We start from the raw sequence: 87388 nt of genomic DNA on the forward strand, positions 1-87388 counted from the left end.
GGCACAGCCCCCGGGCGTCGCCGCGCCCACGCCCGCGCCGGAGGGGGCCGCGGCCGAGCAGCCGACGCCCGCGCCCGGCGTGCCGCGGCACGGGGCCTCCTCACCCGCCCCGCAGACACCCGCGGCCGGGACGGCGCAGGGCACCTACCCACCGTCCGGAGCCGCGCTCGAGCCCGGCACGACTCCCGGCGGGCTCGGCTACGTGCCGGCGGCCGGGTACCCGCACACCGCTCCCGCGCGCGGCGGGACGCCGCCGCCGCTCGGCCCGCCGTCGCAGCACACGGGGCAGACGGGGCCCACGGAGCCGGAGGCCCGCCCGCGCGCTGCTCGGCGCCGCAGCGGGGTGCCGGCCGGCGTCGTCGTGCTGCTCGTGCTGGTCGGGCTGCTGGTCGGCGCGATCGCCGGGCTGCTCGGCGCGCGGTGGGTGCTGCCGACCTCGCAGGGCGCCACGCCGACGGGGCTGCCCACGGCCGACCCGCGCCCCGTCGACCCCGTGGGGGACACCTGGATCAGCGACATCGCCGCTGCGACGCTGCCGAGCACCGTCTACATCGAGGTGCGCGTGGGCACCGAGGGTGTCACCGGCAGCGGCTTCGTCGTGCGCGAGGACGGCTACATCGTCACGAACGACCACGTCATCGCCTCCGCGAAGAGCGGCGGCGGCGACGTCACGGTGCTGTTCCCCGACGGCAGCAAGGAGGACGCCGAGATCGTCGGCAGCACCGCCGACTACGACCTCGCCGTGCTGCGCATCGACCGCACCGACCTGGTGCCGCTGGTGCTGGGCGACTCCGACACGATCGCCGTCGGCGACCCCGTCATCGCCGTCGGTGCCCCGCTCGGGCTGACGGGCTCGGTCACCGCCGGCATCGTGAGCGCCGTCGACCGGCCCGTGACGGTCCGCAGCCCCGGTGCGAGCGGTGACGACCCCTCGACCTACATCAACGCCATCCAGACCGACGCCTCGATCAACCGCGGCAACTCCGGCGGCCCGCTCATCGACGCCGCCGGGCAGGTCGTCGGCGTCAACACCGCCGTCGCGCGCGACGCCTCCTCGGGCGGCGGCGGCAACGAGCCCGGGTTCGCCATCCCGAGCAACCAGGTGCGCCACACGGTCGAGCAGCTGATCGAGACCGGGCGGGCCACCTACCCGGTCATCGGGGTGCTGCTCGACGTCGAGCACGACGGCGAGGGGGTCCGCGTCCGCAGCGACACCGAGGCGGGTCCGCCGGTCGTCCCGGGCAGCCCGGCCGACCAGGCCGGCATCGAGCCCGGGGACGTCATCGTCGCCGTCGACGGCCGCCCCGTGAGCCAGCCGACCGAGCTGATCGTGCGCGTCCGCTCGCACCTGCCTGGTGAGACGATCGTGCTCACGGTGCGGTCGGGCAGCGGTGACCGCGAGGTGGAGGTCGTCCTCGGAGAGCAGGTCAGCGAGTGACCTCGGCACGTCTTAGGCTCACCCCATGAACTTCGACGAGATCCTGATCATCATCGGGATCGCGCTCGTGGTGATCGGCCCGCAGCGGCTCCCGGAGTACGCCGAGCAGCTCGGCCGGCTGGTACGCAACGTCCGCGACATGGCCACCGGCGCGAGCGAGACGATCCGTGAGGAGCTCGGCGACGAGTTCGCCGACCTCGACCTCACGAAGTTCGACCCGCGGCAGTACGACCCCCGTCGCATCGTGCGCGAGGCGCTGCTCGAGGACATCGTGCCGTCGACCAAGCCCGCACGCCCCGCCGCCCGCACCGCGTCGGCGTCCAGCCGCACCAAGCCGGCCTCGACGGCGTCGAGCCGCGCAGCCGGCAGCGGCGCACGGAACGGCACCACCGGGCGGACGAGCGGTGCGCGCGCCGCGGCCACGAGCGCAGCCGCCACGACGACCGATGCCGAGGCGACTCCTGTCGAGGGCGGCGCCGCGAGCGCGCCGTCCACGAACGGGTCCGTGCGCGCCGCCGACGGCGCCACGGCGTCGTCGGAGCACGCCGACGCCGCGCCCGTGCACGTCGGCGCCCCGTTCGACGACGAGGCGACCTGAGCCGCAGGCGGTCAGCGGCCGCGGCGGGGTGCGCCGCAGCGGGGGTCGACGGCTCGGCTCAGCCGACGGGTGAGATCGCGAGCTTGCGCCCGGCGAGGCCGCGCGCACGGTGGCTCAGCGACCTCGCGACGTCACGGAGCACGGGCGCGGCGGTGCCGGCGTCCTCGGTCAGCACGACCGGCACACCGCTGTCGCTGCCCTCGCGCATCGGGACGTCGAGCGGCACCTGGCCCAGCAGCGGCACGGGCGTGCCGAGGATCTCCGAGAGCCGGTCCGCGACGCGCTGACCGCCACCGGAGCCGAAGACCTCGAGCCGGCTGCCGTCGGGCTGCTCCAGCCACGACATGTTCTCGATGACGCCGACGACGGTCTGGTTGGTCTGCAGCGCCATCGAGCCCGCGCGCTCGGCGACCTCCGCGGCCGCGACCTGCGGCGTGGTGACGACGAGGAGCTCGGCGTTCGGCAGCAGCTGCGCGACCGAGATCGCGATGTCGCCGGTTCCGGGCGGCAGGTCGAGCAGCAGCACGTCCAGGTCGCCCCAGAACACGTCGGCGAGGAACTGCTGCAGCGCGCGGTGCAGCATCGGGCCGCGCCAGATCACCGGGCGACCGGGCTGGGCGAACATGCCGATCGAGATGACCTTCACGTCCTTGGCGACCGGCGGCAGGATCATCTCGTCGACCTTGGTCGGCGGGTGCTCGACGCCGAGCATGCGCGGGATCGAGAAGCCGTAGACGTCGGCGTCCAGGACGCCGACCTTGAGCCCGTCGGCGGCCATCGCGGCCGCGAGGTTCGCCGTCACCGAGGACTTGCCGACGCCGCCCTTGCCGGAGGCGACCGCGATGACGCGGGTGAGGTTGCCCGGCTGCGAGAACGGGATCACCGGCTCGGCGACGCCGCCGCGCAGCTTGGTGCGCAGCGCCGTCCGCTCCTCGTCGGTCATGACGGTCATCTCGACCGTGACGGCCGCGACGCCCTCGAGCTTGCTGACGGCGGCGTCGACGTCGCGCGTGATCGTGTCGCGCAACGGACAGCCGGCCGTGGTCAGCGCCACCAGCACGGTCACCGCGGCCCCGGCAGGGGTCTCCTCGACACGGATGTCGCGCACCATGTCGAGATCGGTGATCGGGCGACGGATCTCGGGGTCGAGGACCCCCTCGAGCGCACCACGGACCACGTCAGGACTCATGGCTTCGAGTGTAGGCCGCGCGCGGGTGCCCGCCGGGGCCGCGGACGTGACGCCCGCCACCCTCGCGTGCGCCGCGACATGGCGGCGCGAGGGGCAGGACCGGTCGCGAGCGGCCCCGGGGGCAGGAGCGGGTGGAGACCCGTCGTGGGGGCAGGAGTGGGTTGACACCCGTTCTGGGGGCAGGAGTGGGTTGGCACCTGTCAGGAGGTGGGGGCGACGACGACACGTAGGCCGCGGTCGCGGAACGCGGCGAGGTCCTCCGGTCGGGCGCCGTCGTCGGTGACGAGACCGGTGAAGGCGTCCAGGGTGTCGACGGTCGCGAACGCGCGCACACCGATCTTCGAGGAGTCCGCCACGATCCAGGCACGGTCCGCGCGCGAGGCCATGAGGCCGTTGACGCGGGCCTCGCGCTCGTCGGAGACCATCGGGCCGTGGGTGGCGTCGATGCCGTGCACGCCGATGAACGCGGCGTCGAGCGTGATCCGCTCGAGCATGAGGTCGGTGTAGGGGCCGACGAGCTCGTAGGAGCGCACGCGCACGACGCCGCCGGTCACGACGACCCGGATGTGCGGCCGGATCACCAGCTGCGCGGCGATGTTGATCGCCGACGTGACGACCGTGATGCCCTCGCCGTCGTTGGCCTCGAGGTCGGAGCGCTGACCGAGCGCGGCCGCGATCGCCTTCGCGGTCGTGCCGCCCGACAGGCCGATGCGCATGCCCGGCGTGATCAGCTCCTGCACCGCCTGCGCGATCGCCTCCTTCGACTCCGCGTTGGCCTCGCGCTTGAAGCGCAGCGGCAGGTCGTAGGCGACCGACTGCGCGGTGGCGCCGCCGCGGGTGCGGTTGAGGAGCTGGCGGCCGGCGAGCACGTCCAGGTCGCGCCGTGCCGTCGCGGGGGAGACGGCGAACCGCTCGACGACGTCCTGGACGTCGAGCACGCCGGTCTCGCCGAGCATGTCGAGGATCGCGGCGAGGCGCTCCTCGCGGCTCATCGGTCGACGCCCGTCGAGGCGAGCAGCCGCACGAGCCGCTCGACCTCACCGGCCATCGCGGTCCGTCCCGCGCCGAGGTACGTGCGCGAGTCGACCAGGGCGGGGTCGTCGTCGAGCCGGGCCCGCACCGCCGCCGTGAACACCTTGTTGAGCTGGGTCGAGATGTTGATCTTGCGCATGCCGGCCGCGACCGCCCGCACCAGCAGGTCGTCGGGGACGCCGCTGGAGCCGTGCAGCACCAGCGGCACCGGGACGACGGCGGCGATCGCCCGCACCAGGTCGAGGTCGAGGGCGGCGGTGCGCTCGGTCATCGCGTGCGAGCTGCCGACGGCGACCGCGAGCAGGTCGACGCCGGTCGCCTCCGCGAACCGGGCGGCCTCGTCGGGGTCGGTGCGCACCCCGGGCGCGTGCGCGCCGTCCTTGCCGCCGATCTCGCCGATCTCGGCCTCGACGACGGCGCCCGCGGCGTGGCCCTCGGCGACGACACGACGGGTGAGCGCGACGTTCTCCTCCCACGGCAGGGTCGCGGCATCGATCATCACCGAGGAGAAGCCGAGCCGCAGCGCCTCGGTGGCGAGAGCCGGGTCCTGCGCGTGGTCCAGGTGCAGCGAGAGCGGCGCGCTGCTGGCCTCCGCGACGGCCGCCGCCGCGGCGGCGATCGGCGCCAGGCCGCCGTGGAACCGCACGCAGTTCTCCGAGATCTGCAGCACCGCGCCGCGACCGGCGGCCTCGGCGCCCGCCGCGATCGCCTCGGCGGTCTCGACGTGCAGCACGTTGAGCGCGGCGAGGCCCACGCCGTCGGTGGCGGCCTGCGCGATCAGCTCGCGCGTGGTGGTCAGCGGCATGGGTCCTCCCACGGTTCGACGGTGATGCGGTGCAGCAGCGGGTCCGGGTCGGCGATGCCGCCCGCGAGCGGGTGCAGGACGGCGGCGGCCGACCACGCGGTCGCGCGCGCGAGCACGGCCGCGTCGTCGGTCTCGGCGAGCGCGAGCGCTCCGGCGATCGCCGCGACCGCGGCGTCGCCCGCCCCGGTGGTGTTGCCGGACAGGGCGCTGTCGAGCCGGGCGCGCAGCACCGGGCCCTCGGCCGGCACGCGCAGCAGGCCGTCGGCGCCGAGCGAGGCGTAGACGAGGCCGCCGCTGCGGCGGGCGAGGGTGCGGGCGGCCGTCACCGGGTCGGGGCCGCCGACGGCGGCGAGCAGCTCGTGGTGGTTGGGCTTGAGCACGTCGGCGCCCGCGTCGGCGGCGACGAGCAGGTGGTCGCCGCTGGTGTCGACGACGCAGCGCGCACCGCGCTCGCGGGCGACCGCGACCACGCGTGCCATGACGTCGGCGGGCGCGCCCGCCGGCAGCGAGCCGCTGCACACGAGCACCGGACGTCCGGTGCCCGCCGTGAGCGCCGCCGAGGTGAGCGCGAGCAGCGCGTCCCAGTCGGTGTCGGCCAGCGGGGCGCCGGCCTCGTTGAGGTTGGTCGTGGACTCGGGCGTGACGATCGCGACCGTGCTGCGGGTGGCCGGCGCCACCGGGAGCAGGCTGTGCGGGACGCCGGCGTCGTCGAGGTCGGCCGTGAACGACTCGCCCGAGCGGCCGCCCACCGGGGCGACGACCCGGACCGGGTGGCCCTGGTCGTGCAGCACCCGTGCGACGTTGACACCCTTGCCGCCCGCCCGCACCTGTGCGGGCGGCACCCGCTGCGACGCCCCGACCTCCAGGCGCTCGAGGTGATAGGTCAGGTCGAGCGCCGGGTTCGGCGTGAGCGTCACGATCACGCGATCGCCTCCCGGCCCAGCAGGGCGGCGCCGAGCAGCCCGGCGTGCGCGCCGACCTTGGCCGGCCGCAGCTCGGGGACCCGGTGCGGCGGCACGTGCCGCGCGACCGCCGCGGTCAGCGGCGCGAACAGGGCGTCACCCGCGCGCGACAGGCCGCCGCCGAGGACCACGACCTGCGGCGAGAGGATCGCGGCGAGCTGCCGGATCCCGGCTGCCAGCGCCTCGATCGCGCCGTCCCAGACCTCGCGCGCACGGGCGTCGCCCGCCTGGGCGCGCTCGAGCACCTCGCGCGACCCCGCGACCGGTTCGCCCGTGACGGCGGCGTAGCGGCGCGCGATCGCCGCGGCGCTCGCGATCGCCTCGAGGCAGCCGTCGGCGCCGCACACGCAGTGCGCGCCGCGCGGGTCGACCACCGAGTGCCCGAGCTCGCCCGCCCAGCCGTGCCCGAGCAGCGGGACGCCGTCGACGAACAGCGCGGCCGCGATCCCGGTGCCGACGACGACGACGGCGACGTCGCGCTCGCCCCGGGCGGCGCCGAGCATGAGCTCCGCGCGGCCCGCGGTGGCGACGTCGTGACCGAAGCCCACCGGCAGCCCGGTGCGAGCCGTGATCAGCTCGCGGTACGGGACGTCGCGCCACCCGAGGTTCTCCGAGTGCACCGCGACACCCCGCTCGGAGTCGACGATCCCGGGCACGACGAGCCCGACCGCCTGCGGGGGCGTCCCCGCCGCGCGCATCGCCTCGACGTGCGCGACGACGCGTCGACGACACGCTCGACGACGTCCGGTCCGCGCGGGGTGGGGGAGTGCACGACCTCCGACAGCCGACCGGAGGCGTCGAGCATCGACGTCTTGGTGTCGGTGCCGCCGACGTCGACGACGGCGACGGCGGCGCCCGGCCCGAGGTCGACGTCGGCCACCGCCGACGTCACGGCAGGATCACGGAGCGCGACAGCGCGCGCGGGTGGTCGGGGTCGAGACCACGTGCGCGGGCACGCTCGAGCGCCACCCGCTGGGTGAGCACGAGCTCGGCGAGCGGGTCGGTGCCGGGGTGCTCGACGTAGGTGGCGCCGGTCGCGGCGACGTCGGCCTGCAGGCCGTCGGGCGCGACGCCGAGCACCCACGTGGCGCGCCCCTCCGCCGCGATCGCGATCGGGCCGTGCCGGTACTCCATCGACGGGTAGGACTCGGTCCAGGACTGCGACGCCTCGCGGTTCTTGAGCGCGGCCTCGTGCGCGAGCCCGACGGCCCAGCCCGAGCCGAGGAAGGTCATCTGCTCGGCGTCGACCAGCGCCTGGTCGAGCGGCGCCGCGAGCGCGGCCTCGGCGTCGGCGATCGACGGCGTCACGTCGAGGCCCAGCCCGGCGCGGAGCATCGTCAGCGCGGTGGTGGCGAAGCGGGTCTGCACGACCGAGGTCTCGTCGGCGAAGTCGAGCGTGACGACGTCGTCGACCAGCGTCGGCAGCGGTGTGTCCGGGTCGGCGACGACCGCGAGGGTGCGGGTGCGGCCGCGGAGACGCTCGGCGACGGCGATCGCCTCGGTCGTGGTGCCCGAGCGGGACAGCACGATCGCGAGGTCGTAGTCGCGGTCGAGCGGCGCCTCGGACGCCGAGAACGCGTCGGTCACGCCGTGGCCGGCCTGCTCGCGGAGGACCGCGTAGGACTGGGCCATGAACCAGGACGTGCCGCACCCGAGCACGACGACGCGCTCGCCGCTGCGGGGCAGCGGGGCGTCCTCGGCGAGGTCGGCGGCGCGCCGCCAGGTGTCGGGTTGGCTGGTGAGCTCGGCCTCCATGTGCGCGCCGAGTGCGCGTGCGTCTGTCACCCACCGATGATCGCAGATGCGCGATACGCCTGTCGAGCGAGCAGGATCCGTCACGGCGTGTCGAGCGGCATCGGCGTGGAGCCGCGGCCGTCGGAGCGCCTGGGTCGGCGTCAGCGGTGCCGGGCGCCGTCGTCCTCGCCCGGGTCGCGGTCCCGGTCGCGCTCCTCGAGCTCCTCGACGAGGTTGCGCAGCTCACCGCGGACGAAGTCGCGGGTCGCGACGTCGTTGAGGGCCAGCCGCAGCGCCGCCATCTCGCGCGCGAGGTACTCGGTGTCGGCGAGGTTGCGCTCGCCGCGCACACGGTCCTGCTCGGCGGCGACCCGGTCGCGGTCGGCCTGGCGCTCCTGCGCGAGCAGGATCAGCGGCGCCGAGTACGACGCCTGCAGCGACAGCACGAGCGTCAGCACCGTGAACCCCAGGCCGGGGTCGTCGAACCGGATCCGCTCGGGCATCAGCGTGTTCCACAGCAGCCAGCCGGCGCAGAACACCGTGAGGTAGACGAGGAACCGCGGCGTGCCGATGAAGCGCGCGATCGCCTCCGAGCCCTCGCCGAACGCGTCGGGACTGACGCGTGCGCGGGGGAGGAACCGGCGGCGCGCGGAGAGCGGGGTGTCGAGGCGGTCGTCAGCCACGGTTCACCCCCACGCTCGCGTCGGTGACCTCGTCGTCGGCGTCGCGCCAGTCCGGCGGCAGCAGGTGGTCGAGGACGTCGTCGACCGTCACCGCGCCGAGCAGCCGCTCGGAGGCGTCGACGACCGGCAGCACGGTGAGGTTGTACGTCGCCAGCAGCCGGGTCACCTTGCCGATCGGGTCGTCGGGGTGCACCGGTGGGATGCCCTTGTCGATCATCGTGCCGATCGACTCGTGCGGCGGCTCGCGCAGGAGCTTCTGGAGGTGGACGACGCCCAAGAGCTTCCCGGTGGGGGTCTCCAGCGGCGGCCGCACCACGAACACCATCGCCGCCAGGGCGGGCGCGACGTCCTCGCGGCGCGCGTGCGCCAGGGCGGCGGCCGCGCTGGCCTCGGGCGGCAGGATCAGCGGTTCCGGGGTCATGAGACCACCGGCGGTGTGCTCGTCGTAGGCGAGCAGCCGGCGCACGTCGGCGGCGTCCTCGGGCTCCATGAGCTCGAGCAGCTCGGCGGCCTGCTGCGAGGGCAGCTCGGCGAGCAGGTCGGCGGCGTCGTCGGGCTCCATCGCCTCCAGCACGTCGGCGGCGCGGTCGACGCCCAGCCCCGACACGATCGCCACCCGGTCGTCCTCGCCGAGCTCCTCGAGGACGTCGGCGAGCCGCTCGTCGGGCAGCTCGACGGCGACCTCCATCCGCCGGGTGCTCGGCAGGTCGTGCAGCACCTCGGCGACGTCGGCCGCCTTGAGGTCCTCGAGCGTCGCCAGCAGCGACGAGGCGCCCTGCACCGCCTCGGTCGGGGCCAGCCCGCGCACCTCGTCGAAGCCGATGAGCATCGACTCGCCGCGGCGGAACAGCCGTCCGGAGCCGGTGCGCCGCACGAACAGCTGGGTGAGGTACCAGTCCCCGTTGCGCTGCAGCTCGAGCGCGACGTCCTCGATGCGGACCTCGCCGGAACCGTCGGCGAGCGCGAGCGTGCGGTCGAGCAGCTCGCCGATGACGAGCGTCTCCGCGCTGCGCTTCTGGAACCGCCGGACGTTGACCAGACCGGTCGTGAACACGGCGCCGGCCGCGATCGAGGTGACGCGCGTGAGCGGCACGAACAGGCGCCGCCGGCCCGGCACCTCGACGACCAGCCCGACCGCGCGCGGCTGGCCGGTCGGTCGGTTGAGGAGGACGACGTCCTGCACCCGGCCGACCTTGTCGCCCAGGGGTTCGAAGACGTCGGTGCCCGCGAGCCTGCCCACGAAGACGCGGCTGGCGGGCCGGCTGGTGGTCGGTGCGCTCACGCCCGTCAGCCTATGCCAGCGGCTCTCGCGGGACCCCTGGGCAGGGGTGGCCCGGGCGCCCCGTCCGCCTCGCCCGGCGGGATCGCACCGTGCGAGCTCGGCGCGGGCAGGACCGGTGGTGTCAGAATGAGGCGCATGTCCTTCATGCAGGCACCGCGCGACCCGAGGCTCAGCGGGCAGCCGCGCGGCGACGAGATCGCCGCCTACGAGACCTACGCAGAGGCGCAGCGCGCCGTCGACTTCCTCGCCGACTCGGAGTTCCCGGTGCAGAAGGTCACGATCGTGGGCACCGACCTCAAGATGGTCGAGCGCATCACGGGCCGGCGCACCTACGCCACGGCCGCGCTCCAGGGCGCGGCCTCCGGCATGTGGCTCGGCCTCTTCCTGGGGCTGATGTTCATGCTGCTCAGCCCGGGCGCCGACCTGGTGCGGATCTTCCTGCCGGCCGTGCTCATCGGTGCCGGGTTCGGCATGCTCTGGGGCGTCGTCGGCCACGCGCTGACCGGGGGCCGCCGCGACTTCAGCTCGACGTCCCAGGTGATGGCGAGCCGGTTCGCGGTGCTGTGCCTGTCCGAGTCCGCGGCCGAGGCGCGCAACCTGCTGGCGACCATGCCGGCCGAGGGCGACACCGGCCGCACCGTCGACCGCGGCTGACCGGCGACCGGCGCGGCGCTACGGGGTGTGCCGGGCGACGAGGAAGCCGTCGACGGCGAGCACCTGGGTGAAGTCCTCGCCCGGGAACCGGGCCTCGGCCCAGCCCTCGGCGCTCTCGGGCGGCTCGCCCCCGTAGATCCCCGCGCCCTGGTAGAGCACCACGTAGTCGGGCACCGGGTTCTCGTTGCCCATCCAGTAGACCTCGGTCCGCGGGGCCAGGTAGGCCATCAGCGTGATGTCGCTGACGACCGTGGCGCCGTCGGGGACCGCGGCGAGCGCGGCGCTCGCCCCGGCAGGCCGGACGCCGGGCCGCCAGTAGTCGCCGTCGACCAGCCGCCAGAGCGGGAACTGGGGCACGAGCGCGAGCGCGACGACGACGGCGGCCCCCGCCATCAGCGGTGCGCGCGCCTTCCAGGCGGGTGAGCGCAGGAGGGTGTCGACCATCGCGAGGAACACGACCGGCATCAGCACCGCCGAGTAGTGCCAGTCGGTGCTCCAGTGGAAGGGCACGTCGGAGGTGAGCCGCCACGCGAACGTGGGCAGCGTGACCAGCACCAGCGGCGACCCCAGCGCGAGGAACCCCGTCACCGCGACCACCAGCAGCACCAGCAGCAGCTTCTGCGGCGCCCCCGTGAGCAGCCCGTCGATCGCCGCTCCGGGGTCGGAGAGCACCTGCGAGACGATCGAGTCCTCGGCGTAGTCCCACACGCCGTCGGGATTGAGCGCGGGCAGCAGCAGGCGCGTCGTCACGACGAAGGCGGCCACGCCGCCGGCCGCGAGCAGCGCCCCGAGCCGGCGGGAGCCCCGGATCGCGATCACCACGCCGATCATCGTGACCGTCAGCCCGAGGTCCTCCTTGATGCCGAGCAGCGGCAGCGACCACAGCGCGGCGGCGCGGTGGTCGCGGCGCACCAGCGCGGCGAGCGACGCCGCGAGGAACGGCAGCGCGAGCGCGACCTCGTGGAACTGCGACGCGACCGCCGACTGCAGGCCCCACGAGAGCCCGTAGGCGACGCCGACGCCCACCCCCGGCCAGCGGCCGAGGTGGCGCGCCGCGCAGCCGGTGACGACCGCAGCGGAGGCGCCGACCAGCAGCGCCTGCACGACCAGCAGGGTCAGCCCGCTGGGGTGCACCCACCAGGCGGGCGTGAGCACCGCCAGCAACGGGTGCCAGTGGTCGCCGAGAAGCATGAAGCCCGGGCCCTTGATCGGCACGACCGGGGCGCGCAGCTCGCCGTAGGCCCGGAACAGCTGGGTGAAGATGCCGAGGTCCCAGCTCGGCGTCTCGAACCGCTGCCACTGCCGCCACGACCACAGCGCGTAGAGCGCCGCGACACCGGCGCCGACCGCGAGGGCGGGCGCCAGCGGACGCCGGGCGAGCCGCCCGCGCCGACGCGCGTCCGTCGCCTGCTCGCTCACCCCCGCGTGAGCGACGCCATCCACGCCTCGACGTCCTCGGGGCGTCGGGGGAGGGCCGCCGAGAGGTTCTCGACGCCGTCGGAGGTCACGAGCACGTCGTCCTCGATCCGCACCCCGATCCCGCGCAGCTCCTCGGGCACCGCCAGGTCGTCGGACTTGAAGTACAGGCCCGGCTCGATCGTGAACACCATGCCCGGGCGCAGCTCGGCGTCGAGGTACATCTCGGCGCGCGCCTGCGCGCAGTCGTGCACGTCGAGACCGAGGTGGTGGCTGGTGCCGTGCGGCATCCAGCGCCGGTGCTGCTGGCCCTCGTCGGTGAGCGCGGTCGCGGCGTCGACCGGCAGCAGCCCCCACTCCTCCAGACGTGCGGCGAGCACCGCCATCGCGGCCTCGTGGACCTCGCGGAAGCGGATCCCGGGCCGCGCCGCCGCGAACGCGGCGTCCGCGGCGTCGAGCACCGCGGTGTAGACCTTGCGCTGCGTCTCGGTGAAGGTCCCGTCGACCGGCAGCGTCCGGGTGATGTCGGCGGTGTAGAGCGAGTCGACCTCGACGCCGGCGTCGACCAGCACGAGCTCGCCGTGCCGCACCTGGCCGTCGTTGCGGATCCAGTGCAGCGTGGTGGCGTGGTCGCCGGCGGCCGCGATCGTGTCGTAGCCGGTGCCGTTGCCGTCCTCGCGGGCGCGGGCGCCGAAGACGCCCTCGATGACGCGCTCGCCGCGCGCGTGCTCCGCGGCGCGCGGCAGCGCGCGCACGATGTCCTCGAAGCCCTTGATCGACGCGGCCACCGCCTCGCGGAGCTGCTCGACCTCCCACGCGTCCTTGACGAGCCGCAGCTCCGAGAGTGCCTCGAGCAGCTCGGCGTCGCGCTCGCCGTTCTCCTCGTGCGCGCCGCGGATCGCGTCGACGGCGTTGCTGGTCGCCTGGTCGGCACCCGGCACGACCCGGATCGGGACCTGCCCGGCGTCCTTGCCGACGGCGTCGAGCATCTCGTCCAGGTGCACGCACCGGATCCCGGTGCGCGCCTCGATCTCGGCGAGCGACGGGCGGGCGCCGACCCAGAACTCGCCGTAGCGCGCGTCGCCGTAGAACTCCTCGGTGTCGCGGCCCGCCATCGGGCGGACGTAGAGGACGGCCTCGTGGCCGGTCGGGACCGCCTCGCCGTCGCGCTCGTCGACCGTGGGGTGCAGCACGAGCACGGCGTCCGGCTCGTAGTCGGTGCCGAGCCCGGTCAGGTGCGCGAACGCCGAGTGCGGCCGGAACCGGTAGTCGGTGTCGTTGGACCGCACCTTGAGCGAGCCCGCCGGGACGACGAGGCGCTCGCCGGGGAAGCGCTCGGAGATCGCCGCGCGGCGGCGCTCGGTGTGGTCGGCGACCGCGTCGCGCTCGACGACCGGCGCGGGCGCGGGCGCCCACTGCGAGGCCATGAACTCGCGGAACGCCTTCGAGCTCGGGCGCCGGGACCGGTTGCTGCCGCGCTCCTCCAGCGGCTGCCCGGTCGTCTCCGACGTGGGGGCGGCGTCCTGCTCGAACGGTGTCGTCTCGGGTGCGGTCGGCTCGGTCATGGCGTCATCGTCTCACCTGGCGCTCCAGCGTCCGAGGGGACGCCGGCGCGGTAGGAGCGGCGGCCGGCCGGGCGCGGGTCGTGGCCGCCCAGGTCGGCGACGCGGTCCCAGAACCAGTCGGTGAGCGTCGGTGCGAGGGGCACGTCGTCCTCGCCCGTGCGCCGCAGCACCAGACCCCGGGTGGTGACGACGGCGTAGCCGCCGCGGTCGTCGGTCATCACCTGGGTGTAGTAGCTCCGTACGTCGTCCTGCTCCCACCCGGGCCACGCCTGCGGGTCGGCCTCGATCGCCTCGTCCATCGCCGCGACCTCGCTCGCCGACATCAACCGCAGGTCGTGCTCGGTCCGCCACAGCGCGCCGGTGCCGGGAGCCTGGCCGTCGTGCCACGCGGCGACGTCCTCCTCGCCCGGGCTGGAGCGTGCCGTCTCCGGGTCCGCGGGTGGCCGCAGCGACGTCCGCAGGTCCGCGGGCAGCAGCGGTTCGAGGGCGGCGAGGGCCTCGGGGAGGCCGACGCCGAGGAGCTCGTCGCGCATCTGGCCCCAGACCAGCTCGACCATGCCCGACGTCGCGATGTCGTCCAGCGTGAAGCCGGCGTCGGTGGCGATGCGCTGCCACTCGCGCAGCACACCGAGCGCCGCGGCGGGCACCTCGTCGGTCGGGTCGACGCGCAGCAGCCGGAGCGCCAGCTCCTCGGCGTCGTCGTAGCGGCCGGCGTGCAGGTAGGCCCACACGAGCGGTCCGCCGACGAACGGCGACGTGGCGTCGGCGCGGATCGCCGCCTCGGCGGCCGGGATGAACCGCTCGGCCGGGGCGAAGCTCTGGAGCAGGAAGATCGCCCGGGCGGCCAGCGCGTCGGGCAGGAGGTCGGGCTCGGTGCTCGCGCACAGGGCGACGCCCTGGTCGAGGAGGTCCCAGCCCGCACCGAGGTCGCCCTCCATCGCGGCGGCGCCGCCGAGCCGGATCAGGTCGTACCAGTCCGCGGTGCTCTCCTGCATGACGGTCACGCCCCAGTGCACCGCCTCGGCGTACCGCTCCTGCTGGTGCTCGAGGTCGCGCAGCTCACGGGCGGCGTCGACGAAGAGGCGGTCCCTGCGGCCGACGACGTCCTGGAGCTGCTCGCGCGCGCCGGCGACGTCACCGCTCGCCTCGAGGTGGCGCGCGAGCAGGATCCGGATGCCGCTGCGTTCCGGCTGCCGGGCGAGCACCCGCGTCGTGATCCGTGCGATCTCGGGGTGGGTGGGCTGGACGTCGTAGAGCTCCCAGGCGAGGTCGACCTCGCGCTGGAGCGCGTCGACGGCGTCGGACTCGCTCATCGCATGCCCCGCGCGACGCGGTAGGCCCGCAGCTGGTCGAACGTGCCGTCGTCGACCCCGTACTCGAGCACGGGTGCCACCTCGTCGAACCACGTGGTCGTCGACGGCGTGACGCCCGCCGCGGCAGCGAGCAGCGCCTCCGTCGTCACCGGCTCCACCTGCCCGCTCGCCATCGAGGCGGTCAGCGCCTGCTGCAGCGCGACCTTCGCGGTGTGGGCGATGTCGGCCCCCGAGAACCCGTCGGTGGCCTCCGCCACGCGCGCGACGTCGACGCCGTCGGCCGGCTTCCCGCGCAGGTTGGTCGCGAGGATCGCCGCCCGGGCGGTGGCGTCGGGCGGCAGCACGAGGACCGTCCTGTCGATGCGCCCCGGGCGGCGCAGCGCCGGGTCGATGTCCCACGGGCGGTTGGTCGCGGCGAGGAAGTACACGCCGTCGTTGACGCTCGAGACGCCGTCGAGCTCCTCGAGCAGCTGGGTGACCATCATCCGCATCGCCTGCGAGCCGCCGCCGCCCGACGTCCGCCGACCGCCGAGGGCGTCGAACTCGTCGACGAAGATCACGCACGGCGCCGCGGACCGCGCGTGGCGGAAGAGGCTCTGGATCGCCCGCTCGGCGTCGCCGATCCACTTGCTGACCAGGTCGGCGATCGTCACGTGGATGAACGAGGCGCCCAGGTCGCCGGCGATCGCCTTGGCGATGAAGGTCTTGCCGCAGCCGGGCGGGCCGTACATGAGGAGCGAGCCGCCCGGCGTCTGCCCGAACGCGGCCGCCATCGCCGGGTTGCGCAGCGGGGCGAGGAACGTCGTCTCGAGGTGCTGCTTGACCTCGGCGAGCCCGGCGACGTCCGACAGCGTCACGGCGGGGCGCTCGGCGTCCCAGACGCCGCCGCGACCGTCAGCGGCCGAGGGCACCGGGACCGGCTCGGCCACGGGCGCTCGATCGGCGGCCGCGGGGGTGCGGTCGGCGGCGGTCGGCTCGGTCGGCGGACCGGCGGTGCTGCCGCGCAGGCGCGCCGCCATCAGGCGCGCCCGGAGCAGGCTCACCCGGGCCGGGTCGCCGCCGACCTCCTCGAACGCTGCCAGCTCCTCGGCGGCGCGATCGGGGTCGGACCCGATCAGCAGCGTGACGAAGTCCTCGCGCAGCGCGAGGTTGTGCGGGTCGCGCCGCACCTCGGTCTCGATCATCCCGAGGAAGTCGTCGTCTGCCACGCGTCGGTCTCCAGCCCGTCGTCCGTCCCGGCTGCGGAGCAGCCCCGTCGCCCAATCTAGGCGTGAGGGGCGGCTGCGGGGAGGTGGCGGCAGGGGAGACCTCCCCACGCGCGACCGGCGGCGACAGTCACGGGCACGCGCGAGGACCGACGGCGTCGAGCACCTCGCGGGCACGGGCCGGGCCGGCCCGACGGGGAGCCGTGGCGGCATGCTGCCGCACCCGGCCGAGCGGCGCGCCGAGAGCCGCTCCGGCCAGGGTCGCCCGCGGGTCGGCGAGAGGGCGTCGCGCAGCCGGCCGCGCGCGTCGTCGTCGAGCGGCGGCTGTGCGTCAGCGGCTGCTCGGTCGTCCCCGACGTGGGCCGGCGCCGGGAACGGCGTCGTCTCGGGTGCGGTCGGCTCGGTCATGGCGCCACCGTCTCGCCTGGTGCTGCGGCGCTGGCGGGTGCGGCGTCGCGGGAGGAGCGGGGACGGCGGTGTCTGTCGGCCGCGGCCTCGTTCGTCACCTCGGGCGAGCCGTCGCCGTCGGGGCGGCGCAACCCTCAGGAGGATGTCGATGGCCACGATCACCGCGTTCGAGAGCATCACGCTCGACGGCGTCATGCAGGCTCCGGGCCGACCGGAGGAGGACACCCGTGGCGGCTTCGCCCACGGCGGCTGGGCGCTCGGCCGCGACGACGAGACCACGATGGCGTTCGCCGCCGCCAGCATGGCGCGAACCCGGGCGTTGCTGCTGGGGCGGCGGACGTACGACGACCTGCTCGGCTTCTGGACGTCGACCCCGGAGCCGAACCCGTTCACCGAGGTGCTGCTCGCCCAGCAGAAGCACGTGGTGTCGCGCGACGACGACGCCCAGCCGGGCTACCCGGCCTCCACCCTGGTCGTCGGGGAGGCCACCGAGACCGTGGCGAGGCTGCGCGCGGAGGTGGACGGCGTGCTGACCGTGCTGGGCAGCGGTGCGCTGGTGCGCTCGCTGCACCGCGCGGGGCTCGTCGACGAGTACGTGCTGCAGATCCATCCCGTCGTGCTGGGCAGCGGGACCCGCCTGTTCGGCGAGGCGGCGAGGGCCGACCTCGCCCTGGTCGAGGCGACGACCTCCTCGACCGGTGTGCTGCTGGCACGCTTCCGGGTCGGCTGAGGCGGCTGGGGGGCCGGGACGGCACGGGCGTCCCCGGCTGCGCGTCCCGTCGTGCCGACGGGTCGGCTCAGGACGCCGTCACGAGCCGGTCGACCCACGGATGGCCGGGGTGGGCGAGGTCGAGCGCGTCGCGGAGCCAGCGACGCGCGTCGTCGTCGAGCAGCGGCAGGCACGCCTCGAGGTCGGCCTCGTCCTGCGGCCGCCGGCCCGGGGCCTTGTGGAGCAGCTGCACCTCGGGCCGCAGGTGGCGCAGCCCGGCGCGCTCCCACAGCGCGGCGTGCAGCGGCAGTCGTACGCGCGGGTCGCGCCGGTAGGTCAGGACGCCGTCGGCCACCGGGGTGAGCAGCACGTCGTACTCCCACGGGTCGGCACCGGAGTGCCGCAGCCACAGGTTGCCGCTCGTCGGGGGCGGGGCGTCGTCGGGGGCGACGAGCGGCCGCAGCGCACCGCGGTCGGCGGCCCACACGTCGAGCCGGCCCGTCACGTGCCGCCGCAGCGCCGCCACGTCGGAGCGCGGGATCCCCAGGTCGAGGTCGCAGTGCTGGCGCGGGACGCCGGTGAACGCCTCGATCGCCCAGCCGCCCGCGACCCACCACACGCCCGGGTAGCCGGTGAGCAGGGCGGCCGCGTCCTCGGGCGTGCGCCGCCGCCACGGCCCGTACAGCCGCGCGGTCTCGTCGTGGCCGTCGCGCACGGCGCGCCAGTCTACGGGTGGTCGTACGGCCCTAGGCTTCGAGGCGATGCGCATCGACCTGCACACCCACTCCGCCGTCAGCGACGGCACCGACACCCCGTCGGGGCTCATGCATGCGGCCGCGGCGAGCGGGATCGACGTCGTCGCCCTCACCGACCACGACACGACCGCTGGATGGGGCGAGGCCGCTGCTGCCGTGGCGGCGACCGGCGTCGCGCTCGTGCGCGGCACCGAGATCTCCACCCGTGCGGGCGGCATCAGCGTGCACCTGCTCAGCTACCTGCACGACCCCGAGGACCCCTCGCTCGTCGCGATGCTCGAGCGCTCGCGGGACTCGCGCGAGACGCGGGCGCAGCGCATGGTCGAGCGCATCGCTGAGGACCTCCCGCTCACGTGGGCCGACGTCGAGGAGCAGGCCGCCGACGGCGCCACGATCGGGCGCCCGCACATCGCCGACGCGCTGGTCGCGCGCGGCCACGTCGCCGACCGTGCCGCCGCCTTCCGCTCGCTGCTGCACCCCAGCGGCCCGTACTACGTGCGCTACTGGGCGGCCGAGACGGCCGACGCGGTGGCCGCCGTCCGCGCCGCCGGCGGCGTGCCGGTGATGGCGCACCCGCGCGCGGCCGCTCGCGGACGTGTCGTCTCGACGGCGGTCGTGGCGGAGCTCGCCGACGCCGGGCTCGCGGGGATCGAGGCCGACCACCTCGACCACACGCCCGACGATCGCGAGGCGCTGCGCGCGCTCGCCGCCGAGCTCGGTCTGCTCGTCACCGGGTCCAGCGACTACCACGGCACCGGCAAGCCCAACCGGCTCGGCGCCTTCACGACCGCCGTCGAGGTGCTCGAGGAGATCGAGCGGCAGGGGCGGCTGCCGGTGCTGCGGCCCTAGCCGGTGGCGTCGGCGTCGGGGCCGGTCACCAGGCCGCGCGTGGTCGCGCCGAGCTCCGGGTCGGGCTCCAGCAGCACCGGCCGGTCGAGGTCGGTGCACTCGAGGATCCAGGTCGGCAGCACCCCGTCGCGCCGCAGCTCGTAGGCGTAGATCCGCTGCGCGCCGACGTAGCGCGCGTTGGCCGGGTGGTCGGGGTCGTCCTCCTCGCGCGGGCGGCCGAACCGCGCGTTGCCGCGTGGCACGGTCACCTCCGGCGGCGCGGTGGCGAGCAGCACGGCGTCGAAGCAGCCGGCCAGCTCGGCACGCTGCAGGAACACGCCGTCGACCAGCAGCACCGCGTCCTCCGCCGGCTCGACCGGGTCGAGGTGCAGCGGCCGGTCGGTCGTGACGTCGTGCACCGCGGTGACGATCTCGCGGCCCGCGCGGAACGGGTCGACGACGCGGCGACGGAAGGTCGCGAGGTCGAACGCGTGCCGGTAGTACGACTCGGCGTCGCGGCCGTGGGCGTAGCGGTGCGCACGCGGGTGGTGGAAGCCGCCGAGGCCGACCCCGACCAGCTCGCGCTGCGACACGAGCGGCGCGAGGGCGCGCAGCTCGGCCGAGAGCGTCGACTTGCCGACCCCGTCCGGCCCGTCGATGCCGACGACGGCGCGCTCGCGCGGCCGCACCGCCAGCACGAGCTCCAGCAGGTCGGCCAGGACCTGGGCGCGGGCGGGCGGCGCGGTCATCGGGTCGCTCCGCAGGCGGTCAGTCCTGCTGCTGCGCCGCGCCCTCGGCGGGCGCGCCGCCGCGGGTGCGACGACGACGACGCCGACGGCGGGGTGCGCCGTCCGGGCGTGCGCCCTCGCTCTGCTCGGGCGAGTGCGAGCCCTCGGCACGCGGCGCGGACGCCTCGCCACCCCCGCCGCCACCGCGGCGACGACGGCGCGAGCGGCCGCCCTCGGAGCGCTCGCCGCGACCGCCGTCACGGCCGTCGCCGTCGCGACCACCGGCACGCGGACCGCGCTGGCCCGCGCCCTTGCCGGTCTCGCCGAGGTCCTCGAGCGCCTCGGCGCCGAGACCGGACCGGGTGCGCTCGCTGCGCGGCAGCCGGCCCTTGGTGCCCTCGGGGATGCCGAGGTCGGTGTACAGGTGCGGCGAGGAGGAGTAGGTCTCCACCGGCTCGCCCCGGTCGAGGCCCAGCGTGGAGTCGATGAGCATCCAGCGCGGCACGTCGTCCCAGTCGACGAACGTCACCGCGGTGCCCGTGTTGCCGGCGCGGGCGGTGCGCCCGATCCGGTGCAGGTAGGTCTTCTCGTCCTCGGGGCACTGGTAGTTGACGACGTGGGTGACGTCGTCGACGTCGATGCCGCGGGCGGCGACGTCGGTCGCCACGAGCACGTCGACCTTGCCGTTGCGGAAGGCCCGCAGCGCCTGCTCGCGCGCGCCCTGGCCGAGGTCGCCGTGGATGGCGGCGGCGGCGAAGCCGCGCTCGGTGAGCTCGTCGGCGACCTTGGCCGCCGTGCGCTTGGTGCGCGTGAACACGATCGTCAGGCCACGGTCCTTGGCCTGCAGGATGCGGGCGAGCATCTCGATCTTGTCGAGCGCGTGCGCGCGGTAGACGAACTGGGTGACCGCCTTGACGGTCGCGCCCGAGTCGTCGGGGTCCTGCGCGCGGATGTGGGTGGGCCGGCTCATGTACCGGCGCGCCATCGCGATGACCGGGCCCGGCATGGTCGCCGAGAACAGCATCGTGTGGCGGCTGGCCGGGGTGGAGGCCAGCAGGGTCTCGACGTCGGGCAGGAAGCCGAGGTCGAGCATCTCGTCGGCCTCGTCGAGCACGAGCACCTTGACGTGCGAGAGGTCGAGGTGACGCTGCTTGAGGAGGTCGATCATGCGGCCCGGGGTGCCGACGACGACCTCGACGCCGCGCTGCAGCGCCTCGATCTGCGGCTCGTACGCGCGGCCGCCGTACACCTGCACGACGCGCACGCTGCGGTGCCGCGCGGCGGTCGTGAGGTCGCCGGCGACCTGCACCGCGAGCTCACGGGTGGGGGCGACGACGAGCGCCTGCGGCTTGCCGGCGTCGGGCAGGGAGTCCCAGCCCTCCTCGCCGGGGCCGACCACGCGCTCGAGCAGCGGGATCCCGAAGCCGAGCGTCTTGCCGGTGCCGGTCTTGGCCTGGCCGATGATGTCGTGCCCGGCGAGCGCGACCGGCAGGGTCAGCGCCTGGATCGGGAACGGGTGGGTGATGCCCACCTCGGCGAGCGCGCGCACGATCGGCTCGGAGACGCCGAGGTCGGCGAAGGTGGCGGGGGACTCGGCGTGCGGGTCGGGGATCTCCACCTCGGTGGTCTCCGCGACGACGCCGTCAAGGGAATCGCTCATGTGGTGCCTTCGGTCGTGGCGAGGCCCCGCCGCGCCGTGCGCGGGGGCAGGGTTCGCCTCGTGGTGGCAGCCGATCGCGGGATGTCGTCGCCGAGCGCGAGGCTCAGCAGATTGGGCGTGCCGTTCCGTGTCAACGAGGGCGACCGGGCAGCCTGGTCGCGCCCAGTCTACGCCCATGGCCGGGCTCGCACCGTCAGGCGCACCGCACCGCACCGTGGCGCCGGCGGTGTCGACGGTGTCGACGCCGTGAGGCGGCGGGTGCGGTCAGACGCCCCCGACCGGCTCCTCGGTGAGCGTCTCGAGCACGGCGGTGAGGATGCGCTGCTGGCCCGCGACGGAGGGGTGGACGCCGTCGGGGCCCTGGAGCCCGGGGCGGGGCGGGACCCCGACAGCGGTGACGAGGTCGACGACGGGCTCACCGAGCGAGCCGACCGCGGCGGCGAGCGCGACGACGTCGGCGTTGCGCCAGCTGCTGGCGCCGTACCGGAAGGCCGGGCTGGCCGCGGCGAGGTCCTCGTCGACGGGGACGGGGGTGAGCCAGACCAGGCGTGCGGCCGTGCGCTCGGCCGCGATGCGCCGGAGCTCGCGCAGGTTGGCGACCGACTCGCCGGTCGTCACCTGCGGCTTGCCACCCGCGACGCGAGTGACGTCGTTGCCACCCAGACCGCAGAGGATCCAGTCGGGGGCCGGGTCGATCATCGAGGGCCAGCGACGCAGCACCATGGCGGTCGTGTGCCCCGAGAGACCCGCGTTGACGACCTCGATCTCGTCCTCGGGGCGTGCGAGCGCCAGCAGGTGCCGGAGCATCTGGGCCCAGGACAGCAGGTCGTCGGTGATCGAGTCACCGACCGCGAGGACGCGTGAGCCGCGCCGGAACGGCAGCCGCGCGACCCGGCGGGCGACGTCGACGTCGTCGAGCAGCTCGAGGGCGGCCTCCCGCGCCCGGGCGTCGAAGCCGGCGCGGACCTCGGCGTACTCCTCGTCGCTGAGACCGAAGACCGGCGGCAGCGCCGCCGGCAGACCCGGCAGGTAGCCGTAGAGCTTCTCCAGGTGGGTGTGCTGCAGCTGCGCGACGACGTGCGGCGTGCGACCGGCCATGTGCGAACCTCCTCGTCGCCGTCGACGCCCTCAGGCGCCGCGCGCGCCCTTGCCGCCGTCGACCGTGAGGATCGCGCCCGTCGTGAACGCAGCCGCCGGGGACGCCAGCCACGCGACGGCGGCGGCGACCTCCTCGGGCGTCCCGAGCCGGCCGAGCGGGGCGAACGAGCCGATCCGCTGCTTGACCTCCGGCGGCTGGTCGGCGGTGCCGCCGCTGTCGATCGCGCCGGGCGCGACGGCGTTCACCCGGACGCCGCGGTCGGCGTAGTCGAGCGCGGCCGTGCGCGTCAGCCCCACGACACCGTGCTTGGCTGCCGCGTAGGCGCCCATCCCCGGTGCGCCCGCGAGCCCCGCCGTCGACACGACGTTGACCACGCTGCCGCCGTCGGGCAGCGCGGCGAGCTGGTCGCGCATCGCGACCAGGACGCCGCGCAGCGTGACGCGGAGCACCCGGTCGACGTCGTCGAGGGCCAGGTCGCCGAGCGGTGCCGGCCGGTGGGCGGTACCGGCGCTGTTGACGGCGGTCGTCATGCCCGCCTCGGCCGCCTCGGCGACGAGGCGGTGCATCGCGTCGTCGTCGGCAGCGTCCGTCGGGATCGCACGTGCCGTGGCGCCGCTGGACCGCAGCTCCTCGGTCAGCTGCACGAGCCTGCCCGCGTCCCGCGAGGCGAGCACCAGGTCCGCGCCCTGCTCGGCGAGCGCGCGGGCGACCGCGCCCCCGATGCGGCCGTTGGCGCCCCCACCACGAGCGCGACCTGCCCGGCCAGCGCGCCGCTCACGCGCCGCTCCGAGCCGCTGCGCCGCTCGCGCGTCGCTGCCTCGTCGGCTGCGGCAGCCGGACGGCGTGGGCCGGGTCCGGCGTGCCGTGGAGCATCCCTGACATGCGGTCCACGCAACCACGCCGACCCGGCCCGGTCACCCACCCGTGGTGAGAGATGCGCCTCCGACCGCGGGCACACCCGCGGCGGTGCGGCCCGAGGTCAGGCGACGCCGAAGCCGATGCGGCGCGGCTCCTCCGCGCCGATCTGCACGTAGCCCAGCGCGGTCGCCGGGACGATCGTGCGGTTGCCCTTCTCGTCGGTCAGGTCGAGCATCGCCGCGCCGTCACCCTCCGCGGCCTTCTTCAGCACCGCGGTCACGTCGGCGACGATCTGCTCCGCGTCGCCACCGACCTCCAGAGTCAGCTCGCGCGGGATGTCGCGAACGCCGATGGTGATCTCCACGCCTGCTCCTTCTCGGTCAGGGGCCGACCACCGGCCCGGGCGTCCATCGTAGGCGCGTCTCCTGAGACGATGGCGACATGTCTCGGAGGGTGGTGGCCGCGGTCGTCCTCCTCCTCTCCTTCGGTCTCGGGATCGTCCTGGGACCGGTGGTGTTCGCCGCGCTGGCGCCCGGGACCGAGCCGACGAGCGCCGCCCCGGCGACGACGGACGGCGGCCCGACGACCCCGGTCGAGCTGTCGACCGAGACGCCGCGGGTCCCGACTCCGGAGGCGACGACGCTGACGCCCGAGCAGGAGGCGGACCGGCTCGCCGGCGTGCGCACGCACCGGGTGCCCGACGCCGGCTCCGGCGAGCTGCGCGTCGTCGCGGGCGAGGCCGAGGCGCCCGACGGCGCGGACGTCGTCATGACGGTGCGGGTCGAGGTCGAGCGCGGTCTCGACGTCGACGACCGGGCGTTCGCCGCGTTCGTCATGAGCACGCTCAACGACCCGCGCGGCTGGGGCGGGGACGGCTCGGTGGCCTTCGCGCGCACCGACGGCGAGGCCGACATCCGGGTGGTGCTCGCGACGCCCGCGACCGTCGACGAGATGTGCGCGCCGCTGGCGACCAAGGGGCGGTGGTCGTGCGGTCGTTACGGGCACGCCGCGCTCAACGCCGACCGCTGGGTGCTCGGTGCCGACGCCTGGTCCGACGCGGGCGGCGACCTCACCTCCTACCGGCAGTACCTCGTCAACCACGAGGTCGGGCACCTGCTCGGCAACCCGCACGAGGACTGCCCCGGGGCCGGAGAGGTCGCCCCGGTGATGGTCCAGCAGAGCATCTCGGTGCAGGGCTGCGTCCCCAACGCCTGGCCGTTCCCGTGACCCGCGGCGACACGGACGGGTGGCCGGTGCCGCGGTGTCGGTGCGCTGTGGTCTGATGCTGGCGTGACGCAGATGGCCGACGTGAGCGACCGCACGGCCGCCCTCGACGCCGACCAGCGTGCCGCCGTCGAGGCGATCCTCGCCGGTGGCCACCACGTCGTCCTCGGGGCGCCCGGCTCCGGGCTGACGACCACGGCGCTCGAGACGTTCGTCGCGTGGAGCGAGCAGCACCCGCCGGAGTCGGCGCTGCTGCTCGTGCCCACCCGGCAGCAGGCCGGCCGGCTGCGCGACGTGCTCGCCCGCCGGCTGCAGCGCACCACCGGCAGCGTGCTCGTGCGCACGCCCGCCTCGCTGGCGTACGCGATCCTGCGGCTGCGCGCCAGCCACCTCGGCGAGCCCGCCCCCACGCTGGTGTCCGGGCCCGAGCAGGACACCGTGCTCGCGGACCTCATCGCCGGCCACATGGGCGGCGAGGGCGTCCCGATCCGCTGGCCCGACCGGATCACCTCCGAGACGCTGCGGCTGCCCGCGTTCCGCGACGAGCTGCGCGACCTGCTCATGCGCGCGGCCGAGGCAGGGCTCGACGGCGCCGACCTCGAGGCCCTCGGCGAGCGGCACGACCGCCCCGAGTGGTGCGCCGCGGGCCGGCTCCTCACCGAGTACGGCGACGTCATGGCGCTCGGTGAGCTCACCCCGGACCGGGGCGCCCGCTACGACGCCGCGACGATCGTCGACCAGGCGGTCGTCGCGCTCCGGACCTGGCACCGGGTGGTCTCCGAGGAGACGCGTCCGCGCTGGTCGCTGGTGCTGCACGACGACTACCAGGACGCCACGCTCGCCACGGCCCGGCTGCTCGCCGCGCTCGCCGACGACGGTGCGAGGGTGGCGCTGCTCGGCGACCCCGACCGCGGCGTGCAGTCCTTCCGCGGCGGCCAGCCGGCCCTGCTCGACGCCGCCACCCGGCCGCTCGGCAGCGTCGACGGCGCGCTCGGCGCCGCGGTCACGGTGCTCGGGACCAGCCACCGCCACGGGCCCGCGCTGCGCGAGGCGGTCCGCACCCTCACGGCCGACCTGCCCGTGCTCGGCGACGACCGGCGCCGCCACGCCGCGCCCGGTGGCGAGGACGTCGCCGCGCCCGTGGCCCCGGTGCGGCACCTGCTGCTGCCCTCGGGGGCGCAGGAGGTCGCCGCGGTCGCGCGCGAGCTGCGGGTCGCGCACCTGCGGCACGGGGTGCCGTGGTCGGAGATGGCGGTGATCGTGCGCACGGGGTCGCGGGTCGGCGAGATCCGCCGCGGCCTGCGCACCGCGGGCATCCCGCTGGCTGCGGCGACGCCCGACCGGCCGCTGCGCGAGGAGCCTGCGGTACGGCCGCTGCTGGTCGCGCTGCGCGCGGTCGTCGACGACGTCGTCACCACCGAGGCCGCGACCACGCTGCTGCTGTCGCCCCTCGGCGGCCTCGACGCGGTGTCGCTGCGGTCGCTGCGGCGGTGGCTGCGGCAGCTCGACGGCGCCGGCACACCCTCGGACGAGCTGCTTCCGCGCCTCCTCGCGCACGACGACGAGCGGGCGCAGCAGTGGCTGCCGGCGCTGCCGGACCGGCTGCGCCTGGCCGCCGAGTCGGTGCGCCGGGTGCTGGCGGCCGGCCGTGCGGCGCTCGCGGAGGACCCTCGCAGCACCGAGCTCGTGCTCTGGGCGATGTGGGACGCGACCTCGCTCGCCCGGGACTGGCAGGACCGTGCGCTCGCCGGCGGCGCCGCGGCCGACCGCGCCGACGCCGATCTCGACGCCGTCGTGGCCCTGTTCACCGCCGCCGAGCAGTTCACCGAGCGCACCACCGGCGCCGACCCCGACACGTTCCTGCTGCACCTCGCGACGCAGGACTTCGCGGCCGACACCCTCGCCGCGCGCGGCGAGGACTCCGAGACCGTCGCCGTGCACACCGCCGCCTCCGCCGCGGGCCTGGAGTGGGACCTCGTCGTGGTCGCCGGCGTGCAGGAGGACTCCTGGCCCGACCTGCGCATCCGCGACACCCTGCTGGGCGCGCAGCAGCTCGCCGACATCACGACGGCGCGCGAGGTCGGTCTCGACCGCAGCAGCGACACCGCGCTCGCCGAGGTGCTCCGCACGGCGCGCGCCGAGGTGCACGCCGACGAGCTGCGCTCGTTCGTCGCCGCCTGCTCGCGTGCCCGGCGGGCGCTCGTGCTCACCGCCGTGCTCGACACCGACGACCGTCCGTCGGCGTTCTACGAGGCGCTGCTGCCGCCCGGTCCCGACGGCGCAGCGCGGCTGCCCCGTGTCACGCCCGTGACGGCGGCGCTCGACCTGCGCGGGCTCGTCGGCGAGCTCCGGGCGGCGCTGCGCGGCCCGGAGCCGCACGCGGCCGCGGCAATGCAGGTGCTCGACCACCTCCGGCGGAACGGCGTCCCGCACGCCGACCCCCGGGTGTGGCCCGACCTGCTCGCGCCGACCTCGCAGCAGCCCGCGCACGACCCGGCGCGGCCGGTGCCGGTCACGCCGTCGGCCGTCGAGAAGGCGGTCAGCTGTCCGTTGCACTGGGTGCTCACCACCGCGGGCGGGCGCCAGCCCAGCTCGCAGGCGCAGAACGTGGGCAACCTCGTCCACGAGATCGCGGCCGAGCTGCCGCACGGCACGCTGCCGGAGCTGCAGGCCGCGCTCGACCGCCGCTGGCACGAGCTCGGCCTCGACGACGCATGGGTCTCGCGGCGGCAGCGCGCCCGCGCCGAGGACATGCTGCGCCGGCTCGCCGCCTACCTCGCCGAGCACCCCGAGCCGGTCGACGTCGAGGCGCCCTTCGACGTCGACGTCGAGGTGCCGCTCGAGAGCGGCACCGCCACCGCGCGGCTGCGCGGGCGGATGGACCGCGTCGAGCACACCGAGGCCGGGCTGCGTGTCGTCGACCTCAAGACCGGTGCCTCGCCGCCGTCGGTCGAGCAGACCGCGCGCCACGCCCAGCTCGGCACCTATCAGCTGGCGGTCGCGCACGGCGCGATGGGGGAGGGCGAGCCGTCAGGCGGCGCGCTCGTCTACCTGGGCACCGGCGCCCGCGGCGCCACGCTGCGGACCCAGGCACCGCTGTCGCAGGACCCCGAGCCGGCGTGGCCCGCCGACCTCGTGCGCGACACCGTGCGCACGCTGACCTCCGCGGGCTTCGAGGCCCGCCGCTGCCAGATGTGCGGCTACTGCCCGGTGCGCACCTCGTGCCCGGTCCAGCCGGAGGGGGCGCGGGTGACCGACCGATGAGCGACGGGACCGCCGAGCAGCGGGTCGAGTGGACCGCCGCGCGGATCGCCGAGGTCACCGGGCAGCCGCCGCCGACACCCGAGCAGACGGCGGTCATCGAGGCACCGCTGGAGCCGCTGCTGGTCGTCGCGGGCGCCGGCTCCGGCAAGACCGCCACGATGGCCGCACGCGTCGTCTACCTGCTCGCCAACAGGTTCGTGGAGCCGGGCGAGGTGCTCGGCCTGACGTTCACGCGCAAGGCCGCGGCCGAGCTGTCGGAGCGTGTCCGGCACCGGCTGCGCGAGGTGCGGGCCGCGGGCGCCCAGGTCGAGGGCGACGAGCGTCCGCGGGTGGCGACCTACAACTCCTACGCGGGCTCGATCGTGCGCGACCACGCGCTGCGGCTCGGGTTCCCGCCCGACGCCGTCCACGTCGGCGACGCCGGGCGCTTCCAGCTCGCCGACGAGATCGTCAACGGCTGGTCGGGCGACATCGACACCGCGTACACGCCCAGCACGCTCGTCGACGGCATCACGGCGCTGGACGGCGAGCTCAACGAGCACGGTGTCGACCCGGGGCGGGCGCAGCTCGTGCTCGAGGAGACCGCGGGGCTGATCGAGGCGCTCGGGCCGACGCGCAGCTCCGACGCCGCCCGCTACGCCGCGACGATGCGGACCCGGGCCCAGCTCATGGACCTCGTGCGCGCCTTCGTCGAGCTCAAGCACGCGCGCGGCCTCATCGACTTCGGCGAGGAGGTGCGGCTCGCCGCCCGTATCGCCGCCGCCGCGCCCGAGGTCGGCGCGGGCGAGCGAGGCCGCTACCGGGTGGTGCTGCTCGACGAGTACCAGGACACCTCGATCGCGCAGGTCGAGCTGTTGTCGGCGCTGTTCGGAGGCGGTCACCCCGTCACCGCGGTCGGCGACCCCCACCAGGCGATCTACGGCTGGCGCGGCGCCGCCGCCGGCACGCTCTTCGACTTCCCGACGACGTTCTGCCGCGCCGACGGCCGGCCCGCCGCGACGACGACGCTCAGCACCGCGTGGCGCAACGACGTCGCGGTGCTCGAGGCGGCGAACACGATCGCGGCGCCGCTGCGGGCGCAGGCGGTCGGCGACGTGCCCGTGCTGCGGCCGCGCGCGGGCGCCGGCGAGGGCGTGGTGACCGCCCGGTTCGTCGAGACCGTGGCCGAGGAGGCCGCGCTCGTCGCCGACCGGCTGGCGGCCGTCCGTGCCGAGCAGGACCCGCCCCCGAGCGCCGCGGTGCTGTGCCGCAAGCGGTCGCAGTTCCCGGCGCTCGTCACCGCGCTCACCGAGCGGGGCATCCCGGTGCAGGTCGTCGGCCTCGCGGGGCTGCTGCAGACGCCCGAGGTGGGCGACGTGTGGTCCGCGCTGGTCGTCGTGCACGACCCGGGGCGCGGCGACGCCCTGATGCGGCTGCTCACCGGACCTTCGGTCAACCTCGGTGCCGCCGACCTGCTCGCGCTGGGGGAGTGGGCGGCGGCGCAGGCGCGTCGCCGCACCGGAGGCGACGAGGCGGCGCCCGCGGAGGACACCGTGCGGGAGGCCGCCGAGGTCGCGAGCCTCGTCGAGGCGATCGACCAGCTCCCGCCGCTCGGCTGGCGCGACCCGCGCGGCCGCACCCTCAGCGACGCCGCGCGCGAGCGGCTCGCCCGGCTGGCGGGCGCGCTGCGGACCCTGCGGGGTCTGGGCTACCTGTCGCTGCCCGAGCTGGTCACGACCGCCGAGCACGTGCTCGGCCTCGACATCGAGGTGCTCGCCGCCCGGCCCGGGCCCGCGGGCGAGGCACGCCGCAACCTCGACGAGCTCACCGCCGTCGCGGCGCGGTTCTCCGGCGACGCGGAGGACAGCAGCCTCGGCGCCTTCCTGGCATGGCTCGACGCCGCCATGGAGGAGGAGCGGGGCCTCGACGCCGGTGACCCCGAGCCCGACCCCGCCGCGGTGCAGCTGATGACCGTGCACGCGTCGAAGGGGCTGGAGTGGGACGTCGTCGTCGTCCCGGGGCTGGTCGAGGGCACGTTCCCGACCACGGCACCCACCAAGGACGGCAGCCGCCGTGGCACCGGGTGGCTCTCGGGAGCGACCACGCTGCCGTACCAGCTGCGCGGCGACCGCGAGCACCTGCCCGATCTCGACCTCGCCCAGGCGAACGACGCCAAGGAGCTCGCCGGGCTGCTCGACGACTTCCGGCTGCGCGAGGGCGCGCGCGAGCTCGCCGAGGAGCGACGGCTCGCCTACGTCGCGCTGACCCGCGCCCGGCGCGAGCTGCTGCTCACCGGCAGCTTCTGGCGAGGCGAGGCGAAGAAGCCGGCCACGCCGTCGCTGTTCCTCGCCGAGCTGCTCCGCGACGGCACCGCGACGGTGCCCGCAGGGGCCGAGTGGCCCGAGGCGAGCGCGCACGACACCAACCCGATGCTCGAGGAGGTCGCGGCCGCGCCGTGGCCGGCCGAGCCCGCGATGTCGGCGGAGCGGCTCTCCCGGCTCGCCGAGACGCCGCCGGCCGACGACGACCTCACCCGTCGCTGGTGGCGCGACGCCGAGCTGCTGCTCGCCGAGCGCGACGCCGCGCTCGCGGTCGACGCACCGGTGCCGGTGCACCTGTCGGCCTCCGCCGTCGTCGCCCTCGGCTCCGACCGGGAGCGCTTCCTGCGGGACCGGCGGCGGCCGGTGCCGCGACGCCCGAGCGTCGAGGCCCGCCGGGGCACGCGGTTCCACGCGTGGGTCGAGCGGCACTTCGGCGCGCAGGCGCTGCTCGACGCCGACGAGCTGCCCGGCGCCGAGGACGCCGAGGTGGGTGGCGAGGCCGAGCTCGAGGCGCTCGTCGACGCGTTCCTCGCCTCGTCGTGGGCGCACCGGGTGCCGGTGCGGGTCGAGGCCGACCTCGACACCCCGGTGGCGGGCCTGACGATCCGGTGCCGCATCGACGCGGTGTTCGCCGACGGCCCCGACCGGTTCCACGTCGTCGACTGGAAGACGGGTCCGCCGCCCACCGACCTCGACGACCTGCGCACCCGCCGGCTGCAGCTCGTGCTGTACCGGCTCGCGTGGGCCCGGTACGCGGGCGTGCCGCTGGAGAACGTGCGTGCCTCCTTCCACCACGTCGCGGACGACGTGACGATCGAGGCCGAGGACGTCGACCCCGCGCAGGTCGAGGAGCTGCTCGCCGAGCTGGTGCGGCCCGCCGCGCGCGGCTGAGCCCGGTCAGTCGAGCCCGGTCAGTCGCCGATGGGCAGCTCGGTCGTCGGGCTGTCGTCGGGCCGGCCGTCGCGCGGCCCCCGCGGCTCGTCGCGGCCGTCGTGGTCCTCGCGGGGCTCGCCGTCGCGCCGCGGGCCGGACGGTGCCACGACCGGCGGCCGCTCGGGCTCCAGCCGCGGCGGCAGCGGGTCGACCACCGGCTCGACGTGCCCGATCGGGGAGGCGTCGGCCACGGCGTCGTCGAGGTCGCGCAGCATGTCGATCGCGTCCTCGATGACCTCGTCGGAGCGGATCCGCACGCCGTGCATCAGCCAGCGTGCCACCGCGAGCTCGCCCGCGAGCGTGGCGCGGGCGTCGAACGCGTCGTCCACCGCGCCCTCGCGGGCGTCGGCGTAGTGCGCCATGAGCGCGTCGGCGGCCTCGGGCGTGGTGGCGGCGAGCAGCCAGGCGAGGTCGTCGGCGGGGTCGGCGACCCGCGCCTCGGACCAGTCGACGATGCCGACGACCGCGTCGCCGTCGACGACGACGTGCTCGGCGGCCAGGTCCCCGTGCACCGGCGTCGCCGCGAACCGCCACAGCGAGACGTCCTCGAGCGCGTGCTCCCAGCGGCGCAGCAGCCGCTGGGGGAGGTGGCCGGTGCGGGCGGCCTGGTCGACCTCGGCGAGGCGCCGCTGCCGGTAGCCCTCGGCGTCGTAGTCGGGCAGCCCCGCGGTGCGCACGACGGCGCCCGGCAGCTCGTGCACCGCGGCGATCGCGCGCGCCAGCGCACGCAGCAGCGCGGAGCCGGGCGTCAGCGCCGCCAGGTCGAGCGGCCGCCCGACCAGCTCGGGGTAGAGCATCGCGCGCCCGCCCTCGGGCAGCGGCGCGAACCCCGCGGGCCGGGGCACGTCAAACGGCAGCAGCCCGTCGTCGACAGCGTCGGCGAGCTGCTCGAGCAGCGCCACCTCGCCCTCCATCGCGGCGCCGGCGACGTCGTGGCGCGGCGAGCGGACGATCCAGCGCCGGCCGTCGCCGTCGACGATGCCGACGACGTCGTAGTCGGCGCCCGGCTCGCGCGGCGGCTGGGTGGCCACCACGTCCAGCCCCGGCTTGGCGACGGTGGCCAGGGCGGCGAGGGCGAGCGCGGTGCGCGGTTGCTCGGGCACGACCACAACCTACGTCGCCGGGTGCGGCAGCCGAGGGCGGGACGCGCCGGGGATCGCGCAACCAGGTCGTGCGCACCGTCCGGGCTCCCTGGTGGCTAGGTTGGTGGGCGTGGACTCCGACGCGCTGCCGCTGAGCAGGGCCACCGTCGAGCGCGACGCCCGCCGGCGCGAGCAGGGGATCGAGACGATCGTCGCCGACCCGCGGCTGCGGGTGCTACGGGTGCGCCGCGGCCGGGTCGAGGGCGACGAGCGCGGCATCGCGTTCGACGACGCCGTCGCGCCCGGCGCCGAGGCGGTCTACCTCGGCCGCGACGCCGAGGGCTGGAGCTACGTCGCCGACCTGGGCGGCGGTCACGAGGAGACCGGTGACCGCGGTCGCGCGCTCGACGACCCGCAGGGCCCGCCGTCGGGCATCAGCGTCCGCGACGTCGGGTGGCAGCTGACGCCGCGCGACGCGGGCCTGTCGGCCGCGGCTCTCGCGCTCGCGGGCTGGCACGCGAGCCACCGTTTCTGCTCGCGGTGCGGTGCCCCGACCACGATCGGGCTGGCGGGCTGGGAGCGGCACTGCGTCGCGGACGGCACCGCGCTCTACCCGCGCACCGACCCCGCGGTCATCATGGCGGTCGTCGACGACGACGACCGGCTGCTGCTCGGTCACGGCGTCGCGTGGCCCGAGGGGCAGTTCTCGGTGCCGGCCGGGTTCGTCGAGCCGGGGGAGTCGCTCGAGGCGGCCGTGCGCCGCGAGGTCGCCGAGGAGACCGGCATCGAGGTCGGCGAGGTCACCTACCAGGGGTCGCAGCCCTGGCCGTTCCCGGCCTCGCTCATGCTCGGCTTCCGGGGCCGCGCGCTGACGACCGAGCCCCGCCCGGACGGCGTCGAGGTCACCGAGGCGATGTTCGTCACGCGCGAGGAGCTCACACGGCTGCTCGCCGACGGCGCGATCCGGCTGCCCCGACCGACGTCGATCGCCCACCACCTCATCGCGGAGTGGTACGGCCGGGACTGGCCGCTGCAGCCGTGGGTGTCGGCCTGACCCGGCCTGATCGCACGGGCTGCCGCCGCACGGGCCGCCCGCGCCGCGGTGACCGTGGCGCGGCGGCGACCGATCGGTCTCAGCCCGCGAGGCGGGCCTGGACCTCCTTGAGCGAGGGGTTCGTCGCGGCGGAGCCGTCGGGGAACACCACGGTCGGCACCGTGCGGTTGCCGTCGTTGACCGACTCGACGAACGCGGCGGCGTCGGGGTGCTCCTCGATGTTGATCTCGGTGTAGTCGATGCCGGCCGAGCCGAGCTGCGCCTTGAGGCGCTGGCAGTAGCCGCACCACGTCGTCGAGTACATCGTGATCGTGCCGGGCTCGGGTGCGGTGCTCGTCATCGGTCCTCCTGGTCTGCGGACGGTTCGTCGGTGTGCAACCGCGGTGGTCGTGCGGGTGTTCCCCAGCGGTGCCCGGGGCGCGCCGGGTGTCGGCGGAGCCTGCGAGAATCGCTGACGATGTCCACGCCAGCGCCGAGCACCGCACGCGGGGCCGCCGCGACGGCGCCGCCGACCGTCGAGGAGCTCCTCGACCGCCTCGACCCCGACCAGCGTGAGGTGGCCACCACGCTCACCGGGCCGCTGTGCGTCCTCGCAGGCGCAGGCACCGGCAAGACGCGGGCGATCACCTACCGGATCGCCCACGGCGTGCTCAGCGGCCGCTACGACCCGCAGCGCGTGCTCGCGGTGACCTTCACGGCGCGCGCGGCGGGGGAGATGCGCTCACGGCTCCGCGACCTGGGCGTCGGTGGCGTGCAGGCCCGTACCTTCCACGCCGCGGCGCTGCGGCAGCTGTCCTACTTCTGGCCCAAGGCGGTCGGCGGCCAGGTGCCGCGGATCGTCGAGCACAAGGCCGGTCTGGTCGGCGAGGCGGCGGGCCGGCTCGGCCTCGCCAGCGACCGGCTCGCGATCCGCGACCTCGCCGGCGAGATCGAGTGGGCCAAGGTCAGCCTCGTCACGCCCGACGACTACGTCCGCGCCGCGACCGCCGCCGGGCGCGAGGGCGTCGCCGGCCACGACCTCACCACGATCTCGCGGCTGCTGTCGGTCTACGAGGACGCCAAGTCCGAGCGCGGCGTCATCGACTTCGAGGACGTGCTGCTGCTGACCGTCGGCATCCTCTCCGAGCGCGAGGACATCGCCGCGCAGGTGCGCGGCCAGTACCGGCACTTCGTCATCGACGAGTACCAGGACACCTCGCCGCTGCAGCAGCGGCTGCTGGAGCTGTGGCTCGGCGACCGTCAGGAGATCTGCGTCGTCGGCGACGTGTCGCAGACGATCTACTCGTTCACCGGCGCCACCCCGCGCTACCTCACCGAGTTCCGGCGGCGCTACCCCGACGCCGCGGTCGTGCGGCTCGTCCGGGACTACCGCAGCACGCCCCAGGTGGTCCGGCTCGCCAACGACGTGCTCGCCCGTGCGGGGAGGGCGCGGTCGAGCGCCGCGGTCGAGCTGGTCGCGGGCCGCCCGTCCGGGCCGCCGGTGACGTTCGACGTCTACGACGACGACGAGGCCGAGGCGCGCGGCGTCGCCACGAGGATCGCCGCGCTGCGGCGCTCGGGCGTGCCGGCGTCTCAGATCGCGGTGCTCTACCGCACCAACGCGCAGTCGCAGGTCGTGGAGCAGGCGCTCGGCGAGGCCGGCATCGGGTACCTCGTGCGCGGCGGTGAGCGGTTCTTCTCCCGGCCCGAGGTGCGCGACGCGATCGTGCTGCTGCGCGGCGGTGCACGCGCGCAGGTCGAGGGCACGATGCCCGAGCACGTGCGCGTGCTGCTCGAGGGCGCGGGCTGGCAGCCCGAGCCGCCCGCCGCGCGCGGCGCGGTCAGGGAGCGCTGGGAGTCCCTCAACGCGCTGGTGCAGCTCGCGGACTCGCTCCACGAGACGCGCGGTGCCGACATGACCGCGTTCGTCGAGGAGCTGCTCGAGCGGGCAGCCGCCCAGCACGCACCCGCGGTCGACGGCGTCACGCTCGCCTCCCTGCACGCCGCGAAGGGGCTGGAGTGGGACGCGGTGTTCCTCATCGGCGTCAGCGAGGGGCTGCTGCCGATCTCGCTCGCCGAGGGTGCCGACGCCGTCGCCGAGGAGCGCCGGCTGCTCTATGTCGGCATCACGCGCGCCCGCACGCACCTGACGCTGTCGTTCGCGCGCTCGCGCGCCGCGGGAGGCCGCGGCAGCCGGCGGCGCTCGCGGTTCCTCGAGGGCATCTGGCCGGAGGAGGGCAGCGGCGGCCGCCGCGTCGCGCGCGGCCCGCGCACCACGACCGCACCGACCACCCCCGACGACGTCGACGACGCGCTGCTGGAGCGGCTGCGGACCTGGCGCGCGCAGGTCGCCGACCGCATCGACAAGCCGGCCTTCGCCGTCCTGCACGACTCGACCCTGCTCGCGATCGCCGCCGCGCAGCCGCGCGAGCTGCGTCAGCTCGCGATCCTGCGCGGCGTCGGCCCGACGAAGCTGCAGGCCTACGGTGCCCAGATCCTCGCCGTCGTCCGCGGCGAGGAGCCCACGCTGGACTGATCCGGACAGCCGCGCACCGGGCGGGCGAGGTCCGCGCGACGACCCGCCGACCGGACCCCGGTGCCGAGGGGTCGAGAGCTCGGGGAGCGGCCGGCGGGATCCGGACAACGATGCCGGCAGGAGGCCCTCGGAGCGGGCCGCAGAAACTTCCTGAAGAAAGTTCGAATAATTCCTTGGCGGCCTCGGAGGCGAGGTGTAACGTCTCTCCCGTTCTGTGAGTCGGACCTGGCCTAGCCAGCACAAGGGTCCCCGAGGTTGAAGGAGGTGGAATCGCTGTGATGAAGGACTTCGTGGCCTGTGGCCTGGACGTCTTCGGTGCCGGCGTCTCCATCTCCGATGGGACCCGACCCTGGGGCAGCGGACCGCTGCCCACCGGAGGCGCCCGCGGCATCGCCCGCAGCGCCACCCCCGGCTCCGCTTCCTGACGCGCACCTCAGCGCTCAGCCGCGGAGCCACCCGAGCCCGCGGCTGACGACCCGTCCCCGTCCACGACGAGGACCGGCCCTCCCGCCGGCCTGACCGGCTGACCGAACGAGTGCCTCAGGAGCACCCCGTGCAGTACACCTCACTTCTCGACTCCACCTCCGGGTCCGCGACGAGCTGGCCGTCGCCGTCCGCGACCGCCGAGCCCGACCTGTCGCTGCCCTGCCAGCACCCCGACCACCTCGACCTCTGGTTCGCCGAGCGCGGCGACGACGTCGAGCGGGCCAAGGCGCTCTGCGTCGACTGCCCGCTCAAGGCGCCGTGCCTCGCCGGTGCGCTCGAGCGCGGTGAGCCCTGGGGCGTCTGGGGCGGCGAGGTCTTCATCGACGGCCGCGTCGTCCCGCGCAAGCGGGGCCGGGGCCGGCCGCGCAAGGACGAGGCCGCGCGCTGGAACGCGGCGTGACCCTCGGACGCAGACCCTCCACCACCACCAGCTCGTCACGACGGCCGGGATCGACCATCGATCCCGGCCGTCGTGCTGCTCGGACTCTCCTCGGTCTCGGGCCGCACGGCCTCGGCGGCCGTCTCGGTGGGGTCGACCCCACCGCACCCGCACGCCGGGTGCACCGCCCACTCGCGGTAGCGCGGCAGCGGGTACGTCGCGCTCACCTCGAGGGACGCCGACGCGAGGAGCACGCCGCGGCCGTCGACGACGGCGAGCGCCTGGTGCGCCGCCACTGCGGCCGCGAGCCAGCCGAGCGAGGTCTCCACGCCGGTCGGCGGGCTGCCGGTCAGCTGCGTGGCGACCGCGGGCCAGCGAGGGTCGTCGTCGGTGCGGTGCAGGTCGAGGCATCGCAGGCACGGTCCCTGCCCGGGCCGCACGAGGGGGCCGACGACGACGTCGAGCTCGCGCACGAGCACCGGCAGGTGCGGCAGGTCGTCGCGCACCAGCGGCCGCACGACCACCGGGTCGACCGCGCCGTGCGCGACGAGCACGACCAGGTCCGGCCGGGTACCGGCGGGCGCGGTGAGCGCCGTCATCGGTGACCCGGCGCGCAGCAGCCGGAACGCCTGCTGCCGCCGCGGGTGTCCGAGGTCGCTGCCGCGGTAGCCGTCGGGGGCGAGGTCGTCGAGGCCCACCACCGCGTCGTCCTCGAGCAGCAGTCGGCCGACCCCCGCCTGCGCGAGGATGCGCGCGACCCGCAGCCCGAGCAGGTCGAGGCCGCGCACGAGCACGCAGGCCTCGCCCCGGCGCAGCGGTCGCGGGTGACCGGCGACCTCGGCCAGGTGCCAGTAGCGGTCGTCGGGGCCGTCGAGGAGCGGCGGCTGCGTCACCAGCAGGCCGGTCCCCGCGAGCCGGTCGAGCAGCCGGCGCACCGGGGCGCGGCCGACGCCCAGCTCGCGCGCGTAGACGTCGAGGTCGGGCTCGCCGCCCAGTCGCGGCAGCTGCTCCAGCAGCCCTTGCTCGACCGGGTCGAGGCCGTCGACGACGACGGCGCAGCGCGGGTCGACACCGATCTGCGACTCGCCGGGCCGCCGCCAGAACACCTGCGCACCCGGCCGCAGGTAGCGACGTTGTGCCATCGACGCAGCGTGGCACGCGGGCGGCCGCCGTGGCGCGCGGGTCCGTCTGGTTGTGGACAACCCGGTGCGCGACGCCGTCGGTGGTCGCTGCGATACTCCTTCGGTGCCGACCTCTCCGCCGTCCCGCGACCCCGCCGGGTCAGGTGTCGACGTCGAGGTGAGGCGCAGCGCGCGCCGCCGGCGCACCGTGTCGGCGTTCCGCGAGAACGGCCGTCTGGTCGTGGCGATCCCCGCGCGCTTCACGCGTGCGGAGGAGGAGCGCTGGGTCGCGGAGATGACGCGGCGTGTGCTCGCGAAGGAGGGGCGACGTCGTCCGTCCGACGAGGACCTGGCCGCGCGCGCGGAGCGGCTCGCCGCCGCCTATCTGCCGCCCGGTGTGCGACCGCGGTCGATCCGCTGGGTCACGAACCAGGGCCGGCGCTGGGGCTCGTGCACCCCGACCACCGGGACGATCCGGCTCTCGCACCGCCTGCAGGGCATGCCGGACTGGGTCGTCGACTACGTGGTGCTGCACGAGCTCGCGCACCTCGTGGTCTCCGGGCACGGCCCGGAGTTCTGGGCGATCGTCGAGGCCTACCCGCGCACCGAGCGCGCCCGGGGCTTCCTGCACGGCGTCGCGCACCGCGACGCCGAGGGCGAGGGGGCCGACGGGGCCGACGGGACCGACGCCGACGGCGACGACGTGGACGACGGCGACGACCTGGACGGCGTGGGGGAGGACCCCGCGCTGTTCTGAGCAGCCGCGACGGCGCGCCGCCCTGCCCCGCTACTCGGCGGGGTTCTCCTTGGGCGCCTCGTCGTCGTCGACGCCGCCGAGGATCGCCTCGAGAGCGGCGTCGAGGTCGGCGTCGATCTCGTCCGAGCTCGCGCGCCGGTCGAGGAAGAGCTCCGGTGCGTCGAGGTCCTCGGCGGTGGGGAAGAGGTCGAGCTGGGACCACAGCTCGTCACGGCCGCTGATGCCGCGCTCGCGCGCGACGATCGACCACAGCCGCGCTGCGTCGCGTGCCCGGCGCGGTCGCAGCTCGAGTCCGACCAGCTGCTTGAACGTGTCCTCGGCGGGGCCGCCGGCAGCGCGTCGGCGGCGCAGCATCTCGCGCAGCGGCACCGCGTGCGGCAGGTGCGGCGCGACGGCGGCAGCCGTCACCTCCTCGACCCAGCCCTCGACGAGCGCGAGCGCGGTCTCCAGGCGGACCAGCGCGCGCTCCTGCTCGGGGGTGCGCTGCGGGGCGAAGATGCCCTCGCTCAGCGCTCCGCGCAGCTGGTCGACGTCGGTCGGGTCGATCGACCGGACCGCCTCCTCCATCTGCTCGGCGTCGATCTCGATGCCGCGCGCGTAGGCGTCGACGGCACCGAGCAGGTGCGCGCGCAGCCACGGCACGTGCGCGAACAGCCGCGCGTGGGCCGCCTCGCGCACCGCGAGCACGTGCCAGACCTCGTCGACCTCGACGTCGAGACCCTCCGCGAACTCCTCGATGTTCGCCGGCACCAGCAGCAGACCCGGCTCGCGCAGCAGCGGCAGCCCGGTGTCGGTGCCGCCGAACACCTCCTTCGAGAGCGTGCCCGCTGCCTGGCCGACCTGCATCGCGAACCCGAGCCGACCGAGGCGCGTGACGAGACGCCCGAGCTCCATGCCGGGCACGGCCGGGCCGAGCTCCTCGGGCAGCCCACCACCGGGGCCGAGCTGCTCGGCGAGGACGGAGGACAGCGCATCGGCGACCGAGACCCCGATCGGGTCGGCGACGTCGCGCCACGTCGGCAGCGTCCGCTCGACCCACTCGGCCCGCGACGCCGCGATCTGGGGACCGCCCGAGGGCGGCAGGTCGGTCGCGGCGTCCAGCCAGAGGTCGGCGACGGTCAGCACCGAGCGGACCTTGGCGGCCTCGGCGGCCGAGACGCTCGGGTCGCCGCCCGCGTGCGCGACCTGGCGCGCGACGTCGTGGGCGAACCGCCAGTCGGACTCGCCGCCGTCGTCGGAGCTGAGGATGCGCTGCATCTGCGAGATCGCTGCGGCGAGCGCCTGCGGGTTGGCCGCCAGCCCGGAGGCCTTCGCCCACTCGGCTGGATCGGCGCCGCTGGCCTCCAGCGCGCGCATCGCCTCCTCGGCTGCCTCGGGGCCCAGCAGGGACTCGAGCATCCGGCGCCACTCGTCGCGGTCGGGGTCCATCGCTTCACGGTACGCGGAGCGCGGCCGCGTGAGCACGCGCGGAGGCCGCCGGTTCGCTCAGGGCGCACACGTGTGCCGCGACGCGCCCGCCGTCGGGTGAGAATGGGCACCATGGCGACCCCCACCCTCCGTGCGCGTCTCGCCGACCGTGGGGTCTCGCCCCGTCTCGTCACGATGGCGGTCGCGGCGCTCGCGACGTTCTCGCTCATGCTCGTGACGATGCTGCTGCCGGTGCCCTACGCGGTGCAGGCGCCGGGCCCGGTGATCGACACGCTCGGCGACGTCGACGGCGTCGAGCTCATCCACATCGAGGGCACCGAGACGTACGAGACCTCGGGCGCGCTGCAGCTGACGACGGTCACGACCGCCGGAGGGCCGGGCTACCCGGTCGACTCGGGCGGCGTCATCCGCGGCTGGCTGTCGCCGACGACGACGGTCGCGCCGGTCGAGCTGTTCTTCGACCCGGGCCAGAGCCAGGACGAGATCGACCAGACCTCGGCGCAGCAGATGATCTCCTCGCAGCAGAACGCGACGGTCGCCGCACTGACCGAGCTGGGCTACGACGTGCCCGCCGAGCTGACCGTGGTCGGCACCCAGCAGGGCTCGGGCGCCGACGGCGTCGCGCAGGACGGCGACCGCATCGTCGGGATCGTCGCCGGCGACGAGGAGGTCGAGGTCGTCACCTTCGCCGACCTCGCGGACGTGCTCGCCGCGACACCGCCGGGCAGCACCGTCGACCTCGTCGTCGACCGCGACGGGGAGCGGGTGGCGCTGCCCGTCGTCACCGGTGACGACGGCCGCGGCGGCAGCGTGCTGGGCGTGTTCCTCGACGGCGAGTTCGACTACCCGGTCGACGTCCGGATCCAGATCGAGAACGTCGGCGGGCCCAGCGCCGGCACGATGTTCGCGCTCGGGATCATCGACATGCTGACCCCGGGGGAGATGACCGGCGGCCACAACGTCGCCGGCACCGGCACCGTGAGCCTCGGCGGCCTCGTCGGTGCGATCGGCGGCATCCAGCAGAAGATGGCCGGCGCCCGGGCCGCCGACGCCGAGTACTTCCTCGCCCCGCTCGCCAACTGCGGCGAGGTCGTCGGCCACGTCCCGGCAGGGCTGCGGGTCGTCGCGGTGTCGACGCTCGCCGAGGCCCGCGCCGCCGTCGAGGCGATCGGCGCCGGCGACACCGCCGACCTCCCCACCTGCTGAGGTCGCACCCCTCCCGCCCTCGGCCGAGACGGACGCGAGCGACACCCGACGGGGTCGAGATGGGTCGAGACCCGGACAGGGGCGAACGTGGGTTGAGACCCGACAAGGGCGAAAGTGGGTTGAAACCCGGACAGGGGGCGAAAGCAGGTTGAAACCTGGCTGCGGACAGGTTTCAACCCACGTCTGCCCCGCCCGAGGTCTCAACCCGCGTCTGCCCCGCCCGAGGTCTCAACCCACGTCTGCCCTCAGGCGAGGTGGGATCTCGCAGCCGGTCAGGCAGGCGTCTGCTGGTAGAGCACGAGCCTGGGCTCGCCGTCGAGGACCCTGTACACGCTCGTCATCAGCGCGGTGAACGGTTGCTCGCCGTCGCGCTCGGCGCGGGCACGGTAGACGAGGGCGGCGGCGTCGGCGGCGACCGGGACGAGTCGTTCGTCCGTCAGCTCGTAGCGCGACCACGGCGGCGCCTGGGCGAGCGAGGCCGCGACCGCGTCGCGGTCGAGCACGCTGCCGTCGACGAGGATCATGAGCGCGTCCGGCGTCATCAGGCGGCCGTAGAAGACGTCGCCCTCGGACCGGCACAGCGCGTCCCACCCTTCGCGCTCCAGTGCGGCGAGGCTCCCCAGCGACACGGCGTCCATGCGTCGAGCCTAGGTCGCCGCGCGCCGCCCCGGGTGGCGACGTCGTCCGCCGACGCCGTCGCGGTCAGGGTGCGAAGGTCGCCCGCAGCGCCTCGACGAGACCCGGGACGGCGTCGGGGGAGCCGCCCACGGCGTCGTCGCTGTCGTGGGCGCGGGTGCGCAGCGCGCACCACGACTCGCCCGTGCGCAGCACCCCGACGGCGATCCGGACGTCCTGCCGCTGCGGGTGCTCCATGAGCTGCTCGACCGTCATGGCGTCGGCCTCGGCGGCCGCCTCGGGCGGCACGACGATCCGCTCGACGACGACCGCGGCGCCGTCGACCGTCTCGGGCCAGGCGAGCTGGGCGAGCAGCTGCTCGAGGTCGTCGGCGCTCGGCAGCCCGTCCTGCTCGATCGAGGTGAGGTGGTGCGGGTTGTCGCGCGCGAGCGCGAGCGCGTCCGACGGCAGCTGGTCGGCCAGCTCCGGGCTCCGCTCGACGGCGTCGTTGGTGCGCACGAGCGCGAACACGGCCACCGGGGCGTCCCAGCCGCCCCGCGCCACGTGCTGCTCGAGGTCGATCACGGCCAGGCGCAGGGCGCCCGCGCGGCCCGGGTCGGTGCTGTCGGTCTCGGCGTCCACGCTGCCATCGTGGCAGCCGCGGCGGCGTGTGGGAAACTTCCGGGGCGGTTCCTGCGTTGCTCCAGGTGAGCACGCACAGGGTGCTGCCCCGACGTCCCGCGCCGCTCACGGCGCCCCCGATCAAGAGGTGATCCCCATATCCGCAGAACGACGCCCGGCTGCCGGCGGCCGCCGTGGCGCCCTCATGCCCACCCTGTTCGTCGTCGCCGGCGTGGTGATCGCGTTCTTCGTGTTCTCCCGCTTCTGGACCGAGTGGCTGTGGTACTCGCAGGTCGGCTACAGCGACGTGCTGCGCACCGAGTGGCTCAGCCGGGGCGCGCTGTTCCTCCTCGGCGGCGCCGTGATGGCGGGTGCGATCTGGCTGAACCTGCGTCTCGCCTACCGCCACCGGCCGATGTACGTGCCGACGACGCCGCAGCAGCAGGATCTCGACCGGTACCGCGAGGCGTTCGAGCCGCTGCGGCGCGTGGTCTTCGTGGCCGGTCCGCTGGTCGCGGGGTTCTTCGCCGGCTCGGCCGCGAGCACGCAGTGGCAGACGATGCTGATGGCGCTCAACGGCGAGACGTTCGGGCAGGCGGACCCGATCCACGGCATCGACGTGTCGTTCTACGTGTTCACGCTGCCGTTCCTGCGGTTCGTGCTGTCGTTCCTCATGACGGTCACGTTCTTCTCGGCGGCCGTCGCGGTGTTCACCCACTACCTCTACGGCGGCCTGCAGATCGCCGGGCCGGGCCAGCGCATCAGCCGCGCCGCGCGCGTCCACGTCGCGGTGCTCGCCGGCATCTTCGTGCTGTTCATCGCCGCGAACTACTGGCTGGACCGGTACTCGATGCTCTCGACCAGCGGTGACCGCTGGGACGGCGCGTTCTACACCGACGTCAACGCCGTGCTGCCCGCTCGGGCGATCCTCGCGGTCATCGGCGTGCTGGTGGCGGTGCTGTTCTTCTACGCCGGCGCGCGGGGCACCTGGCGGCTGCCGGCGATCGGCGTCTCGCTCATGGTCGTCTCCGGCATCCTGGCGGCCGGCGTCTACCCGGCCGTCGTGCAGGCGGTGCAGGTCAACCCGAACGCGCAGGCGCTCGAGGCGGAGTACCTGCAGCACAACATCGACGCCACCCGGGTCGCGTACGGGCTCGACGGCATCGAGACCGAGCCGTACGAGGCGCGTACCGATGCCGAGGCGGGGCAGCTGCGCGAGGACGCCGAGTCGACGGCGTCGATCCGCCTGCTCGACCCCTCGATCGTGTCGCCGACGTTCCGGCAGCTGCAGCAGAACCGGCCGTACTACACCTTCACCGACCAGCTGTCGGTCGACCGGTACGAGATCGACGGCGAGCTCCAGGACACCGTGATCGCGGTGCGCGAGCTCAACATGGCGCAGGTCGAGTCCAACTGGGTCAACGATCACACGGTCTACACCCACGGGTACGGCGTGGTCGCCGCCTACGGCAACACGGTCAACCCCGACGGCCGCCCGACGTTCTTCCAGTCGGGCATCCCGACGACGGGCGTGCTCGGCGAGTACGAGCCGCGCATCTACTTCGGCCCCAACGCACCCGACTACTCGATCGTCGGGGCACCCGAGGGCACGACGCCGTGGGAGCTCGACTACCCCGACGACGACGCCCCGAACGGCCAGCAGAACTACACCTACTCCGGTGACGGCGGCCCGTCGGTCGGCAACCTGTGGAACCAGCTGCTGTTCGCGGCCCGGTTCGGCAGCGAGCAGATCCTGTTCTCCGACCGCGTGACCTCGGAGTCGCAGATCCTGTTCCACCGCGACCCGCTCGAGCGCGTCGCCCGGGTGGCGCCGTACCTGACGCTGGAGAGCAAGGCCTACCCGGCCGTCGTCGACACCGACGGCGACGGCGTCCGCGAGGTCGTGTGGGTCGTCGACGCCTACACGACCAGCGACCACTACCCGTACGCGGAGCACCAGACGTTCGCGTCGGCGACGACCGACACGTTCACCGACGCCCGCGCGTCGGAGTTCGCGATCCCGGACACGATCAACTACATCCGGAACTCGGTGAAGGCGGTCGTCAACGCCTACACCGGCGAGGTCACGCTGTACGCGTGGGACCCCGAGGACCCGGTGCTGCAGACGTGGCAGAACGTGTTCCCGTCGACGCTCGCGCCGATCTCGGAGATCACGGGCGACCTCATGGGTCACCTGCGCTACCCCGAGGACATGTTCAAGGTGCAGCGCGAGCTGCTGACCCGCTACCACGTGACCGACGCGGCGACGTTCTTCAGCGGCGGTGACTTCTGGACGGTCCCGAACGACCCGGTGGCCAGCACCGACGTGGCACAGCCGCCGTACTACCTGACGCTGCAGATGCCAGGCCAGGAGGCGCCGTCCTTCTCGCTCAGCTCGAGCTTCATCATCAGCGGGCGGGAGGTGCTGACCGGCTTCCTCGCGGTCAACTCCGAGACCGGGAGCTCACCGGGCGAGGTCGACCCGGACTACGGCACGCTGCGGCTGCTCGAGCTGCCGCGAGACCTCACGGTGCCGGGCCCCGGCCAGGTGCAGAACAACTTCAACTCCAACGCCGAGGTCGCCGAGCAGCTGAACATCATCGCCCAGGGTGACTCCCGGGTGCTGCGCGGCAACCTGCTCACGCTGCCGGTCGGCGGCGGCGTGCTCTACGTGCAGCCGGTGTACGTGCAGTCGTCCGGTACGACGACGCTGCCGCTGCTTCGGCGCGTGCTGGTCGCGTTCGGTGACTCGGTCGGCTACGCGGCGACGCTCGACGAGGCGCTGAACCAGGTGTTCGGTGGCGACTCGGGTGCCGACGCCGGCGACGCCGACGTCGATCCGGAGGACCCGACCGACCCCGGCTCGGGCACGGGCGACGGCGACGACCTGGCGGCCGACGCCCAGCAGCGGCTGAGCGACGCGCTGGCCGACGCCGCGCAGGCGCTGGCCGACAGCGAGGCGGCGCTCGCCGACGGTGACTGGGCCGCCTACGGCGAGGCGCAGCAGCGGCTGCAGACCGCGCTGGAGGAGGCGCTCGCGGCGGAGGCGGAGATCTCCGGCGAGACGACGGGCGACGACACGGGCGACGGCACGACCGGCGACACGGGCGACGGCACCACCGGCGACGCCGGCACCGACGCACCGGCCGACGACGGCGCCGAGGGCTGACCCGCGACGGGGTGCCGGCCGGACCGGCACCCCGTGGCCGGGCCCACAGGGCCTCGATTTGCCCTTCTCGTCCTGGCCACGTAACCTGGACGAGCCGACGCGGGGTGGAGCAGTTCGGTAGCTCGCCGGGCTCATAACCCGGAGGTCGCGGGTTCAAATCCCGCCCCCGCCACCAAGGACTCGGGCCCGGTCTTCACACAGACCGGGCCCGAGTCGTCTCTCCGCCCGCCGGCACGGCTCAGGCGCTGTGCTCGACGGCGATGCGTGCGATCTCGTGGGCGAGCGTCCGCGCGAGCAGGTCCGGCGCCGTCACGTGCGCGAGGTGGTCCTGACCGGGCAGGAGCGCGACGTCGTCGACGCCGAGCGCGGCGCGCACGCGCTCCAGCGCGCCTCCGTACGGCGGGCGGTGGCGGCTGAGCTCGCCCGCGACCAGGGCGACCGGGACACCGAGCGAGCGGTAGCCGGCCGGGTCGAGCGGGAACCGCTCGATCGCGCCGAGCTCCTCGGCCGACGGGACCGCGAGCTCGCGCAGCCGCGGCCACGCCGGTGTGCGCCGCAGCTGTGCGACGTGCTCGCGCGAGTAGCCGGACAGGTCGACGTCGATCATCTCCACCGCGGTGTCGAGGTCCTCCGCGGCGAGCGCCGCCCGCAGCCGGGGGAGCACGTGGTCGCCGAACGGGCGCGCGACCGGTTCGTAGAGCACCAGCGAGCGTGCGGGGGCACCGCGCCGCACCGCCTCGAGCGCGACGAGACCGCCGTAGCTGTGCGCGACGACGTCGGCCGGCTCGGCGATCCCGCGCAGCCAGGCCGTCAGGTCCTCGACCTCGAGGTCGAGCCCGTAGCCCGCCCCGGTGCCGGGTCCGGGCCGGCGGCCGCGTCGGCTCGGCACGAGGACCGGCCGCTCGGGCGCGATCGCCTCGGCGACCGGCCGCCAGGCCTCGGCGTCGGCCATCACGCCGTGCACGACGACGACCGGTGCCCCGGCACCGGGCCGCGTCAGCGCCGCCAGGTCGCCGCGTGTCGTCCAGCCCAGCGCTCCCGGCCGGTCGGTCGTGGTCTGCTGATCGGTGCGGGTCTCGCCCACGATGGTGCTCGTCCTTCCGTCGTCGTGCCGACCGTCTCGTCCGCGGCCGGTCGGTGCCCAGGGGTCGGTGACGCCACGGGCCCGGACCGGTGGGGCCGCCGGCTCCCTGGTGTCCGACGACGCAGCCGTCTCGAGCGTCAGGTCGCCCCTGGAACAGACCCGCGACCTGCTCGGTCGGCCCGTCGCCACTCCTGGCGTGACCCGTCGGGTGAGCACCGACGCCGGCTAGAGCACCAGCCGGTCGAGATAGGCGTTGCGGAAGACGCCGTCGGGGTCGGTGCGGGCGACGAGCTCGCGGAAGTGCGCGATCCGCGGGTACGCCGCCTCGATGCGCTCGCGGTCGGCGGCGAACCACTTGCCCCAGTGCGGGCGCGGGTCGTACGGCTCGAGCGCGCGCTCGAGCACCGGCAGCACCGCCCGCACGGCCTCGGGCTCACGGAACCACGTGAAGTGGAACGCCACGACGTCACGCTCGTAGGCGGGGCTGAGCCAGAGGTCGTCGGCCGCCACGGTGCGGATCTCGGTGACCTGCAGCAGCGGCACCAGCGCGTCCGCGATGCCGCGCAGGCTCTCGATCGCGGCGACCGCGTGCTCGCGGGGGAGCAGGTACTCGCTCTGGATCTCGGTGCCGTTGCTGGGCGTGAACCCCATGCGGAAGTGCGGCAGCCGGTCGTACCAGGGCCCGGGCACGCCCCGCTGCGCGGTCGCGTTGACGGCGTCGATGCCCATGATCGGGTGCTGGTCGGAGGTGGCGGGCGTGCCTCCGAAGGTGTCGGCCGGGGCGGCGTCGCCGCGGCTCTTGAACCACACCTGGTCGGTCGCTCGCGCGTCCCACCGGGTGAAGATGCTGACGCTGTGGGCGGCGGCGGTGATGTCGTCGAAGCGGTCGAGCACACTCGCCCAGGTGATGCCGTTGACGACGTCCTGACGCACCTGGAAGGTCGGCTCGACCTGCAGCCGCAGCCGGGCGACGACGCCGAGCGCGCCCAGCGCGACCACCGCACCGGGGAAGTCGGGGTCGCCGCGCTCGAGCCAGCGCAGCTCGCCGTCGGGCCCGATCAGCTCGACGGCGCCGACCGCCCCCGCCAGGCACGGCGTGCGGTTGCCGGAGCCGTGCGTCGCGGTCGCGACCGCGCCCGCGACCGCGATGTGCGGCAACGAGGCCATCGCGGGCAGCGCGTAACCCGCCGCGTCGAGCTCGACGGCCACCGCGCCGTAGGTCTGCGAGCCGTTGACGACCGCGGTGCCGGTCGCCCCGTCGACCTCCAGCGGCAGCTGCACCTCGCGCAGCGTGATCAGGTCGCCGGGGGAGTCGGCGAGGTCGTGGAAGCTGTGCCGCGAGCCGAGCGCGCGGATGCGCGGAGCACGGGCGACCACCTCCTGCGCCTCCTCGAGGGTGCGCGGCACGTGCAGCCGCTGCGCGCCGAAGGTGTGGGTGCCTGCCCAGGTGGTGCCGATCGTCACGCGCACATCATCCCGACGAGCGCGCCGCGCGCCAACACGTCGGGCTCGGCGGGTCGTCGGGGACGGCGGTCACTGGGTGTGGCGCGCCACCCAGCGCAGCGCGGCCATGAGCGCGGCGCCGATCCCGACCAGCACGACGACGGCGAACCAGGGCGCTCGCGGCAGGCCGTCCATCGCCACGAACGACAGCCCGACCAGCCCCTGCACGACCAGCTGCACGACGACGAACGTGGCGCCCGTCCGCAGCAGCAGCCGCCCGTCGACCAGCCCGGCGACACCGAGCGGACCGGTCAGCCGCACCGTCACGAGCGCGAGGTGGAGCGCCAGCACGAGCACCGCGCACGTGACGAGTCGCGGCTCGCCGGCCCAGACGACCGCGGCGGCGAGCAGCGTGAGGCCGGCGACCGTGGCCAGGTGCGACAGCACCACCAGGGCCGCCGCCGCCAGCAGCGGCACGACCCAGTCGCCGACGACCGGCGGCACGATCGCGACGAGCACGGCCCCCGCGAGCGCCCGCACCAGCCACGCGGGGACGCCGACGTCGAGGTCGATTCGCACCTGGGGTCGCGGCCGCCGTCGGGGAGCAGGTGTCAGCCAGCCGGTGAGGTTCATCGCCGCGCTCCCTGCAGCCGCGCACGGGCGAGCACGTGCATCCCGACGTCGGGGTGGTCGGTCCAGGACACCAGCTCGACGCCGGCGCGACCGAGCGCACGCAGCCGCTGCCGACGCTCCAGCAGGACCAGCCGCAGCGCGGTGTCCTGGAACCCGTTGAGGAAGGCGGTCCGCACCGGCGGCAGGGTGTCGACGGCGACCACGCGGTGACCGAGCGCACGCCACTGCCGCGCCATCCGGGACGCCTCGTCGTCGAGGAACGTCGAGCACAGCACGACGAGCGCGCCGGAGGGCAGCTGCGGGGCGCGGCGACGCTTGTCGGGCCAGCCCTCGGGCGCGACACGCACCAGGCGCTGCGCGATCCGCTCCCACTGGTGCCGCCCGCCCGCGGGCGGGACCGGGCGCCGTCGGCGGCCGAGGTCGTCGAGCCCGACCCGGTCGCCCGCGTCGAGGTAGGCGCGCGCGATCGTCGCCGCCGCCTGCCGGGCGAGGTCGAGCGAGGTGATCTCGTCCATCCGGATGTCGGCGCCGCCGGCCCACGCCGAGACGTCCTCCCCGACGTCGTCGCGCGAGTCGACGACGACCATGACGGTCGCGTCCGCCGTCGCGAACGTGCGGCGGGCGTACAGCGTCCCCAGCCTCCCGGTGCGGACGTCGAGCGAGCGGCGCGCGCTCACCCGCCAGTCGACGCGACGGATCCGGTCGCCCGGTGCGAACTCGTGGACGTCGTGGAACTCGTAGCCGTCGCCGACGCGGCGCGAGGTGTGGCCGCCGGTGAGCCCCGCCAGCCGGAACGGCAGCGGCAGCTCGCGCAGCGGGCGCGTGGCGGGGTGCACCGCGAGCTCGACCGGTCCCGTGCGGGTCGGGGGAGCGACGAGCACGCCGCCGAACGACTCGGTCATCGCGTCGACGCGGAACATCCGGTGCACGCCGGTGCGCGAGGTCCGCAGCGAGAGCCCCACCTCACGCGGCCGGTCGCCGGCGACGAGTGCCTCCTGCGACCGGTAGCCCTGCGTCGACACCCGCAGCAGCACGGCCTCGGTGCCAGGCGCGACGTCGACGTGCGCGACGGCGGTGACCTCGCCCGTCTCGTGCCGCCCGGTCGTCGTCCGCACCACGACGCGGGCGCCGCGCTCGGGTCGGTGCGCGGCCGCCCACACCGCGGTGACCAGCAGCGGCACCGCGAGCACGGCGACGTCCGGACGCCCCGCCGCGACGCCGAGCGCGAGCACGGTCACCGCGGTGAACCCCGCGGCGGCACCGCCCGCGGTGAGGATCACCGGCGGCCCACCGTCGCAGGGCCGGGGACCTCGTCGAGCATCCGGGTGACCAGATCGGCCGGCTGCACCCCGGAGGCCCACGCGGCCGGGGTCAGCGTCAGCCGGTGCGCGAGCGCGGGCACCGCGATCGACTTGACGTCCTCGGGCGTGACGAACGCGCGCCCCGAGAGCACGGCGACCGCGCGCGAGACCAGCAGGAGCGCCTGCGACCCGCGCGGCGAGGCACCCACCTCGACCGCCTCGAGGTCGCGGGTCGCGGCGGCGAGGTCGACGCAGTAGCGCACGACGTCGTCGTCGACCGTGACCGTCTCGACGCCGGCCTGCATCGCCAGCACGGTGTCGGCGTCGACGACCTGCTCGACGCTCGCCTCGTCGCGCCGCCGTGCGAGGCGGCGCAGCAGCACGTCGACCTCGCCCTCGACGCTGGGGTAGCCGACCCCGATGCGCACCATGAACCGGTCGAGCTGCGCCTCGGGCAGCGGGTAGGTGCCCTCGTACTCGACGGGGTTCGAGGTCGCCAGCACGTGGAACGGCCGCGGCAGCGGGTACGAGCGCCCCTCGACCGTCACCTGCCGCTCCGCCATCGCCTCCAGCAGGGCCGACTGGGTCTTCGGCGCCGTCCGGTTGATCTCGTCCGCCAGGAACAGCCCCGTGAACACCGGGCCGGCGCGGAACGTGAACTCCGAGGTGGCCGGGTCGTAGGCGTAGGAGCCGGTGATGTCGGCCGGCAGCAGGTCGGGCGTGCACTGCAGCCGCCGGAACTCCAGCCCGAGCGCCCCCGCGAGGCACCGGGCGGCGAGGGTCTTGCCCAGCCCGGGCACGTCCTCGAGCAGCACGTGGCCGCCGGCGAGGACCGCGGCGAGCGCCGTCCGCAGCGGCTGTTCCATGCCGACGATCACGGTGCCGACCTGGCGCAGCACCTCCTGACCGAGCCGGGTCACCTCCTCGACGGGCAGCGGTGCGGTGTCGGTGCTCATGCGGACTTCTCCAGCTTCTCGAGGGCGAGGACGGCGGCGCGGACCGCGTGCGCGTCGGGCGGCGGGGCCGCCGGGTCGGTGAGGAACGTGGCCACCTGCTGGCCGAGCAGCGCGGCCGCGCGCTCGGCGCCGAGGGTGCTGTCGACGTCGATGCTCGCCTCGGCGAGCCCGGTGCGGCACACCTGACGGATCCGTCGCAGCGCGTGCGGGGTGACGCCGTCGGGCCGGTACAGCGCCCAGGACAGCGACGACACCTCGGTGCGCACGCCCTCGCGACGGTCGAACGGCAGCCGGGGGAGCGCGACCCGTTGGCCGACACCGAGGTGGACGAGCACGAGCACCCCGATCGCCAGCAGCAGCCCGCCGAGGACGGCGTGGGCCGGGTCGATGCCGGTGACGGCGAGCAGCACCGCCACGACAGCGGCGCCGATGCCGAGCCACACCCAGCGAGCCCGCGTCACGGGGCGGCCTCCGTCAGCTCCGCCCAGGACGCTCCGATCGCGGTCAGCGCCTGCCGTGCGGCCTCGGCGTCACCCGGGAGCAGCTCGTCGTCGGAGAACCGCACCCGCAGGTAGAGCGCGCGCAGCACCTCGACCGCATCCCGGTCGGCCGGCGTGCGCTCCAGCACCACGGCGGTGAACTCGGTCGGCGTCTGCGCGGGCCGGCGGCCCACGCCCGCGCGGCTCGCGGCGTGCTCGAGCGCGAGCCAGGCCTGCACGATCGCGTCGCGGGGCGCGCGCTCCTCGTCGAGCAGCCGCTGGGCCCGCGCGATGCCGTCGAGCATCGTGGGTGCGTCGACCGACTCGTCCGCGAGCGCCGCCGTGACGTGGTGCGCGTCGGGCTCGGGCAGCGGCGACCGCCGCAGCAGCCCCACGACCAGGCGCAGCACCAGCGCGAGCAGCACCACCCCGACGAGAGCGACCACCGCGATGACGAGCCAGCGCACGAGCGGGTTCTCCTGCTGGCCGGCGGCCGGCTCGGCGACCTCGACGGTCGGCACGACCGAGGGCGGCGTGAAGGGCAGCGACGGCGTCGGGACCGGAGAGCCGGTGACGGTCTCGCCACCGCCGCGCGGCGCGTCCCACGGGCCCACCGCCGCGGCCGCCAGCAGCACGACGACCAGCCCGAGGACGAGCGCGACCCCGGTGAGCAGCCCGCGACGGGTCGCGGGCGCGGCGCCGGCTCGGCCGTCGCCGTCGGAGGTCACGCAGCCCTCCGGCGGTAGGTGAGGACCCGGAACCGGTAGCCGCTGGTGCTCTCGACCCAGTCGCCCACCTCGGGGTCCGCCCACCCCGGCCCGATCTCGGGGGCGTGCGTGTCGCCGTCGACGTCGGCGTCGATCTCGCTGACGACGAGCAGGTCGGCCACCGGCATCGCCTCGGCGTAGATCTGGCCACCGCCGCAGATCCAGGCGTCCTCGCCGTCGAGCAGCTGCAGCGCCTCGGCGAGGGAGTGCACGACCTCGGCGCCGGGCGCCTCGTAGTCCCGCTGCCGGGTCAGCACGATGTTGCGGCGCCCGGGCAGCGGGCGGTTCTGGTCCGGCAGCGCCTCCCACGACGCCCGGCCGTGCACGACGGCGTCGGAGGAGGTGGTGCGCCGGAAGTGCTGCCAGTCCTCCGGGATCCGCCACGGCAGGTCGCCGTCGCGGCCGATGACGCCGTTGCGCGACTGCGCCCAGATCATCCCCAGCACGTGCACCGCCCTCCGGGCGTCAGACCGCCACCGGCGCCTTGATCGCCGGGTGGTGGACGTAGTCGACGACCTCGACGTCGTCGATCGTGTACTCGAACAGGCTCGGCGCACGGTGGAGCCGCAGCGTCGGGAACGGGTACGGCTCGCGGCGCAGCTGCTCGCGCACCTGCTCGACGTGGTTGTCGTAGATGTGCACGTCGCCGCCGGTCCACACGAAGTCGCCGACCTGGAGGCCGACCTGCTGCGCGACCATGTGGGTGAGCAGCGCGTAGGACGCGATGTTGAACGGCACGCCGAGGAACAGGTCGGCGCTGCGCTGGTACAGCTGGCAGGAGAGCCGGCCGTCGGCCACGTAGAACTGGAAGAACGCGTGGCACGGCGCGAGCGCCATCTTGTCGAGGTCGGCGACGTTCCAGGCCGAGACGATGATGCGCCGCGAGTCCGGGTCGCTGCGCAGCTGCTCGAGCACCCGCGAGATCTGGTCGATGTGCCCGCCGTCCGGCGTCGGCCACGAGCGCCACTGCACGCCGTAGACCGGGCCGAGCTCGCCGTCCTCGTCGGCCCACTCGTCCCAGATCCGCACCTTGTTCTCGCGCAGGTAGGCGATGTTGGAGTCGCCGCGCAGGAACCAGAGCAGCTCGTGCACCACCGAGGGCACGTGCACGCGCTTGGTGGTCACGAGCGGGAAGGCGCGCGACAGGTCGTAGCGCATCTGGTGCCCGAACACCGAGCGGGTACCGGTGCCGGTGCGGTCGGCCTTCGGTGTGCCGGACTCCAGCACGTGACGCAGCAGCTCCTCGTACTGGGTGTCGCGGACGCCCCCGGCGGGCGACGGCGCTGTCGTGGTCATGCCCGCCAGCCTACGACGCAGGGCGCTCGTCCTCCGGCTCCGACCCGGGCCCGTCCAGCTCCAGCACCGTGTCGAGGTCGGCGCCCGCGTCACCGGCCGGCTCGACGACGAAGCTCGCCTCGACCTCGCGGACGAACGTCGCGGGCGGTGGTCCGAAGGCCGACCGGACGCCGTCGATCATCGTCCCGCCCACGGCGCGGCTACCGGCGTAGCCGACGGCGGCGCCGATGCCGAAGGGGAGCAGCCGGCCGAGCATGACCGAGCCGACCTTGGCGGCGGTGCCCTTGACCAGCCGACCCCGCAGCGTCTTGTTGACGGTCTGGACCGTCGCGACCGGCAACCGGGTGAGCAGCGTCCGGCCCCAGGCGACCGCGGACAGCCCGAGCTCCTGCTGGAGCACCTCGGGGCCGTTCTCGCCGAGCAGCGCCGTCAGCAGCAGCGCACGCCGGCGGGCACGGTCCTCGACGGCGATCCCGTGGACGTCGGCGACCGCGAGCGCGAGCAGGCTGGAGGCGCCGAGGAACGTGGCGACCTGGCCGACCGTGAGCGCCAGGGCGGTCCCGGTGCCGACGACCGGCAGCGCCGCCGCGGCGCCGACCGCGCCGCCCGACGTGCTGACCGCGAGCAGGTACCGCTTCTCCAGCAGCCGCACGACCTCCTCGGGCGTCGCGTGCGGGCGCTTGCGTCGGATGCCGTCGACGTAGGCGCGCACCCGCCCGGTCGGCAGCGCGAGCGCGGCGTCGAGCGCCTCGTCGAGCGAGCGCGGACGGTCCGTGGTGCTCGTGCGTGCCATGTCTCTCCTCGGGTCCGGCCGCCGTGGCGGCTCAGCTGCGCTCGATCGTCAGCGAGTGGGGCAGGTCGTGCTCGACGGTCCGGCCGACGGTGCAGGCGCGGTCGACCGCGCGCGCGGCCGCCGCGACCAGCTCCTGCCAGGCCTGCTCGTCGAGGTGGTCGGCGCCGCCGACCGCGAGCCGCACCGAGGCCTCGGCGTAGCGGTTGGTGGCGGCGTCCTTGACCGCCGTCACCTCGCCCGTCAGCTCGACGTGCTCACCGACGCGGCGGGCGATCGGGAAGTCGGCGCTCATGAGGTTGCACGCCGCGAGCGCGACGGCGAGCAGCTCGCCGGGCGTGAACGCGCCGTCGACATCCGCCGGGCCGAACCGCACTGTCGCGCCGCGGCCGTTGCCGGCGACTCCCTGGCGGGTGCCGGTGCGCCGCAGCCGGAGGGTCGGGTCCATGGCGACATCCTCACACGCAGGCGCGCGCGGACGGCGGGGTCTCCGGGGCGTGCGGGCGGGCAGCGGTCCCCACCCCGGAGGGGTCGGGCAGGCCTGGGTGGCCCCGCCGCGAGGCCCTCGGATCGCTGCCCGAACCCCTTGCGCGCGGGGTGCGCGAGGTCCATGATGAGCGGACCTCCTCACGGAGGGGTCTCCTCCGGGAGACGAGGCCCGGCCAACGCATACTTGGCCGGGCCTCATTCGTGCTCCGGGACACTGTCTACCGCACCGCAGGCACCGGCCCGTGCAGGCGCGCCGCCCCCGTCCGCCACCTGGCGAGACGCCCGCCGCCGGGTAGCCTGGCACCGTGCGGATCGTGGCGGTGACGACCTGGTTCCCGACCACCCGTGCCCCCGGGAGCGGGGTGTTCGTCGCCAAGGACGTCGCGGCGCTCGCCGCCCACCCCGACGTGACGTCGGTCGAGGTGCTGCACCTCGTCGCGCCGCGCCTGCACGACGGCGTGGCCGAGACCGTGGTCGACGGCGTGCGGGTGCGCCGGCTGCCGATGAACCCGCTCGACCCGACGGCGGTCGTGCGGGTGGCCCGGACGTTGCCGCGGCTGCTCGCCCACGCCGACGTCGTGCACTCGATGGCGATCTCGTCGCTGCCGCCGCTCGTGCTCGCCCGGTTCTCACGCCCGTGGCTGCACACCGAGCACTGGTCCGGGCTCACCAACCCGGGCACGGTGCCGCTGCTGCTGCGCCCCGCGACCGTGGTCGCGCGGCTGCTGCTGCGGGCGCCGACGACGGTGACCGCGGTGTGCGAGTACCTCGCCGCGCCGGTCCGCCGGCTGCGCTACCCCCGGCGCACCGCCGTCGTCGGGTGCGTGGTGGCACCCGTGCACGTCGCGTCGCGGCCGTTGCGGCCGGCCCGCGAGCTGCGGCTGGTCGCGGTCGGGGGCCTGGTCGACCGCAAGGACCCGCTGCTCGCGGTGCGGACGGTCGCCGAGCTGCGCGACCGCGGCGTGCCCGCGCGACTGACCTGGGTCGGTGGTGGTCCGCTCGAGCGCGCCACGCGGCGGCTCGCGCGACGCCTGGGGGTCGAGGACGCCGTCGTGCTCACCGGGCCGCTGGACACCGCGGGCGTCGGGGCCGCGCTCGACGCGGCCGACATGTTCCTGCTCCCCACCCGCGGCGACAACTTCTGCGTCTCCGCGGCCGAGGCCCTCGTGCACGGCCGGCCCGTCGTCGTCGGCGCGACCGGTGGCCAGGGCGAGTACATCGACCCGGCGGTCGGCAGGCTCGTTGCCGAGCAGACGCCGCAGGCCTACGCCGACGCCGTCGTCGACCTCGACCGGCACACCCAGCACCTCACGGCCGCCGAGATCGCCGCGACGATCGGCGACCGGTTCGCGCCCGAGCGCATCGCCGAGGCCTACGTCGCCGAGTACCGGCACCTGAGGGCTCGGTGACCGAGCGGGTCGGTGTCGACGTCGTCGTCGCCGTCCACGACACCAGCAGGCCGATCGCGCGGGCGGTGCGCTCCGTGCTCGACCACAACGGCGAGGGCGTGCGGCTCACGGTCGTGTGCCACGAGCTCGACGCCGACGACGTCGCCGCGGTGCTCGACCCGGCGCACCGCGACCGGGTGCGGCTGCTGGAGCACCGGGACGGGCGCCGGTCGCCCGCCGGACCCTTCAACGCCGGCATCGACGCCGCGACGGCGGACTACGTGGGCGTCATGGGGTCCGACGACACGCTCGCGCCGGGAGCGATCTCGTCCTGGTACTGGCTGGCGGAGAAGCACCGCGCCGACGCCGTCGTCGCGCGCCTGGAGCACGCCGACGGCCGCGTCGTCCCGACGCCGCCCACGCGCCCGTTCCGGCGCGGCCTGCTCGACGGCGTCCGGGACCGGCTCAGCTACCGCAGCGCACCGCTGGGGCTGGTGTCGCGCGCGGCGATCTCGCGGCTGGGCCTGCGCATGGACCCCGAGGTCCCGGTCGGGGAGGACGTCGGCTTCGTCACCCGGCTCTGGTTCGGCGGCCGCGTGGTGCTCGACCGGACGGGGCCGCCCTACCGTATCGGCGACGACGCGACCGACCGCGTCACGCTCGCGACCCGGCCGGTCGCCGAGGAGCTCGCGTTCGTGCGACGGCTGCTCGAGCGGCCGTGGTTCCGGGCGCTGGGCCTGGACGAGCGCCGCGCGGTCTGCGTCAAGCTCGTGCGGATCCATCTCTTCGGCATCGTGCTCAACCGGCCCGACCCTGCCTGGTGGACCGAGGCCGAGCGCGCGGCGCTCGCGGCGACCGGCCGCGCGCTGCTCGCGGCCGCGCCAGGCGTGGAGGCCGTCCTCTCCCTCGCCGACCGCGCGCTGCTGGACCGCATCCTGGACGGCGCCGGCGACGGCGCCACGCTGCTCTCCCTCGCGCGCGCCCGCCGCCGGCACGGCACCCCGCGCACGCTCCTCACGCGCGACCCGCTGCGGCTGCTGGCGCGCGAGGCGCCGCTGCGGCTGATGACCGCGTCGGTGCTGGTGCGCTGACCGCTCAGCCGCCGGCGCGACGCCAGGCGTCGAGCTCGAGCGCGCGCTCGATCACGCGTTCGGAGCTGCGTCGGTCGCGATGGAGGAAGACCTCGCCGAGCCGGTCGGCGTACGTCGTGGCCGCGGTGAACCCGGAGCCGACGAGCTCGCAGACGGCGTCGACCAGGTCGTCGAGGGAGTGCAGCACGGGGCCCGGTGCCGAGGTGTCGTAGTCGAAGATGCCGTCGCGATAGTGCTCGGTGCGGAACCGGGCGCGGTCGGTGTGGTCGAAGATCACCGGCTTGCCGAGGTACGCGAAGTCGAAGAACACGCTCGAGTAGTCGGTCACGAGCGCGGAGCCCCTGGCGAACGCGTCGCGGTAGCGCACCGACCCCGGTTCGTGGACGACGACGCGCTCGGACGCCAGCGCGGCGTAGACCTCGGTGTACGCGGCCATCGCCGGGTGCAGCACCATCTCGATGCGAGCGTTCGCGCGCCGCAGGGCGTCGTGGACCCGTGGGTCGGTCAGGAACGCGCGCTGGTGGAGGTAGTACTCCTCGGTCGCGAAGTCCTCGCGCGCCGTGCTGGTCCCGTCCGCCTGCCGGTCACCCGTGAGCCACGACCGCCACGTCGGCATGTAGAGCAGCACCGGGGCATCGGAGCTGCTGCGGTCCTCCAGCAGGTCGAACCGGGGGAACCCGGTGCCGAGCAGGCGCGGGCCGGCCAGGCCGAAGCCCGGCGTCGACGCGTACCGGACCTCGTGCTCGGTGGCGACGACCACGCCGTCGTGGCCACGGAGGTACCGGCTGAAGACGCTGTCGACCCTGTCCTTGGTGATCCCGTGCTGCAGCCAGACGAACGTGAAATCGGTGGCGGCGGCGTAGTCCTCGCGCGGCTCGCCGTGGAACGGGTTGTTGTAGACGTCGCCCGCGTGCGAGGACAGCAGCAGACGCGCGTCGAGGTAGAGCTCGCGGTGCTGGGGCGAGTGCGGGTGCACGACGCGACCGGTCTTGCTCAGCTCGGTGTAGCTCGGGGCGGCCGGGTCGAGCACCAGCCACGTGTTGCGTCGCAGGTCGGGGCGCTCGCGCTGGATATACCGGAACAGCGCCTCGCCGTTGTCGTCGCCGAAGCGGGGCCTGTCGGTGACCAGCACCACGCCCGTGTCCCGCCGGCGGAGCCGGCCGAGCACCGCCGCGCCGGCCCGGCGCAACCGGCGGAGAGTCGACGGCTCGCGGCGCTGCATACTCGGCGGGGGCGAGACGACGAGCGTCCGGCGGTCGCGGAGCCGGACGGCGCCGTGCTGGGTGGAGTGGGTGAGCTGCTCGTCGGCCTCCGCGAACGGGCTGCGCACGCCGTCGGAGACATCGCGGCAGGGATCGGTGCGTCCGGTCCGCTCGTTCAGCACCGACAGCGTCCACCCGGCCTCACCGCGGCGGACCGGTACGAGGAACCTGCGGTAGCTCGCCGTCGAGGCGACGAAGTGGCCGTACCGATCGGGCACCATCGCCTCGGGCTCGGCCTCCACCGCGCGCAGGACCTGCTTCTTCGGGCCGACGAGCACGAGGTCGACGTCGGGCGTGCCGTAGCTCGTCAGCAGCGCCTCGACCACGACGCCCGCCGGCGTCACGTCGGCGCGCAGCACCGTCGTGCCCAGGGTCGCGAGGCGCGCGACCGGGACGCCCTCGTAGCAGAGGTCGCTCGGCCCGCGCCCGGTGCTCACCTCCCAGGGGTGCGGCCGCTGCCCGGCGAGCGAGCACAGCGCGTACCGGGGGGCGAGCCCCGACGCCCAGGTCGACGTGGCGAGCACGGCCGCCGGGACCCGCTCGAGCACGGCGGCCAGATCGCGTCGGCGCTCCTGGAGCGCGCCGGGCGCCGTCCAGACGCGGTCGCCCAGGTAGCGCAGCGCCTGCAGCGCCAGGAACACGACGATCCCGCTGGTCGCGGCGTCGAGAGGGCCGTCCGGCAGGTCGTCGCGGAGCGTCGCGAGGATCCCGTCGACGAGACGAGCACGTTCGGCGTCGCGGCGCCTCGTGATCGACAGCCGCGCGGTCGTCGCGCCGGTGGTGCGGACGGCCTCGGTCAGCACCCCCATCCTGTGGTCGCTCGCGAGCACCCCCCGCAGCACCGCCGACCACAGGCCGACCCCGGGCAGGTCCCCGCCCGCGGCTTCGAGACCGACGTCGCCACGCACGAAGGCGCACACTCCCGCCAGCGCGAACGCGTCCGGGGCGTCGCGGAGGTCGACGACCTCCTGCCCGGTGCTGATCTCGTTCCGCGTGATGTCCTCGCGGCTGGGGAACGGGTTCCGGCGCGGGGCGGCCGGGACGGCCGCGAGCACCCTGAGGTCGGGCCGCAGCGCGGCGGTGCGTGCCAGCCGGTCGATCGCGCCGGGCAGCAGCACGGCACCCGGCTGGAGGACGCAGAACCATCCGCCAGGGCGTGCGCCCTGCCAGGCCGGGGCCGCGGCGTCCGTCGCGTCGCCGACGACCAGCCTGGTCGAGCCGGCGTGCTCCGCCACGAAGGTCTCGACGAGCTGTCGCATCTTCGCCGTGTCCTCGTCGAGCACGAGGGTCGTGTCGACGGCGCCTCCTACGCTCGCCTCGTCGAGGCTCTCCAGCGTTCTCCGCAGCCGGGAGACGTCGGTCCCGCAGCGCACGACGACGCTGAGCGGTGGCCGGACGGCGGCCCGCTGACCGGCCGCGCTGCCCTCCTCGGCGCCCGGCTCGTCCTCGAGGACCAGCAGCAGGCGGCCGACGGCGTCGCCGTCGCGGTGGTGGAAGAACGACGCCGTGGCGTCGTCCCGGCGGTCGCCGGTGTGCTCGACCATGCCGTCGAGCGCCGTGAGCGCCTCGCCGACGCTCTCGACCACGGGGCCGAGGCCGGCGGCCTCCACGTCGAGCGCGGTCGGCAGCGAGAGCACCGACTCGCGCTCGGCGGTGTCGCGGTCGGGCCGCAGGAAGAGGGTGCGGGCACCGCAGAACGCCGCATCGAGCGCGAGCGGCGAGTAGTCGGTCACGCACACGACGCTCGCGGCGACGGCCTGCTCGCGCTCGTGCTCGCTGCCCGGCACCTCGACCCACGCCGGCAGGTCGAGGAGGGGTGCGAGCGCGTCGTAGCCCGACGGCAGCACGACGCTGACCTGCAGACCGCCACGGCGACGCAGCTCGTCGAGGCGCGCGTCGTGAAGCAGCGCACGCCACCGGTCGACGTACCCGGTGCTCTCGAGGTGGCCGGCGAGCCGGTCGTCGTCGGGACCGGGCCAGTCGCGGCGCGTGGCGAGCGCGAGCAGCAGGGTCGGGCGGGTCGCGCGCGCGGCGGCGAGCCGGTGCAGCCGGTCCTGGTAGGGGTGACCGGTGACGAAGACGTCGCCGCCATCGATCGCGTAGGGCGAGCCCGAGGCGGTGAGCTTGTCCAGCTCGTAGCTGGACGAGACGACCGTGGCATCCAGCCGCGAGGCGTTGAGGAGCCGGTAGTCGGGCATCGGTTCGACGGCGGTGGGCAGGTACAGCGTGCGCCAGGTCCTCGCGATCGCGGCACCACCCGCGAGGTGGCGCGCGGCGCGCGGGTTCGGGGTGAGCAACCAGGCGCAGTCGCGCATGAGCGTCAGGTGCTCGGGGGAGCCGCGCAGCACGACGTCGCGCTGCTCGGTACCTGTGCCACGCAGCTGCGCGTACCGGTCGCCCTGGGCGACGATCCACACCGGGGCGTCGGGTCGGCGGGCTCGCAGTCCGTCGTAGAGCGGCAGCGTGTTGCGGGAGCCGGTGTCGTCGTCGATGACCCAGACCGCGCGCCGCGGCTCCGTGCTCGACGCGTCGGAGGTGTCGCTCTCGGCTGCCGCGCGCTCGACCTGCTCGGAGGTGGTCGGTGACGTCGTCGCGGTCCCTGGTTCCGGCATGACGGGCACGACCGCCGGCAGCGGCGGGGAGGTCAGCCCCCGGCGGCGCCGGTGTACGCGCGCGGTGAGCGCCCGTCCGTCGAAGTCCAGGGACAGCCCCGGGGTGCGCGACCGGAGCCTGATCGACTCGTCGGCACCTGCGCGCACCCAGAGGAGGTGCTCGTAGCACCACGTCTCACCGAGGAACTCGACGGCACGGGTCTTGCGGCTCCACGCGGGCTGGCGCTGCGCGGAGGTCGTGACGCTGACGCGGACCTGGGGCTCGGAGGAGTAGAACGAGACCCGCCGCCGTCCACCGGTCGCGTCTGCCACGCGGCGGAGGACCGGGCTGTCGGTGAGGGGCCCCACCGCCGCCAGCCACGCGTACCGGATCTCGGCCGGCAGGTCGACGACGCGGAAGCCGAGGATGCGGTCGCGCCCGATCCGGCGGAGATTCGCACGCAGCGCGGTCGCGATCGCCGACCGCTGCCGCGACGTGAGCGAGTACACCGGGCTGTTCCTGCGGCGGTTCCCCCGGAAGAGGTGGAAGACGGCGTAGAGGAGCGCGTTCGCCAGCCACTGCGGGCACTCGTCGCCGGCCCGGTCGAGGATCGCCGGGTGCGAGTACCCGATCGTCACCTGGTAGCGCGCGTAGTTCTTCACGGCGCGACCGATGATCGAGGAACCGTCCGCGCGCTTGAGGTAGTGGTAGACCGCACGCGGGACGGCGACGTAGCGGGCACCGTTCTCGAGGAGGTAACGGATCGAGAAGTCGGCGTCGGACCCCGTGCGGAGCCGCTCGTCGAAGACGAGCCCGGCACGCTCGATCACGGCGCGCGACCACACCGCGGTCCCGCCGGACAGGTGCAGCCACTCCGGGTCCACCGCGAGGTCGACCAGGCGGTCCTCGGGACCGTCGAAGCGGAAGTCGAGCGGGTGCGGCAGGTGGGTGCCCTCGGCGTCGACCGCGTAGAGGCGCGTCGCGAACATCGTCTCGCCGGGGTGCGCCGCGATCGCGCGCTGCAGCTGGCTGAGGTAGTCGGGCGCCAGCCTGTCGTCGGGGTCCGGCGTCATGACCCACGCGCCCCGGGCCAGCCCGAACCCGACGTTGCGGGCCGACGCGACCCCGCCGTTGTCCTTCTCGACCAGGAGGACCGGGTAGTCCGTGCGCGCCATCCACTCGCGCACGACGTCGCCGGACCCCTCGGGGCAGCCGTCGACGACGACGACGACCTCGCAGAGCTGCTTGTCGACGTCCTGCTCGTCCAGCGAGCGCAGGAAGTCCGGCAGGTACTCGCGCACCCGGTAGCACGCAGGCACGATCGAGAACAGCGGCTCGTGCTGCTCCCAGAAGCTGGCAGGTCTGTTGCTCTCCGACGAGTAGCTCGGTCCCCCCGACCGACTGTCGTGCACAGCTCTCCTCGATCCGCTCGCGTGCTGCTGGCCTCCGGCTGCCGCGGACGCCCAGGCGCGCGAGGGCGCACGACAGGCGAGCCGTTGCTCGCCCGGCAGGATAACGCGACGCCTCCGCGCCCCGGCCGCGGGGCCGACGACCGGGGACCAGGACGCCGCCCGGTGACGTCGGCCCGGGCGTGCGCCGCCCCCACTGCGGACCGTCCTGGGCGCGCCCTGCCGGGGGAGCGGGGTGAGGGGTCGGCTACCGTGAGCCGACAGCACCCGTCCCCAGCAGCAAGGGCACCGCGTATGGCCGCACGTGTCGTGGACTCCGCCGACGTCGACCCCCGAGCAGAGCTCGGTGACGGCACGTCGGTGTGGCACCTCGCGCAGGTCCGGGAGGAGGCCGTCGTCGGCCCCGACTGCGTGATCGGGCGAGGGGCCTACATCGGCACCGGGGTGCGCATGGGACGCGGCTGCAAGGTGCAGAACTACGCCCTGGTCTACGAGCCCGCGGTGCTCGAGGACGGCGTCTTCGTCGGCCCGGCCGCGGTGCTCACCAACGACACCTACCCGAGGGCGGTCAACCCCGACCTCAGCCCGAAGGGTGCCAGCGACTGGGAGCCCGTGGGGGTGACGCTGCGCGAGGGCGCCGCCGTCGGAGCCCGCGCGATCTGCGTCGCGCCGGTGACCGTGGGGCGCTGGGCGACCGTGGCCGCCGGCGCGGTCGTCACCGCCGACGTGCCTGACTTCGCCCTCGTCGCGGGTGTGCCCGCGCGCCGGATCCGTTGGGTGGGCCGCGCCGGCGTCCCGCTAGAGCCAGCCGGCGAGGGGTCGTGGCGGTGCCCCCGCACCGGGGCGACCTACACCGAGCAGGACGGCGTCCTCACCGAGGACGACGCAGCACGACCAGCATGACCGGAGCCAGCATGGACCTGCCCCTGATCCCGCCCGCCAAGCCGATCATCGGCGAGGAGGAGAGGGCCGCCGTCGACCGCGTCCTGCGGAGCGGCATGATCGCGCAGGGACCGGAGGTCGCCGCGTTCGAGCAGGAGTTCGCCGACCAGCTGGTCGGCGGCCGCACGTGCGTGGCGGTGAGCTCGGGCACCGCGGGCCTGCACCTCGGGCTGCTCGCGGCCGGCATCGGCCCGGGCGACGAGGTCGTCGTGCCGTCGTTCACGTTCGCGGCGACCGCGAACTCGGTCGCCCTCACGGGTGCGGCACCGGTGTTCGCCGACATCGACCCCGTCACGTACTGCCTGGACCCGACGGCCGTCGAGGCCGCGGTGACGTCGCGCACGACGGCGGTGATGCCGGTGCACCTGTACGGCCACCCCGCCGACATGACCGGTCTGCGCGAGGTCGCGGACCGGCACGGGCTGCGCGTCTTCGAGGACGCCGCGCAGGCGCACGGCGCCACGCTCGACGGCGTCCCGGTCGGCGCGTTCGGCCAGTTCGCGATGTTCTCGCTCTACCCGACCAAGAACATGACGTCGGGGGAGGGCGGCATGGTCGCCTGTGCCGACGAGGAGGTCGCACGCCGGCTGCGGCTGCTGCGCAACCAGGGCATGGAGCGCCAGTACGCCAACGAGGTGGTCGGGTTCAACGCGCGCATGACCGACATCCACGCCGCCATCGGCCGCGTCCAGCTCGGACGGCTGGCCGCGTGGACCGAGACCCGGCGCGCGAACGCGGCCTTCCTCGACGCCCACCTCGAGGGCGTCGTCGTGCCGACGGTGGCCGACGGCGCGACGCACGTCTACCACCAGTACACGATCCGGGTGCCCGAGGACCGCGACGGCTTCGTCACCGCGCTCCGCGAGGAGCACGGCGTCGGCACCGGCGTGTACTACCCGATCCCCAACCATCGGCTGGCGTCGCTGGCCCGGTACGCGCCCGGGCTCGAGCTGCCCGAGACCGAGCGGGCGGCTCGCGAGGTGCTGTCGCTGCCCGTGCACCCCGCGCTCACCCAGGAGGACCTGGAGCGGGTCGTCGCCGGTGTCAACGCGGTCGCGAAGGCGGGTGCGTGATGGCGCGGCGCCTGCGCGCGGGCCTGATCGGGCTCGGCATGATGGGGCGGCACCACGCTCGCGTGCTGCGGCTGCTGGAGGGCGTCGACCTGGTGGCCGTCGCGGACCCGGCGGGCGACCCGCACGGCGTGGCGGGCGACCTCCCGGTGCTGCCGGACGTCGCAGCGCTCGTCGCGGAGGGGCTCGACACCGCGATGGTCGCGGTCCCGACGATCTACCACGAGGAGGTCGCGCTCGCGCTCGCCGAGGCCGGCGTGCACACGATGGTCGAGAAGCCCATCGCGGAGAGCGTCGCGTCCGGCACCCGGGTCGCCGAGGCGTTCGCGGCGCGGGGCCTCGTGAGCGCCGTCGGGCACGTCGAGCGCTTCAACCCGGCGCTGCAGGAGCTGCGCCGCCGTCTCGAGCGGGGCGACCTCGGCGAGATCTACCAGATCACGACCTCGCGTCAGGGGCCGTTCCCCTCCCGCATCGCCGACGTCGGCGTCGTCAAGGACCTCGCCACCCACGACATCGACCTCACCTCGTGGATCGCGAACAGCCCGTACGCCGCGGTGTCGGCGCGTACGGCGCACCGCAGCGGCCGCGAGCACGAGGACATGGTGCTGGTGACCGGCGTGCTCGCGAACGGCATCGTCGTCAACCACGTCGTCAACTGGCTCTCCCCGAAGAAGGAGCGGCAGACGATCGTCACCGGCGCCCGCGGTGCCTACGTCGCGGACACCGCCACCGGGGACCTGACGTTCTTCGAGAACGGCACCACGCCGACGCAGTGGGACTCGGTCGCCGCGTTCCGTGGGGTCTCCGAGGGGGACGTGACGCGGTTCGCCATCAGCAAGCGGGAACCGCTGCTCGTCGAGCAGGAGACCTTCCGCGACGCCGTCCTCGGGCAGCAGACCGACGTCGTCACGATGGCCGAGGGCCTGCGCACGCTCGCGGTGGCCGAGGCGATCCTGCGCTCGGCGCAGACCGGGGAGACGGTCGCGCTCGACTGAGCGGCGTGTTTCAGCCGGCGGTGCGCGCCTGCAGCGCCTCGACGGTGCGCCGCGCGGCGTCGCCGGTGCCGTACGGGGCGGCGTCGGTCTCCTGAGGGCGCGGGCGCGCGACGGCGTCGGCGATCCCGTCCGGGCCGACGAGCACGTTCCACCCGAGGTCGACGGTCTCGGTCCACTCGGTCTCCGGGCGCACGGTCGTGCACGGCACCCGCAGCAGGAACGCCTCCTTCTGCAGCCCGCCGGAGTCGGTGACGACGGCGCGCGCCGCGGCGACCGTCGCGACCAGCCGGGGGTAGGCGAGCGGGTCGTGCACCTCGATGCGCCCCTGCGCCAGCTGGATGCCGGCGGCGCGGGCCCGCTCGCGCAGGCGCGGGTGCGCGAGCAGCAGCACCGGCGCGTCGAGCGCGGCGAGCCCCGCGACGACCGCCGCGAGCCGCGCCGGGTCGTCGGTGTTCTCGGCGCGGTGGATCGTCGCGACGACGGCGCCCTCGGCCGGCAGCGGCTCGGCCCCGCGCTCGAGCGTGCGCAGCAGCACGTCGGTCATGACGTCGCCCACGAGCACCGACCGGTCGGCGAGCCCCTCGCGCCGCAGGTGCGCCATCGCGACCTCGGTCGGCGCCAGCAGCAGGTCGGCCGCGTGGTCGGTGAGCACGCGGTTGTGCTCCTCGGGCATCGCCCGGTTGAACGAGCGCAGACCCGCCTCGAGGTGGGCGAGCGGCAGGTGCAGCTTCACGGCGGCGACGGCGGCCGCCAGCGTGGAGTTGGTGTCGCCGTAGACGAGCACCCAGTCGGGGGAGCGGTCGGTCAGCACGTCGTCGAGCGCGGCGAGGATCGCACCGGTCTGCACGCCGTGGCTGCCCGACCCCACGCCGAGGTGCACGTCGGGCGCCGGGATGCCGAGGTCGTCGAAGAAGACGTCGGACAGCAGCGGGTCGTAGTGCTGGCCGGTGTGCACGATGACGTGCTCGGCGCCGGCCGCGGCCAGCGCGTCGGCGACCGGGGCGAGCTTGACGAACTGCGGGCGGGCGCCGACCACGCTGAGGACCTTCACGCCCGGTAGCCTGCCACGCGTGAAGATCGCCGTCGTCGCGCTCGGCAAGATCGGCCTGCCGCTGGCCGTCCAGTTCGCCTCGAAGGGCCACGACGTCGTCGGGGTGGACGTCGCCACGGCCGTGGTCGAGCAGGTCAACGCCGGGACCGAGCCGTTCCCGGGGGAGGCGCACCTGCAGGAGCGGCTCGCCGAGGCGGTCGCCGCCGGCCGGCTGCGCGCCACGACCGACTACGGCGAGGCGGTGCCGGGCGCGGACGCGGTCGTCGTCGTCGTGCCGCTGTTCGTCGACGACGCGACGTGGCAGCCGGACTTCGGCTGGATGGACGCCGCGACCCGCGCCCTCGCCGAGCACCTCACGCCCGGCACGCTCGTCTCCTACGAGACCACCCTGCCGGTGGGCACGACCCGCACCCGCTGGCGGCCGATGATCGAGGAGGTCTCCGGACTGAAGGAGGGGCGCGACTTCCACCTCGTGTTCTCGCCCGAGCGCGTGCTGACCGGCCGGGTCTTCGCCGACCTGCGGCGCTACCCGAAGCTCGTCGGCGCGCTCGGGCCGGAGGGCGCGGAGCGTGCCCGCGCGTTCTACGAGGCGGTGCTCGACTTCGACGAGCGTCCCGACCTGCCGCGGAGCAACGGCGTCTGGGACCTCGGCAGCGCCGAGGCCGCGGAGATGGCGAAGCTCGCGGAGACGACCTACCGCGACGTCAACATCGGCCTCGCCAACCAGTTCGCGCGGTTCGCCGCGGCGCACGGCATCGACGTGCACAAGGTCATCGAGGCCTCCAACTCCCAGCCGTACAGCCACATCCACCGGCCGGGCATCGCGGTGGGCGGCCACTGCATCCCCGTGTACCCGCGGCTGTACCTGTGGACCGACCCGGAGGCGACGATCGTCCGCACGGCCCGGGAGGCCAACATGGCGATGCCGTCCTACGCCGTCGGCCTCCTCGAGGGCGCCCTCGGCTCGCTGGACGGCGCTCGCGTGCTGGTGCTCGGCGCCGCGTACCGCGGCGGCGTCAAGGAGACGGCGTTCTCCGGCGTCTTCCCGGTCGTGGAGGCGTTGCGCGCGGCCGGCGCGCAGGTGCTGGTGCACGACCCGCTCTACAGCGCCGACGAGCTCGCTGCGCTGGGCCTGACCGCGTACAGCACGGGCGTCGACGGCCCGGTCGACGGCGTCGTCGTGCAGGCGGACCACCCCGAGTACGCGACGCTCGGCGCCGACGACGTCCCGGGCGTGCGGGTCCTCGTCGACGGTCGCGGCATCACCCGACCCGAGCGCTGGCAGGGTGTGCGTCGCGTCGTGCTGGGCGAGCCGGGGCCGGCAGGGGCTGAGCCGTCATGACCGTCCTGGTGACCGGTGCGCGCGGGATGCTCGGTCGCGACGTCGTGGACGTGCTCGAGGACGCCGGCCACGCCGTCCGAGCCCTCGGACGCGACGCGCTCGACGTGACCGACCCGGTCGCCGTCGGCCGCGCCGTGCGCGACGTCCAGGCCGTCGTGAACTGTGCGGCGTGGACCGCGGTCGACGATGCCGAGACCGCCGAGCGCGCGGCGTTCGCGGTCAACGCCACGGGTGCCCAGCTGCTCGCGCGCGCGGCACGAGCCGAGGGCGCGCCGATCCTGCACATCTCGACCGACTACGTCTTCGACGGCACGGCCGAGGTGCCCTACCCCGAGGACGCGGCTCTCGCACCGCGCTCGGCGTACGGACGCACCAAGGCGGCGGGGGAGTGGGCGGTGCGAGCCGAGCACCCCGAGCACTGGGTGCTGCGCACCGCGTGGCTGTACGGCGCGCACGGCCGCTGCTTCCCACGCACGATCGCGTCGCTCGCCGCCGACCGCGACGAGCTGCAGGTGGTCGCCGACCAGGTCGGCCAGCCCACCTGGACCCGCGACGTCGCGCGGCTGGTGGCCGCGGTGCTCGAGCGGCGCCCGCCGCCCGGGGCCTACCACGCGACGTCGTCCGGGCAGGCCTCGTGGCACGATCTCGCGACAGCCGTCGTCGCCGCTGCCGGCTCCACCGCGCGCGTCCTCCCCACCAGCAGTGACGCCTACCCCCGCCCTGCTCCACGACCCGCCTGGTCGGTGCTCGGCCACGAGCGCTGGCACGAGGTCGGTATCCCGCCGATCGGTGACTGGGCGGACCGCTGGCGCGAGGCCGCCCCCGTCGTCCTCGGCGGCTAGGGTGCGCAGACCGGCACGACCCACGAAGGAGGCCCGGAGAAGATGATGCTCGTCACCGGCGGTGCGGGATTCATCGGCAGCAACTTCGTGCGGCTCACGCTGCGCGAGCACCCGGACACCCGGGTGCGGGTGCTCGACGCGTTCACCTACGCCTCCAGCCGCGACTCGCTCGCCGACGTCGCCGACCGCGTCGAGGTCGTCGAGGGCGACGTCGCCGATCGCGACGCCCTCGACCGTGCGCTCGACGGGGTCGAGCAGGTCGTGCACTTCGCCGCGGAGACCCACAACGACAACTCGCTCGACGACCCGCGCCCCTTCGTGCACAGCAACCTCGTCGCGACCTTCGAGCTGCTCGAGGCGGTGCGGCGCCGGGGCATCGCGCTGCACCACGTCTCGACCGACGAGGTCTACGGCGACCTCGAGCTCGACGACCCGCAGCGCTTCACCGAGACCACGCCGTACAACCCCTCCAGCCCGTACTCCTCGACCAAGGCCGGCAGCGACATGCTCGTGCGGGCGTGGGTGCGCTCGTTCGGGGTCCACGCGACGATCTCGAACTGCTCGAACAACTACGGCCCGTTCCAGCACATCGAGAAGTTCATCCCGCGCCAGATCACCAACGTGCTCGCCGGGGGCCGACCGAAGCTCTACGGCGCCGGCGCCAACGTACGCGACTGGATCCACGTCGACGACCACAACCGTGCCGTCTGGCGCATCCTCGAGGCAGGTCGACCGGGCGAGACCTACCTCGTCGGCGCCGACGGCGAGCGCAGCAACGCCGACGTGGTCCGCGCGATCCTGCGGCTCATGGGGCGACCGGAGGACGACGTCGACCATGTCGCCGACCGCGCCGGTCACGACCTGCGCTACGCGATCGACTCCAGCCGGATCCGCGCCGAGCTGGGGTGGCAGCCGCAGTACGGCGACTTCGAGGCAGGGCTCGAGCAGACGATCGCCTGGTACCGCGACCACGAGGCGTGGTGGCGGCCGCTCAAGGACGCCGTCGAGGCGCGCTACGCCGCCAAGGGGCAGTAGGTCCCGACCTCGCGTCAGCGGGCGAGGAACGCTCGCACGTCCGCGAGCGAGGGCAGCAGACCCTGGTCACGAGCCAGGGCGAGCGACGGGGCCTCGCGGTCCTTGTCGGAGACGATGTGCGTCAGCGGCGAGCCGTCACGACCTGTGCGTGGCCAGTCGATGCCCAGATCGGTGTCGAACGGGTCGACGCCGTGCTCGCGCCCCGGCGCGTACGGCGTCGAGCACAGGTAGACCGCCGTGCTGCCGTCGACCAGCGACACGAACCCGTGCCCCAACCCCTCGCTGAGGAAGACCGAGCGGCGGTCGACGTCGTCGAGCAGCACCGCCTCCCAGCGACCGAACGTCCGGGAGCCCGTGCGGATGTCGACCACGACGTCCCAGATCGCCCCGACGGGGCAGCTGACGTACTTGGCCTGCGACGGTGGCACGTCGGCGAAGTGGATGCCACGCACGACCCCGGCGCGCGACACCGAGGTGTTGACCTGCGCCACCTCGAGCGTGCGCCCGGTCGCCTCCGCCAGCTCGGCGGCTCGGTAGGACTCGAGGAAGGTGCCGCGGTCGTCGTCGAACCGCCGGGGCGTGCAGACCCAGGCGCCCTCGATCGACATGGGCTCCGTCGTCATCGTGCGCCCGCCTCGAGGAGACCGAGCAGGTAGCGGCCGTAGCCGGACTTGACCAGCGGCTCGGCGCGTGCCCGCAGCTCGTCGTCGGTCAGCAGTCCACGGCGCCAGGCCACCTCCTCGGGGGCGCCGATCTTCATGCCGACGCGAGCCTCGATCGTGCGCACGTAGTTCGAGGCGTCGTTGAGGGAGTCGAACGTGCCGGTGTCCAGCCACGCGGTGCCGCGCGGCAGCACCTCGACGTGCAGCCTCCCGGCCTCCAGGTAGTGCCTGTTGACGTCGGTGATCTCGTACTCGCCGCGTGCCGAGGGACGCAGGCCGCGCGCGACCTCGACGACGTCGGCGTCGTAGAAGTACAGCCCGGGCACGGCGTAGCGGCTGCGCGGGTGCTGCGGCTTCTCCTCGAGCGAGAGAGCCCGGCCGTCGGCATCGAACTCGACCACGCCGTAGGCGGTCGGGTCGGCGACCTCGTAGGCGAAGATCGCAGCGCCGTCGACCTCGGTGAACCGCGCGAGCCGGGTGCCCATGCCGGGGCCGTAGAAGATGTTGTCGCCGAGCACGAGGCACGCCCGCTCGCCGTCGAGGAAGTCGGCGCCGACCGTGAAGGCCTGCGCGAGGCCTCTGGGCTCCGGCTGCACCGCGTAGTCGATCGAGATGCCGAACCGGTCTCCGTCGCCGAGGACGCGTTGGAACTGCGCGGAGTCCTCGGGCGTGGTGATGACGAGGACCTCGCTGATGCCCGCCAGGATCAGCGTGGACAGCGGGTAGTAGACCATCGGCTTGTCGTAGACGGGCACGAGCTGCTTGCTGACGCCCAGCGTGACCGGGTGCAGCCGCGACCCGGTGCCGCCGGCGAGGATGATGCCGCGCATCGCCCCATTGTGCCGGTCGGCAGGGTCGCGGCGGGTCGAGGCTCCCCGTAGCATCTGGGTTCGCCCACGCCCGCACCGGGCACGTCCGAGGGGAGCGATGTCCGATGCACCGTCTGGAGGGTGCCCGGCAGCACTACGCGTGGGGCTCGCGCACCGCGATCCCGCAGCTGGTGGGGGAGCCCCCGTCCGACGAGCCGCTCGCCGAGCTCTGGTTCGGGGCGCACCCCGCGGGGCCCACGCGGCTGGCGTCGGGGGAGTCGCTGCAGGAGCACCTGGCGGCGGCGCCCGAGGAGCGCCTGGGGTCGGACGTGCTGGCCGTGTTCGGACCCCGGCTGCCGTACCTCGTCAAGGTGATCGCGCCGGCGAGCCCGCTGTCGCTCCAGGTCCACCCGAGCCGCGAGCAGGCGCGCGAGGGCTTCGCGCGCGAGGAGGCGCGCGGTGTCGCGCCGGACGCGCCGCACCGCAGCTACCCCGACGACAACCACAAGCCCGAGATGCTCTACGCGCTCGAGCCGTTCGAGGCGCTCGCCGGGTTCCGCGCGGCGCGCCGCGCGGTCGAGCTGCTCCGCGACCTGGACACCGTGCTCGCCCGCGAGCTCGTGGCCGACCTGCGCTCCGACCTCGGCGGCGCCGGGGTGCGGGCGGCGTTCACCCGGCTGCTCGACCCGGCGACGCGCCCGGGTGCAGACGCGATCGCCGAGACGGTCGAGGCGTGCGCTGCGCGGCTCGCGGCCGGCCGCTCGCCGTCGGTGCGGTCGGACCGGATCGTCGCCCAGCTCGCCGAGGCGTTCCCCGGCGACGTCGGCGCGGTCGCCTCGCTGCTCATGAACCCGGTGTCGCTGCGCCCCGGCGAGGTGCTGTTCGTCCCCGCCGGCGGCGTGCACTGCTACCTCTCGGGCCTCGCGGTCGAGGTGATGGCGAGCTCGGACAACGTGCTCCGGGCGGCGCTGACACGCAAGCACGTCGACACCGAGGCGGTGCTCGACACGGTCGACTGCGTCGCGGCGCCCCCGGTGCGGATCGGTCCAGAGCACGTCGGCGACCACGTCGAGGTCTTCTACGCGCCGGTCGACGACTTCGAGCTCGCCGTCGCGACCCCGCCGCCGGGGGAGCCGGTCGCGCTCCCGGGTCGCGGGCCGCGGATCGTGCTCGCGCTCGACGGTCGTGTCCGCGTCGCGCACGGCGACGACGCCCTCGAGCTGGAGCGGGGCGGCGCCGCGTTCGTCGAGGCGTCGGGCGAGCCGGTGGTGGTCGACGGCGAGGGTCGCGCCGCGCAGGTCACCGTCCCCTGAGCGGGTCCTCGGCGACGGCCCCCTCCTGCTCACGGATCGTCGCGACGGCGTCGTCCTCGCGCGGCGTCGCGACGACGACGGAGCCGTCCTCGCGCCAGCACGCCCACGCGCGCTCCAGCAGCGCGGCGGGGTCGTGCGCCTCGAGCAGCACGCGTGCGCCGGGGGCGCCGGTCGTCCGTGCGCCCGCGGGGCCGCTCGCGGCGAACATCGGCTCGTCGGGCTGGCCCATGAGATCGGCGGCGCCGTCGAGCGCACCGGCCGGCAGGTCGCCCGGCCAGGCGCGCGCGAGCGCGGGCAGCGGCACGGCGACGACCTCGACGGCGCCGCCGCTCCAGCGCTCCGGGTGGTCGGTCACGACGACCACGGGGTCGCCGCCGTCGTCCCCGAGCAGCACCTCGGCGCCGGCCGCGCGCACCGCGAGCGCCCACACGAGCAGCCGCCAGTGCGCCGGGAGGTCGAGCCGCACCGCGGTGCCCGGGCCGGCGTCGCACTCGGCGACGAGCAGGTTCGCCGCCTTGACGACCCAGTTGCGCAGCACCCGACCCGACAGCTCGACCCGCTCGCCGTCGTCGCCGTACCAGGTCAGCCGGGGTCGGCTCGGCTCCCAGGCGGTGAGCAGCGGCAGCACCTCAGGGTTCGTCGGGCTCGTCATGGCCCGAGGCTACGCGCCCGCCACGCGGTCGTGAGACCGCGGCCGGTCGCCATCGGCCCCGCGGTACGGTGCGCCTCGTCCCGCACGTGCGAGCGGGGCGGAGAGGGGGTCGAGGTGGGGTCGTGCGCGCTGCGGCGAGGGACGGGTATAGCACGCCTCGGGCTTGACTCCTGGGGATAACACGCGTGTAATTTAGGCACCACCGCGCACGAGGTGGGACCGGGGCAGGGGACCGGGCAGCACACGGTCCGCGAGAGCGGGACGGAAGGACGACGCACGGGACGAGCGACGGAGACGAGGGCGCCGGCAAGGTCGGCGGCGCCGTCGACGACGTGGCCGCCCAGGCGGGAGTGCACGGTACATCGACTTACGACGAGGGGATCCGGCGGTGTGGAACATTCTTGGGGAGGGCCCGCTCGGCTCAGGCGTCACGCCGGAGCCCAGCGCCCCGTCCCCCCTGGCAGCGCTGTTCGGGGCGAGCGAGGACGAGGGCGTCCTCGGGTGGCAGGAGCGCGCGCTGTGCGCGCAGACCGACCCCGAGGCGTTCTTCCCTGAGAAGGGTGGCTCGACGCGCGAGGCCAAGCGCGTCTGCTCGTCGTGCGAGGTGCGCGTCGAGTGCCTGGAGTACGCGCTCATGAACGACGAGCGCTTCGGGATCTGGGGTGGCCTGTCGGAGCGCGAGCGGCGCCGGCTGAAGCAGCTCAAGCACCGGGTCGTCTGATCCTGCTCGTCCCGCCCCCGTCTTCATGAGCCGACCTTTGCGCGCCCGCGTCGCCGCTGTCGTCGTCGTCGGCTCCGACCGCGCGTTCCTCCCCGAGACCCTCGCCGCGCTCGCCGCGCAGACCCGCGCGCCCGACGACGTCGTCGTGGCGTGCAGCGAGGCCGACGAGACCTGGCTGCGCACGCAGCTGACCGACGCCGGGCTCGGGGCACGGGTCGTCGATGTCGGCGCCGTCGGTGGCCCGGGCGAGGCCCTCGTGCGCGCGGTCGAGGTCGCGAGCCTCGACGCCCCGTGGCTGTGGCTGCTGCACGACGACTCCGCGCCGGAGCCTGGCGCGCTCGCGGCGCTCACGCAGGTGGTCGAGACCGGCCGCTCGATCGCCGTCGCAGGCTGCAAGCAGGTCGCGTGGAGCCACCCGGACCGGCTGGTCTCGGTCGGCGTGCGGTACACGCGCGACATCCAGCGCTACACCGGCATCGAGGACGGCGAGGTCGACCAGGGCCAGCACGACGACCGCGAGGACGTCGACGCCGTCGGCACCGCCGGCATGCTGGTCGACCGGGAGGTGCTCGCCGAGCTCGGCGGCCCCGACCCCGCGCTCGGCCCGTTCCTCGACGGGCGCGACCTCAGCCGACGAGCACGGCTGGCGGGCCACCGCGTCGTCGTCGTGCCCCGGGCCGTCGTGCGGCACGCCCGCGCGGGTCTGCTCGGGCTGCGACGCGACCCCGACGCGGCCCCCGACCCCAACCACAGCTTCCGGCAGCGCCGGACGTCGGTGCTGCACGCCAGGCTCGCCGAGGCTCCTGCGCCGCTGGTCCCGCTGGTCGCGCTCGCCGCGCTGCTGGCCGGTCCGCCGCGCGCCGTCGGGCGACTGCTCTCCAAGGAGCTGCCGCTGGTCGTCGACGAGCTGTGGTCGCCGTTCGTCGCGCTCGCGGGCTGGGGCGCGGTGCTGCGCGCGCGGCGTCGCGGCCGCGCCACCCGCAAGGTCTCGCCCCGCCACCTGCGTCCGCTCGCCGCCACCTGGTCCGACATCGCGAGGGTGCGTCGCGACCAGCGGCTGCAGGCCGCCGCGCAGCGACGCACGGTCCGGGCGCCCTCGGAGCTCGAGATGCGCGAGCGCGCCGCGCTCGGGCTGCGCCGCCGCCTCGTGCTCGCCGGCGTGCTGCTCGTCGCGGTCGCGACCGCGGGGGTGACGCTCGCACCGGTGGCGTTCACCGGCCCGCTGCTCGGCGGTGCGCTGCTGCCCTCCGACGTCGGCTTCGGGGAGCTCTGGCGCTCCGCCACCTCGTCGTGGCTCGCCAGCGGCGACGGTCTCGCCGTCCCCGCCGACCCGTTCCTCCTCGTGCTCGGCGTCCTCTCCGCGCTGACCGGCGGCCCGTTCGGCACGCCGGTGTGGGTCACGGTCGCGATCGTGCTCGTGACCGCGATCCCGCTGTCGGCGCTCGCGGCCTGGTTCGCGGCCGGCGCGGCCACCCGCTCGCTCGCGGTGCGGGCCTGGGCCGCGGTGCTGTGGGCGCTGGCGCCGCCGCTGGTGCTCGCGATCTCCGGCGGGCGCATCGGTCCCGTCGTCGCGCACGTGTTGCTCCCGCTCGTCGGTCTCGCGCTCGCGCGTGCGTTCGGTCTCGACCGGCGCGACGTCGTCGTCTCCGGGCTCGTCGGCGCCCGCCGCGTCGCGCGACGGACGGCGTCGGCGCCCGCCGTCGAGGTGCGCCGGCGCCGCCTCGAGGCGCTCGCGGCCGTGGCCGACGACGCACCCACCGGGCAGATCGCGCGCGTGCTGGCCGGGGCCGACGCGGCGAGCGAGGCCCCCGCGGCAGGCGAGGACGGGGCCACGGCCGACCAGCCCGGCGAGGGCATCGAGGGCACCGAGGGCTCCGAGAGCACCACGAGCACCGAGGGCGCGCGCCCCAAGACCGATGGCGGCGAGACCGTGGCGCCCCAGGAGGACGGTCCGGCCGGCACCTCGCCCGACGACGAGGTCGACCTGCGCATCCGCTCCAACACCGAGGAGTCCTACGACGACGAGGAGGACGAGCCCGCGACGATCGTGGCCAAGCCCTCGGGCGTCGGCTCCCTGGGCGCCGCAGCGGCGGCGGGCCTGTGCCTGGCGGCCGCGGCCGCCGGTGCGCCCGTGCTGCTCCCGGCGGGGCTGCTCAGCCTGCTGCTGCTCGCCGTGCTGCTCGGCCGCCGGGCCGCGCGCGTCGCCGGGCGGGCACGGCTGCTGCTGGTTGCGCTGCCGCCTCTCGTGCTGCTCGCGCCGCTGCTGCTGCACGCCGTGCAGGTCGAGGACGGCTGGCGGCTGCTGCTCGCCGGCCCGGGCGCGGTGAGCCCGCCCGCCGCGACCGGGTCGCCGCTGCTCGCGCTGCTCGGCTGGCCGCAGGAGCCCGCCACCGGCGGCACCCCCTGGCTCGCGCTCGCGGCGTCGATCACCGTCGTGGTCGCCGCGGTGGTCGCCCTGGTGCGCAGCGGCGGGCTCGCGCGCGGGGTCAGGCTCGCCTGGCTGGTGGTCACGCTCGGGGCGGCCGCAGCGCTGCTCGCGCCGCGCGTCGAGACCGGGGTCGCCCGCACCGCCGACGGCGCCGATGTCGTCGCGACCGGCTGGGCCGGCCCCGGCACGTCGCTGGTGCTGCTCGGCCTGCTGATGGCGACCGCGACCGCGAGCAGCGGCCTGCGCACCTCGTTGCACGGCCGCAGCTTCGGCTGGCGGCAGGTGACGGTCGCCGCGCTCGGCGTGCTGCTGGCCGCGGGCGTCGTGCTCGCGGGGGTCGCCTGGACGACGATGCTGCGTGGCGACGCGCTGGCGCTGCACACGCGCTACGACGACCCGGTGCCGGCGATCGGCGACGAGCTGCGCGAGTCCGGCAGCCGCGCCCGCGTCCTCGCCGTGTGGGTGACGCCGTCGGGCGTCGTCGACGCCGAGCTGTGGCGCTGGTCGGGGCCGCAGCTCACCGAGACCTCCTCGGCCGCCGCTCTGGCGGACCTCGACCGTGGCGCCGCGCCCGACCCGGCGGGGGAGTCGCTGCAGGCGATCGCCGCCGGGCTCGCGACCGGCACGATCACCGACGCCCCGGGGCAGCTGGCCGAGCACGCCGTCGGCGTCGTCGTCGTGCCGCCCGTCGACTCCGACGTCACCCGCACCGTGGGCGACGAGGTGGCCCGCTCGCGGCTCGTGGCGCTGCTCGACGAGGTCCCGGGGCTGGAGCGCGTGACCGAGAACTCCTCGGGCGTCGTGTGGCGCGTCAGCACCGCCGAGGTGACACCGGCGCGGGCCGCGCTGATCGGCGCCGACGGTGTCGCGACCCCGGTGCCCGCCGAGGTCGTGGGCGTCGACGCCGAGATCGCGGCGACCTCCGGGCCGTCGGTGCTCGTGCTCGCCGAGCGCGCCGACCCGGGTTGGCGCGCCTGGCTCGACGGCGTGCCGCTGCGGGCGGTGCCGCACGGGTGGCAGCAGGCGTTCGAGGTGCCCGCCGGCGCCGGTGGCGATCTCCAGGTGCGGCACGAGTCGGTCACCCACGTGCCGACGCAGGTGCTGATCGCCGTCATCTTCGTCGTCGTCGCGCTCATCGCGCTGCCGACCCGGCGCCGCCGTCTCGACCCGGTGGAGGACCTGTGATGTCCCGCGAGCGCCACGCCCGCCGCACCGCGACCGCCCGGGAGGACCGATGAAGGTCTCCGCACGCGCGTCGGCGCTGCTGCGCCGTGTCGGCCTGCTCGTCAGCGGGCTGGTCGTGCTCGGGCTCGCCGGTGGTGTCGTCGGCGCCGCGGCGACGTTCGAGCCACCCACCCCGAGCGTCGTCGAGGTGCCCGAGCTGCGCGTCGGCGCCGGCGCGACGTCCTGGGTGTGCGCACCGGCGCCGACGCTGCCCACCGCCGCCGCCGGGGAGGACCTCGAGTACGACCCGGACCTCGGCACCGGCGGCGGCAGCCTCGCGACGCTCGCCGACCTGACCGCCGTCGGCGACGCCGGTCGCCCGGTCATGAGCGCGGGCGCGATCGGCCAGGATCGCGTCGACGTCGGAGGTGCGGGGCAGGTGGCGACCGTGAGCGAGCCGGACGTCACCGACCCGGTCGTCGCCGTCGTGGAGCCCGACGCCGAGGGCGTGCCGCTAGTGGCGGCGCTCGGCCTCGCGCGGGCGGACAGCGGCGACCTGCGCGGCCTGGTCGCCTCCGTGTGCCAGCAGCCGGTCACCAGCGCGCTGCTCGTCGGCGGCTCGACCGCGCTCGGCTCGAGCGCGCGGCTGATCCTCAGCAACCCGGGCGACACCGCGGCGACCGTCCGGGTGACGGCGTGGGGCGCGACCGGGGTGCTGCCCGACCCGCCGACCGTCGTCGTCCCCGCCGGTGCGGTGCGCGCGGTGCTGCTGGAGACGATCTCGCTCGAGCCGCGGGTCGCCGTCCGGATCGACGCCGAGGGCGGGCGCGTGGTGCCGGTGATCCAGGACAGCGCGCTCGACGGTCTGGTCGCGGCCGGCACCGACATGGTCGGGCAGACGGCGGACCCGACGACCGAGCTGCTCGTGGGCGGCCTGCTGCTCTCGAGCGCCGACGGCGCCTCGGCGTCGCTGCGTCTGCTGAACCCGGGCGAGACCGCGGCGACCGTCACGGTCGAGACGCTCGGTCCCGACGGCGCGGCACAGCTCGAGGGCGCGGTCGGCTCGGTCGTCGAGCCGGGCACGGTCGTCGACATCTCGCTCGCCGGCGTGCCGAGCGGCAGCTACGGGCTGCGCGTGACCTCCGACGAGCCGGTCACCGGCGCCGTCCGGACCGTCCGCACCGGTACGGCGGGGGAGGACGACCCGGACACCCCGCCGGTCGACGTCGCCTGGACACCCGCGACCCAGCCGGCCGACCGTGGCGTCGTCCCGATCCCCACCGCGCTCGCCGAGCGCGTCGACGTGAGCGTCACCAACCCCGGCACCGCCGCGATCGACGTGACCGTGACCGCCTACGACGAGCTCGGTCGCGCGATCGACGAGCGCGCGGTCACCGTCGGCGCCGGCGCGACGGCGCCGCTCGAGGTGCCCGCGGGCGCGCTGGTGCTCGTCGTCGAGGGCGAGGGGGTCGTCGCGGGCGCGGTCGTCACCAGCGAGGCCGAGGACGGGGTGCTGGTCTCCGCCTACCCGATGGTGCCCGACCCCTACACCGAGCAGTCGGTCCGGGTCCGCGTCGACGGCTGACGCTCGCGCACGGCACCGCTACCTGCCCCACCAGCCCGGCGAAATCGAGCTTCCGGGTCGAGATCGAGGGGATGGATCCTCGATGTCGCCCCAGAACCTCGATCTCGGCGAGGGGCGCGTGGCGTCGCGGCGGCGTCGGCCGATGTCGCGCAGATCACGTGCGAGCGACGTCACAACCGGGTGGGAAGAACCGTTGCGCAAGGAGTGTTGCGACTAACGTCGGACCCGATACCCCGACGCGGCCGAGCACCGCAACGGGAGACCCCGCGACACGCAACGCTCACGCAGAACGAGAACCGAGATGTCCTTCCTCACGGCACGCACGATCACCGCCCTGAGCTCCGTCTTCCCCACCTACGCCGAGGCCCGCGCGGCCGAGCTGGCCGAGCGCCGTCGGTCCGAGGTCCACGCCGAGGCGAGCCTGCACCTGCTGCGGCGCTGACATGAGCGACGACGCGGCGACCCCGCCCGGGCCCGCCGAGCGCAGCGGCCCGGAGCGGATCCGCGCGCTCGCGCACCCGGTCCGCCTCGAGATCCTCGACATCCTCGACCGGCTGGGCGAGGCGACCGCCACCGAGTGCGCCCAGCGCACCGGTCAGACGGTCGCCAACTGCTCGTTCCACCTGCGCACGCTCGCGAAGTACGGCTTCGTCGAGGAGGCGGAGCGGCGTGGCCGGCAGCGGCCCTGGCGGCCCGCACCGGGCGGCTACGACCTGCGGCCCGACGTCGGCAGCTCCGACGCCGTGCGCGCCGCCGACGAGCTCGCGCTGCTCACCCTGGAGCGCGAGACCCGGCGGCTGCACGCCTACTACGCGCACGCGCACGCCACCCCGGCGCGCTGGCGCGAGGCCGCGTCGATGCTCACCGAGGTGGTCTGGGCGACGCCGGGCGAGCTGGCCGAGCTGGCCGACGACGTCGCGGCCCGCGTCGCACGGCTCGCGCGGCGCGCGCCCGCCGACCGGCCCGCCGGGGCGCGCCCCGCCAACGTCCTCGCGGTGCTCACGCCCGACCCGCACGCCGACTGACGGCGCGCCCTGTCGACCCACCTGCCGCCGAGTTCGCACGCTTCCGCCGAGTTCGTACCGTGCACGGTGCGAAGTCGACGGAAAGGTGCGAACTCGGCGAGGGGGTGCGTGCACGGGGCGGGAGCCCGGCAGGGTCTCCGGCGTGGCCGCCGCCCGGTCCGTGCGGGGCGGCCGGGTCAGGACTCGTAGTCGGGGTCGATGTCCTCGGGGTCGCGGCCGAGCATGTGGCCGATCTGCTCCACGAGCACGTCGCGCACGAGGGCGGCCACGTCGTCAGCGCCCTCGGTGCGCGCGAGCACCGGCCGCCGGTACACGACGACGCGGTGCGTGAGGCCCGCGGCGAGGTCGGCGGGGAAGTAGCGCCCCAGCGGCACAGCGCCGTGCTCCCACGGCGCGGGCGCCGACGGCGGCACCTCCTCGACGGCGAACTCGACACCGTCCAGCTCGCGACCAAGGCGCCGCTCCAGCCGTTCCACGGCGGCGAGCACGATGTCGTCGAACTGCTCGCTGCGGGTGCGTGCACCGGGCAGCAGCGGCGACAGCAGCGGTCCCCGCAGCCCCCTGCCGTGCCGGTCCCGGCGCCGCCCGGTCCGCCGCGAGGGCAGCGCGACGCGCGCGATGTCCGTGCCGTGCTGCTCCACCACACCGTCACTGTGCCACCGCGGCGCGCACGACGCACCTCGGTCACCGGCGTGGGGTGACGCCGCCCGGGCCCGGTCGGCAGTAGCCTCGTGTGTCGTGAGAGCTCGTCAGTGCACCCGCGCCACCTGCACGGCCGCGGCCGTGGCGACGCTCACCTACGTCTACGCCGACTCCACGGCCGTGCTGGGCCCGCTGGCCACGCACGCCGAGCCGCACAGCTACGACCTGTGCGCCGAGCACGCCGAGCGCCTCACGGTGCCGCGCGGCTGGGACGTGGTGCGGCTGGCCAGCCACTTCGAGCCCGCGCCGCCGAGCTCCGACGACCTGCTCGCGCTCGCCGACGCGGTGCGCGAGGCGTCCCGGACCCCTCCGCCCGAGCAGCTGCCCGCCGCGCGCAGCGTCGGCGTGCCGGCCCCGGTGACCGAGCGGCGCGTGCCCGAGTCGGGCCGACGCGGACACCTGCGGGTGATTCGTGGCGAGAACGAGTGAGGCCTGGCCCTATCCTCGGGTCTCGTGCCTGAACACGCAGACCTGAGCCCCGTCGTCAAGGCCTACGACGTCCGTGGTGTCGTCCCGGACGAGTGGGACGCCGACGTCGCCCGCGCGCTCGGCGCCGCCTTCGCCGACGTCGTCGGCTCCGAGGGGGTGCCGATCGTCGTCGGCCACGACATGCGCGACTCCTCGCCCGAGCTGGCCCAGGCCTTCGGCGAGGGCGCGGCGTGGCGCGGCTGCGACGTCGTCCACATCGGGCTGTGCTCCACCGACGGGCTCTACCACGCCTCCGGCATGCTCGAGGCGCCGGGCGCGATGTTCACCGCGAGCCACAACCCCGCCCGCTACAACGGCATCAAGATGTGCCGCGCGCTCGCGCGTCCGGTGGGCCAGGACACCGGGCTGGCCGACGTCAGGCGGCTCGCGGAGCAGTACCTCGACGAGGGCATCCCGGCGGCGGGGGAGCAGGGCTCGGTGACGACGCGCGACACCCTCGCCGACTACGCACGGCTGCTGCGCAGCCTCGTCGACCTCGAGGGCGGCCGTCCGCTCAAGGTCGCGATCGACGCCGGCAACGGGATGGCGGGTCTCACCGCGCCCGCGGTGCTGTCCACCGCGGCCGGGCTGCCCGACCTCGGCTTCGAGATCGTGCCGCTGTACTTCGAGCTGGACGGCACCTTCCCGAACCACGAGGCGAACCCGCTCGAGCCCGCGAACCTCGTCGACCTGCAGGGTGCTGTCATCGCCTCCGGCGCCGACATCGGCCTCGCCTTCGACGGCGACGCGGACCGGTGCTTCGTCGTCGACGAGCGTGGTGTCCCGGTCAGCCCCAGCGCCGTCACCGGGCTCGTCGGGCTCCGGGAGGTCGAGAAGGAGAAGGCCGCGGGCCGCGAGGCGACCGTCATCCACAACCTCATCACCTCGCGCGCCGTGCCCGACCTGCTGGGTGCCGCCGGCGCACGGACCGTCCGGTCGCGCGTGGGGCACTCCTTCATCAAGGCGCAGATGGCGGCGGAGGACGCGGTCTTCGGCGGCGAGCACTCGGCGCACTACTACTTCCGCGACTTCTGGTTCGCCGACACCGGCATGCTGGCGGCGATGCACGTGCTGCGCGCGCTGCGCGAGCAGGACCGCACGCTGTCGGAGCTCGCCGAGATGTACACGCCGTACGCGGCGTCCGGCGAGATCAACTCGACGGTGCCCGACGCCGACGCCGACGCCGCGCGCGCCCGCGTCATGGAGGCGTTCGCCGACGACATCGCCTCGGGCGAGGTGACCGTCGACGAGCTCGACGGGCTCACGCTCGACCACTGGCAGGCCAACCCGCGCTGGTGGATCAACCTGCGAGCCTCCAACACCGAGCCGCTGCTGCGGCTCAACGTCGAGGCGGAGCACACCGACATCATGGAGAAGCTGCGCGACGCGGTGCTCGCGATCGTGCGCGAGGGCGGCGACGCGGTCTCCTGACCGCAGCCGGCGCCCGGTGCGGGTCTAGGCTCGCGGCATGTCCAGCAGCGGAGGCACCAAGGCCGTGCTCGCGGCGCTGGCGGCGAACCTCGGGATCGCCGTCACGAAGTTCGTGGCGTACGCGCTCACCGGCTCCTCCTCGATGCTCGCCGAGGCCGTGCACTCGGTGGCCGACTCCGGGAACCAGGCGCTGCTGCTCCTCGGCGGCAAGCGTGCCCAGCGGGCGGCGTCGCCGAGCCATCAGTTCGGCTACGGCCGCGCCCGGTACGTGTACGCGTTCATCGTCTCGATCGTCCTGTTCACGCTGGGCGGCTGCTTCGCGCTGTACGAGGCCTGGCACAAGTTCTCCGACCCGCACCCGATCGAGGGCCGCTGGTGGTGGGTGCCGCTGGCGGTGCTCGGCATCGGCATCGTCATGGAGGGCTTCTCGTTCCGGACCGCGATCCGCGAGGCGAACCACGTACGCGGCCGCAAGTCCTTCCGGCGCTACGTCAAGGAGTCGCGCGCGCCCGAGATCCCGGTGATCCTGCTCGAGGACCTCGGCGCGCTCACCGGCCTCGTGCTCGCCCTCGTCGGCGTGTCGGCGACGCTCGTCACGCACGACGGCCGCTGGGACGCCCTGGGATCGGCCGCGATCGGCGTGCTGCTCGTCGTCATCGCGGCGTTCCTCGCGATCGAGATGAACTCGATGCTGCTGGGCGAGTCCGCCGACCCCGAGCACCAGCGGGCGATCGAGGCCGCGATCCCGGGCGAGGGCATCGTCTCCGTCATCCACCTGCGCACGCTGCACCTCGGACCCGACGAGGTGCTCGTCGCGGCGAAGGTCGAGGTCGAGCGGGACGACGACGCCGCGCACGTCGCGGCCGCCATCGACGCCGCCGAGCGACGCATCCGGGCCGCGGTACCGCTCGAGACCCGCATCTACGTCGAGCCGGACCTGCGGCGCCACCTCGCGTGACGGCGCCCCTCAGACGCGGGCCAGCGCCCGACCCATGCGGGTCACCGCGTCGGTGAGCACGGGCCGGCTCGTGGCGAAGTTGAGCCGCAGGAACCCGCGGCCGACCTCGCCGCACAGCGCTCCCGAGGTCGCGACGACGTCGGCCTCGCGGCGGAAGTGGCGGGCCGGGTCCTCGACACCGGTGCCGCGCAGGTCCAGCCAGGCCAGGTACGTGCCCTCCGGCTCGTCGTACCGGACGCCGGGCAGGTGCTCGGCGACGAGGTCGGCGAGCAGCCGTCGGTTGCCGTCGAGGTAGGCGACGACGTCGTCGAGCCACGCGGTGCCGTCACGGTACGCCGCGGTCGCCGCCAGCGTCCCGATCGTCGACGCCTGGTCCTCGACGACGTGACCCCTGCCCCGCCACGCCTCGCGCGTGGCGTCGTTGCTCAGCACGACCTGCGCGCTCTTGAGACCGGGCAGGTTGAAGGCCTTCGACGCCGACATCGCGGTGAGCGTGTGCCCGGCCGCGGCGTCGGAGACGGAGGCGTACGGCACGTGGCGGTGCGGGGCGTACACCAGCGGCGCGTGGATCTCGTCGGCGAACACGTGAGCGCCGTGGCGCTCGACGACCTCGCTGACCGCGACCAGCTCCTCGCGCTCGAGCACCCGCCCGATCGGGTTGTGCGGGTTGCAGAGGACCAGCAGGTCGCCGCCCGCGGCGAACGCGGCGTCGAGCGCGTCGAGGTCGTAGACGTACCGGTCGCCGTCGCGCGCCATCGGCACCTGGATCACCTCGCGGTCCAGCGCCGCGGGCACGGTGAGGAACGGCATGTACGCCGGTGTGGGCAGCACGATCGGGGAGCCCGGGCGCGAGCACAGCCGCACGGCCGCCTGCATCGCCGTGAGCACGTCGGGCGCGGGACGGACGTCGGCGGGGTCGACCTGCCACCCGTAGCGGTCGCCCACGAAGCCCGCGAACGCCTCCTGCATCGCGCGCAGCGCTGCGCTGGAGAGGTAGCCGAGCCCGGCGCCCTCGGCGGCCCGCCGCAGCGTCTCCTGCACCGCGGGCGCGGTGCCGAAGTCCATCTCCGCGATCCAGGCGCCGGTGGCGGTGCCGAACTCCGTCCACTTCTTCCAGCCCGCCTCGCGCAGGGCGTCCGGCGTGATCTCGTCGAACACGTGCACCATCGACATCCTCTCCCGGGGTCACGGACGTGCCCGAGTAGTCTCCCAGGCGTGAGCGCGCCGACCGATACGAGCGACCAGACCGTTCACGGACGGCGCGGTCTCGTCGTCCTGGTGCTGAGCAACCTGCTGGGAGGCGTCGGCGTGGCGTCCGGCGTCGCGGTCGGCGGGCTGCTCGCGGAGGCGCTGGGCGGCACCGCGATGGCCGGTCTCGGGCAGGCCACCAGCGTGCTGGGTGCCGCCGTCGCGGCGGTCCCGCTGGCGGGCGTCGCCGCCGCGCGCGGCCGCCGCACCGCGCTCGCGCTCGGCTACGTCGTCGCCACCGTCGGCGCGGTCGTCGTGCTGCTGGCCGCCGTCACGGCGCAGCTGTGGCTGCTGCTGGTCGGTCTCGGCCTGTTCGGGGTCTCGACGGCGGCGAACCTGCAGTCGCGCTACGCGGCGGCGGAGCAGAGCACGGTGGCTGCCCGCGGACGGGCGATGTCGGTCGTCATCTGGGCGACGACCGTCGGCGCGGTGGCGGGCCCGAACCTCACCGCACCGGGCGACCGCGTCGGGCTCTCGCTCGGGCTGCCGCCGCTCGCCGGGCCCTACGTGTTCTCGGTCGTCGCGTTCGCGCTCGGCGCCCTCGTGGTGGCGCTGCTGTTCCCGTCCCGTCGGCTCGTCGGCGAGGGCCGCGCCGAGACCCGGCCGGCGCTGCGCGCGGGGGCTGCGCTGCGCTGGGCGGGGCGCCACCCCGAGGCGCGCTTCGCGGTCGTCGTCGTCGCGTGCGCGCACGCCGTGATGGTGCTCGTCATGGTGATGACGCCGGTGCACATGACCCACCGCGGCATGTCGCTCGAGCTGGTCGGCGTGGTCATCAGCCTGCACGTGCTCGGCATGTACGCCCTCAGCCCGGTGTTCGGCGCCGCCGTCGACCGCTGGGGCGCCCGTCCGGTCGCGTGGCTCGGGCTCGCGGTGCTGGGCGTCGCGGCCGTGCTGGGCTACCTCGCCGGGGGCGGTCACGACCGCACGGTGCTGACGGCGGTCGCGCTCACCGTGCTCGGTGTCGGCTGGAGCGCGAGCCTCGTCGGCGGCTCCGCCCACCTCGTCGCCGTGACGAGCGAGGAGGTGCGGGTGCCGCTGCAGGGCGTCACCGACGCCGGCATGAGCTACGCGGGTGCGGCGGCGGCCGCGCTGGCGGGGCCGGTGCTGGCGTGGGGCGGTTTTGAGGCGCTCAACGTCGGTGCGGCGCTGCTGCTGGTGCCGCCGGCGGTCGCCGGGCTGCTCGCCGCCCGGTCGCGCCGCGGGCCGGGCGCGACGGCGGCCGTCGCCCCCGAGCCGGCCGGTTAGCCTGTCCCGGTGACGTTCGACCACCGCGTGCGGGATCTCGGCCTGGCCGAGTCCGGCCGCCACCAGATCCGACTCGCCGAGCACGAGATGCCCGGCCTCATGGCGCTGCGCGAGGAGTACGCCGAGCAGCAGCCGCTCGCCGGCGCCCGCATCGCGGGCTCGCTGCACATGACCGTGCAGACGGCGGTGCTCATCGAGACCCTGGTGGTGCTCGGCGCCGAGGTGCGCTGGGCCTCCTGCAACATCTTCTCGACCCAGGACGAGGCCGCGGCAGCGGTCGTCGTCGGCCCGGGTACCCCCGAGGAGCCGCGCGGCGTCCCGGTGTTCGCCTGGAAGGGCGAGACGCTGCCCGAGTACTGGGAGTGCACCGCGGCGATCTTCGACTGGGCCGACAGCCCCACCGGCGGGCCGAACCTCATCCTCGACGACGGCGGCGACGCCAGCATGCTCGTGCACGAGGGCGTGCGGTTCGAGGCGGCGGGTGCGGTCCCGCCGCCGCCGGAGCCCGGCGACGTCGGGTACTCCGAGGAGAAGGTCGTCTTCCTCGACCTGCTGCGCCGCACGATCGCGGCGGACCCGGGCCGCTGGACCCGCGTCGCCGCCGGCATCAAGGGCGTCTCCGAGGAGACGACGACCGGCGTCAACCGTCTCGTCCAGCTTGCGGCCGCCGGCGAGCTGCTGTTCCCTGCGATCAACGTCAACGACTCGGTGACGAAGTCGAAGTTCGACAACCGCTACGGCATCAGGCACTCGCTGCCCGACGGGCTCAACCGCGCCACCGACGTGCTGATCGGCGGCAAGGTCGCGGTCGTGTGCGGCTACGGCGACGTCGGCAAGGGCGCGGCCGAGGCGCTGCGCGGTCAGGGCGCGCGGGTGATCGTCACCGAGATCGACCCGATCTGCGCGCTGCAGGCCGCGATGGACGGGTTCCAGGTCGCGCGCCTGGAGGACGTCGTCGGGCAGGCGGACTTCGTCATCACGGCGACCGGCAACACCCGCATCGTCGGTGTCGAGCACCTGCTGCGGCTCAAGGACAAGGCGGTCGTCGGCAACATCGGGCACTTCGACGACGAGATCGACCTCGCCGGTCTGGCGCGGGTGCCCGGTGTCGAGAAGCTCGAGCTCAAGCCGCAGGTCCACGAGTGGCGCCTGCCCGCGGCCGACGGCCGCGACGAGCGGTCGATCATCGTGCTCTCCGAGGGGCGCCTGCTCAACCTCGGCAACGCGACCGGCCACCCGTCGTTCGTGATGTCGGCGTCGTTCACCAACCAGGTCCTCGCGCAGATCGCGCTCTGGCAGGCGGAGGAGCTCGACGAGGACGAGAGCCCGACCGTCGAGCGGCTGCCGAAGATCCTCGACGAGAAGGTGGCGCGGCTGCACCTGGAGGCGCTCGGCGTCGAGCTCACCGAGCTCACCAAGGAGCAGGCGGAGTACATCGACGTCGACGTCGCCGGCCCGTACAAGCCGGAGCACTACCGCTACTGAGCGGCCGCACGCCCCGCCGCTGGTGAGCGGTGGCGCCGCCGCCACCTCGCGCCTGAGCGCCTGCGCCGCCGCCCGTGGCGGGGGAGCGGTGCGGGGCGGGCGCACGCCCGTGGGGTGCGTGCCCGCTGGGCGGTGGCGCCCAGCACCGCGCCTGCGCCCG

Annotated in this window: 75 protein-coding genes and 1 tRNA gene; 34 read left to right on the plus strand and 42 right to left on the minus strand. The window is 75.1% G+C overall.

The window, feature by feature from the left end:
• The coding region (locus GPA02_RS13105; protein WP_156200528.1) for a S1C family serine protease at positions 1-1438 on the plus strand (1438 nt) is incomplete at its 5' end.
• Between the two features lie 25 nt (positions 1439-1463).
• Positions 1464-2036, plus strand: a complete 573-nt coding sequence (locus GPA02_RS13110) for a twin-arginine translocase TatA/TatE family subunit (RefSeq protein WP_156200529.1) — start codon at positions 1464-1466, stop codon at positions 2034-2036.
• A 58-nt stretch (positions 2037-2094) separates the two neighbouring features.
• Here GPA02_RS13110 and GPA02_RS13115 read toward each other — a convergent pair whose 3' ends face one another.
• The 8 genes from GPA02_RS13115 to GPA02_RS13150 form a co-directional block, all read right to left on the minus strand.
• Positions 2095-3225: a P-loop NTPase gene (locus tag GPA02_RS13115; RefSeq protein WP_156200530.1), complete on the minus strand. Its 1131-nt coding sequence runs from the start codon at positions 3223-3225 to the stop codon at positions 2095-2097.
• 200 nt (positions 3226-3425) lie between these two features.
• Positions 3426-4217, minus strand: coding sequence for a DeoR/GlpR family DNA-binding transcription regulator (locus GPA02_RS13120; RefSeq protein WP_156200531.1), 792 nt, complete (start codon positions 4215-4217; stop codon positions 3426-3428).
• The gene (locus GPA02_RS13125; RefSeq protein WP_156200532.1) at positions 4214-5062 is read right to left on the minus strand and encodes a class II fructose-bisphosphate aldolase; all 849 of its coding nucleotides are present in this window, start codon (positions 5060-5062) and stop codon (positions 4214-4216) included. Before GPA02_RS13125 ends, GPA02_RS13120 begins: the two co-directional genes overlap by 4 nt.
• On the minus strand, positions 5053-5985 hold the full coding sequence (locus GPA02_RS13130; RefSeq protein WP_156200533.1) for a 1-phosphofructokinase family hexose kinase: 933 nt from the start codon (positions 5983-5985) through the stop codon (positions 5053-5055). Before GPA02_RS13130 ends, GPA02_RS13125 begins: the two co-directional genes overlap by 10 nt.
• Complete coding sequence (locus tag GPA02_RS13135; RefSeq protein ID WP_240134041.1) at positions 5982-6722, minus strand: ROK family protein; 741 nt, start codon at positions 6720-6722, stop codon at positions 5982-5984. Before GPA02_RS13135 ends, GPA02_RS13130 begins: the two co-directional genes overlap by 4 nt.
• Before the next feature lie 190 nt (positions 6723-6912).
• Positions 6913-7779, minus strand: coding sequence for an SIS domain-containing protein (locus GPA02_RS13140; RefSeq protein WP_156200592.1), 867 nt, complete (start codon positions 7777-7779; stop codon positions 6913-6915).
• Between the two features lie 140 nt (positions 7780-7919).
• Entirely contained in the window at positions 7920-8441 is a 522-nt protein-coding gene (locus GPA02_RS13145; RefSeq protein WP_156200534.1) for a DUF1003 domain-containing protein, read from the minus strand.
• A complete protein-coding gene (locus GPA02_RS13150; protein WP_156200535.1) occupies positions 8434-9723 on the minus strand; it encodes a magnesium transporter MgtE N-terminal domain-containing protein in 1290 nt (429 codons plus the stop codon). The genes GPA02_RS13145 and GPA02_RS13150 overlap by 8 nt, the downstream gene beginning before the upstream one ends.
• Before the next feature lie 135 nt (positions 9724-9858).
• Between GPA02_RS13150 and GPA02_RS13155 the strand changes: the two genes are divergently transcribed.
• On the plus strand, positions 9859-10377 hold the full coding sequence (locus tag GPA02_RS13155; RefSeq protein WP_156200536.1) for a YflT domain-containing protein: 519 nt from the start codon (positions 9859-9861) through the stop codon (positions 10375-10377).
• An 18-nt stretch (positions 10378-10395) separates the two neighbouring features.
• Here the strand turns inward: GPA02_RS13155 and GPA02_RS13160 are convergent, their stop codons facing one another.
• Genes GPA02_RS13160 through GPA02_RS13175 form a run of 4 tightly spaced genes read right to left on the minus strand, consistent with a single transcriptional unit; the run spans position 10396 to position 15879 of the window.
• Positions 10396-11820, minus strand: a complete 1425-nt coding sequence (locus GPA02_RS13160) for a DUF2079 domain-containing protein (RefSeq protein ID WP_156200537.1) — start codon at positions 11818-11820, stop codon at positions 10396-10398.
• Complete coding sequence (locus GPA02_RS13165) at positions 11793-13358, minus strand: aminopeptidase P family protein (RefSeq protein ID WP_156200538.1); 1566 nt, start codon at positions 13356-13358, stop codon at positions 11793-11795. The genes GPA02_RS13160 and GPA02_RS13165 overlap by 28 nt, the downstream gene beginning before the upstream one ends.
• Entirely contained in the window at positions 13355-14671 is a 1317-nt protein-coding gene (locus GPA02_RS13170) for a tetratricopeptide repeat protein (protein WP_156200539.1), read from the minus strand. The genes GPA02_RS13165 and GPA02_RS13170 overlap by 4 nt, the downstream gene beginning before the upstream one ends.
• Positions 14668-15879, minus strand: coding sequence for an ATP-binding protein (locus GPA02_RS13175; RefSeq protein ID WP_156200540.1), 1212 nt, complete (start codon positions 15877-15879; stop codon positions 14668-14670). The genes GPA02_RS13170 and GPA02_RS13175 overlap by 4 nt, the downstream gene beginning before the upstream one ends.
• Positions 15880-16432: 553 nt before the next feature.
• On the opposite strand from GPA02_RS13175, the gene GPA02_RS13180 reads away from it, so the two are divergent.
• Positions 16433-17014: a dihydrofolate reductase family protein gene (locus GPA02_RS13180; RefSeq protein ID WP_156200541.1), complete on the plus strand. Its 582-nt coding sequence runs from the start codon at positions 16433-16435 to the stop codon at positions 17012-17014.
• 67 nt (positions 17015-17081) lie between these two features.
• Here the strand turns inward: GPA02_RS13180 and GPA02_RS13185 are convergent, their stop codons facing one another.
• Positions 17082-17708, minus strand: coding sequence for a hypothetical protein (locus GPA02_RS13185; RefSeq protein ID WP_240134042.1), 627 nt, complete (start codon positions 17706-17708; stop codon positions 17082-17084).
• 46 nt (positions 17709-17754) lie between these two features.
• On the opposite strand from GPA02_RS13185, the gene GPA02_RS13190 reads away from it, so the two are divergent.
• On the plus strand, positions 17755-18597 hold the full coding sequence (locus GPA02_RS13190; RefSeq protein ID WP_156200542.1) for a PHP domain-containing protein: 843 nt from the start codon (positions 17755-17757) through the stop codon (positions 18595-18597).
• Here GPA02_RS13190 and GPA02_RS13195 read toward each other — a convergent pair.
• The 5 genes from GPA02_RS13195 to GPA02_RS13215 all read right to left on the minus strand — a co-directional run bounded on the left by GPA02_RS13195 (position 18594) and on the right by GPA02_RS13215 (position 23285).
• Positions 18594-19325, minus strand: a complete 732-nt coding sequence (locus GPA02_RS13195; protein ID WP_156200543.1) for a nucleoside/nucleotide kinase family protein — start codon at positions 19323-19325, stop codon at positions 18594-18596. The two genes, GPA02_RS13190 and GPA02_RS13195, sit on opposite strands and share 4 nt — an antisense overlap.
• A gap of 19 nt (positions 19326-19344) precedes the next feature.
• Positions 19345-20964, minus strand: a complete 1620-nt coding sequence (locus GPA02_RS13200) for a DEAD/DEAH box helicase (RefSeq protein ID WP_156200544.1) — start codon at positions 20962-20964, stop codon at positions 19345-19347.
• 264 nt (positions 20965-21228) lie between these two features.
• Entirely contained in the window at positions 21229-22062 is an 834-nt protein-coding gene (locus GPA02_RS13205) for an SGNH/GDSL hydrolase family protein (RefSeq protein WP_156200545.1), read from the minus strand.
• Positions 22063-22092: 30 nt separating this feature from the next.
• A complete protein-coding gene (locus GPA02_RS13210) occupies positions 22093-22962 on the minus strand; it encodes an SDR family NAD(P)-dependent oxidoreductase (protein WP_156200546.1) in 870 nt (289 codons plus the stop codon).
• A gap of 80 nt (positions 22963-23042) precedes the next feature.
• Positions 23043-23285 carry a DUF3107 domain-containing protein gene (locus tag GPA02_RS13215; RefSeq protein ID WP_156200547.1) on the minus strand — a complete coding sequence of 81 codons (243 nt, stop codon included), beginning with the start codon at positions 23283-23285 and terminating at the stop codon, positions 23043-23045.
• A 77-nt stretch (positions 23286-23362) separates the two neighbouring features.
• Here GPA02_RS13215 and GPA02_RS13220 point away from each other — a divergent pair, with 77 nt between their 5' ends.
• From GPA02_RS13220 to GPA02_RS13230, 3 genes are all read left to right on the plus strand, one after another.
• On the plus strand, positions 23363-24148 hold the full coding sequence (locus tag GPA02_RS13220) for a DUF3152 domain-containing protein (protein WP_156200548.1): 786 nt from the start codon (positions 23363-23365) through the stop codon (positions 24146-24148).
• A gap of 81 nt (positions 24149-24229) precedes the next feature.
• On the plus strand, positions 24230-27409 hold the full coding sequence (locus tag GPA02_RS13225; RefSeq protein WP_240134043.1) for a UrvD/REP family ATP-dependent DNA helicase: 3180 nt from the start codon (positions 24230-24232) through the stop codon (positions 27407-27409).
• Positions 27406-30600, plus strand: coding sequence for an ATP-dependent DNA helicase (locus tag GPA02_RS13230; protein WP_156200549.1), 3195 nt, complete (start codon positions 27406-27408; stop codon positions 30598-30600). Before GPA02_RS13225 ends, GPA02_RS13230 begins: the two co-directional genes overlap by 4 nt.
• Before the next feature lie 20 nt (positions 30601-30620).
• Here the strand turns inward: GPA02_RS13230 and GPA02_RS13235 are convergent, their stop codons facing one another.
• Positions 30621-31745 carry a phosphotransferase gene (locus GPA02_RS13235; protein WP_156200550.1) on the minus strand — a complete coding sequence of 375 codons (1125 nt, stop codon included), beginning with the start codon at positions 31743-31745 and terminating at the stop codon, positions 30621-30623.
• 109 nt (positions 31746-31854) lie between these two features.
• On the opposite strand from GPA02_RS13235, the gene nudC reads away from it, so the two are divergent.
• Positions 31855-32778: an NAD(+) diphosphatase gene (nudC, locus tag GPA02_RS13240; protein ID WP_240134044.1), complete on the plus strand. Its 924-nt coding sequence runs from the start codon at positions 31855-31857 to the stop codon at positions 32776-32778.
• A gap of 79 nt (positions 32779-32857) precedes the next feature.
• On the opposite strand, the gene GPA02_RS13245 is transcribed toward nudC, so the two are convergent.
• On the minus strand, positions 32858-33118 hold the full coding sequence (locus GPA02_RS13245; RefSeq protein ID WP_156200551.1) for a mycoredoxin: 261 nt from the start codon (positions 33116-33118) through the stop codon (positions 32858-32860).
• A gap of 117 nt (positions 33119-33235) precedes the next feature.
• Here GPA02_RS13245 and GPA02_RS13250 point away from each other — a divergent pair, with 117 nt between their 5' ends.
• Entirely contained in the window at positions 33236-35293 is a 2058-nt protein-coding gene (locus GPA02_RS13250) for an ATP-dependent DNA helicase UvrD2 (RefSeq protein ID WP_156200552.1), read from the plus strand.
• 553 nt (positions 35294-35846) lie between these two features.
• Positions 35847-36179, plus strand: a complete 333-nt coding sequence (locus GPA02_RS13255) for a WhiB family transcriptional regulator (RefSeq protein WP_156200553.1) — start codon at positions 35847-35849, stop codon at positions 36177-36179.
• A gap of 35 nt (positions 36180-36214) precedes the next feature.
• Here GPA02_RS13255 and GPA02_RS13260 read toward each other — a convergent pair whose 3' ends face one another.
• The gene (locus GPA02_RS13260; protein ID WP_156200554.1) at positions 36215-37300 is read right to left on the minus strand and encodes a hypothetical protein; all 1086 of its coding nucleotides are present in this window, start codon (positions 37298-37300) and stop codon (positions 36215-36217) included.
• 103 nt (positions 37301-37403) lie between these two features.
• Here GPA02_RS13260 and GPA02_RS13265 point away from each other — a divergent pair, with 103 nt between their 5' ends.
• Positions 37404-38036 (plus strand): M48 metallopeptidase family protein, encoded by a 633-nt coding sequence (locus GPA02_RS13265; protein ID WP_204986611.1) that lies wholly within the window; start codon positions 37404-37406, stop codon positions 38034-38036.
• 30 nt (positions 38037-38066) lie between these two features.
• Here the strand turns inward: GPA02_RS13265 and GPA02_RS13270 are convergent, their stop codons facing one another.
• Positions 38067-39464: a zinc-dependent metalloprotease gene (locus GPA02_RS13270; protein WP_156200555.1), complete on the minus strand. Its 1398-nt coding sequence runs from the start codon at positions 39462-39464 to the stop codon at positions 38067-38069.
• Positions 39465-39575: 111 nt separating this feature from the next.
• Between GPA02_RS13270 and GPA02_RS13275 the strand changes: the two genes are divergently transcribed.
• Positions 39576-40670: a YlbL family protein gene (locus GPA02_RS13275; RefSeq protein WP_156200556.1), complete on the plus strand. Its 1095-nt coding sequence runs from the start codon at positions 39576-39578 to the stop codon at positions 40668-40670.
• 272 nt (positions 40671-40942) lie between these two features.
• On the opposite strand, the gene GPA02_RS13280 is transcribed toward GPA02_RS13275, so the two are convergent.
• Positions 40943-41308 (minus strand): nuclear transport factor 2 family protein, encoded by a 366-nt coding sequence (locus GPA02_RS13280; RefSeq protein WP_156200557.1) that lies wholly within the window; start codon positions 41306-41308, stop codon positions 40943-40945.
• Between the two features lie 64 nt (positions 41309-41372).
• Positions 41373-41927: a PPA1309 family protein gene (locus GPA02_RS13285; RefSeq protein ID WP_156200558.1), complete on the minus strand. Its 555-nt coding sequence runs from the start codon at positions 41925-41927 to the stop codon at positions 41373-41375.
• Between the two features lie 184 nt (positions 41928-42111).
• On the opposite strand from GPA02_RS13285, the gene GPA02_RS13290 reads away from it, so the two are divergent.
• A complete protein-coding gene (locus tag GPA02_RS13290; protein WP_156200559.1) occupies positions 42112-45075 on the plus strand; it encodes a UPF0182 family membrane protein in 2964 nt (987 codons plus the stop codon).
• Positions 45076-45173: 98 nt separating this feature from the next.
• Positions 45174-45250, plus strand: a tRNA-Met gene (locus tag GPA02_RS13295).
• Positions 45251-45313: 63 nt separating this feature from the next.
• Here the strand turns inward: GPA02_RS13295 and GPA02_RS13300 are convergent.
• The 11 genes from GPA02_RS13300 to GPA02_RS18825 all read right to left on the minus strand — a co-directional run bounded on the left by GPA02_RS13300 (position 45314) and on the right by GPA02_RS18825 (position 54272).
• Positions 45314-46159, minus strand: a complete 846-nt coding sequence (locus GPA02_RS13300) for an alpha/beta fold hydrolase (protein ID WP_204986612.1) — start codon at positions 46157-46159, stop codon at positions 45314-45316.
• A gap of 225 nt (positions 46160-46384) precedes the next feature.
• Entirely contained in the window at positions 46385-47623 is a 1239-nt protein-coding gene (locus tag GPA02_RS13305; RefSeq protein WP_156200560.1) for a D-arabinono-1,4-lactone oxidase, read from the minus strand.
• Positions 47624-47692: 69 nt separating this feature from the next.
• Entirely contained in the window at positions 47693-48235 is a 543-nt protein-coding gene (locus GPA02_RS13310; RefSeq protein WP_156200561.1) for a hypothetical protein, read from the minus strand.
• Positions 48232-49515 (minus strand): DUF58 domain-containing protein, encoded by a 1284-nt coding sequence (locus GPA02_RS13315; RefSeq protein ID WP_156200562.1) that lies wholly within the window; start codon positions 49513-49515, stop codon positions 48232-48234. Before GPA02_RS13315 ends, GPA02_RS13310 begins: the two co-directional genes overlap by 4 nt.
• Positions 49512-50492 (minus strand): AAA family ATPase, encoded by a 981-nt coding sequence (locus GPA02_RS13320; protein ID WP_156200563.1) that lies wholly within the window; start codon positions 50490-50492, stop codon positions 49512-49514. Before GPA02_RS13320 ends, GPA02_RS13315 begins: the two co-directional genes overlap by 4 nt.
• Complete coding sequence (locus GPA02_RS13325) at positions 50489-50953, minus strand: hypothetical protein (RefSeq protein ID WP_156200564.1); 465 nt, start codon at positions 50951-50953, stop codon at positions 50489-50491. Before GPA02_RS13325 ends, GPA02_RS13320 begins: the two co-directional genes overlap by 4 nt.
• Positions 50950-51699: a DUF4129 domain-containing protein gene (locus GPA02_RS13330; protein ID WP_156200565.1), complete on the minus strand. Its 750-nt coding sequence runs from the start codon at positions 51697-51699 to the stop codon at positions 50950-50952. The genes GPA02_RS13325 and GPA02_RS13330 overlap by 4 nt, the downstream gene beginning before the upstream one ends.
• Entirely contained in the window at positions 51696-52175 is a 480-nt protein-coding gene (locus GPA02_RS13335) for a dihydrofolate reductase (protein ID WP_275689725.1), read from the minus strand. The genes GPA02_RS13330 and GPA02_RS13335 overlap by 4 nt, the downstream gene beginning before the upstream one ends.
• 28 nt (positions 52176-52203) lie before the next feature.
• Positions 52204-53034, minus strand: coding sequence for a thymidylate synthase (locus GPA02_RS13340; RefSeq protein WP_156200567.1), 831 nt, complete (start codon positions 53032-53034; stop codon positions 52204-52206).
• Between the two features lie 10 nt (positions 53035-53044).
• A complete protein-coding gene (locus tag GPA02_RS13345; RefSeq protein ID WP_193567868.1) occupies positions 53045-53827 on the minus strand; it encodes a hypothetical protein in 783 nt (260 codons plus the stop codon).
• Positions 53828-53858: 31 nt separating this feature from the next.
• Complete coding sequence (locus tag GPA02_RS18825; RefSeq protein ID WP_162457783.1) at positions 53859-54272, minus strand: OsmC family protein; 414 nt, start codon at positions 54270-54272, stop codon at positions 53859-53861.
• Positions 54273-54618: 346 nt separating this feature from the next.
• Between GPA02_RS18825 and GPA02_RS13355 the strand changes: the two genes are divergently transcribed.
• Both GPA02_RS13355 and GPA02_RS13360 read left to right on the plus strand, forming a co-directional pair.
• Positions 54619-55722, plus strand: coding sequence for a glycosyltransferase (locus tag GPA02_RS13355; protein WP_156200569.1), 1104 nt, complete (start codon positions 54619-54621; stop codon positions 55720-55722).
• Positions 55719-56792: a glycosyltransferase family A protein gene (locus GPA02_RS13360; protein ID WP_156200570.1), complete on the plus strand. Its 1074-nt coding sequence runs from the start codon at positions 55719-55721 to the stop codon at positions 56790-56792. The genes GPA02_RS13355 and GPA02_RS13360 overlap by 4 nt, the downstream gene beginning before the upstream one ends.
• Positions 56793-56796: 4 nt before the next feature.
• Here the strand turns inward: GPA02_RS13360 and GPA02_RS13365 are convergent, their stop codons facing one another.
• The gene (locus tag GPA02_RS13365) at positions 56797-62058 is read right to left on the minus strand and encodes a CDP-glycerol glycerophosphotransferase family protein (protein WP_156200571.1); all 5262 of its coding nucleotides are present in this window, start codon (positions 62056-62058) and stop codon (positions 56797-56799) included.
• Between the two features lie 291 nt (positions 62059-62349).
• Here GPA02_RS13365 and GPA02_RS13370 point away from each other — a divergent pair, with 291 nt between their 5' ends.
• From GPA02_RS13370 to GPA02_RS13380, 3 genes are read left to right on the plus strand one after another with little or no spacing between them, the layout of a single operon-like run.
• Positions 62350-62958: an acyltransferase gene (locus GPA02_RS13370; protein ID WP_156200572.1), complete on the plus strand. Its 609-nt coding sequence runs from the start codon at positions 62350-62352 to the stop codon at positions 62956-62958.
• 11 nt (positions 62959-62969) lie between these two features.
• Entirely contained in the window at positions 62970-64070 is a 1101-nt protein-coding gene (locus GPA02_RS13375) for a DegT/DnrJ/EryC1/StrS family aminotransferase (protein ID WP_156200598.1), read from the plus strand.
• On the plus strand, positions 64070-65062 hold the full coding sequence (locus tag GPA02_RS13380) for a Gfo/Idh/MocA family protein (protein ID WP_156200599.1): 993 nt from the start codon (positions 64070-64072) through the stop codon (positions 65060-65062). Before GPA02_RS13375 ends, GPA02_RS13380 begins: the two co-directional genes overlap by 1 nt.
• Before the next feature lie 10 nt (positions 65063-65072).
• Here GPA02_RS13380 and wecB read toward each other — a convergent pair whose 3' ends face one another.
• On the minus strand, positions 65073-66113 hold the full coding sequence (gene wecB / locus GPA02_RS13385; protein ID WP_156200573.1) for a non-hydrolyzing UDP-N-acetylglucosamine 2-epimerase: 1041 nt from the start codon (positions 66111-66113) through the stop codon (positions 65073-65075).
• A 19-nt stretch (positions 66114-66132) separates the two neighbouring features.
• On the opposite strand from wecB, the gene GPA02_RS13390 reads away from it, so the two are divergent.
• From GPA02_RS13390 to rfbB, 3 genes are read left to right on the plus strand one after another with little or no spacing between them, the layout of a single operon-like run.
• Positions 66133-67455, plus strand: a complete 1323-nt coding sequence (locus GPA02_RS13390) for a nucleotide sugar dehydrogenase (RefSeq protein ID WP_156200574.1) — start codon at positions 66133-66135, stop codon at positions 67453-67455.
• The gene (gene rfbD, locus GPA02_RS13395; protein WP_156200575.1) at positions 67452-68297 is read left to right on the plus strand and encodes a dTDP-4-dehydrorhamnose reductase; all 846 of its coding nucleotides are present in this window, start codon (positions 67452-67454) and stop codon (positions 68295-68297) included. Before GPA02_RS13390 ends, rfbD begins: the two co-directional genes overlap by 4 nt.
• 42 nt (positions 68298-68339) lie before the next feature.
• Positions 68340-69332, plus strand: coding sequence for a dTDP-glucose 4,6-dehydratase (rfbB, locus tag GPA02_RS13400; protein WP_156200576.1), 993 nt, complete (start codon positions 68340-68342; stop codon positions 69330-69332).
• Between the two features lie 14 nt (positions 69333-69346).
• Here rfbB and GPA02_RS13405 read toward each other — a convergent pair whose 3' ends face one another.
• Together GPA02_RS13405 and rfbA are read right to left on the minus strand one after the other, a co-directional pair.
• On the minus strand, positions 69347-69955 hold the full coding sequence (locus GPA02_RS13405; RefSeq protein ID WP_156200577.1) for a dTDP-4-dehydrorhamnose 3,5-epimerase family protein: 609 nt from the start codon (positions 69953-69955) through the stop codon (positions 69347-69349).
• On the minus strand, positions 69952-70824 hold the full coding sequence (gene rfbA, locus GPA02_RS13410) for a glucose-1-phosphate thymidylyltransferase RfbA (RefSeq protein ID WP_156200578.1): 873 nt from the start codon (positions 70822-70824) through the stop codon (positions 69952-69954). Before rfbA ends, GPA02_RS13405 begins: the two co-directional genes overlap by 4 nt.
• A gap of 104 nt (positions 70825-70928) precedes the next feature.
• Here rfbA and manA point away from each other — a divergent pair, with 104 nt between their 5' ends.
• Positions 70929-72116, plus strand: a complete 1188-nt coding sequence (gene manA, locus GPA02_RS13415) for a mannose-6-phosphate isomerase, class I (protein WP_156200579.1) — start codon at positions 70929-70931, stop codon at positions 72114-72116.
• Here the strand turns inward: manA and GPA02_RS13420 are convergent.
• Positions 72103-72768 carry a TIGR03089 family protein gene (locus GPA02_RS13420; protein ID WP_156200580.1) on the minus strand — a complete coding sequence of 222 codons (666 nt, stop codon included), beginning with the start codon at positions 72766-72768 and terminating at the stop codon, positions 72103-72105. The two genes, manA and GPA02_RS13420, sit on opposite strands and share 14 nt — an antisense overlap.
• A 457-nt stretch (positions 72769-73225) precedes the next feature.
• Here GPA02_RS13420 and GPA02_RS13425 point away from each other — a divergent pair, with 457 nt between their 5' ends.
• From GPA02_RS13425 to GPA02_RS13445, 5 genes are all read left to right on the plus strand, one after another.
• On the plus strand, positions 73226-73489 hold the full coding sequence (locus tag GPA02_RS13425) for a WhiB family transcriptional regulator (protein ID WP_193567869.1): 264 nt from the start codon (positions 73226-73228) through the stop codon (positions 73487-73489).
• Positions 73490-73514: 25 nt separating this feature from the next.
• Positions 73515-77102 (plus strand): glycosyltransferase, encoded by a 3588-nt coding sequence (locus GPA02_RS13430; RefSeq protein WP_156200582.1) that lies wholly within the window; start codon positions 73515-73517, stop codon positions 77100-77102.
• Between the two features lie 49 nt (positions 77103-77151).
• Complete coding sequence (locus GPA02_RS13435) at positions 77152-78666, plus strand: DUF5719 family protein (RefSeq protein ID WP_156200583.1); 1515 nt, start codon at positions 77152-77154, stop codon at positions 78664-78666.
• Between the two features lie 301 nt (positions 78667-78967).
• Positions 78968-79108 carry a hypothetical protein gene (locus tag GPA02_RS13440; RefSeq protein ID WP_156200584.1) on the plus strand — a complete coding sequence of 47 codons (141 nt, stop codon included), beginning with the start codon at positions 78968-78970 and terminating at the stop codon, positions 79106-79108.
• 1 nt (position 79109) lies between these two features.
• Positions 79110-79691: an ArsR/SmtB family transcription factor gene (locus tag GPA02_RS13445; protein WP_156200585.1), complete on the plus strand. Its 582-nt coding sequence runs from the start codon at positions 79110-79112 to the stop codon at positions 79689-79691.
• Between the two features lie 176 nt (positions 79692-79867).
• Here the strand turns inward: GPA02_RS13445 and GPA02_RS13450 are convergent, their stop codons facing one another.
• Entirely contained in the window at positions 79868-80335 is a 468-nt protein-coding gene (locus tag GPA02_RS13450) for a metallopeptidase family protein (RefSeq protein ID WP_240134046.1), read from the minus strand.
• Positions 80336-80429: 94 nt separating this feature from the next.
• Here GPA02_RS13450 and GPA02_RS13455 point away from each other — a divergent pair, with 94 nt between their 5' ends.
• From GPA02_RS13455 to GPA02_RS13465, 3 genes are read left to right on the plus strand one after another with little or no spacing between them, the layout of a single operon-like run.
• Positions 80430-80822: a DUF3499 domain-containing protein gene (locus GPA02_RS13455; protein WP_240134047.1), complete on the plus strand. Its 393-nt coding sequence runs from the start codon at positions 80430-80432 to the stop codon at positions 80820-80822.
• Positions 80823-80846: 24 nt separating this feature from the next.
• Positions 80847-82292 (plus strand): phosphomannomutase/phosphoglucomutase, encoded by a 1446-nt coding sequence (locus GPA02_RS13460; RefSeq protein ID WP_156200587.1) that lies wholly within the window; start codon positions 80847-80849, stop codon positions 82290-82292.
• A 37-nt stretch (positions 82293-82329) separates the two neighbouring features.
• Positions 82330-83250 carry a cation diffusion facilitator family transporter gene (locus tag GPA02_RS13465; protein WP_156200588.1) on the plus strand — a complete coding sequence of 307 codons (921 nt, stop codon included), beginning with the start codon at positions 82330-82332 and terminating at the stop codon, positions 83248-83250.
• A gap of 9 nt (positions 83251-83259) precedes the next feature.
• Here the strand turns inward: GPA02_RS13465 and GPA02_RS13470 are convergent, their stop codons facing one another.
• Positions 83260-84417, minus strand: a complete 1158-nt coding sequence (locus GPA02_RS13470) for a MalY/PatB family protein (RefSeq protein WP_204986613.1) — start codon at positions 84415-84417, stop codon at positions 83260-83262.
• 48 nt (positions 84418-84465) lie between these two features.
• Between GPA02_RS13470 and GPA02_RS13475 the strand changes: the two genes are divergently transcribed.
• Both GPA02_RS13475 and ahcY read left to right on the plus strand, forming a co-directional pair.
• Entirely contained in the window at positions 84466-85743 is a 1278-nt protein-coding gene (locus GPA02_RS13475) for an MFS transporter (RefSeq protein WP_156200590.1), read from the plus strand.
• 9 nt (positions 85744-85752) lie between these two features.
• Positions 85753-87228: an adenosylhomocysteinase gene (ahcY, locus tag GPA02_RS13480; protein WP_156200591.1), complete on the plus strand. Its 1476-nt coding sequence runs from the start codon at positions 85753-85755 to the stop codon at positions 87226-87228.
• The last annotated feature ends 160 nt before the right edge of the window (positions 87229-87388 follow it).

This window comes from Actinotalea caeni (genome assembly GCF_009733795.1).
In the GTDB taxonomy this organism is placed as follows: domain Bacteria; phylum Actinomycetota; class Actinomycetes; order Actinomycetales; family Beutenbergiaceae; genus Pseudactinotalea; species Pseudactinotalea caeni.

What these genes read in the sequence shown, in the direction of transcription:
- GPA02_RS13110 (WP_156200529.1), top strand. Translation starts at nt 1,464, where the DNA reads ATGAACTTCGACGAGATCCTGATCATCATCGGGATCGCGCTCGTGGTG.
- GPA02_RS13115 (WP_156200530.1), bottom strand. Translation starts at nt 3,225, where the DNA reads ATGAGTCCTGACGTGGTCCGTGGTGCGCTCGAGGGGGTCCTCGACCCC.
- GPA02_RS13120 (WP_156200531.1), bottom strand. Translation starts at nt 4,217, where the DNA reads ATGAGCCGCGAGGAGCGCCTCGCCGCGATCCTCGACATGCTCGGCGAG.
- GPA02_RS13125 (WP_156200532.1), bottom strand. Translation starts at nt 5,062, where the DNA reads ATGCCGCTGACCACCACGCGCGAGCTGATCGCGCAGGCCGCCACCGAC.
- GPA02_RS13135 (WP_240134041.1), bottom strand. Translation starts at nt 6,722, where the DNA reads ATGCGCGCGGCGGGGACGCCCCCGCAGGCGGTCGGGCTCGTCGTGCCC.
- GPA02_RS13140 (WP_156200592.1), bottom strand. Translation starts at nt 7,779, where the DNA reads ATGGAGGCCGAGCTCACCAGCCAACCCGACACCTGGCGGCGCGCCGCC.
- GPA02_RS13155 (WP_156200536.1), top strand. Translation starts at nt 9,859, where the DNA reads ATGTCCTTCATGCAGGCACCGCGCGACCCGAGGCTCAGCGGGCAGCCG.
- GPA02_RS13165 (WP_156200538.1), bottom strand. Translation starts at nt 13,358, where the DNA reads ATGACCGAGCCGACCGCACCCGAGACGACACCGTTCGAGCAGGACGCC.
- GPA02_RS13170 (WP_156200539.1), bottom strand. Translation starts at nt 14,671, where the DNA reads ATGAGCGAGTCCGACGCCGTCGACGCGCTCCAGCGCGAGGTCGACCTC.
- GPA02_RS13180 (WP_156200541.1), top strand. Translation starts at nt 16,433, where the DNA reads ATGGCCACGATCACCGCGTTCGAGAGCATCACGCTCGACGGCGTCATG.
- GPA02_RS13190 (WP_156200542.1), top strand. Translation starts at nt 17,755, where the DNA reads ATGCGCATCGACCTGCACACCCACTCCGCCGTCAGCGACGGCACCGAC.
- GPA02_RS13195 (WP_156200543.1), bottom strand. Translation starts at nt 19,325, where the DNA reads ATGACCGCGCCGCCCGCCCGCGCCCAGGTCCTGGCCGACCTGCTGGAG.
- GPA02_RS13200 (WP_156200544.1), bottom strand. Translation starts at nt 20,964, where the DNA reads ATGAGCGATTCCCTTGACGGCGTCGTCGCGGAGACCACCGAGGTGGAG.
- GPA02_RS13205 (WP_156200545.1), bottom strand. Translation starts at nt 22,062, where the DNA reads ATGGCCGGTCGCACGCCGCACGTCGTCGCGCAGCTGCAGCACACCCAC.
- GPA02_RS13220 (WP_156200548.1), top strand. Translation starts at nt 23,363, where the DNA reads ATGTCTCGGAGGGTGGTGGCCGCGGTCGTCCTCCTCCTCTCCTTCGGT.
- GPA02_RS13230 (WP_156200549.1), top strand. Translation starts at nt 27,406, where the DNA reads ATGAGCGACGGGACCGCCGAGCAGCGGGTCGAGTGGACCGCCGCGCGG.
- GPA02_RS13245 (WP_156200551.1), bottom strand. Translation starts at nt 33,118, where the DNA reads ATGACGAGCACCGCACCCGAGCCCGGCACGATCACGATGTACTCGACG.
- GPA02_RS13250 (WP_156200552.1), top strand. Translation starts at nt 33,236, where the DNA reads ATGTCCACGCCAGCGCCGAGCACCGCACGCGGGGCCGCCGCGACGGCG.
- GPA02_RS13260 (WP_156200554.1), bottom strand. Translation starts at nt 37,300, where the DNA reads ATGGCACAACGTCGCTACCTGCGGCCGGGTGCGCAGGTGTTCTGGCGG.
- GPA02_RS13270 (WP_156200555.1), bottom strand. Translation starts at nt 39,464, where the DNA reads ATGGACCCCGACCGCGACGAGTGGCGCCGGATGCTCGAGTCCCTGCTG.
- GPA02_RS13275 (WP_156200556.1), top strand. Translation starts at nt 39,576, where the DNA reads ATGGCGACCCCCACCCTCCGTGCGCGTCTCGCCGACCGTGGGGTCTCG.
- GPA02_RS13280 (WP_156200557.1), bottom strand. Translation starts at nt 41,308, where the DNA reads ATGGACGCCGTGTCGCTGGGGAGCCTCGCCGCACTGGAGCGCGAAGGG.
- GPA02_RS13290 (WP_156200559.1), top strand. Translation starts at nt 42,112, where the DNA reads ATGCCCACCCTGTTCGTCGTCGCCGGCGTGGTGATCGCGTTCTTCGTG.
- GPA02_RS13310 (WP_156200561.1), bottom strand. Translation starts at nt 48,235, where the DNA reads ATGAACCTCACCGGCTGGCTGACACCTGCTCCCCGACGGCGGCCGCGA.
- GPA02_RS13320 (WP_156200563.1), bottom strand. Translation starts at nt 50,492, where the DNA reads ATGAGCACCGACACCGCACCGCTGCCCGTCGAGGAGGTGACCCGGCTC.
- GPA02_RS13335 (WP_275689725.1), bottom strand. Translation starts at nt 52,175, where the DNA reads ATGATCTGGGCGCAGTCGCGCAACGGCGTCATCGGCCGCGACGGCGAC.
- GPA02_RS13340 (WP_156200567.1), bottom strand. Translation starts at nt 53,034, where the DNA reads ATGACCACGACAGCGCCGTCGCCCGCCGGGGGCGTCCGCGACACCCAG.
- GPA02_RS13345 (WP_193567868.1), bottom strand. Translation starts at nt 53,827, where the DNA reads ATGGCACGCACGAGCACCACGGACCGTCCGCGCTCGCTCGACGAGGCG.
- GPA02_RS18825 (WP_162457783.1), bottom strand. Translation starts at nt 54,272, where the DNA reads ATGGACCCGACCCTCCGGCTGCGGCGCACCGGCACCCGCCAGGGAGTC.
- GPA02_RS13370 (WP_156200572.1), top strand. Translation starts at nt 62,350, where the DNA reads ATGGCCGCACGTGTCGTGGACTCCGCCGACGTCGACCCCCGAGCAGAG.
- GPA02_RS13375 (WP_156200598.1), top strand. Translation starts at nt 62,970, where the DNA reads ATGGACCTGCCCCTGATCCCGCCCGCCAAGCCGATCATCGGCGAGGAG.
- GPA02_RS13380 (WP_156200599.1), top strand. Translation starts at nt 64,070, where the DNA reads ATGGCGCGGCGCCTGCGCGCGGGCCTGATCGGGCTCGGCATGATGGGG.
- rfbD (WP_156200575.1), top strand. Translation starts at nt 67,452, where the DNA reads ATGACCGTCCTGGTGACCGGTGCGCGCGGGATGCTCGGTCGCGACGTC.
- rfbB (WP_156200576.1), top strand. Translation starts at nt 68,340, where the DNA reads ATGATGCTCGTCACCGGCGGTGCGGGATTCATCGGCAGCAACTTCGTG.
- GPA02_RS13405 (WP_156200577.1), bottom strand. Translation starts at nt 69,955, where the DNA reads ATGACGACGGAGCCCATGTCGATCGAGGGCGCCTGGGTCTGCACGCCC.
- rfbA (WP_156200578.1), bottom strand. Translation starts at nt 70,824, where the DNA reads ATGCGCGGCATCATCCTCGCCGGCGGCACCGGGTCGCGGCTGCACCCG.
- manA (WP_156200579.1), top strand. Translation starts at nt 70,929, where the DNA reads ATGCACCGTCTGGAGGGTGCCCGGCAGCACTACGCGTGGGGCTCGCGC.
- GPA02_RS13420 (WP_156200580.1), bottom strand. Translation starts at nt 72,768, where the DNA reads ATGACGAGCCCGACGAACCCTGAGGTGCTGCCGCTGCTCACCGCCTGG.
- GPA02_RS13430 (WP_156200582.1), top strand. Translation starts at nt 73,515, where the DNA reads ATGAGCCGACCTTTGCGCGCCCGCGTCGCCGCTGTCGTCGTCGTCGGC.
- GPA02_RS13435 (WP_156200583.1), top strand. Translation starts at nt 77,152, where the DNA reads ATGAAGGTCTCCGCACGCGCGTCGGCGCTGCTGCGCCGTGTCGGCCTG.
- GPA02_RS13440 (WP_156200584.1), top strand. Translation starts at nt 78,968, where the DNA reads ATGTCCTTCCTCACGGCACGCACGATCACCGCCCTGAGCTCCGTCTTC.
- GPA02_RS13445 (WP_156200585.1), top strand. Translation starts at nt 79,110, where the DNA reads ATGAGCGACGACGCGGCGACCCCGCCCGGGCCCGCCGAGCGCAGCGGC.
- GPA02_RS13465 (WP_156200588.1), top strand. Translation starts at nt 82,330, where the DNA reads ATGTCCAGCAGCGGAGGCACCAAGGCCGTGCTCGCGGCGCTGGCGGCG.
- GPA02_RS13470 (WP_204986613.1), bottom strand. Translation starts at nt 84,417, where the DNA reads ATGGTGCACGTGTTCGACGAGATCACGCCGGACGCCCTGCGCGAGGCG.